Origin of the sequence: Sphingopyxis sp., assembly GCF_016793825.1 — a bacterium.
Taxonomy (GTDB): Bacteria; Pseudomonadota; Alphaproteobacteria; order Sphingomonadales; family Sphingomonadaceae; genus Sphingopyxis.
Genome location: NZ_JAEULM010000019.1, coordinates 55863 through 165202 on the forward strand (window position 1 = coordinate 55863; position 109340 = coordinate 165202).

At 65.4% G+C, this 109340-nt stretch carries 122 protein-coding genes (1 of these 122 only partly in view); 50 read left to right on the forward strand and 72 right to left on the reverse strand.

The window, feature by feature from the left end:
- Positions 1–26 precede the first annotated feature (26 nt).
- The 3 genes from purL to JNM03_RS04555 all read left to right on the forward strand — a co-directional run bounded on the left by purL (position 27) and on the right by JNM03_RS04555 (position 3485).
- Positions 27–2282 carry a phosphoribosylformylglycinamidine synthase subunit PurL gene (gene purL / locus JNM03_RS04545; protein WP_294034758.1) on the forward strand — a complete coding sequence of 752 codons (2256 nt, stop codon included), beginning with the start codon at positions 27–29 and terminating at the stop codon, positions 2280–2282.
- Between the two features lie 70 nt (positions 2283–2352).
- Positions 2353–3087, forward strand: a complete 735-nt coding sequence (locus JNM03_RS04550) for a DUF72 domain-containing protein (RefSeq protein WP_294034759.1) — start codon at positions 2353–2355, stop codon at positions 3085–3087.
- Entirely contained in the window at positions 3084–3485 is a 402-nt protein-coding gene (locus JNM03_RS04555; RefSeq protein WP_294034760.1) for a hypothetical protein, read from the forward strand. Before JNM03_RS04550 ends, JNM03_RS04555 begins: the two co-directional genes overlap by 4 nt.
- Before the next feature lie 37 nt (positions 3486–3522).
- Here JNM03_RS04555 and JNM03_RS04560 read toward each other — a convergent pair whose 3' ends face one another.
- On the reverse strand, positions 3523–4302 hold the full coding sequence (locus JNM03_RS04560) for a Coq4 family protein (RefSeq protein ID WP_294034761.1): 780 nt from the start codon (positions 4300–4302) through the stop codon (positions 3523–3525).
- A 158-nt stretch (positions 4303–4460) separates the two neighbouring features.
- Between JNM03_RS04560 and JNM03_RS04565 the strand changes: the two genes are divergently transcribed.
- Entirely contained in the window at positions 4461–5714 is a 1254-nt protein-coding gene (locus tag JNM03_RS04565; protein WP_294034762.1) for a DUF418 domain-containing protein, read from the forward strand.
- A gap of 6 nt (positions 5715–5720) precedes the next feature.
- Here JNM03_RS04565 and JNM03_RS04570 read toward each other — a convergent pair whose 3' ends face one another.
- The 6 genes from JNM03_RS04570 to panB form a co-directional block, all read right to left on the reverse strand.
- Positions 5721–6125: an Hpt domain-containing protein gene (locus JNM03_RS04570; RefSeq protein WP_294034763.1), complete on the reverse strand. Its 405-nt coding sequence runs from the start codon at positions 6123–6125 to the stop codon at positions 5721–5723.
- Positions 6126–6242: 117 nt separating this feature from the next.
- Positions 6243–6482, reverse strand: a complete 240-nt coding sequence (locus JNM03_RS04575; protein WP_294034764.1) for a sulfurtransferase TusA family protein — start codon at positions 6480–6482, stop codon at positions 6243–6245.
- The gene (gene der / locus JNM03_RS04580; RefSeq protein WP_294034765.1) at positions 6472–7875 is read right to left on the reverse strand and encodes a ribosome biogenesis GTPase Der; all 1404 of its coding nucleotides are present in this window, start codon (positions 7873–7875) and stop codon (positions 6472–6474) included. Before der ends, JNM03_RS04575 begins: the two co-directional genes overlap by 11 nt.
- A 44-nt stretch (positions 7876–7919) precedes the next feature.
- The gene (locus tag JNM03_RS04585; RefSeq protein WP_294034766.1) at positions 7920–9257 is read right to left on the reverse strand and encodes a PQQ-binding-like beta-propeller repeat protein; all 1338 of its coding nucleotides are present in this window, start codon (positions 9255–9257) and stop codon (positions 7920–7922) included.
- Position 9258: 1 nt separating this feature from the next.
- A complete protein-coding gene (locus JNM03_RS04590) occupies positions 9259–10056 on the reverse strand; it encodes a tetratricopeptide repeat protein (protein WP_294034767.1) in 798 nt (265 codons plus the stop codon).
- 116 nt (positions 10057–10172) lie between these two features.
- Positions 10173–11036: a 3-methyl-2-oxobutanoate hydroxymethyltransferase gene (gene panB / locus JNM03_RS04595; protein ID WP_294034768.1), complete on the reverse strand. Its 864-nt coding sequence runs from the start codon at positions 11034–11036 to the stop codon at positions 10173–10175.
- Between the two features lie 128 nt (positions 11037–11164).
- On the opposite strand from panB, the gene JNM03_RS04600 reads away from it, so the two are divergent.
- The 3 genes from JNM03_RS04600 (at position 11165) to JNM03_RS04610 (ending at position 12294) form a co-directional block, all read left to right on the forward strand.
- Complete coding sequence (locus JNM03_RS04600; protein WP_294034769.1) at positions 11165–11584, forward strand: hypothetical protein; 420 nt, start codon at positions 11165–11167, stop codon at positions 11582–11584.
- 70 nt (positions 11585–11654) lie between these two features.
- Complete coding sequence (locus tag JNM03_RS04605) at positions 11655–12080, forward strand: hypothetical protein (RefSeq protein WP_294034770.1); 426 nt, start codon at positions 11655–11657, stop codon at positions 12078–12080.
- Positions 12073–12294 carry a helix-turn-helix transcriptional regulator gene (locus JNM03_RS04610; protein ID WP_294034771.1) on the forward strand — a complete coding sequence of 74 codons (222 nt, stop codon included), beginning with the start codon at positions 12073–12075 and terminating at the stop codon, positions 12292–12294. The genes JNM03_RS04605 and JNM03_RS04610 overlap by 8 nt, the downstream gene beginning before the upstream one ends.
- 31 nt (positions 12295–12325) lie before the next feature.
- Here the strand turns inward: JNM03_RS04610 and JNM03_RS04615 are convergent, their stop codons facing one another.
- From JNM03_RS04615 to JNM03_RS04630, 4 genes are read right to left on the reverse strand one after another with little or no spacing between them, the layout of a single operon-like run.
- A complete protein-coding gene (locus JNM03_RS04615; protein WP_294034773.1) occupies positions 12326–13261 on the reverse strand; it encodes an aldo/keto reductase in 936 nt (311 codons plus the stop codon).
- Positions 13258–14343 carry a glycerophosphodiester phosphodiesterase gene (locus JNM03_RS04620; RefSeq protein ID WP_294034774.1) on the reverse strand — a complete coding sequence of 362 codons (1086 nt, stop codon included), beginning with the start codon at positions 14341–14343 and terminating at the stop codon, positions 13258–13260. The genes JNM03_RS04615 and JNM03_RS04620 overlap by 4 nt, the downstream gene beginning before the upstream one ends.
- Positions 14340–14687, reverse strand: a complete 348-nt coding sequence (locus JNM03_RS04625; RefSeq protein ID WP_294034776.1) for an ArsC family reductase — start codon at positions 14685–14687, stop codon at positions 14340–14342. Before JNM03_RS04625 ends, JNM03_RS04620 begins: the two co-directional genes overlap by 4 nt.
- Before the next feature lie 4 nt (positions 14688–14691).
- Entirely contained in the window at positions 14692–15369 is a 678-nt protein-coding gene (locus tag JNM03_RS04630; protein WP_294034777.1) for a Crp/Fnr family transcriptional regulator, read from the reverse strand.
- Positions 15370–15628: 259 nt separating this feature from the next.
- Between JNM03_RS04630 and JNM03_RS04635 the strand changes: the two genes are divergently transcribed.
- Entirely contained in the window at positions 15629–17002 is a 1374-nt protein-coding gene (locus JNM03_RS04635) for a class II 3-deoxy-7-phosphoheptulonate synthase (protein WP_294034779.1), read from the forward strand.
- Between the two features lie 54 nt (positions 17003–17056).
- Here JNM03_RS04635 and JNM03_RS04640 read toward each other — a convergent pair whose 3' ends face one another.
- Both JNM03_RS04640 and JNM03_RS04645 read right to left on the reverse strand, forming a co-directional pair.
- Positions 17057–18568 (reverse strand): M28 family peptidase, encoded by a 1512-nt coding sequence (locus JNM03_RS04640; RefSeq protein WP_294034781.1) that lies wholly within the window; start codon positions 18566–18568, stop codon positions 17057–17059.
- A gap of 90 nt (positions 18569–18658) precedes the next feature.
- Positions 18659–19468, reverse strand: coding sequence for a CoA ester lyase (locus tag JNM03_RS04645; protein ID WP_294034782.1), 810 nt, complete (start codon positions 19466–19468; stop codon positions 18659–18661).
- A gap of 83 nt (positions 19469–19551) precedes the next feature.
- Between JNM03_RS04645 and JNM03_RS04650 the strand changes: the two genes are divergently transcribed.
- Both JNM03_RS04650 and JNM03_RS04655 read left to right on the forward strand, forming a co-directional pair.
- The gene (locus JNM03_RS04650; protein WP_294034784.1) at positions 19552–20466 is read left to right on the forward strand and encodes an SPFH domain-containing protein; all 915 of its coding nucleotides are present in this window, start codon (positions 19552–19554) and stop codon (positions 20464–20466) included.
- A 1-nt stretch (position 20467) separates the two neighbouring features.
- Positions 20468–20914: an NfeD family protein gene (locus JNM03_RS04655; protein ID WP_294034786.1), complete on the forward strand. Its 447-nt coding sequence runs from the start codon at positions 20468–20470 to the stop codon at positions 20912–20914.
- 72 nt (positions 20915–20986) lie between these two features.
- Here JNM03_RS04655 and JNM03_RS04660 read toward each other — a convergent pair whose 3' ends face one another.
- The 3 genes from JNM03_RS04660 to JNM03_RS04670 form a co-directional block, all read right to left on the reverse strand.
- A complete protein-coding gene (locus JNM03_RS04660) occupies positions 20987–21517 on the reverse strand; it encodes a GNAT family N-acetyltransferase (RefSeq protein ID WP_294034788.1) in 531 nt (176 codons plus the stop codon).
- Positions 21518–21549: 32 nt separating this feature from the next.
- Positions 21550–22110, reverse strand: a complete 561-nt coding sequence (locus JNM03_RS04665) for a hypothetical protein (protein ID WP_294034790.1) — start codon at positions 22108–22110, stop codon at positions 21550–21552.
- A 150-nt stretch (positions 22111–22260) separates the two neighbouring features.
- Entirely contained in the window at positions 22261–23151 is an 891-nt protein-coding gene (locus JNM03_RS04670; protein ID WP_294034792.1) for a metal-dependent hydrolase, read from the reverse strand.
- An 83-nt stretch (positions 23152–23234) separates the two neighbouring features.
- Here JNM03_RS04670 and JNM03_RS04675 point away from each other — a divergent pair, with 83 nt between their 5' ends.
- The 5 genes from JNM03_RS04675 to sppA all read left to right on the forward strand — a co-directional run bounded on the left by JNM03_RS04675 (position 23235) and on the right by sppA (position 29127).
- A complete protein-coding gene (locus tag JNM03_RS04675; RefSeq protein ID WP_294035325.1) occupies positions 23235–23819 on the forward strand; it encodes a TetR/AcrR family transcriptional regulator in 585 nt (194 codons plus the stop codon).
- A 43-nt stretch (positions 23820–23862) separates the two neighbouring features.
- Positions 23863–24912 (forward strand): GTPase ObgE, encoded by a 1050-nt coding sequence (gene obgE / locus JNM03_RS04680; RefSeq protein ID WP_294034794.1) that lies wholly within the window; start codon positions 23863–23865, stop codon positions 24910–24912.
- A 91-nt stretch (positions 24913–25003) separates the two neighbouring features.
- Positions 25004–26110 carry a glutamate 5-kinase gene (gene proB / locus JNM03_RS04685; protein ID WP_294034796.1) on the forward strand — a complete coding sequence of 369 codons (1107 nt, stop codon included), beginning with the start codon at positions 25004–25006 and terminating at the stop codon, positions 26108–26110.
- 17 nt (positions 26111–26127) lie between these two features.
- Positions 26128–27027, forward strand: coding sequence for an NAD(P)-dependent oxidoreductase (locus tag JNM03_RS04690; protein ID WP_294035327.1), 900 nt, complete (start codon positions 26128–26130; stop codon positions 27025–27027).
- A gap of 114 nt (positions 27028–27141) precedes the next feature.
- A complete protein-coding gene (gene sppA / locus JNM03_RS04695) occupies positions 27142–29127 on the forward strand; it encodes a signal peptide peptidase SppA (RefSeq protein ID WP_294034798.1) in 1986 nt (661 codons plus the stop codon).
- Positions 29128–29154: 27 nt separating this feature from the next.
- On the opposite strand, the gene JNM03_RS04700 is transcribed toward sppA, so the two are convergent.
- The 12 genes from JNM03_RS04700 to mdh form a co-directional block, all read right to left on the reverse strand.
- Positions 29155–30078 carry an alpha/beta fold hydrolase gene (locus JNM03_RS04700; RefSeq protein WP_367235635.1) on the reverse strand — a complete coding sequence of 308 codons (924 nt, stop codon included), beginning with the start codon at positions 30076–30078 and terminating at the stop codon, positions 29155–29157.
- Positions 30079–30111: 33 nt separating this feature from the next.
- A complete protein-coding gene (locus JNM03_RS04705) occupies positions 30112–31437 on the reverse strand; it encodes an oxygenase MpaB family protein (protein ID WP_294034800.1) in 1326 nt (441 codons plus the stop codon).
- Between the two features lie 33 nt (positions 31438–31470).
- Positions 31471–31716, reverse strand: a complete 246-nt coding sequence (locus JNM03_RS04710; protein ID WP_294034802.1) for a hypothetical protein — start codon at positions 31714–31716, stop codon at positions 31471–31473.
- Positions 31717–31794: 78 nt separating this feature from the next.
- Positions 31795–32430 (reverse strand): trimeric intracellular cation channel family protein, encoded by a 636-nt coding sequence (locus JNM03_RS04715; RefSeq protein WP_294035330.1) that lies wholly within the window; start codon positions 32428–32430, stop codon positions 31795–31797.
- Positions 32431–32435: 5 nt separating this feature from the next.
- On the reverse strand, positions 32436–33782 hold the full coding sequence (locus JNM03_RS04720; protein WP_294034803.1) for an amidohydrolase: 1347 nt from the start codon (positions 33780–33782) through the stop codon (positions 32436–32438).
- A gap of 20 nt (positions 33783–33802) precedes the next feature.
- Positions 33803–35200, reverse strand: coding sequence for a dihydrolipoyl dehydrogenase (gene lpdA / locus JNM03_RS04725; RefSeq protein WP_294034805.1), 1398 nt, complete (start codon positions 35198–35200; stop codon positions 33803–33805).
- 12 nt (positions 35201–35212) lie between these two features.
- Positions 35213–35794 (reverse strand): DUF1877 family protein, encoded by a 582-nt coding sequence (locus JNM03_RS04730; protein ID WP_294034807.1) that lies wholly within the window; start codon positions 35792–35794, stop codon positions 35213–35215.
- A 12-nt stretch (positions 35795–35806) separates the two neighbouring features.
- On the reverse strand, positions 35807–37024 hold the full coding sequence (odhB, locus tag JNM03_RS04735) for a 2-oxoglutarate dehydrogenase complex dihydrolipoyllysine-residue succinyltransferase (protein WP_294034809.1): 1218 nt from the start codon (positions 37022–37024) through the stop codon (positions 35807–35809).
- A gap of 93 nt (positions 37025–37117) precedes the next feature.
- The gene (locus tag JNM03_RS04740; protein WP_294034811.1) at positions 37118–39940 is read right to left on the reverse strand and encodes a 2-oxoglutarate dehydrogenase E1 component; all 2823 of its coding nucleotides are present in this window, start codon (positions 39938–39940) and stop codon (positions 37118–37120) included.
- Between the two features lie 84 nt (positions 39941–40024).
- Positions 40025–40915, reverse strand: a complete 891-nt coding sequence (gene sucD / locus JNM03_RS04745; protein ID WP_294034813.1) for a succinate--CoA ligase subunit alpha — start codon at positions 40913–40915, stop codon at positions 40025–40027.
- A complete protein-coding gene (locus tag JNM03_RS04750; RefSeq protein WP_294034815.1) occupies positions 40915–41439 on the reverse strand; it encodes a hypothetical protein in 525 nt (174 codons plus the stop codon). The genes sucD and JNM03_RS04750 overlap by 1 nt, the downstream gene beginning before the upstream one ends.
- Positions 41405–42367, reverse strand: a complete 963-nt coding sequence (gene mdh, locus JNM03_RS04755; RefSeq protein WP_294034817.1) for a malate dehydrogenase — start codon at positions 42365–42367, stop codon at positions 41405–41407. The genes JNM03_RS04750 and mdh overlap by 35 nt, the downstream gene beginning before the upstream one ends.
- A gap of 321 nt (positions 42368–42688) precedes the next feature.
- On the opposite strand from mdh, the gene JNM03_RS04760 reads away from it, so the two are divergent.
- The gene (locus JNM03_RS04760) at positions 42689–43231 is read left to right on the forward strand and encodes a phosphatase PAP2 family protein (RefSeq protein WP_294034834.1); all 543 of its coding nucleotides are present in this window, start codon (positions 42689–42691) and stop codon (positions 43229–43231) included.
- 35 nt (positions 43232–43266) lie between these two features.
- Positions 43267–44310 carry a hypothetical protein gene (locus JNM03_RS04765; protein WP_294034835.1) on the forward strand — a complete coding sequence of 348 codons (1044 nt, stop codon included), beginning with the start codon at positions 43267–43269 and terminating at the stop codon, positions 44308–44310.
- Here JNM03_RS04765 and zapE read toward each other — a convergent pair.
- From zapE to JNM03_RS04785, 4 genes are read right to left on the reverse strand one after another with little or no spacing between them, the layout of a single operon-like run.
- A complete protein-coding gene (zapE, locus tag JNM03_RS04770; RefSeq protein WP_294034836.1) occupies positions 44281–45402 on the reverse strand; it encodes a cell division protein ZapE in 1122 nt (373 codons plus the stop codon). The two genes, JNM03_RS04765 and zapE, sit on opposite strands and share 30 nt — an antisense overlap.
- Positions 45399–45890: a PaaI family thioesterase gene (locus JNM03_RS04775; protein WP_294034837.1), complete on the reverse strand. Its 492-nt coding sequence runs from the start codon at positions 45888–45890 to the stop codon at positions 45399–45401. The genes zapE and JNM03_RS04775 overlap by 4 nt, the downstream gene beginning before the upstream one ends.
- Entirely contained in the window at positions 45887–46867 is a 981-nt protein-coding gene (locus tag JNM03_RS04780) for an MBL fold metallo-hydrolase (RefSeq protein ID WP_294034838.1), read from the reverse strand. Before JNM03_RS04780 ends, JNM03_RS04775 begins: the two co-directional genes overlap by 4 nt.
- On the reverse strand, positions 46867–47649 hold the full coding sequence (locus JNM03_RS04785) for a succinate dehydrogenase iron-sulfur subunit (RefSeq protein ID WP_294034839.1): 783 nt from the start codon (positions 47647–47649) through the stop codon (positions 46867–46869). The genes JNM03_RS04780 and JNM03_RS04785 overlap by 1 nt, the downstream gene beginning before the upstream one ends.
- Positions 47650–47776: 127 nt before the next feature.
- Here JNM03_RS04785 and JNM03_RS04790 point away from each other — a divergent pair, with 127 nt between their 5' ends.
- The 3 genes from JNM03_RS04790 to JNM03_RS04800 all read left to right on the forward strand — a co-directional run bounded on the left by JNM03_RS04790 (position 47777) and on the right by JNM03_RS04800 (position 50945).
- Positions 47777–49309, forward strand: coding sequence for an oligosaccharide flippase family protein (locus JNM03_RS04790; RefSeq protein WP_294034840.1), 1533 nt, complete (start codon positions 47777–47779; stop codon positions 49307–49309).
- Between the two features lie 170 nt (positions 49310–49479).
- Positions 49480–50220, forward strand: coding sequence for an isoprenylcysteine carboxylmethyltransferase family protein (locus JNM03_RS04795; protein ID WP_294034841.1), 741 nt, complete (start codon positions 49480–49482; stop codon positions 50218–50220).
- A gap of 5 nt (positions 50221–50225) precedes the next feature.
- Positions 50226–50945, forward strand: a complete 720-nt coding sequence (locus JNM03_RS04800) for a hypothetical protein (protein ID WP_294034842.1) — start codon at positions 50226–50228, stop codon at positions 50943–50945.
- On the opposite strand, the gene JNM03_RS04805 is transcribed toward JNM03_RS04800, so the two are convergent.
- Together JNM03_RS04805 and JNM03_RS04810 are read right to left on the reverse strand one after the other, a co-directional pair.
- Complete coding sequence (locus JNM03_RS04805; RefSeq protein WP_294034843.1) at positions 50924–51709, reverse strand: nucleotidyltransferase family protein; 786 nt, start codon at positions 51707–51709, stop codon at positions 50924–50926. The genes JNM03_RS04800 and JNM03_RS04805 overlap by 22 nt on opposite strands.
- Positions 51706–52620 (reverse strand): alpha/beta hydrolase, encoded by a 915-nt coding sequence (locus JNM03_RS04810; protein ID WP_294034844.1) that lies wholly within the window; start codon positions 52618–52620, stop codon positions 51706–51708. Before JNM03_RS04810 ends, JNM03_RS04805 begins: the two co-directional genes overlap by 4 nt.
- 188 nt (positions 52621–52808) lie before the next feature.
- On the opposite strand from JNM03_RS04810, the gene JNM03_RS04815 reads away from it, so the two are divergent.
- The 5 genes from JNM03_RS04815 to JNM03_RS04835 are packed head-to-tail and all read left to right on the forward strand — an operon-like array spanning position 52809 to position 57703.
- Positions 52809–53639 (forward strand): diacylglycerol kinase family protein, encoded by an 831-nt coding sequence (locus JNM03_RS04815; protein WP_294034845.1) that lies wholly within the window; start codon positions 52809–52811, stop codon positions 53637–53639.
- On the forward strand, positions 53639–54484 hold the full coding sequence (locus JNM03_RS04820; protein WP_294035332.1) for a metallophosphoesterase: 846 nt from the start codon (positions 53639–53641) through the stop codon (positions 54482–54484). The genes JNM03_RS04815 and JNM03_RS04820 overlap by 1 nt, the downstream gene beginning before the upstream one ends.
- Positions 54485–54533: 49 nt before the next feature.
- On the forward strand, positions 54534–55628 hold the full coding sequence (locus JNM03_RS04825; protein ID WP_294034846.1) for a hypothetical protein: 1095 nt from the start codon (positions 54534–54536) through the stop codon (positions 55626–55628).
- A 23-nt stretch (positions 55629–55651) separates the two neighbouring features.
- Positions 55652–56668 (forward strand): phosphotransferase, encoded by a 1017-nt coding sequence (locus JNM03_RS04830; RefSeq protein WP_294034847.1) that lies wholly within the window; start codon positions 55652–55654, stop codon positions 56666–56668.
- Between the two features lie 51 nt (positions 56669–56719).
- Positions 56720–57703: a sterol desaturase family protein gene (locus JNM03_RS04835; protein WP_294034848.1), complete on the forward strand. Its 984-nt coding sequence runs from the start codon at positions 56720–56722 to the stop codon at positions 57701–57703.
- A 76-nt stretch (positions 57704–57779) separates the two neighbouring features.
- On the opposite strand, the gene rpsI is transcribed toward JNM03_RS04835, so the two are convergent.
- From rpsI to JNM03_RS04855, 4 genes are all read right to left on the reverse strand, one after another.
- A complete protein-coding gene (rpsI, locus tag JNM03_RS04840) occupies positions 57780–58277 on the reverse strand; it encodes a 30S ribosomal protein S9 (RefSeq protein ID WP_294034850.1) in 498 nt (165 codons plus the stop codon).
- Complete coding sequence (rplM, locus tag JNM03_RS04845; RefSeq protein ID WP_294034852.1) at positions 58277–58756, reverse strand: 50S ribosomal protein L13; 480 nt, start codon at positions 58754–58756, stop codon at positions 58277–58279. The genes rpsI and rplM overlap by 1 nt, the downstream gene beginning before the upstream one ends.
- A gap of 165 nt (positions 58757–58921) precedes the next feature.
- Entirely contained in the window at positions 58922–59590 is a 669-nt protein-coding gene (locus tag JNM03_RS04850; RefSeq protein WP_294034854.1) for a hypothetical protein, read from the reverse strand.
- 110 nt (positions 59591–59700) lie between these two features.
- Entirely contained in the window at positions 59701–60726 is a 1026-nt protein-coding gene (locus JNM03_RS04855) for a COX15/CtaA family protein (RefSeq protein WP_294034856.1), read from the reverse strand.
- A 96-nt stretch (positions 60727–60822) separates the two neighbouring features.
- On the opposite strand from JNM03_RS04855, the gene JNM03_RS04860 reads away from it, so the two are divergent.
- From JNM03_RS04860 to galU, 6 genes are all read left to right on the forward strand, one after another.
- Positions 60823–61812, forward strand: a complete 990-nt coding sequence (locus JNM03_RS04860; RefSeq protein ID WP_294034858.1) for a M48 family metallopeptidase — start codon at positions 60823–60825, stop codon at positions 61810–61812.
- A gap of 54 nt (positions 61813–61866) precedes the next feature.
- Positions 61867–62403: a peptide-methionine (S)-S-oxide reductase MsrA gene (gene msrA, locus JNM03_RS04865; RefSeq protein WP_294034859.1), complete on the forward strand. Its 537-nt coding sequence runs from the start codon at positions 61867–61869 to the stop codon at positions 62401–62403.
- Positions 62404–62524: 121 nt separating this feature from the next.
- On the forward strand, positions 62525–63085 hold the full coding sequence (locus JNM03_RS04870; RefSeq protein ID WP_294034860.1) for a YfiR family protein: 561 nt from the start codon (positions 62525–62527) through the stop codon (positions 63083–63085).
- Positions 63082–64299 carry a diguanylate cyclase gene (locus JNM03_RS04875; protein ID WP_294034862.1) on the forward strand — a complete coding sequence of 406 codons (1218 nt, stop codon included), beginning with the start codon at positions 63082–63084 and terminating at the stop codon, positions 64297–64299. Before JNM03_RS04870 ends, JNM03_RS04875 begins: the two co-directional genes overlap by 4 nt.
- A gap of 31 nt (positions 64300–64330) precedes the next feature.
- Complete coding sequence (locus JNM03_RS04880) at positions 64331–64813, forward strand: OmpA family protein (protein WP_294034864.1); 483 nt, start codon at positions 64331–64333, stop codon at positions 64811–64813.
- Between the two features lie 81 nt (positions 64814–64894).
- Positions 64895–65761 (forward strand): UTP--glucose-1-phosphate uridylyltransferase GalU, encoded by an 867-nt coding sequence (gene galU, locus JNM03_RS04885; protein WP_294034866.1) that lies wholly within the window; start codon positions 64895–64897, stop codon positions 65759–65761.
- A gap of 33 nt (positions 65762–65794) precedes the next feature.
- Here galU and aqpZ read toward each other — a convergent pair whose 3' ends face one another.
- Positions 65795–66520 carry an aquaporin Z gene (gene aqpZ, locus JNM03_RS04890; RefSeq protein WP_294034868.1) on the reverse strand — a complete coding sequence of 242 codons (726 nt, stop codon included), beginning with the start codon at positions 66518–66520 and terminating at the stop codon, positions 65795–65797.
- Positions 66521–66708: 188 nt separating this feature from the next.
- Between aqpZ and JNM03_RS04895 the strand changes: the two genes are divergently transcribed.
- Complete coding sequence (locus tag JNM03_RS04895; protein ID WP_294034870.1) at positions 66709–67014, forward strand: hypothetical protein; 306 nt, start codon at positions 66709–66711, stop codon at positions 67012–67014.
- Between the two features lie 33 nt (positions 67015–67047).
- Here the strand turns inward: JNM03_RS04895 and JNM03_RS04900 are convergent, their stop codons facing one another.
- Positions 67048–67716: a S24 family peptidase gene (locus tag JNM03_RS04900; RefSeq protein ID WP_294034872.1), complete on the reverse strand. Its 669-nt coding sequence runs from the start codon at positions 67714–67716 to the stop codon at positions 67048–67050.
- A gap of 137 nt (positions 67717–67853) precedes the next feature.
- Between JNM03_RS04900 and JNM03_RS04905 the strand changes: the two genes are divergently transcribed.
- Both JNM03_RS04905 and JNM03_RS04910 read left to right on the forward strand, forming a co-directional pair.
- Positions 67854–68099, forward strand: coding sequence for a hypothetical protein (locus JNM03_RS04905; protein WP_294034874.1), 246 nt, complete (start codon positions 67854–67856; stop codon positions 68097–68099).
- Positions 68096–68419 carry a hypothetical protein gene (locus JNM03_RS04910; protein ID WP_294034876.1) on the forward strand — a complete coding sequence of 108 codons (324 nt, stop codon included), beginning with the start codon at positions 68096–68098 and terminating at the stop codon, positions 68417–68419. Before JNM03_RS04905 ends, JNM03_RS04910 begins: the two co-directional genes overlap by 4 nt.
- A gap of 10 nt (positions 68420–68429) precedes the next feature.
- Here JNM03_RS04910 and JNM03_RS04915 read toward each other — a convergent pair whose 3' ends face one another.
- Both JNM03_RS04915 and JNM03_RS04920 read right to left on the reverse strand, forming a co-directional pair.
- Entirely contained in the window at positions 68430–69245 is an 816-nt protein-coding gene (locus tag JNM03_RS04915) for a hypothetical protein (protein WP_294034878.1), read from the reverse strand.
- A gap of 19 nt (positions 69246–69264) precedes the next feature.
- Positions 69265–70485, reverse strand: a complete 1221-nt coding sequence (locus JNM03_RS04920) for a TIGR04063 family PEP-CTERM/XrtA system glycosyltransferase (RefSeq protein WP_294034880.1) — start codon at positions 70483–70485, stop codon at positions 69265–69267.
- Between the two features lie 108 nt (positions 70486–70593).
- Here JNM03_RS04920 and JNM03_RS04925 point away from each other — a divergent pair, with 108 nt between their 5' ends.
- From JNM03_RS04925 to JNM03_RS04955, 7 genes are all read left to right on the forward strand, one after another.
- Positions 70594–70758: a hypothetical protein gene (locus tag JNM03_RS04925; protein ID WP_294034882.1), complete on the forward strand. Its 165-nt coding sequence runs from the start codon at positions 70594–70596 to the stop codon at positions 70756–70758.
- Complete coding sequence (locus tag JNM03_RS04930) at positions 70751–72142, forward strand: putative O-glycosylation ligase, exosortase A system-associated (RefSeq protein ID WP_294034883.1); 1392 nt, start codon at positions 70751–70753, stop codon at positions 72140–72142. Before JNM03_RS04925 ends, JNM03_RS04930 begins: the two co-directional genes overlap by 8 nt.
- A 133-nt stretch (positions 72143–72275) precedes the next feature.
- Entirely contained in the window at positions 72276–73505 is a 1230-nt protein-coding gene (locus tag JNM03_RS04935) for a mechanosensitive ion channel domain-containing protein (RefSeq protein WP_294034885.1), read from the forward strand.
- Positions 73506–73599: 94 nt separating this feature from the next.
- Positions 73600–74058 (forward strand): MaoC family dehydratase, encoded by a 459-nt coding sequence (locus tag JNM03_RS04940; RefSeq protein ID WP_294034887.1) that lies wholly within the window; start codon positions 73600–73602, stop codon positions 74056–74058.
- 53 nt (positions 74059–74111) lie between these two features.
- Positions 74112–75293, forward strand: a complete 1182-nt coding sequence (locus JNM03_RS04945; RefSeq protein ID WP_294034889.1) for an acetyl-CoA C-acyltransferase — start codon at positions 74112–74114, stop codon at positions 75291–75293.
- A 15-nt stretch (positions 75294–75308) separates the two neighbouring features.
- Positions 75309–75893 (forward strand): carboxymuconolactone decarboxylase family protein, encoded by a 585-nt coding sequence (locus JNM03_RS04950; protein WP_294034891.1) that lies wholly within the window; start codon positions 75309–75311, stop codon positions 75891–75893.
- 17 nt (positions 75894–75910) lie between these two features.
- Positions 75911–76201 (forward strand): antibiotic biosynthesis monooxygenase, encoded by a 291-nt coding sequence (locus JNM03_RS04955; protein WP_294034892.1) that lies wholly within the window; start codon positions 75911–75913, stop codon positions 76199–76201.
- A gap of 11 nt (positions 76202–76212) precedes the next feature.
- Here the strand turns inward: JNM03_RS04955 and JNM03_RS04960 are convergent, their stop codons facing one another.
- On the reverse strand, positions 76213–76692 hold the full coding sequence (locus tag JNM03_RS04960; protein ID WP_294034894.1) for a hypothetical protein: 480 nt from the start codon (positions 76690–76692) through the stop codon (positions 76213–76215).
- Between the two features lie 65 nt (positions 76693–76757).
- Positions 76758–77228, reverse strand: coding sequence for a redox-sensitive transcriptional activator SoxR (soxR, locus tag JNM03_RS04965; RefSeq protein ID WP_294034896.1), 471 nt, complete (start codon positions 77226–77228; stop codon positions 76758–76760).
- A gap of 90 nt (positions 77229–77318) precedes the next feature.
- Here soxR and JNM03_RS04970 point away from each other — a divergent pair, with 90 nt between their 5' ends.
- Entirely contained in the window at positions 77319–77705 is a 387-nt protein-coding gene (locus JNM03_RS04970) for a VOC family protein (protein WP_294034898.1), read from the forward strand.
- Positions 77706–77708: 3 nt separating this feature from the next.
- On the opposite strand, the gene JNM03_RS04975 is transcribed toward JNM03_RS04970, so the two are convergent.
- Both JNM03_RS04975 and JNM03_RS04980 read right to left on the reverse strand, forming a co-directional pair.
- Positions 77709–78191: a MarR family transcriptional regulator gene (locus tag JNM03_RS04975; protein WP_294034900.1), complete on the reverse strand. Its 483-nt coding sequence runs from the start codon at positions 78189–78191 to the stop codon at positions 77709–77711.
- A gap of 67 nt (positions 78192–78258) precedes the next feature.
- Positions 78259–79248 (reverse strand): dipeptide epimerase, encoded by a 990-nt coding sequence (locus tag JNM03_RS04980; RefSeq protein WP_294034902.1) that lies wholly within the window; start codon positions 79246–79248, stop codon positions 78259–78261.
- A 24-nt stretch (positions 79249–79272) separates the two neighbouring features.
- Here JNM03_RS04980 and JNM03_RS04985 point away from each other — a divergent pair, with 24 nt between their 5' ends.
- Both JNM03_RS04985 and JNM03_RS04990 read left to right on the forward strand, forming a co-directional pair.
- Positions 79273–79668: a YkvA family protein gene (locus tag JNM03_RS04985; protein ID WP_294034903.1), complete on the forward strand. Its 396-nt coding sequence runs from the start codon at positions 79273–79275 to the stop codon at positions 79666–79668.
- A 19-nt stretch (positions 79669–79687) separates the two neighbouring features.
- Entirely contained in the window at positions 79688–80218 is a 531-nt protein-coding gene (locus JNM03_RS04990; RefSeq protein WP_294034904.1) for a dihydrofolate reductase family protein, read from the forward strand.
- A 136-nt stretch (positions 80219–80354) separates the two neighbouring features.
- Here the strand turns inward: JNM03_RS04990 and JNM03_RS04995 are convergent, their stop codons facing one another.
- Positions 80355–81575 (reverse strand): polyhydroxyalkanoate depolymerase, encoded by a 1221-nt coding sequence (locus JNM03_RS04995; RefSeq protein WP_294034906.1) that lies wholly within the window; start codon positions 81573–81575, stop codon positions 80355–80357.
- A gap of 277 nt (positions 81576–81852) precedes the next feature.
- On the opposite strand from JNM03_RS04995, the gene JNM03_RS05000 reads away from it, so the two are divergent.
- The 3 genes from JNM03_RS05000 to JNM03_RS05010 all read left to right on the forward strand — a co-directional run bounded on the left by JNM03_RS05000 (position 81853) and on the right by JNM03_RS05010 (position 84597).
- Positions 81853–82110, forward strand: a complete 258-nt coding sequence (locus JNM03_RS05000) for a YjhX family toxin (protein WP_294034908.1) — start codon at positions 81853–81855, stop codon at positions 82108–82110.
- A 133-nt stretch (positions 82111–82243) separates the two neighbouring features.
- Positions 82244–84025 (forward strand): ABC transporter transmembrane domain-containing protein, encoded by a 1782-nt coding sequence (locus JNM03_RS05005; RefSeq protein WP_294034910.1) that lies wholly within the window; start codon positions 82244–82246, stop codon positions 84023–84025.
- Between the two features lie 26 nt (positions 84026–84051).
- Entirely contained in the window at positions 84052–84597 is a 546-nt protein-coding gene (locus tag JNM03_RS05010; protein ID WP_294034912.1) for a DUF1993 family protein, read from the forward strand.
- Between the two features lie 173 nt (positions 84598–84770).
- On the opposite strand, the gene JNM03_RS05015 is transcribed toward JNM03_RS05010, so the two are convergent.
- The 12 genes from JNM03_RS05015 to JNM03_RS05070 form a co-directional block, all read right to left on the reverse strand.
- A complete protein-coding gene (locus JNM03_RS05015) occupies positions 84771–85211 on the reverse strand; it encodes a biopolymer transporter ExbD (protein ID WP_294034913.1) in 441 nt (146 codons plus the stop codon).
- Between the two features lie 227 nt (positions 85212–85438).
- The gene (locus JNM03_RS05020; protein WP_294034914.1) at positions 85439–86557 is read right to left on the reverse strand and encodes an OmpA family protein; all 1119 of its coding nucleotides are present in this window, start codon (positions 86555–86557) and stop codon (positions 85439–85441) included.
- Positions 86558–86687: 130 nt separating this feature from the next.
- The gene (locus tag JNM03_RS05025; RefSeq protein WP_294034916.1) at positions 86688–87137 is read right to left on the reverse strand and encodes a DUF2793 domain-containing protein; all 450 of its coding nucleotides are present in this window, start codon (positions 87135–87137) and stop codon (positions 86688–86690) included.
- A 12-nt stretch (positions 87138–87149) separates the two neighbouring features.
- A complete protein-coding gene (locus JNM03_RS05030; protein WP_294034918.1) occupies positions 87150–87350 on the reverse strand; it encodes a hypothetical protein in 201 nt (66 codons plus the stop codon).
- Positions 87337–89442: a phage tail protein gene (locus JNM03_RS05035; protein ID WP_294034920.1), complete on the reverse strand. Its 2106-nt coding sequence runs from the start codon at positions 89440–89442 to the stop codon at positions 87337–87339. Before JNM03_RS05035 ends, JNM03_RS05030 begins: the two co-directional genes overlap by 14 nt.
- A gap of 9 nt (positions 89443–89451) precedes the next feature.
- Entirely contained in the window at positions 89452–89862 is a 411-nt protein-coding gene (locus tag JNM03_RS05040; protein ID WP_294034922.1) for a peptidoglycan endopeptidase, read from the reverse strand.
- A complete protein-coding gene (locus JNM03_RS05045; RefSeq protein WP_294034924.1) occupies positions 89855–90694 on the reverse strand; it encodes a DUF2163 domain-containing protein in 840 nt (279 codons plus the stop codon). Before JNM03_RS05045 ends, JNM03_RS05040 begins: the two co-directional genes overlap by 8 nt.
- Positions 90688–93006 (reverse strand): DUF2460 domain-containing protein, encoded by a 2319-nt coding sequence (locus tag JNM03_RS05050; RefSeq protein WP_294034926.1) that lies wholly within the window; start codon positions 93004–93006, stop codon positions 90688–90690. Before JNM03_RS05050 ends, JNM03_RS05045 begins: the two co-directional genes overlap by 7 nt.
- Complete coding sequence (locus tag JNM03_RS05055) at positions 93006–93590, reverse strand: tail tape measure protein (protein ID WP_294034928.1); 585 nt, start codon at positions 93588–93590, stop codon at positions 93006–93008. Before JNM03_RS05055 ends, JNM03_RS05050 begins: the two co-directional genes overlap by 1 nt.
- The gene (locus JNM03_RS05060; RefSeq protein WP_294034930.1) at positions 93580–93771 is read right to left on the reverse strand and encodes a phage tail assembly chaperone; all 192 of its coding nucleotides are present in this window, start codon (positions 93769–93771) and stop codon (positions 93580–93582) included. Before JNM03_RS05060 ends, JNM03_RS05055 begins: the two co-directional genes overlap by 11 nt.
- Positions 93768–94085 carry a gene transfer agent family protein gene (locus tag JNM03_RS05065; RefSeq protein WP_294034932.1) on the reverse strand — a complete coding sequence of 106 codons (318 nt, stop codon included), beginning with the start codon at positions 94083–94085 and terminating at the stop codon, positions 93768–93770. The genes JNM03_RS05060 and JNM03_RS05065 overlap by 4 nt, the downstream gene beginning before the upstream one ends.
- On the reverse strand, positions 94082–94489 hold the full coding sequence (locus JNM03_RS05070; RefSeq protein ID WP_294034933.1) for a phage major tail protein, TP901-1 family: 408 nt from the start codon (positions 94487–94489) through the stop codon (positions 94082–94084). Before JNM03_RS05070 ends, JNM03_RS05065 begins: the two co-directional genes overlap by 4 nt.
- Positions 94490–94540: 51 nt before the next feature.
- On the opposite strand from JNM03_RS05070, the gene JNM03_RS05075 reads away from it, so the two are divergent.
- On the forward strand, positions 94541–94876 hold the full coding sequence (locus tag JNM03_RS05075; RefSeq protein ID WP_294034934.1) for a hypothetical protein: 336 nt from the start codon (positions 94541–94543) through the stop codon (positions 94874–94876).
- Positions 94877–94889: 13 nt separating this feature from the next.
- On the opposite strand, the gene JNM03_RS05080 is transcribed toward JNM03_RS05075, so the two are convergent.
- The 10 genes from JNM03_RS05080 to JNM03_RS05125 all read right to left on the reverse strand — a co-directional run bounded on the left by JNM03_RS05080 (position 94890) and on the right by JNM03_RS05125 (position 102464).
- Positions 94890–95285 (reverse strand): DUF3168 domain-containing protein, encoded by a 396-nt coding sequence (locus tag JNM03_RS05080; RefSeq protein ID WP_294034936.1) that lies wholly within the window; start codon positions 95283–95285, stop codon positions 94890–94892.
- Positions 95282–95797, reverse strand: coding sequence for a hypothetical protein (locus tag JNM03_RS05085; RefSeq protein ID WP_294034938.1), 516 nt, complete (start codon positions 95795–95797; stop codon positions 95282–95284). The genes JNM03_RS05080 and JNM03_RS05085 overlap by 4 nt, the downstream gene beginning before the upstream one ends.
- Before the next feature lie 164 nt (positions 95798–95961).
- Positions 95962–97101, reverse strand: coding sequence for a phage major capsid protein (locus JNM03_RS05090; RefSeq protein WP_294034940.1), 1140 nt, complete (start codon positions 97099–97101; stop codon positions 95962–95964).
- A 110-nt stretch (positions 97102–97211) separates the two neighbouring features.
- The gene (locus JNM03_RS05095; RefSeq protein ID WP_294034942.1) at positions 97212–97640 is read right to left on the reverse strand and encodes an HK97 family phage prohead protease; all 429 of its coding nucleotides are present in this window, start codon (positions 97638–97640) and stop codon (positions 97212–97214) included.
- Positions 97637–97945 carry a DUF6127 family protein gene (locus JNM03_RS05100; RefSeq protein WP_294034943.1) on the reverse strand — a complete coding sequence of 103 codons (309 nt, stop codon included), beginning with the start codon at positions 97943–97945 and terminating at the stop codon, positions 97637–97639. The genes JNM03_RS05095 and JNM03_RS05100 overlap by 4 nt, the downstream gene beginning before the upstream one ends.
- A 114-nt stretch (positions 97946–98059) precedes the next feature.
- Positions 98060–99166, reverse strand: a complete 1107-nt coding sequence (locus tag JNM03_RS05105) for a phage portal protein (RefSeq protein ID WP_294034945.1) — start codon at positions 99164–99166, stop codon at positions 98060–98062.
- 107 nt (positions 99167–99273) lie between these two features.
- Entirely contained in the window at positions 99274–99510 is a 237-nt protein-coding gene (locus JNM03_RS05110; RefSeq protein WP_294034947.1) for a hypothetical protein, read from the reverse strand.
- Between the two features lie 73 nt (positions 99511–99583).
- Positions 99584–100837: a terminase family protein gene (locus JNM03_RS05115; RefSeq protein ID WP_294035334.1), complete on the reverse strand. Its 1254-nt coding sequence runs from the start codon at positions 100835–100837 to the stop codon at positions 99584–99586.
- Positions 100838–100921: 84 nt separating this feature from the next.
- The gene (locus JNM03_RS05120; protein ID WP_294034948.1) at positions 100922–101395 is read right to left on the reverse strand and encodes a hypothetical protein; all 474 of its coding nucleotides are present in this window, start codon (positions 101393–101395) and stop codon (positions 100922–100924) included.
- 469 nt (positions 101396–101864) lie between these two features.
- A complete protein-coding gene (locus tag JNM03_RS05125) occupies positions 101865–102464 on the reverse strand; it encodes a PEPxxWA-CTERM sorting domain-containing protein (RefSeq protein WP_294034949.1) in 600 nt (199 codons plus the stop codon).
- Positions 102465–102719: 255 nt separating this feature from the next.
- On the opposite strand from JNM03_RS05125, the gene JNM03_RS05130 reads away from it, so the two are divergent.
- Positions 102720–104852: a S9 family peptidase gene (locus JNM03_RS05130; protein WP_294035336.1), complete on the forward strand. Its 2133-nt coding sequence runs from the start codon at positions 102720–102722 to the stop codon at positions 104850–104852.
- Between the two features lie 159 nt (positions 104853–105011).
- Here the strand turns inward: JNM03_RS05130 and pip are convergent, their stop codons facing one another.
- Complete coding sequence (gene pip, locus JNM03_RS05135; RefSeq protein WP_294034951.1) at positions 105012–106097, reverse strand: prolyl aminopeptidase; 1086 nt, start codon at positions 106095–106097, stop codon at positions 105012–105014.
- Between the two features lie 110 nt (positions 106098–106207).
- Here pip and JNM03_RS05140 point away from each other — a divergent pair, with 110 nt between their 5' ends.
- A complete protein-coding gene (locus tag JNM03_RS05140; RefSeq protein ID WP_294034953.1) occupies positions 106208–107863 on the forward strand; it encodes a M20/M25/M40 family metallo-hydrolase in 1656 nt (551 codons plus the stop codon).
- 148 nt (positions 107864–108011) lie between these two features.
- Here the strand turns inward: JNM03_RS05140 and JNM03_RS05145 are convergent, their stop codons facing one another.
- Positions 108012–108251 carry a hypothetical protein gene (locus tag JNM03_RS05145; protein WP_294034955.1) on the reverse strand — a complete coding sequence of 80 codons (240 nt, stop codon included), beginning with the start codon at positions 108249–108251 and terminating at the stop codon, positions 108012–108014.
- Positions 108252–108264: 13 nt separating this feature from the next.
- On the reverse strand, positions 108265–109340 hold the 3' portion of the coding sequence (gene ald / locus JNM03_RS05150; RefSeq protein WP_294034957.1) for an alanine dehydrogenase. It continues 40 nt past the right edge of the window; 1076 of the gene's 1116 nt are visible here — the last part of the coding sequence; the start codon falls outside the window, past its right edge — the gene reads right to left on this strand; it ends in the stop codon at positions 108265–108267.

Consider the following 109340-nt stretch of genomic DNA (forward strand, 5'->3'; position numbering starts at 1 on the left):
TGCGCTCGCGCCGCTAAAGGCGCGCCATGACCCAGACAGCACCCGCGCCCGCCTCCGTCATCACCCCCGAGATCGTCGCCGAGCACGGCCTTTCTCCGCAAGAATATGACCGCGTCCTGTCCGCGCTCGGGCGCGAGCCGAACCTTGTCGAACTCGGCATCTTCTCGGTCATGTGGTCCGAGCATTGCAGCTACAAAAGCTCGCGCATCCACCTCAAGAAGCTGCCGACAGAGGCGCCCTGGGTAATCTGCGGTCCCGGCGAAAATGCCGGCGTCATCGACATCGGCGAAGGGCCGAACGGCAAGAGACTTGCCGCCATCTTCAAGATGGAGAGCCACAACCACCCGTCGTACATCGAACCCTATCAGGGCGCGGCAACGGGGGTCGGCGGCATCTTGCGCGACGTGTTCACGATGGGCGCGCGGCCGGTCGCGAACCTTAACGCGCTGCGCTTCGGCCGGCCCGAGCATCCGAAGATGAAGCACCTCATTTCGGGCGTCGTCCATGGTATCGGCGGCTATGGCAATTGCGTCGGCGTCCCGACCGTCGGCGGCGAGGTCAATTTCCACAAGGCCTATGACGGCAATATCCTGGTCAATGCGATGACCGTCGGCATCGCCGAGCAGGACAGGATCTTCTATTCGGCCGCGAGTGGCGTCGGCAATCCGATCGTCTATGTCGGCTCGAAGACCGGCCGCGACGGCATCCACGGCGCGACGATGGCGTCGGCGGATTTCGGCGAGGATGCCGAGGAAAAGCGCCCGACCGTGCAGGTCGGCGACCCCTTCACCGAAAAATTGCTGATCGAGGCGTGCCTCGAGTTGATGGCGTCGGACGCGATCGTCGCGATTCAGGATATGGGCGCCGCGGGCCTCACCTCCTCGTCGGTCGAGATGGCGTCGAAGGGCGGCGTCGGCCTCCACCTCAAGATGGACGACGTGCCGCAGCGCGAAACGGGGATGACGGCGTATGAGATGATGCTGTCGGAATCGCAGGAACGCATGTTGATGGTCCTGAAACCCGGCAAGGAGGATTTCGCGAAAGCGATCTTCGAGAAATGGGAACTCGACTTCGCGGTCATCGGCACCGTCACCGACACCGGCCGCATGGTGCTGGAACATCATGGCGAGATCGTCTGCGACATCCCGCTCGCGCCGCTCGCCGACGATGCGCCGCTATATGACCGCCCGCACGTTCCGACGCCAAAGCAGGCCGAGTTGACGAACGTCCCCGAGACGAAGGACGTCGCAGCGGATCTGAAGACGCTGATGGGCACGCCCGACATCGCCAGCCGCCGCTGGATCTGGGAACAATATGACAGCCAGGTCGGCGCCGACACGGTGCAGACCGGCGGCGACGCCGCGCTCGTCCGCATCCACGGCACCCATCGCGCGCTGGCGATGAGCACCGACTGCACCCCGCGCTATTGCTACGCCGACCCGGTCGAAGGCGGCAAGCAGGCGGTTGCCGAAACCTGGCGCAACATCACCGCGGTCGGCGCGACGCCGCTGGCGATCACCAATTGCCTGAACTTCGCGAACCCGCAGCGCCCCGAAATCATGGGGCAGATCACCGGCTGCCTCGACGGCATGGCACAGGCATGCCGCGCGCTCGACTATCCGATCGTGTCGGGCAACGTCAGCCTCTATAATGAATCCAAGGCGACCGGTGGCGGCAGCGCGATCCTGCCGACCCCCGCGATCGGCGGCGTCGGCGTGATCGACGACCTGTCACACGCCGTCGGGATCGGCTTCAAGCGCACCGGCGACATCGTGCTCGCTGTCGGCGAGCGCGCCGGCCACCTCGGCCAGTCGGTCTGGCTGCGCGAAATTTTGGGCCGCGAGGAAGGCCCGCCGCCGCCCGTCGACCTGCGCGCGGAAAAGCGCACCGGCGATTTCATCCGTCACGCGATCAATGCGGGCTGGATCACGGCCTGCCATGACGTCTCCGACGGCGGTGTCGCGGTGACGCTGGCCGAGATGGCGCTGAAGTCGGACATCGGTGTGCTGGTCAGCGAGGAACAGCCCTTCGGCGTCGCGGAAAGTTTCTTCGGCGAGGATCAGGGCCTCTATCTCGTCACGGTCTGCGACACCTGTCTCGCCGATTTCCTCGACGCCGCGGGTCGCGCCGACGTGCCGGTCGATCCGCTCGGCCGCACGATCAAGGATCGCATCGTCTTCGAACTGCCCGACAGCGACCATCAGGTCACGCTGGCGGAACTGCGCGACGCGCACGAAGGCTTCTTCCCGACCCTGATGGGAGCCGACGCGGCGCTGGCATGATATTCCCACTCCGTCGTCCCGACCAAGGCCGGGATGACGGAGGTTTTGCCGGGACGGAGGGACTGGAGACATGAGCATCCATATCGGAGTCGGCGGCTGGACCTTCGAGCCGTGGCGCGGCACCTTCTACCCGGACAAGCATCCCCAGAAGCGGGAGCTCGAATATGCCGGCCAGCATCTGACCGGGATCGAGATCAATGGCACCTATTATGGCAGCCAGAAGCCCGAGAGCTTCGCCAACTGGGCGGCCTCCGTCCCCGACGGCTTCCGGTTCAGCGTCAAGGCGTCGCGCTTCGCCACCAATCGAAAGGTGCTGGCCGAAGGCGCGGGGTCGATCGAGAAATTCCTGACGCAGGGGCTGACGCGGCTCGGCGACCGGCTGGGGCCGATCCACTGGCAATTCATGGCGACCAAGAAATTCGACCGCGACGATTTCGCCGGTTTTCTGGACTTGCTACCCGAGACGCAGGACGGCCTGCCGCTCCGCCATGCGATCGAAGTGCGGCACGAGAGTTTTCGCGATCCGGCGTTCATCGCCATGTTGCGCGAACGGAACATGGCGGTCGTCTATGCCGACAGCAACGAATTTCCCTGCATCGACGAACAGACCGCGGACTTCACCTACGCCCGCCTCCAGCGATCGCAGGAGGATGTCGACACCGGCTATACCGAAGCGGCGCTGGACAGTTGGGCAAAGCAGGCGAAGGATTGGGCCAGGGACGGCCGCGACGTCTTCCTCTTTTTCATCGCCGGGGCCAAGGTCCGCAACCCGGCCGCCGCACAGGCGCTGATCGCGCGGCTATGACCGCAGGCTATTCGGGCACACCGCTTGCCAAGAAACTGTCGCTGAAGGACGGCATGTCGGTGTGGTTCCACGCCATGCCCGCAAGTGTTCGCGCCGGGATCGACGAGGTCGTACTTAACGAACGTGATAAGCCCGAGACGGGACTTCAGGCCGCGCACATCTTCATGACCGAGCGCGCCGAACTCGCACAGTGGCTGGGCGACCTCCGCACGCTGATCGATCCTGCGGGCTTCGTCTGGGTGAGCTGGCCCAAGAAGGCCTCAAAAGTACGGACCGACATCAGCGAGGACATCGTGCGCGACGTCTGTCTGCCAATGGGCTGGGTCGATGTGAAGGTCTGCGCCGTGGACGCAACCTGGTCGGGTCTGAAACTGATGATCCGGAAAGAACTGCGCTGATATAAAAAGCCCCGGCTTTCACCGGGGCTTCTTTCGTTCACGCCATCGCGGCCTTTGACGCGAGGAAGTTGTACGGATCGATTCCACGGCTGCGGTACGCGCGGTGCGCCTCCTGATACAGCGTCGGTTCTCCGATTCCCAACCGCGCGCGCGCGGCGTCGAGCGGTTCGGCGAGGAGCGAACGAATGTCCTGCTCGATGATCGCCTTCGATGCCTTGCCGTGACGCTGGCCCTGACGGATCGCGCCCATCACCGGCGCATCGCTCTTGATGCCGCGCTTCACTTCGTATCCGCCGGCATAGGCGATGAAGAAATTGCCGTAGTTGCCGGTCTGGCCATAGGTGAAACCAAGCACGCACTGTTCGCCGAGCGCATCGCGGCCATAGCCCGTCAGGATATGAAACAGATCGTGCGTGTCGCGCAGGCGGTTCGCATACCATTGGATCTGGTCGTCGAACTTCGGGCGGCCCATCTTGTCCGCCTCGGCCACCAGACCCGCTGCCGACAGGCCCTCGCGGCGCATGAAGGTGACATAGGCGTGGCCGACGCTCCCTTCGGGCAGCGCGTCGATCCACCCGTGGTCGTCGAGCAGGTCGGGGAGATAGGGTTCGGTTTCCATCAGCCGCCGGCCGAGGTCGCTTTCGACGAAAGCACGCGCGTCATCGAGGAAGCCCTTGCGCGGCAGATTCTCGAAGATGTGGAAGACCTGTTCGGTGTCTTCCTTGTCCTTGATCAGTTTGCGGAAGTGGCCGAACGCCTTGAACGGGCGGAACTTGGCGGGCTGACGATCAGGATGGGAGAAGATGGTCGGGATCATGGCGGCTCTCTTTGGCGAGTTTTGACGAATCATCTGATGCTGTGCAAATAGCATTACTGACATAAATGTCAATAGTGTTCCACGATACCGCAAAAACCGCTCGACGCCTATCGGCCCGCGCGATACCCCCTCCGCCGATGAGCCGAAGGGGATGCGGCATGGAAATGCAGACAGCGACAATGCGCTACGAAAGCCTGGACGCCATCCGCGGCGTGGCGGTGATGGGGATATTGGCGATGAACATCGTCGCCTTTGCCCTGCCGATGAGCGCCTATTTCAATCCGGCCGCGGGTGGACCGCCCACGACCGCCGATCTTGCGACATGGACGTTCAATTTCATTTTCGTCGATTCGAAGATGCGCGGCCTGTTCTCGGTGCTGTTCGGCGCGAGCACGCTGCTGGTGATCCAGAGCGCCGAAGCGGGTGGACGTAGCCCGCTGAACACTCATTATTCCCGCATGTTGTGGCTCGGCCTGTTCGGTCTCGCGCATTTCTATTTCCTGTGGTTTGGCGACATTCTGTCGCTTTATGCCGTCTGCGGGCTGCTGCTCTATCCGTTCCGCGGCCTGTCGATCCGCGCCCTGTTGCTGTGGGCCGCAGGCTTCCTGATCGTCGCGCTGCTCCTCATGGGAGTCTCATGGTTTTCGATGGCGATGTTCGAGGTGGGCCAACTGCCGGCCGACGCCGCGCAGGGCACCCGGGAACAGCTCGCGATGTTCAACGCCATGATGGGGCCGGACTCCCCCGCCTATGCCGATGACGTCCGACATTTCCTCGGCAGCTATGCCGAGATCGCCGGCCGGCGCCTGGGCGAAGGAGCGATCGAACCGCTGGAGCAGGTCATGCTGTTCCTTTGGGAAACCATGGCATTGATGCTGATTGGCATGGCGCTGTTCAAATCGCGGATGCTGACAGGCGAATGGAGTACGGCGCGCTATGCCCGATGGGCGGCGATCTGCTTTCTGATCGCGGCACCGCCACTGGCCTTCATCGCCTGGCACAGCGGCCGGGCGGGCTTCGATACGGTTTCGATCTTCGGCGCCGCGCTCTTCTTTTCCACGCCCTTCGACTTTCTGATGACGGTCGGATGGGCTGCGCTGATCATGCTGCTGATCAAGACTGCGGCCCGCGATGCGGTGCGCGCCCGCCTTGCCGCAACGGGACGCATGGCGTTCAGCAATTACCTGACGACGACGATCGTGATGACCACGATCTTCTATGGCTATGGGCTGGGGCTGTTCGGCAGCGTGTCGCGGACGATGCTGTATCTGTTCTGCTTTGGTATGTGGGCCGCGATGCTGCTCTGGTCGAAGCCCTGGCTCGACCGGTTCCAATATGGTCCGCTGGAATGGATATGGCGCAGCCTGTCGCGCTGGAAATTGCAACCGATGCGAAAGCCGGTGGCGGCTTGAGGACGGTCAGTAGCTGGCGGCGCGCCCAAAGGTTGCCGGGCGTCGCTGCACCAGCGGATTGGCCTCGCGCTCAAGCGCTTCCAGCGTTTCCTCGAACAACGGGCGCAACGTCACGACGCGCGGCAGATATTCCTCGGGGCTGATCTGCGCTTCGACGCAGTGCCGGCCGAACATCTCGATATCCTCGGCCAGCGCGCCGAGTCGCTCGGCGCCGAACTGACGCGCCTCGCTCTTCAGCGTGTGCGCTGGCATGACGAGTCCGCCCGCATCACGGGCGCGCATCGCCTCTTCGATCGCGGCCACCGACTTGGTGCCGTCCTCGCGAAAATAGCCGAGAATGCGCACAAAGGCCGCACCCAGTTGGGCGCGCGTTGCGCGAAATTCATCCCAATCGACCAGGATCTCGTCCAATGCCCTGTTCCCTCGGTGTTCAAATTGGTCCTTGGTCCCGGTGGCACCTTGCCCAGAAGTAGGTAAAAAAGAGGTTACGACGCCGCGCCCCCAGCGCGAAAGCCGACCCGTTTTGGGTCAGTCGCGGCGCACGCGCCAGCGACTCTCGCTCGCCGCGCCTGTTTCGGTCGCAAGTCGCCAGCCATGCTCTGCGGCGAGCGCTGCGACTTCGCGGGCCGCCTGGGGGTCGTCGGCGAGCAGCAGGACGTCGTCGGCCTCGCGCATGGCGCGCGCCAGCCGAAGCGCCGGCCAGGGGCACCGCATACCCCGCGAGTCGACCTCAAGGGGCCCGAAAGCCCCCGAACCGTCATTCGTCATACGGGTTGCGCGAATTGCGGAAATTGAGCCGGACGGGGACGCCCTGGAACCCCAGTTCCTTGCGCATGCCGTTGACCAGATAGCGTTCATAGCTGCCCGGTAGCGCATCGGTCCGCGTACCGAAGACCACGAACGTCGGCGGCCGCGTGCGCGCCTGGGTGATATAGCGCAGCTTGATGCGCTTGCCGCCGGGCGCCGGCGGCGGGTTGGTTTCGACGGCGCCCTCGAACCAGCGGTTGAGCCGTGCGGTCGGAACGCGGTTGGTCCAGATCGCGCGCTGTTCGAACGCGACACGAACCAGCGTGTCGATGCCCTTCCCCGTCGCCCCCGAAATGCTGAGCACCGGGACACCCTTGACCTGGCTCAGGCCGTCGTCGAGCGCGGCGCGGACGCCATTGTACAGGGACGACGGATCTTCCGCGACATCCCACTTGTTGAGCGCGACGATCAGCGCGCGGCCTTCCTGCAACACACGGTCGGCGATGCGCAGATCCTGCGCCTCCAGTCCCTTCGTGGCGTCGAGCAACAAGACGACGACCTCCGCGAAATCCACCGCGTGGAGCGCATCGGCAACCGACAGCTTTTCGAGCTTGTCCTGCACCTTGGCCCGCTTGCGCATACCCGCGGTGTCGAACAACTGGATCTCGTGAACCTCGCCATCCTGTTCCCACTGCCAGTCGACGCGGATCGAATCGCGGGTGATCCCCGCCTCGGGGCCGGTGATCAGGCGATCCTCGCCGATCATGCGGTTGATGAGCGTGGATTTGCCGGCGTTGGGGCGACCGACGATCGCGAGCTTCATCGGACCGGACGGCGCGTCCTCTTCCTCGCCGTCCCCCTCTTCGTCCAGCTCGCCGGCCGGCGGCAGCGCTTCAGCCTCGGCGGCGTCATACGCCTCGACGATCGGACGGAGCGCGTCGAACAGGTCGACGATCCCTTCGCCATGCTCGGCGCTGAGCGCGATCGGATTGTCGAATCCGAGCGCATAGGATTCGAGCAGGCCGGTCTCACCCTGCTTGCCCTCCGCCTTGTTGACGACGAGGATGATCGGCGTGTCTTCGCTGCGCAGCCAGCGGGCGATTTCCTCGTCGAGCGGGGTCACGCCGGCGCGGCCGTCGATCATGAACAGCGCGGCATCGGCCTCGCGGACGGCCTTTTCGGTCTGGACCCGCATACGTCCGGGCAGCGTCGCCGCGTCCTGATCCTCGAACCCCGCCGTATCGACGATCAGGAATTCCAGCCCAAGCAGATTCGCGTCGCCCTCGCGCCGATCGCGCGTCACGCCCGGCTGGTCATCGACAAGCGCAAGGCGCTTGCCGACCAGCCGGTTGAACAGCGTCGACTTGCCGACATTCGGCCGGCCGACAATGGCGATCGTCGCGGACCGCGCCATGCTTCTATCCTACTTTCGGAGCCGCCGCGCGGCGGCTCCCCCTGTTACCGCCAGGCGGTGATGCGCCCGTCGTCCGCCAGGACATAGAGCGTGTTGTTCGCAACGACCGGAGCCTGCGACAACGGCGCCTTGAACTCGGTCGTCGCGAGGGTCGAGCCATCGGCGGGCGAGAATTCGACAAGATGTCCCTCGCTGTTCACCGCGAGCAGGCGTCCGCCAGCCAGAATCGGGCCCGTCCAGCGGATCGGATCCTTCTTCTTCTTTTCCTTTTCGACGCGATAGCGGGCGAGTTGCTGCATCCAGCGAACCTTGCCGTTCGACCGCGCAACGCACAGCAGCTTGCCGTCATCGGTCATCGCATAGACCCACTCGCCCACCACATAGGGCGTCGAAATGCCGGCGATCGAGATTTCCCAGCTCCGCTGGCCGGTCACAAGCTCATAGCTCGCCATGCGACCGCCCTGACCGAGCGCGAAAACGCGGCCACGGTCGATCACCGGGTCGGCATCGACGTCCGACAGGGTCGATACCGACAGCGCCATCGACGTGCGGGCCAGCGCATCTTCCCAAAGGTCGCGGCCGTTCTCGTAGCGATAGGCCTGAACCTCGCCCGACGAATAGCCGGCCACGATCGTGCCCTGCCCTGCGGCCGGCGAGCCTGCACCGAAGATGCTGCCCGCCTCAAGCGAGGCCGTCGCCTGCCACTGCACGGCGCCATTCGCGGCACTGAGCGCGAAGATCTGGTTGTCCTGGCTGATCACGAAAACGTCGCCGAACGCGACCGTCGGCGCGCCGCGCAGCGGGCCCGCGGGCTTCGCTTTCCACAACACCGCCCCGTCGGCCACGTTGAGCGCCGTGACGTCGCCGACGCCGCTCGTCGCATAGACGACCGTGCCATCGACCGCGGCCCCGCCGCCGAACAGCGAGTTCTTGAAATCCTTGCCGGTGCTGCCGATCGCCACGCTCCACAGCTTCGCGCCGGTGTCGGCGTCGAAGGCAGAGACAACCGCGTCGGTGTCAACCGCGAACAATTTGCCGCCGGCCACCACCGGCGCCGAGGCGAGCCGCTGCTTGTTGGTACTGCCCGCGATGCTGGCTTCCCAGACTTTGATCCGCGCCGCGCCAAGCGCGGGATGGCCCATCGACTTCGATGCGTTGCCACCTGATTGCGCCCAGTCGGCGTTGACCGCCGGATCGGGCAGGACGACCGCGATCGCGGCCGTCGCCGGATCGACCTTGATGCTGTTGTCGTTCGAAAGGATCGACACGCGCTGCCCCACCGTCGGCGTCTTGGGTCCGCCCTTGCCCTTGAGCGCGCCGCAGCCCGCAAGCGGCAGCGCCAGCAACACTGCCGCACACATCACATAATGCCGTTTCAGCATATTATTTGGCTTCCTCAGTCTTTGCGGCCGCCGCTGCGTCCGGCGTGCCCTTCTGGTCCCTGGCGGCGGCCGGCGCCGCCTTGTCTGCATTCGCGCTTGCGGCCGACCGGTCGACGACGGCATCGACGCCAAGCATGCCCGCCATCTGGACGGCACGCGACTGGAGCGTCTTGGAGACACCCGGCAGTTTCGCGATCCGGCCATAAAGCGCGCCCGCCTGATCGAACTGTCCCGACTGATAATAGGCGGCGGCCGTAAGTTCGGCGGCGCTGGCGAACCAGCTCGATTGCGGATCCTTGGCGTCGACGATCGGCTTGAGCCGCGCGATGACAGCCTGTGGCTTCATCGCGTCGAATTCGAGCGCCGTCTGACGAACCAGCGCCATGTCGCGGAGCGACTGGTCAAGCTTGGTATCGCTTGCGACTTGCGCCATCAGCGTCGTGGCTCCCTTGAGATCCCCTTTTTCCGCCTTCATGTTCGCCTGCTGCATCAGCGCGGCGGCGCGGTACGCCGGATTGCCCTCGCCTTCGAGCTTCTTCAGCCCGGCGAGCGCCCCGGCCGGCTGATTGGCCTTCACCTTTTCGAGGGCGGCGATCAGTTCCTCGCCCTTTTCGCCGCGTGCGATGTCCTGGCGATGGCCCCAATAGAGGTAGCCTGCAAACGCCAGCAACGCGGCGAACAGCGCGCCCACGATCAGGACGCCGTAACGCTGGGCGATGCTGTCCAACTGGTCCTTGCGAACCGCTTCGTCGACTTCCTGCAACAGCGCGGCGTCGGTGTTCGTCGGGCTCAGGGCCAATCAATCCTCCATAAACTCAAACCGGCTCCGGCCACATGCGCGTCCCGCCGGTCGCTTCCTTAGCGATGGCGCCGAAAAAGGCCAAGCGATTCACTTTGCGTGGATCACCCGCGCCGTCACCCTTCGTAGATCTGATCCGATGTCGGGAATGAACGGGACCTGACCTCGTCCGCATAGGTCCTCACCGCGTCGCTCACGACGCCCGCCATGTCCTGATAGCGCTTCACGAACTTGGGGACGCGCTCGAACATGCCCAGCATGTCGTCGGTGACGAGGACCTGACCGTCGCACTGCGCCGAAGCCCCGATGCCGATCGTCGGGCAATCGACCTTGGCCGTGATCTCGATCGCGATCGATTCGAGCACGCCTTCGATGACGATCGAAAAGGCTCCCGCCTTTGCAACCGCGACTGCATCCTCGACGATCGATCGCGCCTCTTCCTCGCTCTTGCCGCGCACGCCATAGCCGCCGAGGATGTTCACCGCCTGCGGCGTCAGTCCGACATGCCCCATCACCGGGATGCCGCGCTGGGTCAGGAATTCGATCGTCGGGGCCAGCACCTTGCCGCCTTCGACCTTCACCGCCGCGGCCCCGGTTTCCTTGAGCAGCCGCGCGGCGTTGTTGAACGCCTGTTCGGGGCTGCCCTCATAGCTGCCGAAGGGCATATCGACGATCACCGCGGCGTGATAGCTGCCGCGCACCACCGCCGCGCCATGCAGCGCCATCATGTCCATCGTCACGCCGACCGTGTGCGGCAGGCCATAAATCACCTGCGCCAGCGAATCGCCGACGAGCAGCATGTCGCAGTGCGGATCGAGCAACTGCGCCTGACGCACCGTATAGGCGGTGAGCATCACGATCGGTTCGCCACCCTTGCGCTGGCGAATCCGCGGCACGGTAAGGCGTTTCATCGGCTGCGGCGTCGGGTTCGCGCGGCTCGTCGATGTGTCGAAGGTGAGCGTTTTTGGGAGCGTGGACATGGCGCGGGGGTCTAGCCCTTCCAATCTCCCAGCGAAAGCCGGAACTCTGCCAATGTACAACCTGCTTGACTCAATGTTTAAAATATTTAACATTACGTCATACAGAACGAACATTGGAGATTCGATCGATGACATTTCGCGAGAAAATCGACTGGCTGACGCTGGCGGTCATCGCCCTCGCCTTCGCCTGGTACGCCATGGTCTTTCCATGGGGGCTCACCGGACACCCTGCCCTCGCGGTGCAGGGCGGCATGCTGATCGTCGTGGCGATCGCGATGACGATCGTGCTGACCATTCCCGCCATTGCACTGGCGATCCACCGTCCGCGCGATGCCAATGCGCCGACCGACGAGCGCGACCGCACCATCACGCGGCGCGCCGCCACGCGCGGCTATTATGTGCTGATCGTCGGCGGCGCCTGCTGCTTTGCGCTCGGCTATGCGACGGGTGATCTGGCGACGGTCCTCAACGGCCTGCTCGCATCGATCGTCGCCGCCGAACTGGTCCGTCTGGCAAGCCAGGTCAGTGCCTATCGGCGGGGCGAATGACGTCCGGATCGGCCGCAATTCCCACGGCAGTCCCGGTCAAAGCCGCGCGCCGCGAAAGACAGGAATCCCGATGACCTATACAGAAAAGAAAGCGTGGCTGATGCTGGTCGCGATGGTGCTGGCCTACAGCCTCTATTTCGGGCTCATCCTCGCGGGCCATCCGGCGGGGAGCGATCGCTTCGCGATGCTCTGGCTGTTCGGGACGATCGCGGCCACGCAAGCGATCGTGGTGATCGTCGGCCATATCTGGCTCGCGATCGCGGCGCGCGAGACGGCACAAGCACGCATCGACGAGCGCGATCGGGCGATTGCCGCGCGCGGAACACGGGTCGCCTATTACGTCCTGCTGACCGGAACGATCATCGTCGGCGTGATCATGCCTTTTTCCGACCCGCCGATGCATATCGTCAACACCGCGCTGTTCGCGGTTGTCGTCGCCGAGACGATCGGGTTGCTGGTAGTCGTGACAAGCTATCGGAGGGGATGGCATGGCTAGGCTGCCGTTCAGCAACGACATCCGCACCCTGCGTTTCCTCGCGGGCGAGATGACGCAGGGCGAACTCGGCGACCGCGTCGGCGTGACGCGCCAGACGATCGCCGCGATCGAACAGGGCAAATATTCGCCTTCGCTCGAAGTCGCATTCCGCATCGCGCGGACATTCGACAAGCCGCTTGAGACGGTGTTCGCGTGGGCGGACGACGCCGGCTGAACGCCGCCGCGCCGGGGCTGGGGTCAGGACCCTAGGCGCCTGCGGTGGTCAGCGCCGCGAGCTGTTCGTCCGTCAGCACCAAAGTCTCGCTCGCCATGATTTCATCGAGCTGGGCGGTGGAAGTCGCGCTCGCGATCGGCGCCGTGACGCCCGGCTGCGCCGTGACCCACGCCAGCGCGATCTGCGACAGCGTCGCGCCGGTTTCGGCGGCGATTCCCTCCATGACGGCCAGCATCGCCGGCCCCCGACCTTCCATATAGGGCTGCACGCGCGCGCCGCGCGGGCTTTTCCCAAGGTCGCCGGCCCCCCGGTATTTGCCTGACAGATAGCCCGAGGCAAGGCTGAAATAGGTGATGACGCCCAGCCCCTCGTCGATGCACAGCGTCTGGAGTGCGCCTTCATATTGCGCCCGGTCGAGGAGGTTGAGTTCGGGTTGCATCACGGTGAACCGCGGCAGGCCCATCTCGTCCGCGACGCGCAATGCCTCGGCAAGGCGGTCGGCCGTATAGTTGGACGCCCCGATCGCGCGCACCGTGCCCGCATCGACCAGTTCACCGAACGCCCCAAGTACTTCGTCGAGCGGTACATCGGTATCGTCCTTGTGCGCGAAATACAGATCGATCGTATCGACGCCGAGCCTGTCCAGCGATCCCTGCACGGCGTCGCGGATTCGCTCGGGCTTGAGGCCGCCGGGCATCATGCCGACCTTGCTTGCGATCAGGACTTGGTCGCGCGCGCCGCTCTCCTTCAGCCACGCGCCCGTCATGGTTTCGGACTCGCCGCCCTTGTGCCCCGGAACCCACGCCGAATAGACGTCGGCCGTGTCGATCATCCCGCCGCCCCGTTCGACGAAGCGGTCGAGAACGGCAAAGCTCGCGTCGCGACCCGCCGTCATGCCAAAGACATTTCCGCCCAGAACGAACGGCCGGGTCGAAAGTCCGCTTTGGCCCAGCATTCTTTCGGTCATTTAGCGGCTCCTTGATGGACGGCAGGAACGGCCTCACGCGGATTGTCGCTGAACAGGCCGTCGATCCCGGTTTTCAGATAAGCTTCGATCTCTGCCGCAAGGTCGCCGTGGCCGGCAGGGTTGAGACCGTTCTTGTCGCCAAGCGGCAGAAAATAATTCTCGCGGCGGAACGTCCAGGGATGCACCTTGAGCCCCGCGGCATGCGCGTCGCGAACGAGGCTGGTGGGATCGCCAAGCGTACCGAGCGTGCCACGCGGAATGACCATCGTCTTGTTGGGGCCGATCCCGTCGGCATAGGCGGCAATCGCCTTCAGCCCAGCAGGCGACGCCATGACGGCATAGCTTGTTTTCGGATCGTCGGCCGGACCGCCCTCGCCATCCATCAACTGGATCAGCGGCAGGTCACTCTTCGCGCGGATCGCCTTCAGATTGGCGATCTCGAAGCTCTGGATAAAGACCGGCGCCTGACGGCCGCGATAGCCGTATTTTTCAAGCATCGTGAGCAAGGGCGTCTCGTGCGGCAGACCGATCGCGGCGAAATAGCCGGGATGCTTGGTTTCGGGATAGACGCCAACCGGTTTCGCGCCGGTCGCTGCGCGCCTGGCGTTCACCGCCGCCAGCAGATCAAGGATCTCGGCGAAAGTCGGAATCTCATATTCTCCGTCATGGTCGGTCGAGCGCAACGTCGGCAGCCGCTCTTTCGCCCGGAGTGTCTTGAGTTCGACAAGGGTGAAATCCTCGGTGAACCAGCCGCTCACCGCCTTGCCGTCGATCGTCTTGGTCGTTTTCCGCGCAGCGAATTCGGGATGGTCCGCAACGTCGGTCGTCTCCGAAATCTCGTTCTCGTGCCGCGCGACCAGCACACCATCCTTCGTCAGGACCAGGTCGGGTTCGATAAAATCGGCGCCGAGGTCGATCGCGAAACGATAGCTTTCCAGCGTATGTTCGGGACGCTCGCCCGATGCCCCGCGATGCGCGATGACGATCGGCGGATAACCATCGAGCGTGGGCGCGGCCGTCACCGGATCATCCCCGCACCCCGCGACCGACAGCGCGAGCAGGGCCGCAAGCCAGCGGATCATGCAAAACGCCGCTGCCAGTCATCGGCCGAAAACCCGACGCCCGGATCACCGCCCGCTTCCAGTACCGGCCGCCGGATCATCGCCGGTTGCGCGAGCATCAGCGCCTTCGCCTTGTCGGCATCGAGCCCTTCCTTGTCGGCGTCGGGAAGCTTGCGAAAGGTGGTGCCGCTTTTATTGAGCAGCTTTTCCCAGCCCAGCGTGTCGATCCACCCCTGCAGCTTGGCAGGGTCCAGCCCGTCCTTGCGAAAATCGTGGAAACGGTAGGCCACGCCATGATCGTCGAGCCAGCGACGGGCCTTCTTGACCGTGTCGCAGTTGGGAATGCCATAGAGAATCGTTGTCATGCGATCAGGATAACGGCGCCCTGTCCGCAATGCGAGTGTTTGCGCTCGCCAATTTTCCGCGCAGCGCGCGCGCGAAGCCTTCGTGCAGCGCGCCCGCGACATCGGGATGCGTCGCCAGCCATGCGCGCAGGCCGGCGGCGGGGATGAACCACAGGCGTGCGTTGCCGGCCAGCACCACCGTTCCGGTCGCATGCGCGCCGTCGAGCACCGTCGCTTCGCCGATCAGTTCGCCGGGACCGAGCGTCCCGACTTCGACCCCCTCACGCCGGATGGCGGCCGCTCCTTCGGCGAGATAGAAGAGGCAGGGCGCCGCTTCGTCCTCGCGCACCAGAACCTCCCCGCGCTTCGCCGATATCCAATGCCCCTGATCGATCAGCGCGCGGGCACTCGCCGGGCCGATCCGATCGAAATGGCGGTCGCGCAGTTCCTGCTCCTCGGCCGAGAAGGTCACCTTTGCCTTGCTCAGCCAGAGCCGGGCGATCAGCGCAAGATTGACCAGCAGGATGGCAAGGACCAGCAATGTATAGCCGCCGCCGCTCGAACCGCGAATCGCGAGCGGGAGCGCCAGCACAGCCGCGATCGCAAGCGCCAGCCGCACGTAGTCGACCCGCGCGACCAGACTTGCCGCGAGCAGCACCACGAGCGCGCCGTAACCGAACCATGCCGGATCGAAATTGGCCATAGACAATCTTTTCGCGTCGGGACCCCCAGCCGGGTCACTAGCTGTATGACGTTACCGTTTGCCGAACGCCTTGACTGCGTCCTGTGCTTTTTGACGCCCAGATTTATAACAAACTAACATTAATTTCCTCTCATGTGAAGCATTGCTACACATGGTTGCGTTTGAAACTAATTTTCAACGACTTGCGTCCGGCGCGCGTTCGCGCCATTGCGACGCGCGATTCGCATTTTTCCCAAGAAACACGTAGAAGACCTTTGTTATGACGCAGAACTGGCAACCTCATAGCTGGCGCTCGCACGAAGCCCGCCAGCTTCCGACCTATTCCGACCCTGCCGCGCTGGCCGCCGCGGAGAAGGAGCTTGCCGGTTATCCGCCGCTCGTCTTCGCCGGCGAGGCACGCGAACTGACCAGCCACCTCGGCCGCGTCGCGGAGGGCAAGGCGTTCCTGCTTCAGGGTGGCGACTGCGCGGAAAGCTTTGCCGAATTCCATCCGAACAATATTCGCGATACTTTCCGCGTGCTGTTGCAGATGGCGGTGGTCCTGACCTTTGCGTCGAAGATGCCGGTCGTGAAGCTGGGCCGCATGGCCGGCCAGTTCGCGAAGCCGCGCTCGGCCGACATGGAAGAGGTGAACGGCGTCGAGTTGCCGAGCTATCGCGGCGACATCATCAACGACATCGCGTTCGAGGCCACCGGCCGCGCCCCCGATCCCGCGCGCATGGTCAAGGCGTACAACCAGTCGGCGGCGACGCTGAACTTACTGCGCGCCTTCGCGAACGGCGGCTATGCCAATCTGCACCAGGTCAATGCCTGGACGCACGACTTCATGGACCGCAGCCCATGGGCGAAGAAATATCAGGAAACCGCCGCGCGTATATCCGAAGCGCTGGCGTTCATGGAAGCGTGCGGCGTGACGCCCGAAACGGTGCCGCAGATCAAGGGAACGAGCTTCTACACCAGCCACGAGGCGCTGCTGCTCCCCTATGAGCAGGCGCTCACCCGGCAGGACAGCCTGACCGGCGGCTGGTACGACACCTCGGGTCATATGCTGTGGGTCGGCGACCGCACCCGCTTCGAAGGGTCGGCGCACATCGAATATCTGCGCGGCATCGGCAATCCGGTCGGCATGAAATGCGGACCGAGCCTGGAAGCCGACGTCCTGTTGCGGCTGCTCGATACGCTGAATCCGAACCATGTTCCCGGCCGCATGACGCTGATCACCCGCTATGGTCACGACAAGATCGAGGCGCATCTGCCGAAACTGGTGCGCGCGGTGAAGGAATCGGGGCACCCGGTCGTGTGGTCGTGCGACCCGATGCACGGCAACGTCATCAAGACCAACAACGGTTACAAGACGCGCCCGTTCGAACGCATCCTCGCCGAAGTGCGCGGCTTCTTCGCGGTCCACCGCGCCGAGGGGACGCATGGCGGCGGCATCCATATCGAAATGACCGGCCAGAACGTCACCGAATGCACAGGCGGAGCGATGGACGTGACGCAGATGGACCTCGCCGACCGCTACCACACTCATTGCGACCCGCGCCTGAACGCGGGGCAGAGCCTCGAACTCGCTTTCCTGCTGGCAGAGATGCTGAATCAGGAAATGTCGGACCGGGCCAGACAGGCGGCATAAGACCGCCGTTGCGGACAGCCGTTCGTCCTTGCCGGCGAAGCAAGGACGCGGTGGCTATTGCCCGCTGCCCGCCCAGCGCTTCGTGTCGGCGAACGCCCGGCCCAGCGCGACGTGCAGGTCGGCGTCCTCGGCCGCGCCGCCAAGTGGAATCCTGTCCGAAAATTCGTCGGCAGGCTCATGATAATCGCTGCCCAGAAACTTCTCCAGCAACGGCATGTCCGAGAAGCTGCCACCAACCATCAGCGACGTGACGCCCTTCGCGCCGAGCGCCCAGCCGTCCTGGCGCTGGATGAAGGCGTCGGCCTCGCCATCCTCGTCGAGCTTACGGCCCAGTTTCGTCGCAACGTCGCGGATCACCGCGTCATAGGCGGGCTTGCCGCGGCCGATCGTCGCCACGGGCGTGCCGCTTCCCGAAATCGCGATCGTATCTATGTTGAGCGCGACGGTGATGTCGGTGAGCGGCACGACCGGATGGTCGGCAAAATAATGCGCGCCCAGCAGGCCCTTTTCCTCTGCCGTCGTGGCCATGAAATAGATGTCGCGGTCGGAACGCTCGCCGCTTGCCAGGCGCTTCGCTACGGCGGTCAGCACCGCGATACCGCTCGCGTTGTCGACCGCGCCGTTACAGATCCGATCCTTGGGATCGTCGGGCGCACAGATGCCGAGATGGTCCCAATGGCCGAGAAACAGCACCGCCTTGCCGTCGGGCTTTGCACCCGGCAGCTTTGCGATGATATTGTTGCTTTCATAGGGTCGAACAGTGGAGGTCGTCGCAAGATCGACGGTCACGTCCAGCGCGCTGCCCCTGTAATCGGACGACTTGGCGTCTTCACGGAGCGCGGCGCCGTCCTGTCCCGCCTTCTTGAACAGCGCGTCGGCCGCCTCCAGCGACAGAAAGCCCGTCACCGGCGCGCCCTGCTTCGCCGAGGCCAGGCGCGTCGTCTTGCCGCCGAGCGAATTTCTGAGCTGGCTCCACGGCGTCGCATCGGTCGCGATCACCAGCACCGCGCTCGCGCCCGCTTCGGCCAGCATCTGCCGCCGCTCGCGATAGCGCGGCAATTTGTCACCGAACGGCGCATTGTCATACAGCATCACCGCGACCTTGCCGGCGACATCGGCCGTGACCTTGCCCGTGCCGTCGAGGCCATAGCCGACAAAAACGACCGGAAGGTTCGACAGCGACACCGACGCATCCCGGCCGGTCAGGATAATCCCATCGTCCTCGATCGCGAAGGCGCGGCCGCGAACCTTGAACTTCGCGGTGCCGCCGCGCGCCTGCGTCTCGACCAACGGCACGCCCTGCAGCCACGGGGTCGCACTGCCCGGGACGGGTTCGAGCCCCAGCTTCGCCCATTCGCCGACGACATAGGCGATGGTGCGATCCTCACCCTCGGTGCCGGGGCCGCGTCCTTCGAACGCATCGCTCGACAGGATCCTGATGTGCCCGGCGAGCTCGGCCTCGGTAACCGGCGCATCGCCCTTGGCGGGCGCGGCAAAGGTGGCGGGGGCTGCGAAAGCGACGAGGGCGGCGGCTGCGACGGCGGCGCGAAACGAAGTGGTTTTCATGGGCTCGCCGCATCGCATTTCCGCCGCGGACAGGCAAGGCGCGTTCGTCGAACGACGAACGGCGTCTGCTCTTGCCTTCCCGTTAAGGGGTCAGCGCGCCGCGCGTTCCAGCAGCGCGCGCGCCGCGGCGACGTGCATGTCTTCGATCATCCGGCCGTCATGGCGTTGCGCGCCGCCGGTCGCCGCGGCGATCAGGCTCTCCGCTTCGGCGATCTCGCGCGCAGAGGGCGCAAAGGCGGCGTTGCAAGGATCGACCTGCGAAGGGTGGATCAGGCTCTTGCCGTCGAAACCCAGCCGCCGCCCTTCGGCCGCTTCGGCCGCGAAACCCGCCGCATCGTCGATCGCGTTATAGACCCCGTCGAACCCCCATACGCCGGCCGCGCGCGCCGCCAGCACGATCATCTGGATCGCGTGGCTCATCGCGCCGCGATCCATTCCGCCGGGAAGTTTGAGTTCGTGCGCCAGGTCATTGAGTCCCGCGATCAACCCGGCGACCGCCGTATCGGAGGCGATGTCGTGTGCGGCATAGATCGCCGCCGGGGTTTCGATCATCGCCAGCACGGGCACGCCGAGCGCGCGGACGGGATCGAGGTCGGTGACCGCATCGACCTTGGGAAGCACCACGGCATCGATCGCGAGACCATAGAGCGCGGTGATGTCCGCCTCCTGCTCGAAGCGCCCCGTCGCATTGACGCGCACCGCGACGCGCTTGCCCGGATAGCCTGCCTCGACCGCGCGCCGCATCGCCTCGCGCGCCTCAATCTTGCGGTCGAACGGAACCGCGTCCTCGAGGTCGATGATCAGCATGTCGGCGGCGAGCCCCTGCGCCTTTTCAAGCGCACGCGCATTCGATCCGGGAACATAGAGCAGCGAGCGGGGCGGATAGTCATTTGGGGTCATGCGCTTTTCTGTGGCGCAGACGCAGCATTGCCGCAATAAGGAAGCAAGTTTGCAAAGACGCAATTTTTGGGGAGGGATGATCGATGGAATTCGCGCTGGCGCTGGTCGTACTGGCCCTAGTCTTCCTGATCTGGGCGCTGACGCCGGTCCGACAGGGTTATGCCTACACGATCGAACGCTTTGGTCGCTATACGCACACGGCGCAGCCGGGCCTCAATTTCATCATGCCGATCTTCGACCGCGTCGGGCGCAAGGTGAACATGATGGAACAGGTCCTGGATATTCCGGGACAGGAAATCATCACCAAGGACAACGCGATGGTCGCCGTCGACGGCGTCGTCTTCTTCCAGGTGCTCGACGCCGCGAAGGCCGCCTATGAAGTCAGCGACCTGTATCTTGCGATCATGAACCTGACGACGACCAATCTGCGCACCGTGATGGGATCGATGGACCTCGACGAAACACTGTCGAAGCGAGACGAAATCAACACGCGGCTGCTGCACGTCGTCGATGACGCGACGACGCCCTGGGGCGTCAAGATCACCCGCGTCGAGATCAAGGACATCCGGCCACCCGCCGACATTTCGAACGCGATGGCACGACAGATGAAAGCCGAACGCGAAAAGCGCGCCAACATCCTGGAAGCCGAAGGGATGCGCGCATCGGAAATCCTGCGCGCCGAGGGCGAGAAGCAGGGCCAGATCCTGCAAGCCGAGGGCCGCCGCGAGGCCGCATTCCGCGATGCCGAAGCCCGCGAGCGCGAGGCCGAGGCCGAAGCCAAGGCGACGCAGATGGTGTCGGACGCGATCGCCGGCGGCAATGCGCAGGCGATCAATTACTTCATCGCGCAGAAATATGTCGAAGCGGTCAGCCAGTTCGCAACCAGCCCGAACGCGAAGACGATCCTGTTCCCAGTCGAGGCGACGCAACTGATCGGCACGCTGGGTGGCATCGGCGAACTCGCGCGCGACGCGATCGAACGCAAGACGGGCGCCTGACATGCCCGACTTCATCGCCAATATGGAACCGCATTGGGCCTGGCTCTCGCTCGGCGTGCTGCTGGCTGCCGCCGAAATCGTCGCGCCCGGATTCTTCCTGATCTGGATCGGCGCCGCCGCGATCGTCACCGGTGTCATCGCGTGGGTCGTGCCGCTGAGCATCCCGCTCCAGCTCGGTATCTTTGCGATCCTGTCATTCGTCGCGCTCTATGGTGGCCGGCGCTGGCTGAAGGCGAATCCGATCACGACGACCGACCCGCATCTCAACCAGCGCGGCGAGCGGCTGGTCGGCGAAGTGCTGACGGTGACGAAAGCGATCGAGGACGGTCGCGGCCGGGCCAGGGTCGGCGACGGCGAATGGCCGGTGCGCGGCCCCGACACTGTCGAAGGCGCGAAAGTCCGCGTCGTCAGCGCCGACGGCGGCGTGTTGGTGGTCGAGGCGGCCTAGGGGCAGGACCCTAGGCGATTTCACTGTCTTGCGAACGAAGCGAAAGCATCTGCCGCTCCTCGCAATATCCGGTCACCCGCCGCGCGGCCGTGCATAGATCGCGACGATATGCCCCAGCGCATCACTGTCGCCGATCCGACGAAAGCCGAGCTTGGCCGACACACGCTCCGAGGCGTCATTGCCGAGGTCGATGATGCAGCGGACCTCCTTGGCGTCGAGGTTCGCGTCCGCCCACCCCAGCGCCGCGGTCATCGCCTCGGTCGCATAGCCCGCACCCCAATGGTCGGCGTCGAATGCCCATCCAGCTTCGGGCATCCCTTCGAGTTCGGGGATCCCGCGGCAGAAATAGCTTAGTCCTCCCATGCCGATCAGCGCATCGCTGGCCTTGTCGGCAAAAACCCAGTATCCGAACCCCATCACCGGCCAGAGCCCGGCCGAACTCAGATATTTTCCCCAGCTCACGTCGGGCTCACGCGGTTCACCGCCGATAAAGCGCGTGACGCGGGGGTCGGCCCACATCGCGATATGGACGTCCTTGTCCGTGTAGCGCATGCCCCGAAGGCGCAGGCGGTCGGTTTCGATGATCGGGGGCGATGTGAACATCGCGCCGACATGCCGCACCGCAGCGCCGCCGGTCAATCGGGAACCAGGAAATGATCGAACAGGTCGTGCAGCACGGCCTTGCCGTCGACTTGCGGCCTGGCGCGCATCACCGCCAGCGTATCGACGCGCGCAAGGACCTCCGCATGGCGCAGAACGACATGATAGTGGGCGCGGTCGAAGAAATCGTGGAACAACAGGATGCAGTCGGGCTTGCAATGGATGATCGACTGCAACAGGCAGGCGACGCGAAAGCGCCCGTCGATCAGGACCACATCAGGACTGCCGGCGAGCCGTCGCCAGATGGCCGTATGATAGCGCGGCCAGTCGCGCAGCCGGCGTTCGTCAGCGGGGTATCCCCATTCGCGCGTCGGGCCGATATCGGCATGAAAAGGCGTGAAATCGATCGCGGCGCGCGCCAGGTTCGTACCGACATTGGCCAGCCATTCGGGATCGCTGTCGACGCTGACGATCTTTTGGACCTGCCGCGCTGCGATCAGCGTGCTGCCGCCACAGCCGAATTCGAGCAGGGATGAGCGGCCCGCCAGTTGCAGCTCGAGCTGCGTGATCTCCGCCGCCGACATCTGAGGCTGCATTTCGTCTCCCCCGACCCGTCATCGGGATATGGGAGTTGGGCAGGAAGGTCCAGCCCGCGTTCGCCGCATCGGCCCGCATCCCCGCGCGCGCAGGCCCCGGAGACAGGGAGAGAGAAGACCGCTCCGGAGACCCGCGCGCGCGAGCTGAAATCAGGCGGCCGCCGCCGCGAGTTCGGGTGCCGACGCCTGTGCCGGCATCACCGCGTCGGCATAGTCGCTTTCATATTTGCGGATCAGCGCGCGATCGTCGTGGTTCCACGGATGGAAGCCGGGCATGAAATAGGCCAGCCAGGGCAGGAAACTGCGGCGCAATATGCCGGGCGATCCCAGCAAATACCACCAGATTCGCGCCGTAATGCGCCATCCGGTCAGGCCATCCTGCGCGAGCAGCGCCTTCATGCCCTTGACCCGGCGCGGCCAGAAGCGGGTCGTGACGAGCAGCATCATCAGCAACTTCGCGCGCCAGCGCCGGAAACGGCTCCAGTCCCGTGTCGCATGCAACCAGGTGTCATAGGCGACGCCCTTATGTTCGATCTCCTCGGCCGCATGCCATTTCCACAGCGCGGCCCATTCCGCCTCGGCCCCGTCGTACATCTTCGGGTCCCTCAGCATCACAGCCGCCATCATCGCGGTATAATGTTCCAGCGCGATCGTCGCCATCAGGTTGACGATCGGTGGCCTCGCCTTGATCAGGTCCATCACCTCGTCGACGTCGCCCTCGAGTTCGGATAGGTCATACCCCGCTTCGGCCGCCTTCCTGTTGAAGACGACATGCTCGCGGCTGTGGATCACTTCCTGCTGCGTAAAGGCGCGGATTTCGCGCGCCAGCTTGTCGGGAACGCCGTCGCGATGCGCCTTCACCGCCTCGATGAACATCGCCTCCCCTTTCGGGAAGGTCACCGACAGCGCGGTGTGAAAGGCCGAGGCGACGGGATCACCATTCATCCACCAGCGCCCCTGTCGGTCATCGCGGCCAAAGCGCATGTCGCGCGGCGTAATCGACAGGTCTTGGGGGGTGGGGGAGCGGGAAAGGCTGGACATATGGTCTGCACCGTCGAAAAGGGAGTTCAGGACGTGGGGACGTCCTATGGGGTCCAAGTTAAAGGCTACTTACAGTGGTGTCAATTGCAGTAAAGAAGCGGCTGAGCCCGGAGGAGAGCCGGTCCGCCGCGCTCGAGGCAGCCCGCGAAATCCTGATCGAGAGCGGCCCGCAGGCGGTCACGTTGAAAGCCGTCGCGGCGCGGGTCGACCGCACGCACGCGAATCTGCTGCACCATTTCGGCAGCGCCGCCGGGTTACAGCAGGCGCTGATCGGGAAGATGGCAGCGTTCATCACCACGACGATCCGCGAGACGATCTTTCGCCAGCGGGCGAACGACCAGAATCCGCGCGAAGTCGTCGATCTCGCCTTCGATGCCTTCGACACTGGCGGCGCGGGCGCGCTGGCAAGCTGGATGATCCTGTCAGGCAACGAGAATGCGCTCGACCCGATCCTGAAGGCGATCCACGACCTTGTCGAGGAACTGCGCGAAGATCATGGCGAGGACGAAGCCCCGATCGAGGACGAAACGATGCAACTCGTCCTGATGGCGCTCGGCGACGCGCTCTTCGGCGGACCGCTGTCACGCGCACTGGGCGTGCCACGCAGCCGTGCGCGCGAGATCGCGCTCGAATCGATGCTGTCGCACGGGATCGGTCGGCGGAGCTGACGCAAAGCTGGCCTTTTCGGCGCCTTCGCCCTAAAGGCGCCCGATGCATTTCCTCGACCAAGCCAAGATTTTCATCAAGTCCGGCGACGGCGGCCCCGGCGCCGTCAGCTTCCGGCGCGAGAAATATGTCGAATATGGCGGCCCTGACGGAGGCAACGGCGGCAAGGGCGGCGACGTCATTTTCGAAGCCGTCGCCGGTCTCAACACGCTGATCGATTTTCGATACACGCAACATTTCAAGGCGAAGCGCGGTACCCCCGGCTCCGGTCGCGACCGCACCGGCGCGGGCGGCCCCGATCTGGTCATCCAGGTACCGATCGGCACGCAGATCCTGGACGACGACGAGGATCGAAGCTTGCTGGCCGACCTCACCAGGGAAGGCGAGCGCATCCATTTCCTGCGCGGCGGCGACGGCGGGCGCGGCAATGCCTCGTACAAGACCAGCACCAACCGCGCCCCGCGCCAGCACGGCCCCGGCTGGCCCGGCGAAGAGATGTGGGTTTGGCTGCGGCTGAAGCTGCTTGCCGACGCGGGTCTGGTCGGCCTGCCCAACGCGGGGAAATCGACCTTCATCAACGCGGTGAGCAATGCGCAGGCCAAGGTCGGCGCCTATGCGTTCACCACGCTGCGGCCGCAACTTGGCGTCGTCAGCCATAAGGGCAATGAATTCGTCGTCGCCGATATTCCCGGCCTGATCGCGGGCGCGGCCGACGGCGCCGGCGTCGGCGACCGCTTCCTCGGGCATATCGAGCGCTGCCGCGTGTTGCTTCACCTCGTCGACGCGAACGATCAGGATGTCGCCACCAGCTATCGTATCGTCCGCGACGAGCTCGAAGCCTATGGTGCCGACCTGATCGACAAGCCGGTGATCGTGGCGCTCAACAAGATCGATACGCTCGACGCCGAACTGATCGCGGCGCTGTCCGCCGAACTCGAGGCCGAAAGCGGCCATCCGGTGATGGCGCTGTCGGGCGCGAGCGGTGCGGGAATCGAGGCCGTGCTCGACAAGCTGCTTGAAGCGGTGGGTCAGCCCGAGCCGGGCGCCGACGACGAGGAGGACGGCGAAGCATCGAGCGACTGGTCGCCGATCTGATCGGGCTCGCCGTCGTTCGATGGCGTGATGGGCCGGCCGCGTCGGGACATTCGCATTGGCGCGGCGCGCTCTCCGCGCTATCGGCGGCGCCATGACCTTGTTCGTCCCCACCGCCTGCCCCCGCCTGATCGTCAAGATCGGATCGGCGCTGCTCGTCGATCCGGACGGCGCGGTGCGGCGCGCGTGGCTCGCGGGGATCGCCGCCGATATCGCTGAGCGCGTTCGCGCCGGACAGCAGGTCGCGGTGGTTTCATCGGGTGCGATCGCGCTCGGCGCCCGGCGCCTGGGGCTGACCAAGGGCGGCCGCGCCAGCCTGGAAGATGCGCAGGCCGCTGCGGCGACCGGCCAGATCGCACTCAGTCAGGTCTGGGCCGACGTGCTGGGCGCCGAAGGGCTGACCGCGGCGCAGATCCTCGTCACGCTGGACGATCTCGAACATCGCCGCCGCTATCTCAATGCGTCGGCCACGCTCGATCGGCTGCTCGGGTTGGGCGTCGTCCCGGTGATCAACGAGAATGACAGCGTCGCGACCGAGGAAATCCGCTTCGGCGACAACGATCGCCTCGCGGCGCGCGTTGCGCAGGCGGCGGGTGCCGGCGGGGTGATCCTGTTGTCCGATATCGACGGCCTCTACGACCGGAACCCCGCGCTTGCCGGTGCGGTCCATGTGGCGCGCGTCGAGGGGGTCACCCCCGCGATCGAGGCGATGGCCGATTCCGGGTCGGCATCGGGCATGGGATCGGGCGGGATGGTGTCGAAGGTCGCGGCCGCGCGCATTGCCAATGCCGCGGGCGCCCATCTTGCGATCGCGTCGGGACGCATCGAACGGCCGCTGTCGACCGAGGCGCGGCATACGATCTTCGTCGCCGAAAAGGGCGCCAGCGCGCGCAAGGCGTGGCTCGCGGGCGGGCTGACGGCGAAAGGCCGGCTGACGATCGACGCGGGAGCGGTCCGGGCGCTGAGCGGCGGCGCGAGCCTGCTTGCCGCCGGCCTGACCACCGTGTCGGGCCAGTTCGCGCGTGGCGACATATTGGACATCAGCGGTCCCGACGGGCGCGTCGTCGCGCGCGGCCTGTCCGAATATACCGCCGCCGACGCCGCCGCGATCGCCGGCCTCGGCCGCGATGCGCAAGAGGCAGCGCTCGGCTATGCGCCGCGCACCGCGGTCGTTCATCGCGACCACATGGTGTTGCTGTGAGCGGACATATCCTGGCGATGACCGGGGCAACCGGCTTTGTCGGGCGCGCCACGCTGGCACAGGCGGTGGCGGCGGGCTGGCACATTCGCGCGCTGACCCGGCGCCCGCAGGACGACCGTGACGGCGTGACGTGGATTCCAGGAGCACTCGACGATCGGACCAGCCTCGCCGAACTGGCGGCGGGCAGCGACGTGGTCCTGCACATCGCCGGCGTCGTGAACGTCCCGACGCGCGCCGATTTCGAAGCCGGGAACGCGACCGCGACCGCGAACGTCATCGAGGCGGCACGCGGCGCCGGAATTCGCCGGCTGGTTCATGTCTCCTCGCTCGCCGCGCGAGAGCCGGCTCTTTCCAACTACGGCTGGTCGAAGGAACGCGCCGAAGCGATCGTGCGGGCAAGCGGACTCGACTGGACGATCGTGCGCCCGCCCGCAGTATTCGGCCCTGGCGACACCGAGATGCTCGACCTGTTCCGTATGGCGCGGCGCGGCATGATGCTGATCCCTCCGCGCGGGCGGATGTCGGCGATCCATGTCGATGAACTGGCCCGCCTGCTGGTTGCGCTGGCCGGCGATTCTGCCGTCAGCGTCGGTCAGAGCTATGAGCCCGACGACGGCACACCGGCCGGCTGGTCGCATCGCGACTTCGCGCGGGCCATCGGGCGGGCGGTGGGTCGTACGCGCGTTTCGACACTCGCGATTCCCGTGGCGGTACTGAAGGGCGCCGGCCGGATCGACACGCTTGTCCGCCGCCGCGCCGCCAAGCTGACCCCGGACCGCGCGCGCTATATCGCGCATCCGGACTGGGTTGCCGGCTCCGGCGCCAGCCCTCCTCGGGCATTGTGGTCCCCCGCGCTCGATACCGAGGAAGCGCTGGCCGACACGGTGCGCTGGTACAGCAGCCAAGGCTGGCTGTGACGCTTCCTCGTTCGATACCAGTCGTTTGATCGCGCCTGTCGTTCACCCCCTCCCTGTCGCACGCCGGTCGAAGCGTGCATTGCCAAGGACGGGCGGCATCCCTAGGTTCGCCGCATGACCGATACCAGCGCGACCTCGCAGAACGATCCCGCCGGCCCCTGGGCCATTCCCGTTCGCCGCCCGTCACCCGGCGATGACAAGCCGCGAAGCGGTACAAGCTTTCCGCACAAGGTCTGGCACCTGCTCGTCGCGATCAAGGATGGGCTGGCGCTGGTCTTCCTGCTGATGTTCTTCGCGCTGCTGTTCGGCCTGCTGGCGGCGCGGCCCAATGCGTCGCTGCCGGTCAGCGAGGGCGCGCTCGTCGTCGATTTCGATGGCGTGGTGACCGAACAGCCCGCCGATATCGATCCGCTTGCCGCCCTGTCCGGCGGCAACCAGTTGAAGGAAATCCGTACCCGTGACGTCGTCCACGCCCTTGAAACGGCCGCGACCGACAAGCGCATAACCTCGGTCGTCCTCGACTTCGACCGTTTCCTCGGCGCCGGGCAGGTCTCGCTCGCCGAAATCGGCGCCGCGGTCGACAAGGTGCGCGCCGCGAAAAAACCGGTCCTCGCTTTTGCAACCGCCTATACGACCGACAGCTACCAGGTCGCCGCGCATGCGAGCGAAATCTGGTCCGACAGCATCGGCGGCGTCGCGATCGCCGGACCGGGCGGTTCGCGGCTCTATTACAAGGGGTTGATGGACAAGCTCGGCATCACCGCGCACATCTATCGCGTCGGCACCTTCAAGAGCGCGGTCGAACCCTATCTGCGCAGCGACCAGTCGCCCGAGGCGAAGGCCGCCGACATGGCTTATGCCGGCGCGCTTTGGGAAAGCTGGCTGAGCGACGTCAAAAAGGCCCGGCCAGCCGCAAAGATCGACGCCTTTGTCGCCGACACCGCGGGCGCGGTGAAAGCGGCCGGCAACGACCTGTCGAAAGCGGGGCTCGATGCCGGGCTGATCGACAAGGTCGGCAGCCGGATGGCGTTCAACGCCCGCGTGGCGGAAATCAGCGGCACCTATGACGACAGCCGGCCGTGGGACTATGCCGCGATCCCGCTCGAAAACTGGGTCGCCGCCAACCCGCCCGCAACGAAGGGCGCCGCGATTGCAGTGATCCCCGTGGTCGGCGAGATCGTGGACGGCGAAGCACCGAATGGGTCGGCCGGCGGCACGACGATCGCCAAACATATCCTCGACGCGGTCGCCGACAGCGGGACCAGCGCGGTCGTGCTGCGCGTCGATTCGCCCGGCGGATCGGTCCTGGCGTCGGAAGAAATCCGGCAGGCGCTGCTCCAGGCGAAGGCGAAGAAGCTGCCCGTCATCGTATCGATGGCGAATGTCGCGGCATCGGGCGGCTATTGGATATCGACCCCCGCCGATCGCATCTTCGCCGAACCCGAAACGATCACCGGATCGATCGGCGTCTTTGGCATCATCCCCAGCTTCGATCAGGCGCTCGCCAAGATCGGCGTCAACGCCGACGGGATCGCGACGACACCCTTGTCGGGCCAGCCCGACGTCTTCGGCGGGGTCAATGACGAGTTCAACGCGCTCGCGCAGGCCAGCGTCGAGGATATTTACGCCCGCTTCACCGGGCTTGTCGCGAAAAGCCGCAAGCAACCGATCGAGAAGATCCGGACCGTCGCCGAAGGCCGCGTCTGGGCCGGCGGCACCGCCCGCCAGCTTGGTCTGGTCGATCAGTTCGGCGGTTTGCCCGACGCGCTGGCCGCGGCGGCAAAGATGGCGAAAGTCGATGGCGCGTACCACGCGAAATATTATGAAGACGAACCGAGCGAGTTTTCCAAGATGATCGCTGGCCTGACCGGCGCCGAACAGGAACAGGAGGCAAGCCTTCCGCGCGGCTGGTTCGGCATCGCCGCAATGAACCGCCAGCTGACCGAACGGCGGCTGGTGCAGGACCTGACATTGCTCACCCGGTCGGGGTCGGTGCAGGCAAGCTGCCTCGACTGCCGTGCCTTCCTGCCGGCCGTACCGCGACGCGGAGACGCCGAAGCGAAGAGCTTCCTCGGAACGCTGGCGCTGTTGCTTCCGTAGTCCCTCCCGCTGGCGGGAGGGGAAATATCAGGCCGCGACGGCCACGCCCTTCGCATGCTCGGCAATTGCATCCGCCAGCGTATCGACCAGCGCCAGCGGCAGGTCGTGTCCCATGCCGGGGATCGTCAGCAGCCGCGCGCCGGGAATGCTCGCCGCCGTGTCGCGCCCGCCCGCGATCGGAACCAGCGGATCGGCTTCGCCATGGATCACGAGCGTGGGCGCCCGGACCCCCTTCAGCATTTCGCGCCGGTCGCCGTCGGCGACGATGGCCGCCATCTGGCGCGCAACGCCCTGTGGGTACCAGCCGCGCTCATAGTCGTTGCGCACCCGCCGCTGCAGCCGCGCTTCCTCGGCCGGATAGTCGGGGCTGCCGATCACCCGCGCGGCATTGACCGAATAGGCGATCATCGCTTCGGGATCGCCACTCATCGGCCGGTTGGCGAGCACCCGCATCGCTTCCTTTTGCGCGCGCGGCAGGCGCGGATTCCCCGTCGTCGACATGACCGAGGTCAGCGACAGCACGCGGCCGGGATAGCGCGCCGCGATATGCTGCGCGATCATCCCGCCCATCGAGGCGCCGACGACATGCGCGCGGTCGATGCCGAGATGATCGAGCAGCGCCATGCCGTCGGCCGCCATGTCGGCAAGGGTGTAAGCGCTTCGCACCGGCAGCTTCAACGCCGCCTTGACGAACATCCATTTGAGATTGGGGACGCCCGCGGCGTCGAAGCGCGTCGACAGACCAACGTCGCGATTGTCATAGCGGATGACACGGAAACCATGGGCGACAAGCGCATCGACGAATTCGTCGGGCCAAAGCGTGAGTTGACCGCCAAGGCCCATGACCAGCAGAATCGCCGGCGCGTCCTTCGCTCCCTTGTCCTCGTACGTGATACTGATGCCGTTTGCCGTCGTCTGCTCCGTCGCCATAGCGGTCCGATCCTTTGTCATGAGCCTGACAACATGCCGCGATGTGCGGCGCGGTCAAGCCGTCGCGGGACGATAATGCGCGGCGTCGGACTGGAACTCCGCGCGCCCGTAGCCCGCAAGCTGTCGGTTGATGCGCCGCACAAGGCGGCGGTCGGCAAGCCGGCGCAGGCCCGGCACGCGCGAGGCGACGCGGTACGCCGCCATGCGCCCCGCGAGCGCGAGCATCGTTGCGCCGTAAAGCAGATGGTCGCGCCGCCCGACCGGCACGCCGACGCTTTCTGCACGCGCCGCGTCGCCGCTCAGAAACGCCTTGACGAAGAAAACCCGGCTCACCGAACGTTCAAGCCGGCGTTTGACGCGACCCGACGGGGATGGATCGTTCGACAGTTCCGCCTCCATCGTCGCGCGCAACAGGCCACCGCAGACCGGATCGTCATATTCGTAGCGGAGCGTCGCGCTGCGTGTACGCCAGATGCGGACGATCTCTTCGGGCGTATCAGCCAGCAAATCCTCCGGCAGACCGAGCAGAAAACAGCGATAGCGCGCCAGTTCGACGCGCCCGCGTTCCAGCCGGTTGAATGAGGTGCGGCCGGCTTTGAGGACGTCCTGCGACAGGAAATAGATCGGAATAAGCCCGGCGGGCATCTGGTCGAGCTGCGGGATCGGCATGCCATAGGTTTCCGCATCCCACATTCCCGGCCGCGACAGCACGTTGACGCGCACCATCGAGTGCATCAGCCGCACCATCGCCGCCGCCTTAAACCCCGGACCGAACCGATCGAGCGCTCCCGGCAACGCTGTGGTCGCGAAGAAAGTGGCGGTCTCCTTGACCCGCCGCGCCGCGGTCGCATGACCCAGCGTACCGGTCAGTGCCATCGGCAGCGCCGAATATTTGTTGAGGAAGGTCGCGATAAAGGCGCCGCGGATCAGAAACGGCGCCAGATTCGCGGTCGCGTTGCGCTCATAGGCCGCACCCTCTTCGACCAGCGTCATGTCGACCCATGCCGGCCGCTGCTCCATTTCGCGGATCAGCGCGACGAGTTGCGGCGGCGCGTCGGCAACGGCCTCAACCCCCTTATCGCACGCCTCGACCAGCATCGCGACCGTGCGCGGAAAGCCAAGCGTCGGCATCAGCGCGGCATAGGCGTCGCCCGTCCGGTCGCCCAGCATCGTATATTCGCGGATCCGCCCGACGAGATCAGCATCGGCCAGATAGGCCGCACGGTCGATCCCGCGCACCGGCGTCAGTTCGCTCATGTCATCAGGCTCCGCAGCCCAGCGCTCAGGCGCCCGGTCGAAATCGAAGCGACCGAAAAGGTCGGGCAAGACGGTCGCCTGGTCGCGGACCTGACGGGCGATATCGGCAATCTGGACGCTCATGGCACGAAGAGTGCCATATTGTTCACCCGCTTGTCAGCCCATCAATCGCGTCAGGATCGACAGGCGCGGTCGCCCATGTACCAGCGGTGTCAACAGCCGGCGAAAAAAGGCCCGCGAAGCCGGTGATACGGCCAGCGGCAAAAGGAAGATGACCAGCGAAAAGCCCATGATCCATCGCCCGGTCATCGCCGGTTCGCCGCACGCGCTCGCGCAGTCAGACGCCTCGACACCGGCGCCGAAAAGGATCAGCAATGTCGACAAAACTCGAACGGTCCCCACGACGCGCTCCCCTGCACGTCAGCCGCGATCCTATCGGATCAAGTTAAACGGAGCGTTGCGGCTCGGTTAGGCCGCTGTTTACCGCGATTCGCGGGGCCCCCTATAGGCAGGAAGGGCCAATGACCAGCGAATTGCTGCACCGCGCAACAAAAATCCGGCGCTCGCTCCGACGACCGCTGCCACCGGCGTCCCCGCGCCGAGCCATAAGAGCACGAGGAACAGACCCGAGGCCAGCGCCGCTGCGGTCACATAGATTTCGGGCCGAACGATGATCGAGGGAACGCCCGCCAATATATCCCGGATCGTTCCTCCGACGCAGCCGGTGATGACCCCCATCAGGAGAGCGGGCACCGGCGGCACCCCCCATGCGAGCGCCTTCGCGGTTCCGAACACCGCATAGGCGGCGAGCCCGACCGCATCAGCCCATTCGAGCAACTGCCCTTCCCACCAGCGTTCGTGGGTTATCCAGACGACGAACGCGATCGCGATGCACACCGCCGCGATAGCACCGTCCTGCACCCAGAAGACCGGCGCCCCGATCAGGAGGTCGCGCACGCTACCGCCGCCGACGCCGGTTACCAGCGCAAAGAAACAGGCGGTGATCAGCGTCTGGCGGAGGCGGACCGCCATGAGCGCGCCCGACAGGGCAAAAACGCCGATGCCGACCAGGTCGAGCAGGCGGACGATCAGCGCATTATCGATGCCCGGCAACATGTCCACTATTTCGGGGCCGGATGGACACCGCCGACGATCGACAGCACGATCGCTGCGACGGCGTTGCGGATTGCCGGCTCCGCACTCGGTGCGAAGAAAGGCGAGTGATTGGTTGGCGCCGGTTCGCCTCTGGCCTTGAGCGCGGCGAGGGTGGCGGGATCATATCCGCCGATGCCGAAAAAGAGCGACGGCACGCCGGCATCGACGAACTCGGAGAAATCCTCACTACCCGACATCGCTTGCCCGCTGGCAGGTGCGAAAAGCAGGCCCTTGCCGAATATTGGCGCCAGCGCCGCCGCGGCGGCGGTCGCCATCGTCTCGTCGTTCATCAGCACGCCGGTGCCGCCGAGATAGGTGATCGTCGGTTCCGGTGCATTGCCCATCGCTGCGGCAGCCTTTGCCGACCGTGCAGTCCCGCTGCGCAGCAGTTCGCGCACGGCGGGCGATTGCGAGCGCAGGTTGACCTTTACCTCGGCGCGGTCGGGAATGATGTTCGGCGCACTGCCCGCGTTGATCGCACCGATTGTCAACACGCCGAATGCTGCCGGATCCTTCTCGCGACTGACGACGGTTTGCGCGTCGGTAACGAAACGCGCCGCGATCGGAATCGGGTCGATCGTCGCCGCGGGCATCGATCCGTGGCCACCGCGACCGTGGAAAGTGATCGCATAGCTGTCCGACGCCGAGGAGGATGCGCCGGCCTTGATCGCCACGGTGCCGGCCGGAAGGTTCGTGACGTGCGCCGCGAAACCGAAGTCGGGCTTTGGAAAGCGCGTCAGCAGCCCGTCGTCGAGCATTGCCCGCGCGCCCTTCAGAGGTTCTTCGGCAGGTTGGCCGATCAGCACGACGGTTCCCGACCAGCTGTCGCGCATCGCTGCCAGAGCCTGCGCGACCCCGACCAGATAGGCGACATGCGTGTCATGCCCGCACGCATGCATGACGGGCACATCCTTGCCCTCATATATCGCGCGTGCCTTGCTCGACCAGGCGAGTCCGGTCTTTTCTTCCATCGGCAACGCATCCATGTCGGCGCGGACGAGGATTGTGGGGCCGGCTCCATTTTTCAGCACCGCGACGACGCCTGTACCACCGACCTTTTCGGTAACAGTGAAGCCCGCCTTGCGGAGGTGCTGCGCAAGGATGCCCGCGGTCCGGACCTCCTGCATCCCCAGCTCGGGGTGCAAGTGCAAATCCTTGTAGAGCGCCTCCAGCGTGGGGTAACTCTTGTCGAGGATCGCCGCCAGTCGCGCGTTTGCAGCCGACAGGTCCGGCGCCGGGACTGCTTCCGCAGCCAACGCCGGAGACGACAGGGCAAGCAAAGCCGCCGTCAGGAACGCATGCTTCGCTGCCATCGTCGCCCCCCTCGTCGTCCTCAGATGTGGATCGGCTTGCCCGTCACCGCCATTGCGGCCTCCTTGATCGCCTCGCTGTGCGTCGGGTGCGCGTGACAGGTGTAAGCGATGTCTTCGGACGTCGCACCGAATTCCATTGCTTGTGCGGCCTGCGCGATCATCGTGCCGGCGACGCTGGCGATACACCAGACGCCCAGCACGCGGTCGCTCTTGGCATCGGCGATCACCTTCACAAACCCGTCGGGCTCGTGGTTGGTCTTGGCGCGGCTGTTCGCCATCATCGGGAATTTGCCGACCTTGACCTCGCCGCGTTCCTTCGCCTGCTCCTCGGTCAGGCCGACGCCCGCGATTTCCGGCCAGGTATAAACGACCGACGGGATGACATCGTGGTTCACAATGCCGGTCTGCCCCGCGATATTTTCCGCACAGGCGATGCCTTCGTCCTCGGCCTTGTGCGCAAGCATCGGGCCGGGCACGACGTCGCCGATCGCCCAGATGCCGGGAACGCTCGTGCGGAAATCATGGTCGGTTTCGATCTGGCCGCGCTGGTTGACGCTGAGGCCCGCTTTGTCGAGGCCCAGCCCGTCGGTGTTCGGGCGGCGCCCGATCGAGACGAGCACGACATCGGCTTCGAGCGTTTCCGCATCGCCACCGGCGGCGGGTTCGAGCGTCAGTACGGCCTTCTTGCCTTTCACTTCGGCCTTGGTGACCTTGGTCTTGAGCTTGAATTCCATCCCCTGCTTCTTGAGGATCTTGTTCGCTTCCTTGCGGACGTCGCCGTCCATGCCTGGCAAGATCTGGTCGAGAAATTCGACGACGGTGACTTTCGCACCGAGGCGGCGCCACACGCTGCCGAGTTCCAGCCCGATCACGCCGCCGCCGATCACGACCATATGTCCCGGCACTTTCGCGAGTTCCAGCGCGCCGGTCGAATCGACGATGACCTGCTTGTCATTATCGACCGCAACGCCGGGAAGCGGCGTCACCGACGAACCCGTTGCGATAATGATATTCTTCGCCCGCACGCTCTTGCCCGCGACCTCGACGGTGTCGGCGGAGGTGAACTGCGCATAGCCCTTCAGCCAGTCTACCTTGTTCTTCTTGAACAGGAATTCGATGCCGCCGGTCAGACCCTTCACCGCGTCGCGGCGCTGGCCGTGCATGGTGCCAAGGTCGAGTTCGGGCTTTACCTTGATGCCCATCGCCGCCATCGCGCCACCCGCGGCGGCCTCGAAATATTCGGATGCGTGGAGCATCGCCTTCGACGGGATGCAGCCCACGTTGAGACACGTGCCACCCAGCGTTTCGCGCCCTTCGGCACAGGCGGTTTTCAGGCCGAGCTGCGCCGCGCGGATCGCCGCGACATAACCGCCGGGACCGGCACCGATGACAAGGACGTCGTAGTCGTAATCAGCCATGATCAAATCCGCTCATGAATAGTAGGTGATAATTGCTTCGTTGTTTTCGGCGGCTTGCCGGACAAAATTTCTCAACACATGGAAATTTTCCAGAGCATATTCCCTGATGTCATCCACATCGCCGCGAGCGACGACCTCGCCCATATAGAGTTCGTCGAGTGGCATCTCATCGGGCACATAGCGGACGAGGAAATCGACCTCACTCATTGCTGCCGCCGCTACCGTAAAGGCCTTCGCGGCTTCCGCGGAAATGACATTCGGCTTTCCAAGTCCCAGATCGAGATCTGCCAGTGGATGCAAGTCGTCCCCGATAATCGCCAACGGGCCTGCACCTCGACCAGAATCTCCACTCAAAAGGTAATGCACGATATGCCAAGACTTATCGAGACCGGTTTCGTCGCCGTCTGATCGTTCGGGCACGGGAACCTTCGCCACCTTGGCAGGAGAGTCAAAAAGTCTCGAAAGAAAGCCGGGTTTCGGCGCGACATAGGCTCCTGGGTCCTGATACACGAACTCAGCGACAGCCTCGGGGCGTCCACGCAATGCCTCGATATTATCCAGGCTGGTGCGGATTAATGAATAGCCGATCCCCATGTTTGCGGTTCCTCAGAGATCGATCAGCAACCGCGTGGGATCCTCGATCGCTTCCTTGATCGTCTTCAGGAACGTCACCGCTTCGCGGCCGTCGATCAGGCGATGGTCATAGCTGAGCGCCAGATACATCATCGGACGGATCACGATCTCGCCATTCCGTACGACCGGACGATCCTCGATCCGATGGAGACCGAGCACCGCCGACTGCGGCGGATTGATGATCGGCGTCGACATCAGACCGCCGAACACGCCACCGTTCGAAATGGTGAAGGTACCGCCCGTCATGTCGTCCATCGTGAGCGTACCGTCCTTGGCGCGCTTGCCGAGGTCGGCGATCGCCTTTTCGATATCGGCGAACGACAGGCTGTCGGCATTGCGAACGATCGGCACCACGAGCCCGTTGGGTGCGCTGACGGCGACCGAGACGTCGAGATAGTCGTGATAGACGATTTCATCGCCGTCGATGCGTGCGTTCACCGCCGGGATATCGTGCGCGGCCAGCGCCACCGCCTTGGTGAAAAAGCTCATGAAGCCGAGGCGGACGCCATGCTTCTTTTCAAAGGTTTCGCGATAGCGGTCGCGCGTCGCGATCACCGCCGACATGTCACAGTCGTTGAAGGTGGTGAGCATCGCAGCGGTATCCTGCGCCGCCTTCAACCGCTTGGCGATCGTCTGACGCATGCGCGTCATCTTGACGCGCTCTTCGCGGCGACCCGGCGCGCCGCTCGCGGCCGGTGCGGCGGCGGGCGCTGCGGCCGGGGCCGGAGTCGCAGCCGGCGCGGCGCTGGCGGCGGCCAGGACGTCTTCCTTGGTCAGCCGGCCATCCTTGCCCGTTCCCTGAATCTTCGTCGGATCGACCCCGTGCTCGAGGACAAGGCGGCGAACCGCCGGCGACAGCGTCGTCACCGAATCCTCACTCGCGACCACGGGTGCGGACGCGGCCGCTGCGGGAGCGGGGGCGGCCGAGGCGGCGGCGGCCGGCGCGGCGGCTGCGCCCGCTTCGACCGTCGCGATCACCGCGCCGACATTGACCGTGTCGCCGACACCGGCAAGCTGTTGTCCCAACACGCCCGCCACGGGCGATGGGACTTCGACGGCAACCTTGTCTGTTTCGAGGCTGGCGATCGGCTCATCGAGCGCGACGGCGTCCCCCGGCTTCTTCAACCATTCGCCAATCGTCGCTTCGGTGACACTTTCGCCCAGCGTGGGGACTTTGACTTCGGTGCTCATCGTTTCTTCTCTTTCCGTCTCCCTGCCAAAGCAGAGAGCCATTGTCACATAGTCGGAGATGGGGCGCGGTGGCGCGGTCCCATCTTAAAAAACTCAGGCCTTGTTCTTCGCGCGCCGGATTTCCGCCCGCACCGACAGGCCGAGCGCATCGGCAACGAGCGCCGACTGTTCGGTCTGGTGACGGCTCATCAAGCCGGTCGCCGGCGACGCGGCGGCCGCGCGCCCGGCATAGCGGGGGCGCATCCCCTTGTGCCCCGATGCATTCAGCGCCTCCTCGATGAAGGGTTCGACAAAGAACCAGGCGCCGTTGTTGCGCGGTTCTTCCTGCGCCCAGACGACCTCTTCCAGCTTCGGCATCCGCTTCAGGCGAATGGCGAGCGGTTCGCCCGGGAAGGGATAGATCTGTTCGATCCGGATCACCGTGGTATCGGTCTGTCCCGCCGCGTCGCGCGCCTCCATCAGGTCATAGCCGACCTTGCCCGAACAGAGCACGACACGCCGGACGTCGGCATCGGCCGGCGGCGTCCGGTCGGACATGATGCGGCGAAAATGCGCATCGCCGATGAAGTCCGATCGCTGCGACACCGCGAGCTTGTGACGGAGCAGCGATTTCGGCGTCATGATGATCAGCGGCTTGCGGAACGGTCGCAGCATCTGGCGACGCAGGACGTGGAAATAGTTCGACGGGGTCGAAATATTGCACACCTGGATGTTGTCGCCCGCGCAGAGTTGGAGGAAGCGTTCGAGCCGGGCCGAGCTATGCTCCGGCCCCTGCCCTTCATATCCATGCGGTAGCAGCATCACGAGGCCGTTGGCGCGCAACCACTTGGCCTCGCCCGCAGCGATGAACTGGTCGATCATGATCTGTGCCCCGTTGGCGAAGTCGCCGAACTGCGCTTCCCAGAGCACGAGGCTCTTTGGATCGGCCATCGCATAGCCATATTCGAAGCCCAGCACGCCATATTCGGACAGCGGGCTGTCGAGCACCTCGAACCGACCGTGCGGAACGGTCGTCAGCGGGACATATTTATGCTCGTCCTTCTGGTCGACCCAGACGGCGTGACGCTGACTGAAGGTGCCGCGGCCCGAATCCTGCCCCGACAGCCGGACCTGATAGCCCTCGCTGAGCAGGGTTCCGAAGGCCAGCGATTCCGCCGTTGCCCAATCGAAGATTTCGGTATCGCTCTTGTCCGCAAACATCGCGGCGCGCGCGTCGATCACGCGGCGCAGCGTCTTGTGGACTTCCAGATCGCCGGGGATCGTCGTCAACGTGCGACCGATCGAATCGAACAGCTTGTCCGACACGCCGGTCGCGATGTTGCGGCGGGCGTTTTCGGTGTCGGCGGGGGTGTGCAGCCCCGACCAGCGGCCGGCGAACCAGTCGGCCTTGTTCGGCTTGTAGCTCTTCGCAGCCTCGAAATCGCTTTCGAGGCGCGCCACGAACTCGGAGCGGCGCGCGTCGGCCCAGCCGGCGTCGATCACGCCTTCGCTTTCCAGCTTTGCTGCGCAAAGCTGCGAAACCGGAGGATGCTGGCGGATGACAGCATACATCAGCGGCTGCGTGAACGACGGTTCGTCGCCTTCATTGTGACCGAAACGACGATAGCACCACATGTCGATCACGACATCGCGCTTGAACTTCTGGCGGAAATCGATCGCCAGCTTGCACGCAAAAGTCACCGCCTCGGGATCGTCGCCGTTGACGTGCAGGATCGGCGCCATCACGCCCTTTGCGACATCCGACGGATAGGGCGACGAGCGTGCATATTGCGGGCTGGTCGTGAAACCGATCTGGTTGTTGACGATGAAATGGATACAGCCGCCGGTATTATAGCCACGGATGCCGGAGAAGCCGAGGCATTCCCAGACGATTCCCTGCCCCGCGAAGGCCGCGTCGCCATGGATCAGCACCGGCAGCACCTGCTCATGCTTTTCCAGATCGTCGCGCACCACTTGCTGCGCCCGCACCTTGCCCAGCACGACAGGATCGGCCGCCTCGAGGTGGCTGGGGTTGGGGACGAGCGACATGTGCACCGACACACCGCCGAATTCGCGGTCGGTCGAGGTGCCGAGGTGATATTTGACGTCGCCCGATCCGCCGACGTCGTCGGGGTTCGCGCTGCCGCCCGAAAACTCGTGGAAAATCACCTTATAGGGCTTTGCCATGACATTCGCGAGCATGTTGAGCCGCCCGCGGTGCGCCATGCCATAGACGATTTCCCTCACGCCGTACTGGCCGCCATATTTGATGATGGCTTCCATCGCGGGGATCATGCTTTCGCCGCCGTCGAGACCGAAACGCTTGGTACCGACATATTTGCGCGCGAGGAACTTTTCCCATTCCTCAGCCTCGATCACCTTGTTCAGGATGGCACGTTTGCCCTCGACCGAAAATTCGATGATCTTGTCGGCGCCTTCCATCCGTTCCTGCAGGAACTGGCGTTCGGCGATATCGGCGATGTGCATATATTCGAGACCGACCGCGCCGCAATAATTGGCCTGGAGGATCGCCACGATCTCACGCACCGTCGCCTTTTCGAGGCCGAGCGTGCCGCCAAGCCAGACCGGCCGGTCGAGCGCCGCGCCGGTGAAGCCGTGATATTCGGGGGTCAGGTCGCCGGGAAGCTCGCGCGTGCTGAGGCCAAGCGGGTCGAGCTTCGCGGCAAGGTGTCCGCGGACGCGATAGGTACGGATCAGCATCATCGCGCGGATCGAATCGTCGGCCGCGCGTTCGACCTCGGCGCTCGACAGCGGCGCGCCCGCCCGGGCGGCAGCGGCCTTCACCGCGACCTGCATCTGCTGCGGATCGAGCGCGGCGGTCAGGTCATCGCTGTCGATCGGCGGCCAGTTCTTCGGCGCCCAACTCGGGCCGGCCTGCGGTTCGTCGATGTCGAAGCTTTGTCGTTCGAGGTTCATCTGCTTTTCCACGGGGAGGAAGGAATGGGTATTCTTATATAGGGACGAATGCCCGCCGGCGAAGGATGCCGGCGGGCCAGTCGATCAGACGCGCTCTTTCAAAACGTCGGCCAGCGTCGTGCCGAGTTCCGACGGGCTCGCCGACACCTTGATCCCGGCGGCTTCCATCGCCGCGATCTTGCTTTCGGCGTCGCCCTTGCCGCCCGACACGATCGCGCCGGCATGGCCCATGCGGCGGCCCGGAGGCGCCGTGCGGCCCGCGATGAAGCCGGCCATCGGCTTCTTGCGGCCGCGCTTCGCTTCGTCGATCAGGAACTGCGCCGCCTGTTCCTCGGCATCGCCGCCGATTTCACCGATCATGATGATCGACTTGGTGGCGTCGTCCGCAAGGAAGAGTTCGAGGACGTCGATGAAATTCGTGCCGTTGACCGGGTCGCCGCCGATGCCGACCGCGGTCGTCTGGCCAAGGCCGACGTTGGTGGTCTGGAACACCGCTTCATAGGTCAGCGTACCCGAACGCGAGACGACGCCGACGCTGCCCTTCGAGAAGATGCTGCCGGGCATGATGCCGATCTTGCATTCGCCCGGGGTCAGCACGCCGGGGCAGTTCGGGCCGATCAGGCGCGATTTCGAACCCGACAGCGCGCGCTTCACCTTGACCATGTCCAGCACCGGAATGCCTTCGGTAATCGCCACGATCAGCGGAATCTCGGCATCGATCGCCTCGAGGATCGAGTCCGCGGCGAACGGCGGCGGCACATAGATGACCGACGCGGTCGCGCCGGTCGCATGCTTCGCTTCCTCGACGGTGTTGAACATCGGCAGGCCGATGTGCGTCGTGCCGCCCTTGCCCGGCGTCACGCCGCCGACCATCTGCGTGCCATAAGCGAGCGCCTGTTCGGTGTGGAAGGTGCCCGTGGCACCGGTCATGCCCTGCGTGATGACCTTGGTGTTCTTGTCGATGAGAATGGACATTAATTTACCTCTAGATTGATCAGGATGCCGCCGACATCCGAATTGGGAATGAGCCGAACTTCGTCTTTCGAACCCGCAAAGGACCAGGTGTAGGCGCCCTTCTTGCCAGCCTTCGCCGGCTTGGCCTGAACGCCATCGAACGTATCAATTGCGGCTTTCACGGATTCGGCCTGTCCGGCTCCGCCCTCGATGACGACAAAGCAGCCATACCGGCCCTTCTTACTCGCACGCACAAGATACTCGATCGAACCCTCCTTGAAGGTTCGCATCGGCTCGCCACCGCCATAGGCCGGCAAACTTTGGCCTTCCACGATGCCGGGCCGAGCCGAAATCGCAAAAATCGCCGCATCCTTGCCTTTGCCTCGGGTAGCGAGACAGGTGTCCTTGAACGCCGAAGCCGCCGCCCGGCCGAGGTCGGGCGACGCAACAGTTTCTGCGGATACAGGTGTCGCCAAAACAGCAACAAGCAATCCGGCAGAAATCATCGGCTTAAGCAAGGCTGGGATCCAGCGCCTTGCACGCATCGAGCAGTTCCTTGACCGCATCGACCGAGACCTGCAGGCCCGCCTTGTCAGCGCCATCGAGTTCGATTTCGACGATCTTCTCGACGCCGCCCGCACCGATCTGCACCGGCACGCCGACGTACAGGCCGTCGACGCCGTATTCGCCGTCGACATAGGCGGCGCAGGGCAGGATACGCTTCTGGTCGCCCAGATAGGCTTCGGCCATCGCGATACCCGATGCAGCGGGCGCGTAGAAGGCCGAGCCGGTGCCGAGCAGCGCGACGATCTCGCCGCCGCCGCCGCGGGTGCGCTTGACGATCGCGTCGATCTTCTCTTGCGTCGACAGGCCCATCTTGACGAGGTCGGGAACAGGGATGCCATTGATCGTCGAATAGCGGACGACGGGGACCATCGTGTCGCCATGGCCGCCGAGCACAAAGGTGTTCACATCCTTCACCGACACGGCGAATTCGTCGGCGATGAAGTGGCTGAAGCGTGCCGAATCGAGCACGCCCGCCATACCGACGACCTTGTTGTGCGGGAGGCCGGAGAATTCACGCAGCGCCCAGACCATGGCGTCGAGGGGATTGGTGATGCAGATGACGAAGGCGTCGGGGGCGTTCGCCTTGATGCCTTCGCCGACGGCCTTCATGACTTTCAGGTTGATACCGAGCAGGTCGTCGCGGCTCATGCCCGGCTTGCGGGCGACACCGGCGGTGACGATGATGACGTCGGCGCCCGCGATGTCCTTATAGTCGTTGGTGCCGGTGATCCTGGCATCGAAACCGGCGATCGGGCCGACCTGCGACAGGTCGAGCGCCTTGCCCTGCGGCACGCCTTCGACGACGTCGAACAGGACGACGTCGCCCAGTTCCTTCTGCGCGGCGAGCAGCGCCAGCGTTCCGCCGATATTCCCGGCTCCGATCAATGCGATCTTCTTGCGTCCCATGGCGCGCGGCACTCCCTTCCTGGCAAGCCCGGCAAGTGGTTCACGGATCGGCGCGGGCACGGGCTGAAAGCACCTCGCCGGTCCCAAAGACTGGCGCCGCCACTACGCCGATTCCCTTAAGGAAACAACAGCGAAAAGGACGAAAAATCGGGTTTTTTTGCAAATAGTTCGCAATAGCTATAATCGCCATTTGATATATAGCGGCGGCTGGCAGCGCCCGCATTTGCGGCGTGATCCTCACTAGTTCTTGGCCTGGGCAAAGCGACGCGATATGACTTGGGTACCCAGGAAAGAGGGGATCCTTTTCAGGGAGACCGATCGATGAACAGAATCAGGACGGCCGGCGTCGCCGCGATTCTCGCGCTGAGCGCCGTAACGCCCGCCGAAGCCAGCGAAAAGGGCTGGGACGATGCCGGAACGGTGGCGAAGAACGCATTGATCGTCGCGGCATTCGGCGCCCCCGCCGTGCAGGGCGACTGGGAGGGCGTTCTCGAAGCCGGCGGCAGCATCGGCGGCACGATCCTGATCACCCAAGGCCTCAAGGAAGCCTTCCCGTCGCGTCGCCCGGACGGAAGCGACAACAAGAGTTTCCCCTCGGGCCACACCTCGACCAGCTTCGCGGCGGCTGCGACCCTGCACAACCGGTATGGCTGGGAAGCGGGGCTTCCGGCCTATATCGTCGCATCCTTCGTCGGCCTCAGCCGCGTCGAGGCGAAGAAGCATCGCGTGGGCGACGTCCTCGTTGGCGCCGCCATCGGCACGGCAACCGGTCATCTTGTCACCACCAGGGCGAACGACCGCGTCCACATCTTTCCCTGGGGGGACACGAAGAGCGCCGGCGTGGAGGTGAGTTTTCGCTTTTAACCGTCCCTTATTCCCGTACCTGCTAGCGTCCCGATGTGACGCGGGCGCTCATCAGCTTTGACACCGAACTCTCCGCCGGTCTGTATCAGCGCGGTGCCGATGCGCGCGCCAATTTTGAAAGCTCGATTCTCGGCCGCTGCCGCGACGGCGATTTCGGCATCCTGTTCCAGATGGACATGCTCGAACGCCACGGCCTGACCGGCGTCTATTTCGTCGATCCGATGCCCGCGCTCGTCTATGGTCCGGCAATCATCGACGAGATCGTCCGACCGATCGTCGCGCGCGGACATGAGGTTCAACTGCATCTCCACACCGAATGGCTGGCCTTCGCGAAGTTCAACCCGGTCGGACGGTTGACCGGGCGGAATATCGGCGATTTCCCGCTGGCCGCGCAGAAGCGGCTCATCGGTCTTGCCCGCGACATCCTGACCGGCGCGGGGGCGCCGCGACCGACGGCGTTTCGCGCGGGCAATTTCGGCGCCAACGACGATACGCTGCGCGCGCTGGCCGCGCTCGGTTTCCGGTTCGACAGCAGCTTCAACGCCGCCTATCGCGGGCACGGCTGCGACATTTCGCTCGATGCCGGCGATATCGGCATGCGCGACCATGCCGGCGTTTGCGAGGTGCCGGTCAGCGGCCTGATGGATCGCGCCCACCGCTTTCGTCCGGCTCAGCTCTGCGCCATGTCGGAGGAAGAGATGCGCGATGCGATCGACCATGCGGCCGCAAGCGGAGCGATCCAGTTTTCGGCCTTCAGCCACAGTTTCGAGTTGCTCAGCCGCGATCGCAAGGTGCCGAACCGCCTCGCGATCGCAAGGATGGAGGCATTGTGCCGCGCGGTAGCGGACGATCCGCGCGTGTGCACCGCCGGGTTCGCGGGCCTTCCCGCCCCGACACGCCGCGCGGGCCGGATTCAGGTCGCCGCGCCCCGGCCGCTGCGCACGTTGCGACGGGTCGTCGAACAGGGGGTCGGGCATCTTGCGCACGAAGTGCGCTATGTCCGCGACCTCATCGCCGTGACGGTGAACTCGTCGCGCTGGGGCAAGATCTTAGGCGGCGTCGTGCTGGCCATGGCCTAGCGCCAGATATTCGTCCGACTGCATTTCCGACAGACGGCTTGCCGTGCGCTCGAACTCGAATGCTCCGTCGCCCGCTACATACAGGTCGTCGGGCATCGCGGCCGCACTGGCCAGCAGCTTCACCCGATATTCGTAGAGCGCATCGATCAGCGTCACGAAGCGTGCCGCTTCGTTGCGATTCTCAGGCCCCATGCGCGGAATGCCAACGATGATGACGGCGTGAAAATGCCGCGCGATCGCGAGATAGTCCGACGCACCGCGTGCCTCGGCGCAAAGCCGCTTGAACGAAAACACCGCGACGCCCTTCAGGGCCTTGGGCACATGCAGCGTCCGCCCGCCGCCGACGTCAAGGTCGAGCGTCGGGACATGCGCGCGGTCCTCGGGCGGATAGTCGGTCAGACGGAAGAAGGCGGCGGAAAGCGCCGCGCTCGCGACATCGTCCGCCGGCACGAACCAGCGCGCGCCATCACCGAGGCGATCGCGGCGATAGTCGGTCGGGCCGTTAAGGCTCATCACGTCCAGCCGTTCCTCCACCAGCGCAATGAACGGCAGGAAATGCTCGCGATTGAGCCCATCCTTGTAAAGGTCCGCGGGCGGGCGATTCGAGGTCGCGACCACCGTCACGCCCTTGTCGATCAACGCCGTGAACAGCCGTGAGAGGATCATCGCATCGGCGCTGTTGTTGACAACCATCTCGTCGAACGCGAGGCAGCGGACATTCTCGACCAGCGACGCCGCGACCTGCGGGATCGGATCGCCGCTCTCGCTCTTGCGCACTTCGCGCATCCGGGCATGAACGTCGAGCATGAAGGCGTGAAAATGGACACGCCGTTTCCGTTCGATCTTCAACTGGTCGTAGAACAGGTCCATGAGCATCGACTTGCCGCGCCCGACCGCGCCCCAGAGGTAGACGCCGCGCGGGCTCTCGGGCTTTCGTCCCGCGATGCGCCAGAGCAAACTGCCACGCGGCGGCGATGCTTCCAGTTCTTCCTGCAAACGCGCCAGCCGTTCAGCGGCGCTGCGTTGCTCGGCATCGGGTTTGAGCTCGCCGCCCGCGACGAGCGCGTCATAGGCCGCGAGAACCCCCGTCACTTCTTGCTCGCCTTGCGGATCGTGCCCGCGAACGTCAGCACGATGTGGCGGTCGCCTTCACCCTGCACGACAAGACCACGCAGGAAAATCAGGCGGCCGGTCTCGCGCACCAACTCGACGATCGCATCGAGCGGCTCGCCGATCCGGCCCGCGCCGACGAACTGCGTCGAGAGGTCGAGCGTCACCGAATGGCCGGCATCGAGCGACCCGAACTGGTGCGACGCGGCGAACAGCGCGATATCGACGAGCGCCAGCGTCACTGCGCCGTGCACATTGTCGCCGAGGTTGCTGTGCTTGCGAGTTGGAAGCATCCGGACGCGGGCACGCGGGCGCCCGTCCTCGGTCGGACGCTCGGCGCGTACCGACAATGGTTCGACAAAGGCATTGAATCGGGTCGGATCTTTCAGATTCCAGCTAACCCAGCCATCATCCAATTCTTCGGCGCTGAAATTCTCGCGCCGCTTCGGCTCCTCGATTCCGTCGTTCATGCCCTGCAATATCCGTCCAGTTTCCTCGAGCGAATGAGCTCGCCATAATAGTCGGCCATCGCCCTGGCCCGCGCGGTGTCGTTGCCGATCCATTTCGCAGCGCCAGCCAGCCAGCCGGCCGAACAGCTCTCAAGCGCGCCAACGCCCCGCGCGCAAGCGACAAAGTCGGAAAAGGCACGGTGCCAGATGCCGAAATCGGCGATCGGCATGATCGGACCGTGACCCGGGATGACCTCGACAGCGCCTGAAGCTGCCACCTCGTCGAGCGCCTTCAGCCAGCCTTCGGGGCAAGCGGTGTCCAAAAACGGAGCCGGCACAGTCACCAGATCCCCGACAATCGCGCGCCGTTCGGCCGCGTCATAAATCCAGAGATCGCGTTCGGTCGCTGCATGTTGCGCAATGCGCAGCGACAGCGGGCGTCCGGCGATGGCTATGTCGCGAGACTCGTCGACGACGATATCAGGCCTGAGTTCGTCGCCGCGCGCAATCGTTGCCAGATCGCCCTCGACATCGGGGACCGCACTTGCCGGAATGGCGCCTTCGGCAAGAGCCTTGCGCGACGCTTTCGCGCTCTCCGCGAGGAAACCGGTGAGCGCGCCGTCGATCGCCGACGTGCCATAGACCTTGATAGCCGGAAACGCCGCCTTCAGCGCCAGATTGCCGCTGACATGGTCCAGATGCCAGTGCGTATTGATAATCGCGACCGGCGACATGCCGATCCCGCTGAACCCTTGCCGGATCAGGGAGAGGTGCGCGGCGTGGCGCCCGCTATCGATCAGAAAGGCGCCCTCCGGCCCGTACATAATCAGGCTGTTGCCATCGGGCGAACCGCCCGGCGCAAAGCTGCCGCCGATCAGGAAGGTCGCACCGCCGATGCCATGCGCATAGGTGCGCGGCATCGGGACGCTTTCGACCTTCGGCTCAGCAGCGCAACCGGCAAGCGCCAGCGCGACCAGCGCCAGCCGCCAGCCGCGCATCAGGCCTGCCGCTCGGCTTCCAGCTTCTTGATCTCGGCGATCGCGCGGGCGGGACTCAGACCTTTCGGGCAGGCGTTCGAACAGTTCATGATCGTGTGGCAGCGATAGAGGCGGAAAGGATCTTCCAGCTCGTCGAGGCGTTCGCCGGTATATTCGTCGCGGCTGTCGGCCAGCCAGCGATAGGCCTGCAGCAGGATCGCGGGGCCCAGGAACTTGTCGCTGTTCCACCAGTAGCTGGGACAGCTTGTCGAGCAGCAGGCGCAAAGGATGCACTCGTACAGACCGTCGAGCTTTTCGCGTTCTGCGGGCGACTGAAGGCGTTCCTTGCCGCTGGGCGTCGTCGTCTTGGTCTTGAGCCACGGCTCGATCGACGCATATTGCGCATAGAAATGGGTGAAGTCGGGAACGAGATCCTTGATGACCTCCATGTGGGGCAACGGCGTGATCTGGATGTCACCCTTCAGATCCTCAATCGCGGTCGTGCAGGCCAGGCCGTTCTTGCCGTTCATGTTCATCGAGCAGCTGCCGCAGATTCCCTCACGGCACGAGCGGCGGAAGGTCAGGGTCGAATCCTGCTCACTCTTCATCTTGATCAGCGCGTCGAGCACCATCGGACCGCATTTGTCGGTATCGATCTCGAACGTGTCGAAATAGGGGTTCCTGCCGCTGTCGGGGTTGTAGCGATAGACCTTGAACTTCTTGACGTTCGTCGCGCCCTCGGCCTTGTGGACCGTGCCGCCCTTTTCCGGGCGGCTGTTCTTGGGCAGGCGGAATTCGGCCATGTCGCAGGTTCCCCTATATGCAGTCGCGAGCGGACTAGACCCGATTGAAAGACTCGACAAGGGGGTGATGTTCGCAAATGCGAAAGCCGCTGGCGGGCGGGCGGTCGAACCGCTAGGGGCGCCAAACATGAGCGAAGAGACCGCCCAGCCCACCGTCACCAGCCGCAGCGTCGCGAAGGGGCTTGGCACCACCGTGCTCGCACGACTGGGCGCGGTGGTCGAGATCGTGGCACAGCCGCTGTACGTTCTGATGTTCGGGCTCGCGGGCTATGGACTCTACGCCGTGCTCTGGGCGACGATCAACCTGCTGGAGAATATCTTCGACCTCGGCATGACGAGCGCGATGCAGCGCACTGTGCCGCAATCGGCAAGCGACGCCGAAGCCGCCGCCGCGCTGCGCACGGCGATGCTCTTTGGCGTCGGGCCCTGCCTTGTCGTGGCGGCCCTGATCGCGATCTTTGCGGCCGACCTTGCGCCGTTCCTCAATGTAGCCGCCCACGACCGGCCGGTCGTCGTGCCGGCCATCCAGCTTTTCGTCTGGGCGCTACCCCTGTGGGCGTTCGTCGAGGTCGCGACGTCGGCGATGCGCGCGCGCATGGTGTTCGGCGCCGAAATCCGTCTCCGTATCGTATGGGAACAGATCATGCGGCTGGTGTTCGCAGGCCTGTTCTTCGCAGGCGGGCTTGGACTCAAAGGGCTTTTCATCGCGCATCTCTGCTCGCTGGCGATCACCGCCGCGCTCTGCATCCGCCTGCTCGCCCGCTATTATAATTTCGCCGACCTGTGGCGCGGCGGGCGCGGCAGCGAGATCGAACGCCATACCTTCTGGGCCGGCCTGTCGATCCTGCCGTCGAATATCATCGCGCGGCTGTTTGGCGATGCGCCGGCGCTGATCCTCAACCTGCTGCTGCCCGGCGCCGCCGGGGCGAGCGCATCGGCGCTGTTCACGATCGCACGCAAGCTGTCGAGCGTGGTCCAGCTTGTCCGTATCGCCTTCGTCTATGTGATGGCACCGCTGGCCGCGAGCGCCGAGCGCGAGGACCGCGCGCAGGTCGCCGAAATCTACGCCTATGCCACCCGGCTCATTTCGGCGATCGCGTTGCCGCTCGCCGCGGTCCTCGCGGCGGGAAGTTCGTCGCTGCTCAGCCTGTTCGGTGCGCAGGCGCATATCGCGCAGGGGGCCGTGATCATCCTGCTTTTCGCGCGTGCGCTGGAAGCCGTTCTGGGAATCTCGCAGCCGGTGCTTCAGGTCGTCGCGGCCTTCCGTCACCAGCTTACCGCTGCGATCCTGGGCGTCATCGTCGCGATCGCGGCCGGCTGGCTGATCGTCGGCCGAATGGACGAGCTGACGGGGGTGACGCTGGCGATGTCGATGGGGCTCGTCGTGATGGCGGGCATCCCGATGCTGCAACTTGCGGTCGGCGAACGACTTCATCCCTTCGATCATCAATTTCCGGTGGTGGCGCTGCGCGGACTGATGATTACCCTCGCCGCCGGCGCTCTCGCGCTGCTTGTCAGCCGCCTGCCCGACCCGGTCGCGCTGCCGCTGATCGTCGCCATCGCCGTTGCGGCGATCTGGTCGTCGCTCCGCTTCGCCCTTCCGCACGCCGACCGGGCCTCGCTCGGCAAGACGGGACGGAAACTGAGGCTGATCTCCTGATCCGCCATCGCGGCGAAAGCCGGGATCTTTCCGGCGCGTCGCGCTGACAGGATGAGGTCCCGGCCTGCGCCGCGATGACGACAAGACAGAGGGTCTTATTTTGGCCGCAAACTTTGCTAGAGACGTCGCCACTCAATTTGCCGCACGTGCGGCCAAACAGGCGGAATCCTATGTATCAGCAAGAACTCGCCCGCAGCGGCAAGCGGCTCTTCTTCATTCGCGGCACCTATATCTACATCACCATCGCGATTTCGGTGCTGATCGCGTGGTGCAGCAAGGACTGGGGTCCGTTCCGGACCGCGTCCGGCGACTGCGCCTGGTTCTGGCTGTCGCTTGGCGTCGCGAGCGCCGGCGCGATCGTCCGCGTCTTTACCAGCGGCTGGGCCGCACTCGGCACCTCGGGCCGTGCCAAGGTCGCTGCCGAGGCAAGCGAACTCAACACCACCGGTCCGTACAGCCTTGTGCGCAATCCGCTCTACGTAGGCCGCATCCTGAACTTCACCGGCCTTGCGATGCTGTCGGGAAGCTGGGTGTTCGGCGCAATCGTCTTCCTGCTCGCGATCCTGATCTACGAACGCATCTCGATCTATGAGGAAGAGTATCTGCGTGAGAAATTCGGCGCGGCGCACGCCGAATGGGCGAAGGATGTCCCCGCCCTGCTCCCCCGCCTGCACGGTTGGGTGAAGCCCAAATATCCCTTCTGGTGGAAACGGATGATCTGGCGCGAACAGAACAAGCTGTTCCTGCTGGCGACGACCGTGTTCCTGACCTGGTTCGCCCGCCTCGACTTCAATTTCGACGCGCTGACCCCCGCGCAGTGGAATTGGGTCTACGCCTTCGGCGCACTCGTCGTCGTCCGCTTCATTATCGGGGGGCTGAAGATGATCGGCTTCTTCAAGGAACTGAGCTGAGGCCCATGGCGAGCAAAATGCTCGCCAACGATTGGAGGGGGAGCGATCTCGCTCCCCTGATCGCAGTGGTCGGCAGCGACGGGTCCGGCAAGTCGACCCTGTCGGCAGACCTGCTCGCGCATGTCCGGCAGACGCGCGACGCCGAAAGCGGCTATCTCGGCCTCGGCTCGGGTGAGCAGGGGAGGCGCATCGGGCGCTGGCCGATCATCGGCCCGCCGTTGCACCGCTTCCTCGACGGCATCGCCGACCGGCTGCGCGAACCCGGCGAACCGATCCCCGGCGTTCTCGCCGCGCGCTATGCGCTGAACAAGTCACGCAAGCGCCGCGCGAAGTTCGAAACTCTGCTCGACCGTCGCCGCGCCGGGGTGACGATCGTCACCGACCGTTATCCGCAAATCGAAGTGCCCGGCCTCCATGACGGCGCGATCCTGGCCGGCCGCGCGACGAACACGCGCCTCGCCGCGATGCAGGCGGAGGAACATTCCCTCTACGCTGAAATGGCCGTCTTTGTGCCGACCCTCGTGATCCGGCTGCACGTCGATGTCGACACCGTGATGGCGCGCAAACCCGATCACGACCGCGCACTGATCACGCGCAAGGTCGAAACGGTACCGCTGCTGACGTTCAATGGCGCGCCGATCATCGATATCGATGCGACGATTCCCTATGAGGAAGAACTGGCGCTCGCGACTGCCGCCGTCGATCAGGCGCTCGCGGCGGCCTGACGAGTCGCGAAAATCTTTTCGATCAATTCGATATCGACGGGCTTGTCGGCATCGATGCACGCCTCGCCTTCGGACATCGACACAACCTTTGCCTTCAAGCCGAAACGCAAGCCCGCGCGCGCGATGCCCCGCTGAATCGTGAACAGGCGAAGCAGCGCGCCAAGCAGCAGCCACGGCCCGAACGCAGCAATGATCTTCAGCCCCTTCTTCCGGTCGCGTTCGATGCGGCCCCAGAAATCGAGCAAGGGCAGCACGCGGCGACCGCGCAAGCGGAACATGTTCGCGCCCGACCACCAGCCGCCGCGGAATTTGAGCCAGGTCCGCTTCGATTCGGGATAGCGCGACAGCAGGACGTTCTTTTCGACCATCGCGACCGCAACATCGCTCTCCTCGGCGCCAGCAAGGAATTCGGCGATCATCGATGGCGTGAGCAGCACATTGTCCGCCGTCGTCACCAGCACCGGGTCGTCGCCTGGTGGCAGCGCGGCGGCGAGCGAGCTGCTGATCCCCTGTCCCGAATCCGAAAAATGCAGATCGGCAATGCCTGCAAGGTCAGGCTGCGCAGCCAGTTCGGCACTGTTCTGGGCGAGAAGCGTGATTGGCCCGACCAGCGGCGACGCCCGCAGGGCACGGACCACATGGACGAGCATCGGCAGCCCCCCGACCGGCAGCAACGCCTTCGTCGACACCCCGCTTCCGCTCAATAGCGGGTCGGGGCCGGGGCGGCTCCCTGCCATGACGAGGGCCGGGATCGTGTGCGTCATCGGGCGGGCGATACCCTGCGCGCGGTCGCACCACGCAGGAAATCCGTCGCATCGGCGAGGACCGGACCTTTGTAGGAAAGCGGACCGGTCAGCGCCATCACCAGGTCGTTGTGGCTGAGCCCGTCATAAGTGCGCAGCGCCACCGCTCCGCCCGCCTTGCCCATGGCCGCCGCCAGTCGCTGGCTGTTACCGACGCGCACCACGTCGTCGGCGGTGCCATGTCCCAGCCACAGCGGCGGCGCATCGGCGCGCACGAAGGCGATCGGCTGTGTCCGCTCGATCGGGCGGATATCGCCCATCGCGACATCCGCGCGGCCGCCCTTTTCGAACGGCACAAAATCATAGGGACCGGCCAACGCGGCGACCCCGCGAATAACCGAAACGTCGCTCCCCGCGCTCTTCATCCACTTGGGATCGAGCGCCAGCATGACCGCATTATAGGCGCCCGCCGAATGCCCCGACAGCGCGATACGGTCAGGATCGCCACCATAGTTCGCGATATGTGCATCGGTCCAGGCCACGGCGGCCGCACTGTCCTCCAGAAAGTCCGGCCAGTGTCCTTCGGGGACAAGGCGATAGTCGGGGATCACGACAATGAAGCCCTGTTTGGCGAAGGCACGGCCCGCGAATCCATAATCCTCGCGCGCGCCGCTGTACCAGCCGCCGCCGTAAAGCCACACGATCACCGGCAGCCGGTCGGTCTTTCGTGTTCCGGTAGGAACCCAGATGTCGAGCTTGTTGCGCGGACCCGAGCCATAGGGCTGCCCCGCCACCTGCAGCGTCGCCCCATCGCCATCGCCAAGCAGCCGGTCGCCCAGATTGAGCGACTTCGCACCGCCCGCGACGATCAGGCGCGTACCGCCGCCGAACAGCAGGACAAGCAGAATCGCCACTATCAGGAACTTGATCAATCGCGATCCTTCTTGCTTGCGCGCCATCATAGGGTCCGCGCCCTACAGGCAGGTGCGGCGGCGAACAAGATGGTCCGCCGCAATCGGCCGGCACCTGTTCCGCGCGAACCGGCATCCGGGAGTGGCGACGGGAGGCATCCCGACCGTTTTCGCCGTCACCTTTTTCCCTGTCGTGCGTAGGAGAGGCGATGACCAGCCCGTTCACTCGCCCCGCTCTTGTCTGCAACACGCAAAGCGGCAGCCATGACCCCGCCATTTTCGATGCGATTGTGGAGGCCTGCCGCCTCCACAACGCACCGCTCGCAACCATCTTCGAGCTGCCCGACGCCCAAGTTCCCGATGCGACCGAACTCAAGACCCAGAACATCGACCTGCTGATCGTCTGGACCGGCGACGGCACGATCAACGCCGCCGCGACGCGAGCCGCGCGTTGGGACGGTGCGATCCTGCCGCTCCCCGGCGGGACGCTCAACCTGCTGTCGAAAGCGCTCCATGGCGACCGCCCGGCGCCGGCCATCCTGGCCGACGCGCTCACCGGAAAAGGGCGGCGGCGGCCGATTGCAACGGCGAGCTCCGACGCCGGCGAAGCCTTCATCACCGTGGTTGCCGGCCCCGCGACGCGCTGGGCCGAAGTACGCGAAACGATGCGGCAGGACGGGCTGATCGAGGCCAGCCGCGCCGCGCCCGACGCGCTGGACAAAATGACGAATGCGCCCGGTATCCGCGTGGCCGGGCACGACAAAAGCTATGCGGCCGTAATCCTGACCCCCTCCACCCGTGGCATCCGCGCCGACGGTATCCTGACCGAAGGCGCGGGGGATGTCCTGCGCCACGGCCTCGCGTGGCTCGGCGGCGATTTCCGCAATGGTCCCAGTGAGGAAATCGCGACGGGCGAGACGATCATTCTTGAAAGCGATGCGCCGATCAGCCTCGAATATGATGGCGAACTCACCGAAACGCCATCGCCCGCGCGTTTCGGTCTGGGGATGAGCGCGGTCGATTTCGTCGCGACTGCGTGATGCGACTGTTCCATATCAGCGACCTGCATTTCGGACTCGAGGATCGCCGCGCGCTGGCGTGGTTTGCCGAATGCGTCCGGGTCGAGTGTCCGGCTGCGGTGATGATTACCGGCGACCTGACGATGCGCGCGCGCAGCCACGAGTTCGCGGCGGCCTGCGCGTGGATCGAAGCACTGGATGCTCCGGTGACCGTCGAGGTCGGCAACCATGACCTGCCCTATTTCAACCCGTTCGCGCGCTTCTTCCGACCCTACGCCCGCATTCGCGGGATCGAACGGCTTGTCGAACGCGAGCTCGATCTCGCGGGACTTGCAGTAGTGCCGCTCAAGACCACCGCACGCGCACAATGGCGGCTCGACTGGTCCAAAGGCTGGGTGACACAGAGCGCACTGGCCAGGACGCTCGCCGCGATCGACGCGCTGCCCGCCGGAACCGTCACGCTCGTGACCGCGCACCATCCGCTGGTCGAGGCGGGAACGAAAGGTCGTGCCCTCACGCGCGGCGGCGAACGCGCGCTGACCGAACTCGCGCGACGCGGGGTTGCGGCAGTTCTGACAGGTCATGTGCATGACGCCTTCGACCTGGTGAAGGAGACGCCCGCCGGGCCGATCCGCATGATCGGCGCCGGTACGCTGTCGCAGCGGATCCGTTCGACGCCTCCCGGCTTCAACGAGCTCCTGATTGCCGGCCACGGAATTGACGTCCGTGTTCGCAATCTCGGCCATGTCGCGACTCCCGACATGCAGATCGACGACGTGCCACCCGACGCGCTGCCGCCGCGCGCGCCGGGCGATCCCGTCGCGCCCGTCGGCACTATACCGCCGGTCGATCCACCGGTGCATTGACGCCGGTCCGCTTCCCGTTAGGTTGCAACAAAAAACGGGGTGAGGAACCATGCTGACCAAAGGCGACGATTTCCCGCTGCACCAGTCCAGCGAACCGATCGCGTTCGCCGGCACGGACCGCAACTTCTACGACCGCTATTTCTTCAACGGCTATAGCCCCGACGGCTCGGTCTTCTTTGCCGCGGCGATGGGTTTCTATCCGCAGCTCGGCGTTGTCGACGCCAGCTTTTGCGTGCTTGCGGGCGGCGTACAATATAATCTTCGCGCCAGCCGACGATCGGGAGGCGAGCGGCTCGACCTGTCGGTCGGGCCGATAACGGTCAGCATCGACGTCCCGCTCGAGGTGGTGACGCTGCACATCGCGCCGAACGAGGGGCCACTCACCGCGGAGCTGACCTTCACGGGCCGCCACTTCCCGATCGAGGAACCGCGCTTTATCCGCCGCAACGGTACCCGGCTGTTCATGGACTATACGCGCATGACGCAGAACGGCCGGTGGGCCGGCTGGCTGGCCGTCAACGGACGGCGCGTCGATGCCGGCAGCGACTGGTCCGGGACGCGCGACCGCAGTTGGGGCGTTCGCCCGGTCGGCGCCAGCGAGCCGCAGCCGCCACCCGAGGGGAATTTCAACCAATTCTTCTGGCTCTGGACGCCCTGCAATTTCGGCGACCGTTCGCTCTTCTTTCACAGCAACGACGACGGCGCCGGCAACCCGTGGAATCGCCGGGCAGTGATCGCCGCGGATGATGGCGGTGTTGAACGGCATTTCGATGCGGCGACCTTTACCGCAGACTGGCAAGCACGGTCGCGGCGGATCGCGACGATGACCGCAGACCTTGGGGCCGGCCGGTCGTTGACCCTGACCCCAACCGGCCCCGTGTTCGCGATGAGCGGGCTCGGCTATACGCATCCGGTCTGGGGTCACGGCCTCGACCACGGTCCCGAGGTGGCGGTTTCGCATGACAGCATGGCCGAGGCGGAGCGCGACTGGGGCAACCCGCTCGCAATGCATGTCCAGGCTTTCGTTACCGCCGATCTGGCCGACGGCGACGGCGTGCATCGCGGGGTAGGCATCCTCGAACAATTATTCGTCGGTCCGCACACGCCCACGGGCCTCGCCGGCCTGATGGACCCCGCGCCTTGAGCTTTCCGACGTCGCCGGACGCCATGTCGTCCGCCTGGCTGGCCGGCGCGCTTGATCGGCCGGCTGCCGCACTGCGCGGCTTTACCGCCAGCAAGGTCGGCACCGGACAGATGTGCGACAGCTTCCGCCTCACGCTCGATTGGGTTGACGGTGTCGAAGCCCCGGCCAGCGTCGTTGCCAAATGCCCGAGCCACGACGAGGCGAGCCGCAACATCGCAAAGCTCACCGGCACCTATGTCAAGGAAGTAAACTGGTATCGCGAACTCGCGGCGGGCAGCGGTGTGGCCGCGCCGCATTGTCATCATGCTGACATCGCCGATGACGACGTCGACTTCGTCCTGATCCTGTCCGACCTCGCGCCGGCGCGACAGGGGGATCAGCTTGCCGGTCTGGGGCTGGCAGGGCTCGTCCCGTGCATCGACGCCGCGGCTGGGTTGCATGCGCTGCTGTGGAACGACCCCCGGCTCGATACGCTACCCTGGCTTGCGCGGGACAATGGCGACGTGATCCGCGCGCTCTTTCCGCAGCTCTATCTCGGCTTTCGCGAACGCTATGCAGGGCGGCTTGCTCCCGACGTCCTCGACCTCGGTGCCGGGATCATCGATCGGCTCGATGCCTACCTCACACGCCAGACCGCGGCACGGACGATCGTCCACGGCGACCTTCGCATCGACAACATCCTCTTTGCGCCCGATGGCACCCAATGTTGGCTCGTCGACTGGCAGACGCTGGGGCGCGGCAGCGGGGCGTCCGATCTTGCCTATCTTGTCGGCACCAGCATCGCCGACCCGTTCGAGCGCGCGGCCGCCGACCGCCCCGCCTTCGACCACTGGATCGCCGCTCTCCGACAACGCGGCATCGAACCCGATGCGGCGTCGCTGTGGACCGACTATCGCATCGGCGCGCTGAGCGGCTATTTCATGGCGGTGTTTGCCTCGATGAGCGTCGAGCGCACGGAACGTGGCGATGAAATGTTCGCGGTGATGGCCGAACGCCCCGCCCGACAGGCTCTGGGGCTCGGAAGCCTCGACCTGCTATAGGAAAACCCGGTTTAAGGGCACGTTTACCGTTGATTATCTATGATGGCGCGCATGGAACCGTCATCAAACTCGGTGGTTATCGCAAGCTGGGTGTCACCGACGCTCACGATGATGGGCGTGCTGTTCGCTCTCGGACTGACGCTGCGTTTCGCCGTGCCGCGCGGCCGGACCCGGCCCGTGCGTGCGCGGGTGCTGTTGCGGGCGCTGTTGCCTCGGCGGATCATCGCCAGCACGTCGGGCCGCTCCGATATTGCCTGGTTCGTTTTCAACACCTTCTTCTTTACGAGCACCTTCGGCTGGGCGATCTGGTCCGGGGGATGGTATGCTTCGAAGCTTTCGATCGTCTTCGACAAATGGTTCGGACCGGGACCCTTGTTCTCGGTACCGGCGTGGGTCGCCACGCTGGTGATGACCTCCATGCTCTTCGTGGCGTATGAGTTCGCCTATTGGCTGAACCACAGCCTCAGCCACCGCGTCGGCTGGATGTGGCAGTTCCACAAGGTTCATCACACTGCCGAATCGCTGACCCCGCTCACCAATTATCGCGTCCACCCGATCGACACGATCATCTTTTATAATATGGCGGCGGCGTGCGGCGGTCTGGCCATGGTCGTGGCGATGCATCTGTTCGGCGATGCGACACCGGGATATTTCCAGTATGCGCTCAACACGCTGACCTTCTTTGTCAGCATCTTGTTCGTCCATTTGCAGCATACGCATCTGTGGATAAGCTTTTCAGGGCGCGCCGGGCGCTGGCTGCTGAGCCCCGCGCACCACCAGATCCACCATTCGGTGCATCAGCACCATCATGATCGCAATTTCGGATCGACGCTGGCCATATTCGATCGCCTGTTCGGGACGCTTCACCTTCCTACCGCTCAGCGGGAAAAACTCCGCTTCGGCGTCGATGGCATCGATTATGATCCGCACAGCATCCACGGCGCAACGCTGCTTCCCTTCGTCGATGCCGCGCGCAGCCTCTCCCCGGACAGGCAGACGCGCCCGGCGGAACCCGCAACGCAACCCGCGAACTGACCATAATCGCGCGCATGAAAAAGGGCGGCCCGTTTCCGGACCGCCCTTCCCTTCTCCGCCCGTCGGCGGAAGAATCTTAGCGCTTCGAGAACTGGAAGCTGCGGCGGGCCTTCGCCTTGCCGTACTTCTTACGCTCGACCGCGCGGCTGTCGCGGGTCAGGAAGCCAGCCGACTTCACGGCGCTCCGCAGCGTCGGTTCGAAACGGGTCAGGGCCTGCGCAATGCCATGCAGCACGGCGCCCGCCTGGCCCGACAGGCCGCCGCCCTTGACGGTCGCGACAATGTCATAGCTTCCAACGCGATCGGTCAGACCGAACGGCTGGTTGATGACGAGACGCAGCGTCGGACGCGCGAAGTAAACTTCCTGGTCGCGGCCGTTGACGGTGATCTTGCCCGTGCCGGGCTTCAGCCACACGCGGGCAACGGCATCCTTGCGGCGGCCGGTCGCATAGGCGCGGCCCTGCTTGTCGACGATCTTCTCACGCAGCGGGGCGTCGGAAATCGGAGTTGCGACAGTGCCTTCGACGGCGCCGGCGAGATCCTTGAGATCGGTCATGGTCTGTTCGTCAGCCATTATGCACCCACCTTGTTCTTGCGGTTCATCGACGCGACGTCGATCACTTCGGGGCTCTGCCCTTCGTGCGGATGTTCGGTGCCTGCGAAGATGCGCAGATTGCGCATCTGCTGGCGGCCGAGCGGGCCACGCGGGATCATGCGTTCAACGGCCTTTTCAAGCACGCGCTCCGGGAAACGGCCTTCCAGAACCTTGGCAGGGCTGGTTTCCTTGATGCCGCCGGCATAGCCGGTGTGCTTGTAATAGCGCTTGTCGGCCATCTTGTTGCCGGTGAACGCCACCTTTTCCGCATTGATGACGATGACATTGTCACCGCAATCGACGTGCGGGGTGAACGACGGCTTGTGCTTGCCGCGCAGGATGTTGGCGATGATCGTTGCGACACGGCCCACGACGAGACCGTCGGCGTCGATCAACACCCATTTCTTTTCGACCGTACCGGCATTCGCCGACTGGGTCGTCTTGGTCAGCGCCTTCATGATGGCGACCTCCTTGACAGATATGGACCGGAGTCGCCGGAACCAGGCCGGCCACCCCGAAACAAACACGCCGCCTGTCCCGAACGGACGAAGCGGCGCTTCGGAGCGGGCCAATGGCGAAAGCGACGCCGAAAGTCAACTATCGTGCGGCTTTCCTGACGGGTATTATGATACCTCGCCGTTCGACACAGCAGGGTCGAGCGCCCTGACGCGCTCTTCGACCAGCGTCCGTCCGCCCGTCGCGGTCCCCATCCAGCTCTGCCGCCGTTCGGCCATGACAAGTCCCGTCACCGTGTCGACCGTCCAGCTCAGGTCAATCTCCAGCGGCTGGGGCCCCGCAGCTCCAGCCTTCTGGCGTCTCGAGATCGTCTTCAGCGTGCCGACCTGTTCGACCGTGACGCCCTCGCCCGCCAGCGGCAGCGTAGCAGCGTGCGCGACAAGCGCCCGAATGTCCGATGTCGCGAGCTTGTCACGCTCGGCAGCGGGCAGGCTGGCGAGGATATCCGCCATTTGCCGCGCCTCGGGCTGCCCCGAGCCCGCCCCGACATCGTGCGCACTGCCCAACACACGCTGCCAGAGACCATCGGGATCGACCAGATCGATGCGACTGCCGTCGGGCGCAACGAGATAGGTCATTGGCTGGCCGACGAGCGGCTGAAGCAACTTCGCCACCATATGGGCAAGCTCGGGCCGCGCGTCCGATTCGACACTTTGCAAGGTCGCGACAAGCTGGACGCCGCGCCCGACGCGATTCCACCGAAGCGCATAGACGATCGCATAGCTTGCCATGCTGCCATCGCGGGCCAGGCGTCGCGTCGTGACGCGATAGGTCATCGGCCGATCAATCGGTGGCGCAAATTGCGCGGGCAATAGGGCCACCGTGGCCGGCGGCGGAGCCACCACGGCGGGCTCTGCCACAGCGACCAGCAACAGCGCGATACCGATCAAGTCGCCGAACGTCCCAGACGATGGAGCGACGCCGCCGCCACCGCGACGAGGACGGCGCCCGTCACCTGATGCGACACCGCGATCCACATCGAGACGCCGGTGATCACCGTCAGGATGCCCAGCGTCATCTGCGCCGCAACGACCAGAAGCAACAGCGTTGCCTCCGTCCGTTCACCCCGACGCCGGAGTGTGCCAGCCAGCAGGATCAGCGCCAGCGCCGCGATCCACGACCACCAGCGGTGGAGGAAATGGATCAGGAAGGGATCGTTGGTGATCGCGAACCATGTGCCGTTCGACCAGTCGATGCCCTCGGGTACGAAATGACCGTTCATGCCGGGCCAGGTGCTCGCGACATAGCCCGCATTGAGCCCCGCGACCCACGCCCCGAGCAGAAGCTGGACGAACAGGATCGCGACGATCGCCATGGCCGCCCCCGTCAGCCGCGCCGGGCGCGCACCGGGATCGCGTGCAAGAGCGCCAAGGTCGCGCGCCGTCCAGACGAGACCCGCGAGCAGAAAGAGCGCGGTAAGCAGATGCGTAGCAAGCCGGAAATGGCTGACGTCGGTTCGGTATTCGAGCCCGGAGGCAACCATCCACCAACCGATCGCACCCTGCAACCCGACGAGCGCGGCGAGCGCGAACAGCCGCCAGCCATAGCCCTGCGGAATCGCGCGACGCCAGGCGTACCAGGCGAACGGCACCAGCAGCGCCATGCCGACCAGCCGGCCAAGGATGCGGTGCAGCCATTCCCAGAAAAAGATCGCCTTGAACCCATCGATCGTCATGCCGAGGTTGATCGCCTTATATTCGGGGATCTGCTTGTACTTGTCGAACGCGGCCTGCCATCCCGCTTCGGTCAGCGGCGGCAGCACGCCCGACACGGGTTTCCACTCGGTGATCGAAAGGCCCGATTCGGTCAGGCGCGTGATACCGCCGACGGCGACGACGCCGATCACCAGCAGCGCGACCGCCCACAGCCAGCGGGCCAGCGCGGCGGGGCGGGGAGAGGAAGCTTTCGTCATCGCCCGCCCTATCGGCGCTCGCCGCGCGATAGGCAAGAGCCCGAAGCGGGCGGGAAATTCATGGCGGCGTCAGCTATGCGCTGATAAGCCGCCGCGATGCGGCTCCTTTCGCTCTCGATCGCAATCCTGTCCGCAATCGGGCCGGCAAGCATCAGCCCCGCCTTGGCATCATCGGGCGATTCCGCCTATCCAACGCTCGCGGCGCTCGAAACCCGCGTGGCGACGATCGGCTTCCGGTTGACGACGGCCAACGCCGGATGGTGCGCCGCCCGGCAGCCGCAGTTCGGGTGGTTGTGGGGCGACCTTCGGCTCTACGACGCGACGGATCGGGCAGCGGCGCGCGCCGCCTATCACACCGGTGATGACGATGCCGTCTTTGTCGCAGCCGTAGCCCCCGGTTCGCCGGCCGCCGTCGCCGGCGTGATCACCGGCACGCCGGTAGTCACAATCGGCGACGCGGCGGCGCCGCGCGGCGAAACGGACGCACCGTTCGCCCGCATTACGGCGGTCGAAAGGCTGTTCGCAGCGCGGCTGCCGCAATCGCCGGTCCGGATATCGGACGGCGGGAAAGCGATCGACATCACGCCCGTCGCCGGCTGCGTAAGCGATTTTCGTGTCGAAGCGATCGACCGGCCGATGGGGGTCGCCGATGGCCGGCTGGTGCTGATCAGCAAGGGCCTCGCCGAATTCGCCACGAACGATGAGGATCTTGCTGCCGCGATCGCGCACGAACTTGCGCATAATGTCCTGCGCCACCGCGCACGGCTCGACGCCGCCGGGGTCGACCGTGGTCTCGGCAAGCAATTCGGCCGCAACGCGCGGCTGTTCAAACAGACCGAAGTCGAAGCCGACCGGTTGTCGGTGTGGCTGCTCGCCGGTGCAGGATATGATCCACAGGCGGCGGTCCGCTTCTGGACCCGCTTCGGCCAACGCAAGGGCAAACCACTGTTTCAGGCGAGCACGCATCCGCGCTGGCAGGACCGGGTCGCCTTGTTCGAGGCCGAAATCCGCGACATCGATGCCGCGCGCACGGCGGGACGACCGCTCGATCCGCCCTTGATTGCCGCCGCGCCGCCCTTGGAATAGTGCGCGGGCGCCTTATCTAAAAGCATCCCTTCCCCCATTTCGAGGATCGACGCCATGACCCGTGAAACCGCGATTTTTGCCGGAGGCTGCTTCTGGTGTACCGAAGCGGTGTTCCAGTCGCTCGCCGGGATCGACAGCGTCGAAAGCGGTTATATCGGCGGTACGCTCCCCAACCCTACCTACAAGCAGGTATGCGGCGGCGACACCGGCCATGCCGAAGCGATCCGGATCACCTATGATCCCGCGGTGATATCCTACGGCGACCTGCTCGACGTGCATTTCGCGACGCACGACCCGACGACGCTCAACCGCCAGGGCAATGACGTCGGCACGCAGTACCGCAGCACGATCTTTCCGCTGGACGATGCGCAGGCAGAAGCCGCGCGCGCCGGCATCGAGCGCGCCGGCGCCGACCGGCCAGCACCCGTCGTGACGACCATCGAGCCCGCATCGACCTGGTATCCGGCCGAAGATTATCATCAGGCCTATTGGGACGGCGAAGGCCAGCGCAATCCCTATTGCATGGCGTCGATCCCGCCAAAGCTGACGAAACTGCGCAAGGGGTTTGCCGACCGGCTGCGCGCCGAATGACGCCTCCCTTGTCCGGGCGGCTGTTGCAATTTGGCCGCATGACGCCACTTTTCCTTGACTTTGGGGCAGTTTAGACTAGCGGACGCCGCCTTCCGGGAGCAGGATCAATGCCCGGAAGCAGGTGAGGGGTCGCTGTCGGTTGCTGGTTTCGCTGTTCCTGATCGGGTCGTCTTTCGCGACGCCCCAGCTGGCGATCCAGTCGGCCAGCCAGACGATCGTCGAAAGCGGCGCTGACGGCTCGGCGCGGGGCGTAAACCGCATCCTCGGCGGCATCATCAGCTACGCTCGCTGGCCCGGCGAGCGCGCCGGCGCGGCGCGCACGATCTGCCTCGTCGGCGATCCGCGCCTTTCCGACCGGATCGCGCCGACCGTACCCGACGGTCCCGTGATCAGCGTTCGCCACATGAGCGCCGCGGGCGTGATCGGCGGCGGCGACTGCGATATCATATTCCTTGGCCAGATGCCCGTCATCGACCGTCAGCGCCTCATCGCATGGGTCCGCGCCCGCCCGGTCCTGACGATCACCGACGATGATCCGGGCTGCAGCTACGGCGCGATGTTCTGCCTCACGGGACGGACCGGCAGCGTCAGCTTTTCGGCCAATCTCGACGCGATCGGGCGCGGCACGGTTCGCGTCGATCCGCGCGTGCTGAAGATCGGCAGCGACGGGGGCTCACGATGACCGCTCGTCCGCCCGAGCGCGCGGGCGCGCGCACGACGTTGCAGAAATTGCTGTCGCGCTTTCATTTCGGCATCACCCTGTTCGCCGTCGCCCTTTCGGGCGCGACGATCCTGCTCGCCGGCGTCACGACACTGCAAGGCTATGCCGATCGCAACATGGAACTGGCCGCGCGGCTGGGTGCCTATGGCGTCGAACCGGCGCTGGTCTTCAACGACCCGCTGGCGGCGCGCGAGGGGCTTGAGCCGTTGATGCGGATCCGCGGCATCGCGCGGCTGCGGGTTCTCGACGATCGCGGCCGGCCGCTCTCCGAATGGACATCACCCGCCGGCGATCCCGCGCCGCTGCTCACGCGAATCTTCTTTCCCCGTCCCTTTGCCGCGACCGTTCAGCGCAATGGATCGGTTATCGGCCGGATCGAAGTCTGGGGCGATAGCTCGACGCTGATCGACTATGTCCGGCTGGGTGTTCTTGCCGGGCTGGGCTGCCTGCTCGTTACCGCGCTCGGCACCATCATACTCGCCCGGCGGTTCGAATATGAACTCGTGAAGCCGCTCAACGAGATCGCGACCGTCGCGCACGACGTCCGCCTGCACCGCCGCTTCGACAAGCGGGTACAGCCGCTCGGCATCACCGAGCTCGACCGGTTGGGCGGCGACATCAACGCCTTGCTCGATGAACTGCAGGGATGGCAGGGCTCGATGGAAAGCGAAAAGGCGATGCTTGCCCACCGCGCCTCGCACGACATGCTCACGGCGATGCCGAACCGATCCGCGTTCGACGAACAGCTCGCGCTACGCATCCAGGCGGCCGACAAACGCGGGGAACGCTTTGCCGTGCTGTTCGTCGATGCCGACAATTTCAAGGCGGCGAACGACAATCACGGCCATCACGCCGGCGACGCCCTGCTCGTCGAGCTGTCGACCCGGATCAAGGACACGCTGCGCAAGGGCGATTTCGCCGCCCGTATCGGCGGCGACGAATTCATCGTCATCATCGACCCGCTCGACCCCGACATCGCGCCCGAAGCACTCGCCGAGCGGATACAGAAAAGTGTATCGCGGCCCGTCGCCTTGCCCGACGGCGATGAATATCGCCTGCGCATCAGTATCGGTGTTGCCGTATATCCCGACCATGGCGTCGATGCGACGGCGCTGCTGACGATCGCCGACGCCGCCATGTATGCCGATAAGCTGATCAACCGTCCCAAGTTATGACGACCCGCGGAGTGACACTGTGACCCATGCCATGCCCTTCATCCGCCTGACGATTCTTGCCGTCATCGGCGCCCTGCTCGCCGCTTGCCAAAGCGTGCCGGCGCCGTCGGGCTTCAACCCGGCGCAGATCGCCACGCTCAAGTCCGAAGGCTTCGTCGAAAGCGGGTCGGGCTGGGAGCTGACGCTGAACGAACGCCTACTCTTCGCGGTCAATGAAAGCGCGCTGCAGACCGAACAGCTCGCCCGGCTCGCAACGCTCGCACGCAATTTGGTGTCGGTGAACATCGTCACGGCGCGGGTCGAGGGCCATACCGATTCGACGGGCAGCAGCGCCTATAATCAGGCGTTGTCGCTGGCGCGCGCGCAGGCGGTGGCAGCCCCGCTGCAAGACAGCGGCATGCGCTTCACCGCCGACCAGATCGTCGGACGGGGTGAGAGCGTTCCCTTGTCACCGAACGACACGTCCGAGGGGCGGCAGGACAATCGCCGGGTGGTCGTCATCGTCACCCCCTGATGGATCGCCACCCGACCCGAACCGCGCCAAAGCGCCCGAGGCTGCTTTTCTCTTCGCTTTCTCCCCGCTAGAGGAGCCCGCATGAAACCGATCCGCAAAGCCGTTTTTCCCGTCGCCGGCCTCGGCACCCGCTTCCTTCCCGCGACCAAGGCGATTCCGAAGGAAATGCTGCCGATCGTCGATCGTCCGCTGATCCAGTACGCGGTCGATGAGGCGCGCGAAGCCGGAATCGAACAGATGATCTTCGTCACCGGGCGCGGCAAGGGCGCGATCGAGGATCATTTCGACATCGCGTTCGAACTCGAAAAGACAATGTCGGAACGCGGCAAGGATCTGTCGGTTCTCGAACCGACGCGGCTTGGCCCCGGCAATTGTGCCTATGTCCGTCAGCAGGAACCGATGGGACTCGGCCACGCGATCTGGTGCGCGCGCGATATCGTCGGGGACGAACCTTTCGCGATCTTCCTGCCCGACGAATTCATGCACGGCTCGCCCGGCTGCATGAAACAGATGGTCGATGCCTATGATCGGGTCGGCGGCGGCAACCTTCTCTCGGTTCTCGAAGTGCCGCGCGAACAGGTGTCGAGCTATGGCGTGATCGCCCCCGGCAGGCGCGACGGCGCGCTGACCGAAGTCACCGGTCTAGTCGAAAAGCCCAGAGTCGACGAAGCACCATCCAACCTCATCATCTCGGGCCGCTATATCCTGCAGCCCGAGGTGATGCAGGTGCTTGCCGCGCAGGAAAAGGGCGCAGGCGGGGAAATCCAGCTTACCGACGCGATGGCGGCGATGATCGGCAGCCAGCCTTTCAACGCAGTGACCTTCGACGGTGCGCGCTATGACTGTGGCTCGAAGGCCGGATACATCCAGGCCAATCTGGCGATCGCGCTCGAACGCGACGATATGGCCGACGACGTTCGCGCCTTCGCGCTCGATCTGCTGAAATAGGCCGGCGGAGGCACTGCCCCCGCCGGTATGAGCCTATTGGCCCTCGATGTTCGGTTTCGGGAAGGTGTCGGCGCCCACCGTTTTGTAGAGCCAACCACCGAGCGCCCCGCCCACCAACGGTGCGACCCAGAAAAGCCATAGCTGCTGGAGCGCCCAGCCGCCGACGACGAGCGCCGGCCCGGTGCTGCGCGCCGGATTGACCGACGTGTTGGTCACCGGGATCGAGATGAGGTGGATCAGCGTCAGGCCGAGACCAATCGCGATCGGAGCAAAGCCGGCGGGGGCGCGGCCGTCGGTCGATCCCATGATGATCCACACGAAGACGGCGGTCAGCACGATCTCGATCACCAGCGCCGCCCCGATATCGAAGTGGCCGGGCGAATGTTCACCGAAACCGTTGGCGGCAAGTCCGTTCGTCGCCAGATCATAGCCGGGATTGCCTTGCGCGACATAGAGCAGCAGGAAGGCGGCGGCGATCGCGCCCAGCACTTGGGCGACGACATATAGCGGGATGTCGCGCGCTTCGAAGCGCCCGCCCGCCCACAACCCCACGGTGACGGCGGGATTGAGATGGCATCCTGAAATATGGCCGATCGCATAGGCCATGGTGACGACCGTCAGCCCGAACGCCAACGCCACGCCAAGGAACCCGATGCCGAGTTCGGGAAAGCCGGCCGCCAGCACAGCGCTGCCGCAACCGCCGAAGACAAGCCAGAACGTACCGATAAATTCGGCCAGGCCTCTTTGCGTATTCGTCATATGACCCTCCTCCCCACCGGCGGCCACCGCGCCGCCGGCGCAAGGCCATAGTAGCACCATCGATTCGGACCGCAAATGTTTGAATCCATGGGCCTCAATCGCTCGCCATCCGGACGCTGCCCGTCGCAATCCGCTGTTCAGGCGGCCATCCCTATGCCAAGGAAGCCCACTGCCACGGGAGACATATCATGCGCACCCTTCTCGCCGTCCTGTTTGCAGCGCCGATGCTCGGCGGCTGCGTCAGCGCGGTGAAGACCGTGGTGACGGCACCGGTGAAGGCGGTCGGAAAGGTCGCCGACTGGACAACCACCAGCCAGGATGAATCCGACCGGAATCGCGGCCGCGCGATGCGCGAACGCGAAGAACGGCTCGGCAAGTTGTCGCGCCAGCGCGACAAGGCGGCAGAAAGATGCCGGAGCGGCAACGAAGATCAGTGCGAGCGCGCCGAAGTGCTCGATCATGAAATCGAGGCGGTGATGGCGCAGCCGATCTAGGATCCCGACCCCAGGCCGTATCCACCGCCCGGCCTAGCGCACCCGCCGTCCGGTCCAGACGACCCGCCCGATCAGGCGTACCGCTGTCAGCGGCAGGTCATCCCAGCTCTTGTAATGCGGGTTGTCGCTGATCACCGACACCCGCCCCGCTCCCGGTGCCCGCGCGACGCGCTTTACCATCAGCACATCGTCCATGCGCAGCACGTAGATACCGTCGCGCAGCCGCGTCGCGGCATCGCCGCCATCGACCATGATGTCATCGCCGTCATTCAGCGTCGGCGCCATCGAATCGCCCTCGACGCGAATGATGCTGAGCGCCCGCGGATCGGCGCCGAGATCGCGAAGCCACCGGGGATCGAAGGCGACCTGTCCCTCGACCGGTTCTCCCTCGGCGATCGTCCCCGCGCCCGCCGAGGCGCCGATCGCGAGCTTCGGCACCAGCACCATCGCGGACCCGCGCGCCCGAACCGGAGCAGGCGCCCGTGCGCCGGGTCCGCCGAGCAATGCCTCCGACACCCCCAGATAGGCAGCGATGCGCGCGCGGTCCTCCTCGGCAAGCCGCCGCGGCGAACCGCGCTTGATATATTGCTGGATATAGGCCGGATTGCGCCCGATGCGCGCCGACAACTGGGCATAATCGATGCCCTTTTCAGTCAGCAGACGGTCGAGCGCGGCGCGCGGATCGGGGTCGAATTCGGTCATCGGGTCACGGCGGGGCTGGTCCTTCCTATTTCGTCTGTAGCAATAGGATTTTTCCTAGACAAGTAGGAAAATGACGATCAGATAGGAAATATCCTATTGAGGCGAATCGCCCGAAACGGGCATATGGGAGGAAGTGAATGGAGCGCAGCCTGCTGCAACGAATCGAAGGTTTCCTGGTCGAATCGCGGATGCCGCCCAGTGTGTTCGGCCGCGCCGCGGTCCACGATCCGCGCCTCGTCAGCGATCTTCGCGGCGGACGCGAGCCCGGGCTGCGCGTGACATGTCGAGTGGAACATTTCATGAACAAATGGCGTTCCGACTTTCGCGTCGGCCGCATCGCCCGGCAAGGCGACCGGCGGATGCGCGCGGGAGGCGTCGCATGATCCGCTGGTCCCCCACGGCGCCCGCGCGCGCCGGCTGTCCGCACAATCGCCTGTCCCGCCTGCTGGCGACGCGGCTCCCCGCAGGCTTCACGATAAGCACGTCGATGCTGCGCCCGTGGTCCAGCGCCAACTTCGTAGGCGCGCGTCACCTTTTCTCCTGTACAGGTGCCGGCCTGAACACCGCCCGGCTATCGGCGCTTCAGTCCTGTCTCTCCGCGATCGAATGGCGACTTCCCGGCCACATCGTTGCCGACCTGACGGTCGAACGGGCGTGCGACGATGGCGAATTTCGGATCGAGATATTGACGGTCGAGGACTGACCGTAAGGCGTCAGCCGTTACCCTGACGGTTCATTCGTTGCAGTGTGCTGAGCGCTGCCTCGAGCGCGAAGTCGATCTCGCCCTCTCCCTCATCGGCGCCATCCTCTTTCGCGGCGTCCTCGGGCGCCGGGATAGCGGGGACGGCAGCCTGCGCAGGACGGCGGCGAACGAGGCCGGCCTCGAAGCGCGCAACCATCGCACCAAGCGAATGGTCGGCCGGATCGGGCATCACCGGTCCCGCCAGTTCGGCAGGTTGCAGCCAGGGCTCGGTGCCAGGTTCGTCGATTTCGACCGGCGCGAGGTCGGCAAGGACCAGTTCGTCGTTGGTGGGCCAGTCAGCGGGATCGACATATATGTCTGGGGTCGCGGAGGGCGTCGTCGGCTTCAACCCCTCGGCCGGCAAATCGCGGCCGGCGCGGATCGGCGCGCGCGGCAGATCGTCGGGGTGCAGGTCGGCGCGGCGGCGTACGGGGATATCGTCATCGCCGGCGCTGCGACGCTTTCCCCGGCGACCCAGCGAACGCAGGCCCACATCCTCGGGCCGCGTGACGAGCAGCGCTACGAAACCCGCAATCAGCGCGGCGATCGACGCCATGCTCAATGCCAGAATCAGGCGCGCGGCATTGCCCACTGGCGGCAGAAAAAAATCGGAGAGGCGGTCGAGATAGAGGTTCCAGCTGATGCCGGCGATCCATGCCACCGGCATGACCGCGGCGAAGAGGAAGGTCAGCGCCGCGGCGCCGATCACCGCAGGAATGACGGGGCGCAGCACGTCCCGGACCGCGGTCCAGCGGGCGTTCCCCGAAGCTTCGCTGCCGTCGTCCATAAATTCCGGATCCATCTCGTCAGGCCACCTGGCGCGCATCGTCGCGTAGCAGCCGCTGGTAAACAGGTTCGTAACGTAAAATGTTTGACGACCAGTTACGATGCTTTTCGACAAACATCCGTGCGGTCGCTCGCCGCTCGTCCCACAGGCCGCGCCCATCGAGCAGGACCTTCAGCGCCGCCGCGATCGCTGCGGGGTCGTCCGGCGCGAAGAGCGTACCGGTGACGCCATCCTCGATCAGTTCGCGATGCCCGCCGACGTTCGACGCGGCGACCAGCTTGCCCTGCGCCATCGCTTCCAGCGGCTTCAGCGGCGTGACAAGATCGGTCAGCCGCATCTTCTTGCGCGGATAGGCAAGAATATCGATCAGCGAGTAATAGCGCTCGACCGCCTCGTGCGGTACCCGCCCGACAAAATGAATATGACCGGCGACGGGCGAAGCCGCTGCCTGCGCCTTCAGCGACGCCTCCATCGGCCCGCCGCCGACGAGCAGCAGGCGCGCGCCGGGTTCGGCGGCGACGAGCGTCGGCATCGCCGCGATCAGGTCGTCGATGCCCTCATAATCATAGAAGCTGCCGATAAAGCCGATCACGGCGCCACTGGCGTCGATGCCCAGTTCGCCCGCCAGCGCGTCGTCGCGCGGCAGCGGATCGCCGAACAGGTCCAGATCGACGCCATTCGGCGAGACCGTGATTTTTTCTGCCGCAATTCCGCGCGCAATCAGATCGCCGCGCAGTCCTTCGCAGATCACCGCGACGGCGTCGGCCGATCGGACGGCATGGGTTTCGATCCGGCGCGTCAGGGCATAGCGCGCGCTGCCTTCACGCCCCGTGCCGTTGCCGACCGACGCATCCTCCCAGAACGCCCGAATTTCATAAATGACCGGAATGCCCAGCCGCTTGCCGACCCGCAGCGCGGCAAGCGCATCGAGGACCGGCGAATGCGCATGCAGCACATCAGGTTTCCACGCTTTCGCAAGCGCTTCGGTTCGCTTCGCGAGCGCCGCGATCTCACGCCATTCGCGGATCGGCGAGAGCGTCGAGGCAATGCGCGGCGTACGATAGAAGGTCAGCCCGTCGACGGTCTCGACATCCGGGCCCGGAACCGGATGACGGACGCCGGTCACGCCCGCGACGTCCCAACCCTTCGCCGCCTGCGCCTTCATCAGCGCGCGCGTGCGAAAGGTATAGCCGCTGTGAGCAGGCAGGCTGTGATCGAGAACGTGAAGGATGCGGGTCATTTGGCCAGTGCTTTGACATATAAGCCTTAACGCGGCGTCAACCTCGCGCGCGTAGGGCTGCGATATCGGGCCCTTGGGCCATAAGGGGTTTTCAGGCAAAACATATCGATGGTCGACAATTTTTCCATTGCCTTGACCCATATCCTGATGGCGATCGCGCTCTGGCGCCTGCTCTATCGCGACGATCTCGATCACGAGGTGAGCCCGCGCATGCTGTGGCAGCAGCGTCGCGACGCCGAAGCCGCGGCAACGGACGCCTCGTCCGATGCGTGACCTTGCCTTCGTCGCCTTTCTCTTCGCCTTCATCGGTGTCGGGTTTCGCAAGCCGTTCCTGTTCGTGCTCTGCTTTTGCTACATCGACATCGTCGCGCCGCAGCGCCTCAGCTATTTCCTGATCAACTCGATCCCGATCTCGCTGATCGTCTTCGGTCTCGCGATCGGCGGATGGCTGATCGCCGACGACAAGCGCGATACGCGCTGGTCGGGGCGACAATTGCTCCTGATCGCACTCCTCCTCTACTGCTGGATGACGACGATCAACGCCGACTTTCCGGTCGAGGCGGCGGACAAGTGGAGCTGGGTGTGGAAAGCGCTCGTCTGGGCGATTTTCCTGCCGCTTACCTTGCGGACCAAGCTGCGCATCGAATCGCTGGTCCTGATCATGCTGCTGTCCGCCGCGGCCATCGCGATCGCGGGCGGAATCAAGACGGCGGGCGGCGGCGGCGGCTATGGTCAGCTCCAGCTCCTGCTCAACGAAAATTATGGCCTTTACGAAGGTTCGATCATGTCGGCGGTCGGCATCTCGATCATCCCGCTGATCCTCTGGTATCGGCGGCACGGCACGATATTTCCGCCCGACTGGCGCGTGTCGATCTTCTGCTTTGCGCTGATTTTCGCCTGCGCGCTGCTGCCGATCGGGACGCAGGCCCGCACGGGGCTGGTCTGCCTCGTCGTGCTTGCGGTGCTGTCGCTGCGCGCGGTCAAGCACCGCTTTCTCTACATTGCCGGGGCGGCGCTGCTGACCGTCGCGACCATTCCGTTCCTGCCCCAAAGCTTCACCGCGCGCATGGAGACGATCCGTGACCATAAGTCGGACCAGTCGGCCTCGACGCGCGTCGCGGTGTGGGCGTGGACATGGGAGTATGCAAAGGAGCATCCGTTCGGCGGTGGCTTCGAGGCCTATATCCAGAACCATGTCCGCGTCGAAAAGGCAGGCGGGACAACCTACGACCCCGACAAGCCGCAGGAATCCGAGGCGACCGTCTATGAAGAGCATTCGCGCGCCTATCATTCGAGCTATTTCGAGATGCTCGGCGAACAGGGCTATCCGGGGCTTGCGCTCTGGCTGCTGCTGCACGGCGCCAGCCTCGTTCAGATGGAGCGGCTGCGACGACGGTATCTGAAGACGCGCCGCGCCGAGGAGCAATGGATCGCGCCCCTCGCGACCGCGCTCCAGCACGGGCACGTCACCTATATGATCGGTTCGCTGTTCGTCGGAATCGCCTTCCAGCCGTTCATCTACATGATGCTGGCCCTCGAAATGGGCCTGTCGACCTATGTCCGCCGCCGCGAGCAGGAGGCGGGATGGCGGCCGCTGACCGCGCGGCCGGCACAGGTCCCCGCGCGCCACAACGTTCCGCACGCCCCGTCCGCCTGAACCGGCGCTCATCCGCCCGCCATGGGATGGCGGGCGGAACCATCAGGCGCTCGATGCGCTGATGGCGCATGTCCTGTCTCCACCCAGCCATCTTATACCGCCCACCCACCGTCGCGGCCTTGCTCCGTTCCGCGTGATCCGCCAAAAGACCGCCGTGACCTTCTTTCTTTCCGCCACGTCGCACGCCGCTGCGGCCGCCACTCCCGCCAAGACCGCGGCGGCGGCAGGCAACCCTCTCGCCGACGCCCAGCATTATTGGGACGTCAGCGCAGCGTGGGTGAACAGCCACTGGCTCCAGATCGGCATCGCCATTGGCGCGGGCCTCCTCATCTATTTTCTACTGTCGATGATCCGGACCTTCGCGCTGAAACATGCGCAATCGGCCGCGGGTGACCTGACGCTGACGCACATTGCCGGACGGGTGATCCACAAGACCAAGTCGATCGTGATCGCGATCATCGCGATCCGGATGGTGGCCGGCTATGCGCAGCCCCCCGCCGCGATCATGCAGATCATCCAGTTCGTCTTCACGATCGCGGTGGTGCTGCAGGTCGCGATCTGGGGGCGCGAGATCATCCTCGGCCTGATCCAGCGCCGGGCGGCGGAAGGCCACAACGAAACGCTGAGCAACGCGATGGGGATCATCCGGTTGCTGATCAGCGTCGCTCTGTTCGCGATCGCGACCATCGTCATCCTCGACAATATGGGAGTCAACGTCACCGGCCTGATTGCCGGTCTGGGTATCGGCGGTATTGCGATCGGCCTCGCCGCACAGGGCATTTTCTCCGACCTGTTCGCATCGCTGTCGATCATTTTCGACCGACCCTTTCGCGTCGGCGAGACGATCAAATATGACACGAGCACCGCGACCGTCGAACGCATCGGCCTGAAGAGCACGCGGCTACGGTCGCTGGGCGGCGAATTGCTGGTGATTTCGAACACCAACCTGCTGAGCAAGGAGATCACGAACTTCGCGCATCTCCACCGCCGTCGGATTACTTTCAAGATCGGCGTCATCTACCAGACGACGCCGACGATGCTCCGCGACCTGCCCGCGCTGCTGGAGGAACAGGTTGTCGCTGCGGGCCATGAATTCATCCGGTCGAGCTTCCTGACGTTCGGACCGTCCAGCCTCGATTTCGAGCTGATCTTCGACGTGTTCAGCGACCAGTTCGACGTCGTCGCTGCCGCGCGCACCGATGTCGGCATCCGCCTGTTCGATGCCATGACGCGCGCCGGATACGGCTTTGCCTACCCCACCCAGACCAGCTTTACCGCAGCGCCCGACGGCACGATGATCATGCCCTATCCCGAGTCCCCGAAGCCCCGGGCAGCCGCGGCCAAAGCCCCCAGGCCCGACTGACGCTACGGCGCCGTGGCGCGACCGCTAGGGCCTTGTGCAATGCGGCAAGACAGGCCTAAAACGCGCGCCGAACCAACGATACAGGGGATGAGATATGGCCGGAATCACGCCACAGGAGCTGCAGACCCGGGTCGGTCAGCATCTCGGCACGTCCGAATGGGTGCTTGTCGATCAGGATATGATCAACAAGTTTGCCGATGCGACGGGCGATCACCAGTTCATCCACATCGACGAGGAAAAGGCGAAGCTGACGCCATTCGGCGGGACGATCGCGCACGGATTTCTGACGCTGTCGCTGATGCCCATGCTCGGCGCGAGCACCGACGGGCCGAAGGTCGCGGGCGTCAAGATGGGCGTCAACTACGGCTGCAACAAGGTCCGTTTCCTCGCTCCGGTACGCTCGGGCAAGCGCGTGCGCAGCCATGTGAAGCTGCTCGAACTTGAAGAAAAGCGCCCCGGCCAGTGGCAACAGACCAACGAAGTGACCGTCGAGATCGAAGGCGAGGAAAAGCCCGCCCTGATCGCCGAATGGATCAGCCAGTTCTTCGTCTAACCGGCCACCTCCCCGGCAAAGGCCCGAGCCTAACTGTATAAAGGAACATCATCATGCGTGACGCCGTCATCGTTTCCACCGCCCGCACCCCGCTGACCAAGGCCGCGCGCGGATCGTTCAACAATACCCTGGCTCCGACGCTGGGCGCCTTCTCGGTCAAGGCCGCGGTCGAGCGCGCCGGCGTCGAAGGCGGCGAGATCGACGATGTGGTGTTCGGCGCCGCGATGCAGCAGGGTTCGCAGACGATGAACGTCGCGCGCCTGATCGCGCTACGCGCCGGGCTTCCCGTCACCGTCCCCGGCATGTCGATCGACCGTCAGTGCTCGTCGGGTCTGATGACGATTGCGACCGCCGCCAAGCAGATCATCGTCGACCGCCAGGATATCGCCGTCGCCGGCGGCATCGAAAGCATCTCGAAGGTCAGCGGCAGCGGCAAGGTGTTCATCGAGACCGACGCCGAGCTGATCGCGATGCACAAGGACACCTATATGCCGATGATCGGCACCGCCGAGGTCGTCGCGAAACGCTACAACATCAGCCGCGAGGCACAGGACGAATATTCGCTCCAGTCGCAGCAGCGCACCGCCGCCGCGCAGGCCGCGGGCAAATATGACGACGAGATCGTCGCCTGCAACGCGACCATGGCGGTCGTCGACAAGGAAACGAAGGAAGTCAGCTTCAAGGACGTCGTTGCCAGCAAGGACGAATGCAACCGCGCCGATACCACGCTCGAAGGGCTTTCCAGCCTGAAGCCGGTGATGGGCGAAGGTCATACGATCACCGCCGGCAATGCGAGCCAGCTCGCCGATGGATCGTCGGCCTGCGTCGTGATGGAAGCCAAGGTGGCGGAGAAGCGGGGCCTTCAGCCGCTCGGCCGCTATGTCGGCATGGCCGTTGCGGGCACCGAGCCCGACGAAATGGGCATCGGCCCCGTCTTCGCCATCCCGAAGCTCCTCGAACGCTTCGAGCTCAAGATGGACGATATCGGCCTCTGGGAACTCAACGAAGCCTTTGCGGTGCAGGTCCTCTACTGCCGCGACAAGCTCGGCATTCCGAACGAGCTGCTCAACGTCAACGGCGGCTCGATCTCGATCGGTCACCCGTTCGGTATGACCGGCGCCCGCTGCGTCGGCCACGCGCTGATCGAGGGCAAGCGTCGCGGCGTGAAATACGCCGTCGTCACCATGTGCATCGGCGGCGGCCAGGGCGCGGCTGGCCTCTTCGAGGTCTTCTGATTTGCAGCCCCTGAAATGAGACTCCATGCTCCGCGTATCGAGCCGGTCGATTTGGACCGGCTCGATGCCGACCAGCGCGCCGCTCTTGCCCCCTTCCTCGATACCGGTGGCGGCAAGGTCGGCGGCGGGCGGGTGCTCAACATCTTCCGTACGCTCGCGCACGCGCCGAACGCCCTCACCGCCTTCCTCGGCTGGGGCAGCTATATCCTCTCGCGGCGCAACGCGCTGTCGGAGCGCGACCGCGAACTCGTCATCCTGCGTACCGGCTATAATTGCCGGTCGGGCTATGAGTGGACGCAGCACAAGCGGATCGGGCTGGACAGCGGGCTTTCCGAAAACGACGTCGAACGGATCAAGGCCGGTCCCGATGCAGCGGGCTGGACCGATATCGATCGCGCGATGCTGCGTGCCACCGACGAACTGACCGCCGACCATTTCGTCACCGACGCGACATGGGCGGCGCTTGCACCGCTTGGCGACAAGGGTCGCATGGACCTCGTCATGACCGTCGGCCAGTACACGCAGGTATCGATGATGCTGAACAGCTTCGGCATCCAGGTCGAAGATGGCTGGGACGTCGACCCCGACCTTCGCGGTTGAAAACAAGGAGAAAGAGAATGAGCGCCATCGGAGTGATCGCCACGCTGCGCGTGCAGTCAGGCAAGGAGGCGGATTTCGAGGCGGCCTTCGCCGAACTCGCCGCGGCGGTGAATGCCGACGAACCCGGCAACAGCTATTATCGCCTGTTCCGCACCGACGAGCGCGGCACCTACAAGGTGCTCGAATGCTATGACAATCCGGCAGCGGTCGAGGCGCATCGCGCCTCAAGCCATTTCCGCGAGATCGGCGCCCGCTTCGGCCCCTGGCTTACCGGCGCGCCCGACATCGAACGCCTCGCCGGGGTGTGATCCTGCGCCGCCTAGCGGACGCGGTTGAACAGGTTCGTGCGCATGCCCGGTTTCCCTCCGGTGGTGAAGAAGACGACCGTCTCGGTCATCGTCTTGCCGTCGGCGGATACCGTATAGGTGCGCATCGAACCTGGAACGCCGCCCAAAGACAGTGCGGTCACCATCACGCCGGGTTCGGGGATGCGCGTTGCGACCGTGTCGGCCTCCAGATTGCCCTCGACCGATACCGGTTTGCCGTCGGGAATATAAGTCGAGGTTGCCTGTACAGCCCTCCCGTCGGGAAGCACCACCTCGACATGGGTGCGCCATTGGCCGCCGCCCGCATCGCTATAGGTGATTGTGACGCTCTTCGGCCGCGCTGCGGGCGGGATCGGAAGCCGGTCGATATCCGCCGCCCATGTGCCGAGCAGCGGAGAAGTTGACGACGGCTCGGCAAGTGCGGGCGTGGCGTACAGGGCAGCCGCAGCGAACAACGGGTAGAGCGCTTTCATTCAACCTCTCCAGATAGTTATCCTTTCGTGATATTAGATATCATAGGCGGCCAAGACAAGCAGCATCAATCCCGTTCGACGATCTCGCCCGCCCGGTCGCCAAGCAGATAACGCGGTCCGGCCCCGCGCTGCGACGCCTTGTCCGCGCGATTGTAGAGCGCGCATTTCTTGAGGCTGAGGCAACCGCAACCGATGCAACCGTCAAGCAGGTCGCGCGTCCGCTCAAGAGCTGCGATGCGCGTATCGATTCGCGCGCGCAGCGCGGTGCTGATCCGGGCCCAGTCGGCCGCATTGGGGTTGCGCCCCGCCGGAAGCCTCGCCAGTTCCGCCGCTATGTCGTCAAGGCTCAACCCCATTTGCTGGGCGATCAGGATGAACGAGACGCGGCGGATATCGGCGCGCAGGAAGCGCCGCTGCCCGCCCCCGGTGCGCAGCGCGGCGAGCAGACCCTTGGCCTCGTAAAAACGGATCGCCGACACCGCAACGCCGGTGCGCGCCGCAAGCTCGCCGATCGCAATCAGGTCGGTGCGATGCATCGGCCGCGCCCTCCTTCGCTTTTCGCTTGATCTAAACCTGAGTTGAGCTTTCACAAGATGGTGCGTCAACCCCGATCAGGAGTTTCCAACGTGACGCACCCGTTTATCGAACATGTGAATCTGACGGTCAGCGACCCCGACCGGACCGCCGCGATTCTCTCGGCAATCTTCGGCTGGCACGAACGCTGGCGCGGCCCGGCGCAGGGCGGTGGCCGCACGATTCATCTTGGCAGCGATGTCGCCTATGTCGCGCTCTACACGGGCCCCGACGGCACGCACGCCGATGCCCGTTATGCCAAGGGCGAACCGCTCAACCATGTCGGGGTACAGGTCGACGATCTCGATGCGGTCGAACTGCGGGTAAAGGCGGCAGGCCTCACGCCATTCAGCCAAAGCGACTATGCGCGCGGCCGGCGTTTCTATTTCCTCGATCCGGACGGCATCGAATATGAAGTGGTGAGCTATGCCCCCGCCTGATCGTCAGGTCGATGACGCGGCTTTTTCACGGGCCTCGATCGCGATGTCGATCAGTGCCGACAGCACGCGGCGCGCGGCGGCGATATCGGCGGCACTGACGCGCGCCGCCAGCTTTGCATCGACCGCATCGCGCGCCCGGCCCTGGATGGCGGCCGCCTCCGCGCCGCGCTCGGTCAGGCGCACCACCAGCCGCCGCCGATCGTCGGGGTCGGTCTGCCGTTCCAGATAGCCGCGCATCACCAACGTATCGACAAGCTGCCCCGCCGCCTGTTTCGAGATGCGCAGATCCTGGATCAGCGCGCTCAGCGGCACATCCTCGGCGCCCAGCGCAAGCCCGCCGATCACATACAGGCCGTTGGCGGGAATGTCGTCAAAGCCCGCGCGATCGAGCGCGCGCCGCATCGCGCCGCCATAGGTGGTGCGCGCATGGCGCAGCAGCGCAGGCATGACGATATCATGGTGACGGGGTGCGGGGACGGTGTTCATGCGCCGCATCATATAGTCCAAATTCAGGACAGTAAAGTTACTTTACTGTAATCTTGGCCGGTCGGCATCAGACCAAGGGCGCGATCCGCCCGTCGCGAAACTCGAATCCGCCCTCGCGATCGCGCGCGAGCAGCGCGGGACCGTCGAGGTCGACCCAGCGTGCACGCTGCGCCAGCACGAACGCCGGCGCAACGGCAAGGCTGGTGCACAGCATGCAGCCGACCATGATCGACAACCCCGCCGCGTCGGCGGCATCGGCGATCCGCAGCGCTTCGGTCAGGCCGCCGGCCTTGTCGAGCTTGATATTCACCCCGTCGTAAAAGGGGCCGATCCGCGCGACATCGGCCGCGGTCTGACAGCTCTCGTCAGCGACGAACGGGATCGGCGCATAGATGGGATCAAGCAGGGCGTCCGCGCCGACCGGAACCGGCTGTTCGATCATCTCCACGCCCATCTCGGCAAGGGCCTCGACCTCGCTCAGAATATCGATCTGGCCCCAGCTTTCGTTGGCATCGACGATCAACCGGGCACCGGGTGCACCCTTGCGGACTCCGGCGACGCGCAGCCGGTCGCCGTCGCCGGTCAGCTTGATCTTGAGCAGGTGATAGCCGTCGGCCTCGGCCATGGCCGCCTGCTCCGCCATCGCACCCGGCGTGCCGAGCGAGATCGTATAGGCAGTCGCGCGCGCGGTCGGCGCGCCGTCGCATCCCGCAAGCTGCCACAACCGGAGGCCGCGTTGGCGCGCCTCCAGATCCCAGAGCGCACAATCGAGCGCGTTGCGCGCGGCGCCCGGTGCCATGATTTCCTGGATCGCCGCACGCGCGGCGGCTGCGCCCATATCGGCGATATGCGAAGCGGCATGCAGGATCAGGTCGCGGCATCCCGCCGCATCCTCTCCAAGATAGTATACCGGCGTTCCCTCGCCGCGCCCGATCGCGCCATCGCCCTCGACTTCGGCGACGACGACATCGACATGATCCTTGGCGCCGCGCGCGATCACGAATTGTCCCGCGACGGGCCAGCGCTCGACGCGCGCGCTTTTCAGTTGGATAGCCATGGGGAGACAGTAAGGCTGCATCGCATGACCGGCAAATCCCTTTCGGAACGCATCGGCGATCTCGGCCACCGGCTCGCGGTCGAGGCCCACGCCGCCTGGTTCGCCGCGCGCGACCCTCGCGTGCCATGGCCTGCGAGAGCGATTGCGGTCGCGATCGCCGCTTACGCCTTGTCGCCGATCGACCTGATTCCCGATTTCATTCCCGTTCTCGGCTGGCTCGACGACCTGATCCTTGTTCCGCTCGGCCTCATCCTCGTTCGCCGGCTGATTCCGGCACCCCTCTGGGCCGAACTCCACGCCGCCGCCGAGGCCGCGAGCGAACGCCCGTCGAGCCGGACCGGCATGGCGCTCATCCTGCTCCTGTGGGCGGGGCTGCTCTATCTGGTCTACTGGTCGATACGGACCTCGCCCTGGCACTGATGCGCACGGAGGAACGAACATGGCAAAGCTCGTCTTTGGAATGAACCTGTCGCTCGACGGCTATGTCGACCATGACCGGATGGCGACCGAACCAACACTCTTTCGCCACTGGACCGAACATGTCGAGGGACTCGCCGGCAGCGTTTACGGGCGCCGGATGTATGAAATCATGCGCTACTGGGACGATGATCGCGCCGAATGGGGGCCGGCCGAACAGGCGTTCGCTGCGGCGTGGCGGCGCCAGCCCAAATGGGTCGCCTCACGCACGCTGACGTCGGCCGGCCCCAATGCCACCCTCGTCGCAGGCGACGTCGCAACACTGGTGCACGACTTGAAGACCCGGCTGGCCGGAGAAATTGCGGTCTCGGGGCCCAATCTGGCGCAGAGTCTGACCGACGCCGGCCTCATCGACGAATATCGCCTTTATCTTCACCCTGTCGTGCTGGGCCGCGGCACCCCCTTCTTCACCGACGCTCGGCCGCCGCTCCGGTTGGCTACCACCGATATGGTAAGCGAAGAGGTGATCCGGCTCACCTACATCCCCGCCTGATCGGCACCTTTCATGGCCGCGCGTCCGGGGCGCCGCCGCCTGTGTTGGCCTTGGAATAGGCAGCAGCCTCCCGATCCTCGCGGCCGCATAGCGATGATGAGGGTTTTGCGCCCCCCGGTCGGTTGCTCGCGGCGCCTCAACCGCCGTTCGCGCGGATCCATTTTTCCACGACCGGCGCGATCTCGTCGCGCCATTTGCGACCGTTGAAGATGCCATAATGGCCGACGGCCTTCGCCATCAGATATTTCTTCTTCGCGGCCGGAAGCGACTTGGCGAGCGTCAGCGCCGCCTTGGTCTGCCCGATACCCGAGATATCGTCGCGCTCGCCCTCGATCGCCAGGATCGCGATATCCTCGATCGCACCCAGGTCGACAGGCCGGCCGCGATGCAGCATCTCGCCCTTCGGCAGCAGGTGGCGCTGGAACACGACGTCGACGGTCTGAAGGTAGAACTCGGCCGTCATGTCGCAGACCGAGCGGTACTCGTCATAGAATTCCTTGGTCTTGTCGGCCCCTTCGCCATCGCCCTGAACCAGATGCTTGAACATCTCCCAATGGCTCATCATGTGGTTGCCAAGGTTCATCGACATGAAGCCCGCGAGTTGCAGGAAACCCGGATAGACGCGGCGCCCGGCACCCGGATAATAGGCCGGCACGGTTGCGATGACATTTTCCTGGAACCAGGCGTAGGGCCGCGTCGTCGCATGCTGGTTGACCGCGGTGGGGGCCTTGCGCGTATCGATCGGTCCGCCCATCATCGTCAGTGTCGCCGGGCGGCACGGATGCTTGTCCGCCGCCATGATCGCCGCCGCGGCCAGGCTCGGCACCGAGGGCTGGCATACCGCGAGCATATGGGCGCCCGCGCCGATATGCTCCATCCAGCCGATGATATAATCGATATAATCATCGAGATCGAACGCCCCCGCCTCCAGCGGCACGTTGCGTGCGTCGCGCCAGTCGGTGATCCACACATCATGGTCGGGCAACATGCGTTCGACCGTTCCGCGCAGCAGCGTCGCATAATGGCCCGACATCGGCGCGACGATCAGCAGCTTGGGCGCCCCCTTCGCGCCCTTGTGCTTGAAATGCTTCAGTTGGCCGAAAGGCTTGCGGGCTTCGATCGCTTCGGTAACGCGCACCGTTTCGCCCTCGACGACGGTTTCGTACAGTTCGAACCCCGGCTTGCCGCGCGGCGCCGCGGCATGCGCGAACACCTCGAGCGCGGACGCAAACATCGGGCTGCCGCCAAAATAGCCGAGCGGGTTGGCCGGATGCTGGATCACCTGCGCCCCCGCGGTCGCCAGCGCGCTCGCCCCCGCAAGCCAGCTCTTCTGCATTTCAAAGGCGTGATACAGCATGTCGTGATTGTCCCTTTTGCGTCCGGCCGGGGACTTTCGCGGCGCCCCGTTTGCCGTGCAGTCTAGGCTATCGGCGTCATTGTGCAATGCATCAAAAGCATTGCACGCGCGGCGCATCGATAATATTCCGGGACACGGACGCACGGGCGTCCCCTGGAGTGAATATGTCTGAGATTGCGGGCAACCGCTAACATCCCGGCGAAAGGGATGACGCAAGCGCCGCCGGCCCACCGGTCCGGCGTGCGTCCTGTTGCCGAACAATCCCGGACCATTTCCAATGAACATCTCAAAATCCGAACAGCGCGTGCTCCACGTGCTGGCGCAGGGCGGACTGATCCGCCACCGGCGCGATGAAAACGGCCGCCTCGTCGAAGCGCTGTGCTTCACGCGCGACGGTCACATCCTCGAAAGCGGAGGTCTCGCGCTATTCCGGCGCCTTCGCCATCGCGGCTTCATCGCATCGCGCGGCGGGGCGCCCTATCGCATAACGCCCGCCGGCCTTCGCGCGGTACGGGCACAGCTCGACAACCGCTGACGCGGACAACATCGGAAGGGAGCGCGAGGCCGGCTTCGAGCTCCCTTTCCACAGCAGCGCTTCACACCGCTTGAAGTCCGACGCCATTCTCCGTCGTTGAGCGGCACGTACGCCCCTGCTAGGGCCGTCGGCGATGGCGACCAAATCCGACAAATCAGCCCCGCCCCGCAAACTGTCGAGCCTGCGCATGGTCTGGCATTATGCCAGCCGCTATCCGCTGCAGTTGCTTGTCGCCGCGATCGCCCTGGGTATCGCGGCGCTCGCGACGCTGGCCATCCCCTATCAGTTCAAGGAAATGATCGATTCGGGGTTCGTCGCCGGCGGCGGCGACGTCGCACCGCATTTTCGCTTCTTCTATGTCATCGTGGTCTTCCTCGCAGGCGCCACGGCCGTCCGCTTCTATTTCGTGAGCTGGCTTGGCGAGCGAACGGTCGCCGACATCCGTCAGGCCGTGCAACAAAATCTGCTGCGCCTCGCCCCCGGCTTTTTCGAGGAGAACCGGCCATCCGAAATCGCGTCGCGCATGACGTCGGACACCTCGATCATCGAACAGACCGTTGGCACGACCGTGTCGGTCGCGCTCCGCAACACGGTGATGGGGATCGGCGGCATCGTCTATCTCTTCTCGCTCTCGCCAAAACTGACCGCCGGCATTCTTCTGGGCATTCCGGTGATCATCATGCCGATCGTCCTGCTTGGCCGCCGGCTCCAGAATGTCTCGCGGTCGAGTCAGGACCGTGTCGCAGATATCGGCGCCACGACCGCCGAACAATTGGGCGCGATGAAGATCGTCCAGGCCTTCGGCCAGGAAGCGCGCGAGGCCGACCGCTTCACCAGCGCGGTGGAAGCCAATTTCGCGACTGCAAAGCGGCGGATCCGCCTCCGCGCGACGATGACCGCGATCGTCATCGGCCTCCTCTTCGGCGCCATCACGACGCTGCTCTGGTATGGCGCGGCAGGTGTCGCGGCCGGCACGATCACCGGCGGTACGATCGCGGCGTTCGTCCTGACCGGCGGCCTTGTCGCGGGCGCCTTCGGGGCCCTTACCGAAGTCTATGGCGACCTGCTCCGCGCGGCGGGTGCGGCCGAGCGGCTCAACGAATTGCTCGTCGCCGAACCCAGTATCGCGCCACCGGCCAGCCCGCGAACGCTCCCCGAACCCGCGATCGGCACGCTGGAGTTCGACCATGTCGAGTTCCGCTATCCGACCCGCCCCGACGCCCCGGCCCTGCACGATTTTTCGCTCGCCATCCGCCCGCGCGAAACCGTCGCGATCGTCGGCCCGTCGGGCGCCGGCAAATCGACGCTCTTTCAACTTGCCGAGCGCTTCTATGATCCGCAGGGCGGCCAGATCCGCCTCGACGGCGCCCCGCTGACCGAACTCGATCCCGCCGATCTGCGCGCGCGCATCGCGATGGTCCCGCAGGAAACGGTGATCTTCGCCGCCTCGGCACGCGACAATCTGCGCTACGGCAATTGGGCGGCCACCGATGACGAGTTGTGGGAAGCCGCCCGCGCCGCCAATGCCGAGGAGTTCGTTCGCAAACTGCCGGAAGGACTCGACACCTTCATGGGCGAAGGTGGTGCGCGCCTCTCGGGCGGCCAGCGCCAGCGGATCGCGATCGCGCGCGCACTTCTTCGCCGGGCGCCGCTGCTGCTGCTCGATGAAGCGACATCGGCGCTCGACGCCGAATCCGAAAAGCTCGTTCAGGATGCGCTGGAAGGTCTGATGCACGATCGCACCACGATCGTCATCGCGCACCGCCTCGCGACCGTGCGCGCCGCGGACCGCATTGTCGTGATGGACGACGGACGGATCGTCGAGGAAGGCCGCCACGACGATCTCGTTGCCGCTGACGGCCTCTACGCCCGCCTCGCCCGCCTGCAGTTTCAGGACAATCTCGCCGCCGCCTGATCGCGCCACCCTTCAAAGGATGCTCCATGCCAGCCACGCTCTACGATCTCACCATTCCGGCATATCTCAACGCCTTGCGCGCGCTCTCGGGCCAGCTCGACAAGGCGTTGGCGTGGGGTGAGAAAAATGGCGTCGGGGAGCAGGAATTCCTTGTCGCGCGGCTCGCCCCCGACATGTTTCCGCTGGCGACACAGGTGCGCTTCACCTGCATGCAGGCGATCCAGGCGCCGGCGCGCCTCGGCGCCACCGGCGCGCCCGATCCGGGTGACGATGCGACCGACGCTTCGGGTTTACAAGGTCAAATCGCCGCCGCGCTTGCCTGGCTCGACGCGCTCGATCCCGCCGCGCTCGGCGACGACCCCGATCGCGACGTCAGCTTCGATCTTCCCAATGGCATGGTCTTCGACATGACCGCCGCGACCTACGTCCGCGACTGGGCTCAGCCGCAATTCTATTTCCATCTCGTTGCCGCTTATGCGGTGATGCGCCACTTGGGCGTCCCGCTCGGCAAGCCCGACTATGTGAGCTACATGATGCAATATCTGCGCCCGGGCACCGCGCCGACGGCCTGACCGGCCTTGGCGGGGATCCTGGACGCGCAACACCTGTCCTCGCCATTGTCTCCGGCCCCCGACTAGCCCTCGCCATCGCGGACGCGGCGGTTGGCGATCCCGGATCGGGTCCGGAGCAACGGAGAGGATCGAGACGCCCGCTCGTCGCCGATCGATCGTCTTGGCTACCAGCTTCAGATCATGCCGCCATATTGCTGGATACCCGGAAAGGCGAGCTTGCTGCCGCCATTGCGACGGATCGCGCCAATCGCCTCGTCGACGCGCAGATAGCGAGCCCGCGCTTCGGGCTCGAGCTTCAATGTCGCCTGCTGGGGACGGTCTGATGCCACCTTCACCAACTGCCCGAGCTCCGCCAGGTCGATCGCCTCGCCATTCCAGCGAATGACGTCGCGGGTATCGATCGTCACCCGGTTCTCGTCGAGGACCTTGCCCGGAAGGTCCGGCCCCTGCGGCAATGTGATGTCGACGCTGTGGGTCGGCGGTGGAATCGTGATGATGAACATGACAAGCATGACCAGCATGACGTCGATCAGCGGCGTCGTGTTGATATCCGGGTCCCCATTGGGGTCGGCCCGGAAAATGCTGCGGTGAAACTGGCTGCGGCGGTCGCGCATCTTGCATCTCCCCATATGCGGGACCGGCACATGTCGCTGCGCCCATCCCGCGCCGCAGGTCGAAAGTCCATGCGGGAAGCTCCCTCCTGCTTTGTTATGGTATAACATTTTAGAGCGAGAGCAAACGAAATGTGCAATGTGGTTTCGACGAACCTCGGAACATAAAGAAAGGGCGGCACCTTGCGGTACCGCCCTCCTTGTTTCGAACCCGAACCGGGCTGGAAATCTTAGTTGCCCGAACCCGGACCGTACTTGATTTCCACGCGGCGGTTCTGGTCGTTGCGGACGCCGTCGGCGGTCGCAACGGCCGGACGCGATTCGCCGAACGCTTCGGCCGAGATCGAGCCGTCCGAGATACCACGTGCGGTCAGATAGCTGCGAACCGCCGTGTTGCGGCGTTCCGACAGACCGACGTTGTACTTGGCCGAACCCGAGCGGTCGGCGTGACCGGCGAGCCAAACCTGCGTACCCGAGCAGCCGCGGTTGTAGGCGCTGATCGCGTTGTCGAGCGTCGACGCTGCTTCCGGCGTGATGTTCGACTGATCCCAGTCGAAGTACACGATGTACGGACCAGGCTCGCAAACGGCCGGCGGCGGCGGCGGCGGCGGGGGAGGCGGCGGCGGGGGAGGCGGCGGCGGCGGCGGCGGGGCCGGCGCGACCGGCTCCGGTGCACCACCGAAGTTGTAGGTCAGCGTACCGAGGATCGAGTGCGACCGGAAGCGCGTCGAAACGTCGCGGCCAAGCTGATCGACGAGGTCGAGGTTGCTGGCGTTGAAGAAACGATACTTCAGACCGACGTCCCAGTTCTTGCTGATCGGAGCGCGAACGCCCGCAATCGCCTGCCAGGCGAAACCGGTATCCGAATCGTCCAGGAACGAACCGGCATAGACGGGTTCGACCGACACGCGGGCCACACCGGCACCGCCGCCGACGAAGCCCTGCAGGCCATCATCGTCACCGAAGTCGAGCAAACCGTTGACCATGAAGCTGAGTGCGTTCGAGTCACCGTTCAGGTCGACGGCGCCCGTACGGAGCGCACCCGAACCATTGGCATTCTGCGGAATGCCGGGGGTCGTGAAGGTGCCCGACGTGATGTCGGCTTCGCGATAGCCGACTTCGACTTCCGCACGGAAACCACCGAAGTCGTATCCGACGGTGCCTTCGAAATCATACCCCTTGCGGTGGTCGATCGAACCGGCGTCCTTGACAGTGCCGATGTCGAGATCAAGATCTTCGACGATCATCACGCCACCACCAACTCCAACATACCAGGAGTTGTCGCGCGCCAGAGCCGGCGACGCCAGGGCAGTGGAGGCCAACGCCATAGCGACGGCAAGCTTCCTCATAGTAGATTCCCCTTTCAATTGAGATTCACGTCTCGTCAGACGTCCTACCCGTGCCTTTGGTTCCGTGCAAGCTAACAAATCGTGAATCTGTTGCCAAAAAGCCGCACTTGCGGTGCGAAGAGAGGCAAAATCACCCTGAAATCAGAATGCCCTGCGCGTCGAGGAGCAGAATCAGCGCCGCGATGGCGGAGCGGGCTTCGGAATCGATTATGGCCCCTCCGACGGGGCTCGAGATCACGCCGGGAACGACCCAAGCTCCCGACCGAAAACGCAGCTCCGTTCCATCGGACAAACAGCCGAGGCGCATGCCTTCCCGTGGTGCAGCAAAACGCCATCCCCCGTCGCTCCATATCGCCAGTTTGTCATCCTGTCCGGACCACGCGCCGCTCGCCCCGGCGCCGACCAGCCAGCATTGTCCCGGCTCGGGTGCTACCGGTGGCGTGGCAATCGGTCCCTCCTCGACCGAAGCCTGCACCAGCGCATCGAGCATGGTCAGCGCTTCATTGTGCGTCACCTCCTTCTGCGCCTGCGCCACCGCGAGCAGCGGCAGAGCAAAGCGCGGGGTATGCATCTCGGTCATCGGTCTTCTCCCTTATGGCAGTGGCAGCAAAAGCGGCGGCGACAGCGCAAAGTCGCCGATCTGCCGGATAGCGATCGAATGGCCTGCTGCCAGCGCCGCGAGCACCGGTGCCGTAATCGGCAAGTTGGCGGTGGTCGTTTCCCACGATCCGATATCGGAAACTGGCGGAACAAGTTCGATGCGCCAGGCCTCGCGGCTTTCACCCAGCGGCACATCGACGCCGTCGCGCCAGCCCGTGTCCGCCCGCGTCCGCCGAACCCACTCGGCAACGATGCCGCCCGCCCCATCGGCCCGCAGCAGTCCGTGGACCGGCGCCAGCGGCTGCAGCGCTCGACCCACAACGCCGATCGCGCCAGCCCGTGTCCGCCCGCGTCTGCCGAACCCACTCGGCAACGATGCCGCCCGCCCCATCGGCCCGCAGCAGTCCGTGGACCGGCGCCAGCGGCTGCAGCGCTCGACCCACAACGCCGATCGCGACATCCTGCACATCGGTATCGCGGCGCGACGCCCATTGCAGGTCCGCACCCCCTCCTTCGGCGAGGCGGGCGAGCATGTCCGGAACCGGTACGATCGCCGCATCCTCGATCATCGCAAAGGGCGCCCCGCCGATGTGCGCCGCCACGTCGGTCCCGCCACGCCCGCGAAGCAGGCGCGACAAACGCCAGCGTCCCGGCGCAAGCAACTCGGCCACCCCGAACTGGATCATCTCGCTGCCGATCATGGCGCGATTGGCACCGCCCAGAATCGCACTGTCGTCACGGGATTCCAGAAGCATGGACGGATTGATCAGCTCGACGATCGCCGCGTTCGCCATATCGAAGAGATCGCCACTTCCCGCAGCAATCGGCGTCGCCAGCGTACCAAGCGCAAGGGCCGGACGCGCAAAGCCGATCGCAACGGGCTCGGCTTCGGGGGCCGGCCGGATCCACAGGTCCGCGCCGCGCCAGCCGTCGTTGCTCCCCGCGACAGCGACGAGCAGGCGCGGCGCCGTCGCGGCGACCGCGTCAAGCCCCGGAACATCGAACAGCGCGACCATAGCTTCGGCGTCGGGCCAATCGGGGGCCGTGACCGGAAGCCCGGCATCGGCCCCTACCAGCCCCGCCGTAACGGGTTGAAAACGGCGCAGTTCGATCGAATGCGCGGCATCGCGAACGGTCCGCGACGCAAGCCGCCAACGGCTCCCGTCGGCCAGCTCGACGATGCTGCCGACCGTCAGTGCAAGCGCAGCAAGGTCGGTGGCCCATACCGCCACCTCGCGCCCGTCGACAGCGGCGGCCGCAAGCGTCTGGGCCAGTGCCCGCGCCGAGCCTGCCGACAGCAGGGCCGGCAGATCGACCCGATCCTCGCGCACGCCGCCGCCCGCAACCCGTGCGGCCTGCTGTCCAAGCTGATAGTCACGCTCGGGCTCATAATGCCGCAACCGGATCGTCCCGGGCAAAGAAGACAGGGGCGAACGGCGCTGCTCGATCCGGTCGGACGCACCAAAACTCCGCCGTGCCTCCGCAAAACCGGCCAGCTCAACCACGTCTCCGCCGGCCGGCGCGAGCTGCCAGCCCCCCGGACCGCTAACCATCCGCACGCCGTCGGCGTCGAACAAGGGTTCCAGCGCGTCGCGCAGCCGGTCGCCCGATGCCGCATAGCCGCCAAAAGGCCAGCGCCCGACGCAGCGACCGCTTTCCCCAAGCAGGCCGTCGCCGATGAGCCCCGTATCGACACTGCCGGTGTCGGCTTCGATCTCGAATGTGAGCGAAGGGATACGATTTCCGAAACTTGCGAGCTCCAACTCCTCGAACACGGCATAGGCAAGGCCGCGAAACGCACACGCCGAAGCCATACCGACCGCCGCGGCGACCAGCGGGTCGACGAGCTGATCCTCGCTGCCGTCGTACCAGCGGAAGGTGCAGCGCTCGCTGAAGCTGCCGCTCGCCCCGCGCAGGAGATTGCCGTCGGCCCAGATGCGACGGACCGCGCGGATCGGCCGCGACGACAGGGCGATCGCCAGCGACACGCCATAGCTGAACTCGGTCGTCGACGGCCGCCCCTTGCCGCCCCCGCGCTTCGTCCGCCTCTCGATCAGGTCTGTTGCCCAGATGACGCTTCCCGCAACGCGCATCGTCCCGAACAGCTTGGGAATCTGCTGGCCATAGGTCGATGCCTGGACCTTCAGGTCGGCAAGCCGCGGCCCTTCGCGGCCCTTGGGCTTGAACAGTTCGGCATCGATCTGTTGCCCCGCATAGGCGCCGATCGCCGCGCCGACCGGACCGCCGACGATCCCGCCGACGACCGTAAGCACCAAAGTCGCCATTGCTTCCTCCTATGAAACCAGTCGCCAGCGCGCCGCCTCCAGCCATCGGGCGTCAAGCGGCGCCTCGACCACGCGGCGAAGCCCCGCATGGGCGTGGACGACGCGGCCGGGGGCCAGCAGCCCCAGGTGGAACTGCCCGGCCGCCAACGCGATCAGCGCCACATCGCCCATCCGCAGAGGATCTGCCGCAGCAACGAAACCTGCGCGTTCCAGCCCCGCAACGATCCGTTCGCCGCGCCAGCCGCGCAGCGGATAGCCTTCGGGCACCTCAAGGCTGCGTCCCGCGACGGCATAGGCCGCGGCGACCAGCCCGACGCAGTCAAGCCCGTGCGCCGCCGACCGCCCCTGCGCGCGGAAGCGCGCGCCCACCATCGCGCGCGCGGCAGCAAAGGCCCGCGCACCGGTATCCGCCTCATCCACCGGGGTAGCGCGTCAACAGGTCGTTGCCCGGCAGATGCGCCTCGCCGCGAAAATTGACCGCGTTGGCAAAACGGTCGCGGCACGTCGAAAGCTGTTTGTCGCAGCCCTCGACCAACCGCACCCGCAGCGGCAGCGCGGACAGTCGCGGCGGCATCTCCGCCAGCGTCAGCACGGCGCCGTCCTCGCTTACCACCGGGCTCGCCAGTCCGCACGCGGCTCCCTCCAGCCACACCAGTTCGCCGAACGCCATCGCCCCCGCCGCGACCGGACTGTCGAGCGTTACCGATCGTCCATCGACCGCGACCACGCGCCGTGCATGGGTCCGCGGCGCCAGGTCGACACGGCAGGCCGGATCGCCCAGCATCGCGCGACACGATGGCGACGTCGCCGGGCACACCGGCCGGTCGAGCATCCGCGCCACGCCTTGCAGTTCCGCCGCAAAGGCCGTCCCATGTCGCTCGACCGCGCCCAGCGATCCACGCGCCACCACGACCGGCGCGGCCTCGGGATCGGTCCAGTCTGTCACGAACAGCACCAGATCCGCTCCGTCCCAACGCCCGGCGTCCAGGTCCTCCGCCGCGATCGCATCGCTCGCGATCGCGCCTTCGATGTCCATCGTCTGGACGTCCAGGCTGTCGCTCGTCTCGATGGCCGATGGTTTCATTCCGGGCGCGGCGCGATAGGGCAGCCCGGCGATCACCAGATCGCGGTCGTGCGAAGTCAGCCCGATCGTCACGCCGTCGCGGCGCGTCAGGCGCCAGCACCAGGTCAGAGCGATCAACTCCCCGCGCAGCCAGTCCGGCGCCGCCGCCATCCCGCTCCACGTCACCATGGCGCCCGCACCTCGATCAGCGGGACGCCGGCCACATCGCCCGCGAGATAGGTCGCTCGGCTGACCTCCAGCCGGTCCTCGGCAAACCGCACCGGCACATCGAACAGAAAGCCCGCACGCACCGCCACGCCGACGTCGGGGATTGCATCCAGCAGGATCTCGCCATCCGCGGTCAGCGCAAAGGCTGCGGTCTCGATCCCGTCGACCGATACGCGCACACTCTCGGCGACCGGAAGCCGGATCGGCCGCACCTGCTCGTCTTCGCCGCTACCGTATCGCTTGACCAGCGCGAACTGCCGTCGGATCGCGTCGCCGATGCCCAGCCACTGATCCGTCGCCCCCGGCGGGCCATCGTCCACCGCCGAACTATGATCGAACGGATCGCGAAAGCGGAACGCGCGTGCGGCCCCACGGCGCGCGCGAAAAAAGTCGGCGAGCCGGCGCACGTCGGCTTCCGATCGTACTCCCGGCCCGGCGTCATAGCGCATCCGGGCGTCGGCCCATTCGCTCGCGCGCTGCTCGTGCCCTGACGGCGAGCTCACGATATGCGTCGAAAATTCGGTCGCGACCATGGCCTCGCGGCCGATCGCCAACGGAAAGTCCACCGCGTCAAAGGCTTGCACATCATCCTCCCCGTCAAAGGCGACGAACCCGTCGCGCGCCACCTGCGGCAGCGCCCACACGAAAGTCCGCGCCACCTCGCGCCGCGCCGCATCGGCGGCATCGGCGATCGCGACCCATTGCGCCCGATCCTCGCGGCGCAGCACAAAGCCCGAGAAATATTGTTGCTCCTCAACCGGATAGCCCAGCCGGGATGCCATCAGGCTGCGGGCACCGGCGGTCTCGCCCCCGCGGCCGCTGGTGACCCAGTCATAATCCTCGATCTGCAGTACATCGAACGCGGGCGCCGACCATCCCGGCGGCACGTTGGCGCGGCGCAACTCGGGCGCCGCCGCGTCGAGCACCGTCGGCAGGAACACCAACAGGTGGCTCGTCAATCCGTGTATGCCCGCCTCGTCGCGCGCGGCCGCCACCAGCGCCGCGGTCGAGGCGGCAAGCAAGACTCCCAGCGCGTCGAGCATTCCCCGCTGCGGCGCGGCCAACGCGCCGCACACATCGCCGATCGGCACGCTCGCGGCGCCCAGTGCCGCGGTCGCCGCCGCGTCATAAGCACAGATACGCCCGCCGGCGGCAACCCACCACCATGGCTCGCCGACCTGGAATTTCGGTACCAGCCCCGCCGCAATCCCGATCGCGACAAAGCTTCGAGCGACCAGCTGCAAATATCCCATAGCCACCGTATTGGCGGGCGACAGCAGCGTCGATGGCGGCACCCATCCGGTGAGTGCCGGCGCGCCGTCCGCCGAACGCTGCTTCCAGTCGTTCCAGCAATAGGCATCGAAAATCTCATAGGACAGCGACCAGATCAGCCCCAGCCCGGCCGCCTTGCAGGTCGCGGCGAAATCGGCGTGCCAGGCCGTGCAGGGCGCGTTGAGCACCCCGCCCGCCAGGCTCGCGTAGAAGCCGCCGCCCAGCGCCTCGAGCCGCAGATAATGGCTCATCCCGACATAATGAACGACATCGCCGCGATATCCCAGATGGACGATCTGCCGCACCACCCGCGCCGGGGTCAGATGATAGCTGTCGTCATAGCCGCCCGCGATCCCCAGCCCATGCTCGGGCAGCACGGCGTCCCCGATCGCCAGCACCGACCCCGAACCCGAACTGACGATCGCGCTCATTTCGGCCCAGCCCTCGACGGGCGCCCCCAACACCGCTTCGCCGCCATCATAATCGGGCGGCACCAGCGAGATGAACATCCGGTCGATGTCGCCTGCCCACACCCGGTCGGCCTCGGCGGGAAGCAGAAAGCCGCCATCGAGCGCATCGAAATCGAGGCGGACGACCGCATCCTCGGCCCCGCCCTCGGCATAGTTCCACAGCCGGACGAACCAGGCGCGCGGGTGGCCCTCGGCATCGCGCCCCTCGATCGTCAGCGTCGGTCCGTGCAGCGCGTCGAGCGGCTTCAACCCGCCCGAGCGCCACCGAAACGCCAGTTGCGTATGACGAAAATCGCGGTTCGTCGCATAGGCGAGCAGCGGGTGGTCCCAGCGATCCTCGGCCTCCCAGATCAGCCCCGCCAGATCCTGTCGGTTGTAAAGGACCGCATCGACCCGCAACGCCTGCGGCCCGGCGGTCACCACGCTCGCCATCATCGGACGCGCGAAATCGACGGTCCAGAACCGCGGGTCGAAACGTTTGATCCAGTCCTTGCGATGATGCGGCTCGGCCGCGACGAGCGCCCAGCCCATCAATCGTCCGCCGCCGTCATCGCGCGGCGCACCGCGCGTGCAAGCTGGCGCCCCGTCTGCGCGAGCCGCTGCGGCTCGCTTCCCGTCTGGCCTTGCACGTTCACCGTGATCGCGATGGCACGCATCGCGCCGCCCGCCGTCTCGATGCGGCCACTCGCGGTCGGCACGAACAATTCGGGTCCGCGCTCACCGACACGATAGGCGCGCCCCGCGCTGACCGGCCCGCCCGTAGCCCGCCCGGGCGCCCCGAACAGCGCCATCGCGATCGAGGTACCAAGCGACACGAGACCGCCCGCGCCGCTTCCGCCGCCCGATTGCCCGCCACCCAGCGACGCGATGCCGTTCGCGATCGCCGCGCGCGCTATCTCGTTCATCACCGACAGCGCGAGCCGTTTCAGATCCTCGAAACCCAGCTTGCCGGTCATGATCGCCCGCGTCAGCGACCGCTCGATCGCCCGTCCCGCCGCGTCGGCCCCGGCGCCCAGCGACCCTTCCAGCTCGCCGCGCAGCGCCGCAATCTCGCTTCGGAACGCGCCGGTATCGGCACGCACCGTAACGACCATCTCATCCAGATCATCCGTCATCGGGCAATCGCTCCATCATCGCGGCGAGCGCGGCGCCATCGACCCCCGCGTCCGCCTCTTCGCACCATCCCCCAAGCACCGCCGCGACATCGGCCGGCGTCGCCGCCCAGAACCGATCCGGCGACCAGCCCGCCAAACGGGCCATCAAGCCAAGAAGCCGCAGCGCCGCCTCGCCGATCATCGCCGTCCCTGCAAAATCTGCCCCAGCAGCACGCGCAGCGCCGGGGTCGCTGCTGCCAGCCCGCCCTTCACCAGCGCCTCACCGATCGCCTCGCGCGTCAGCGCCGCGGGGCGACCCTGCACGCAATGCCAGAACAGCGCCGCCATCTCGCCGAGCGCCAGCCGCCCGTCGGCGGCGCGCTCGACCAATGCGAACAGCGGCCCCAGTTCGTCCTCGGCCGCAACCAACGCCGCGAAACTGGGGCGCAGCACATGGACCGCATCGCCGACGCATAGCTCGGCCTCGCCGCGCAAGGCGTTCGCTGCCCCGCTCACAGGCTCGCCACCGCGCCGCTCGATTCCAGGTTCAGCGTATAATTGCGCTCGCCGTTGTAATCGCCCGCATAGTCGAGCCGGGTGACCAGAAATCGGCCTCGCAGCCGCTCGCCACTTTCGAAACTCAGCTCATAATCGTCGATCGTGCCCGCCAGCGCATGGCCGCGCAGCCGCGTCTCGGCGGCCGACCCCGTGAAGATCCCGGCCGCGCTCACCGAAACCGATCGGACCCCGGCGCCCGACAGCAGTTCGCGCCAGCCGCCCGAATCCTTGGTCGTCACATTCACTATTTCGCCATTCACCGACATCTGCGTCGTACGCAGGCCGGCAACTGTCGCGAACGTGGGCGGGACTGCCCCATTACCGATCTTTAATAGAAAAGCGCTCCCATTTTCGATTGCCATCGTCTAATCTCCTCAACATAAAAAATGCTCTGCAAATCGGGGAGTCGCAGAATGCTGATTTTAAGTCTGGCTCTGGCTGCCGCGGCGCCGTCAACGGCCGGTAATGTCGACACGACACGCGCCGCCTTCACCAAATGCCTTCGCGAACACATGAAAAAGTCGCTCGAGGCCAAGATGGCCGAGGCCGAATATGAAATGTCGCTGAAAGCGGCCTGCGATACCGAGCGCGGGGCTTTCCGTACGGCGGTAACCGCGGCCAATCGCGCGGCGGGCGATTCCGCCGCCGATGCCGCCGACAATGCCGACATGCAGGTCGAGGATTATCACGCGAACTTCACCGACAAGTTCCGCGACTATTCGTCGACCAACACCATGCCCGGCGACTGACGCCGGCGCGGGTTCAATCCGCCGCAAGGCACCGGCAACGCAGCAGCACGTCCAGACGCCACCCGCCTTCGCGCGGGTGGATCAGGCGCGTCCGGATCGTCCGCACCGCCGCGACCGTCCATTCCGCGGCCGGCCCGCGCAGACCTTCCGCCGCCGCTTCCAGCCGTGCGGCCGCGCGGCCATCCGCGCTGCTTCCCACACCGTGCAAGGTCAGTGTCAGCCGCACCTCGCGGCCCGCGCGATCCTTGGTGCCCCAATCGCTGCCCTCGGCGGCGCCGACCGAAACATAGGGGGCGGTCGCACGCGGCGGCGTTCCGTCGAAGACCCCGTTGATCAGCGTCGCCAGCTCGGCATCGCCGCCCAACTCGGCGATCGCCCTGGCGCGCACGGCGCTCTCGGCGCCCGTCATCGCGCGCCGCCGATCGTCATGCGGCGCCACGGCTGCCACAGCGCCGCGACCATGGCCGGCGGCGCCTCCCCCGATCCGTCGCGTGCTTCGTACAGGTGCTGGACCATCCGCAGGATTCCGTGGCGTATCGCCTCGGGTACGCCGGCCGCATCGGCCGCCAGCCCCGCACGATAGGCGATGCGCAGTTGCGTGCCCACGCTCGCGCCCGTGACGGTAATCGACGCCGCGCCATCGACGATCGCAACGCGATAATCGTCTGCTTCCAGCGGCGCTTCGTCGCCGCCCGCCGCGATCCGCGCAACGGCATCCACCCCCACCACCGGCACCACAACCAGCCGCGCCGCCGCGCCGCGCAGCGGCACGACCTCGCTACCTTCGCGGATGATCAGCCACTGCCCGATGAAGGCTTCGCAGATATTGGTCGCCGCCGCGATCAGCCGCTCGATCGCCGCATCCTCTTCCACCGCGCCAAGCCGCATCCACGCGCGCGCGTCTTCCAGGCTCACCGGCATGGCAAACCGTCCTTTCCTGTCCTGACAATCCCAAAAGGCCCCGGTCCATGGGGGCGGCCATCGGCGCCCGGTTTCGTTCCGTATGGGAAAGGTCCGAAACCGGGCGCCTCTCGCGCGCCTACGCGGACCGCGGCGTTCTCACCCGACAAACGCCGCAGGCGGCCTCAGCTGGCGGCGAACTTCATCAGCTTGATCGCCTGCGAATCGATGATCGCGCCGCCGACCCTCTTGGTGGCATAGAAATGCACGAAGGGCTTGTTGCTGAACGGATCGCGAAGGATGCGCGTCTCGCCCCGGTCGGCCACCAGATAGCCGGCGCGAAAGTTGCCGAACGCGATCGACAGGCTGTTCGCCGCGATATCGGGCATGTCCTCCGCCTCGACCACCGGATAACCCAGCAAGGTCGCCGCCTGCCCCTCGACCATTCCCGGCTGCCACAGGAAGGCGCCATCGGTCGTCTTGAACTTGCGGATGCGGCTGAGCGTGTCCGAATTCATCACCCAGCACGCGCCCTGCCGATACGGGGCCTTCAGCGAATGGACCAGCTCGACCAGCTTGTCCTGCGGGGTGGACGCCGCGAACGCGCCCGCCGCACCCGACGCCAGATATTGCAGCGTCCCGAATGCCCGCACGCTGTCGATCTCGTTCGTGGTCGCATAGGTCAGAAAGCCTTTCGGCCGGTTCGTCCCGTTGCCGTTCACGAACGCGCTGCCTTCGGCCACTGCGAACTCGCGGCCAAGCTGGTCGGCCAGCCAGTCCTCGATGTTGAACATCGCATCGTCGAGCATCGCCTGGCTCGCCGCGGGATTGGCATAGAGCTCGCCCGAGGGCGGCGCGATTTCGGCAAAGGCGCGCGCCGCCGTCTCCGGCCGCGCCGCCGTCTCGCCGACCCATCCCGCCCCCATCGACCCCGTCGCGACCAGCTTGCGATATCCGCTCGTTCCCGTCTGCACGACGGTCGCGATGCCGCGGATCGGCGACAGGCCTTTCAGCGTCGCCGCGATGCTGCCGTCGATCTCGCGCGGCACGGCATAGCCGCCTTCGCCGCCCGACGCGCCCGACAGGCTCTTCATTTCCACGCCCGCATCGATCCCGCACCGCAAATAGCGCTCGACAAAGGCACCCAGCGCCGGATCGGCCGCCTTCGCCCCGTCGAGCGGCAGCCGCGACGCCGCCACCGCCTGCGCGTCCACCTGCGCCTTCAGCGCCGCGACCGACGTCTTCAGCTCATCGACCGCCTCGGCCGCCAGCACCGCATCGAACGCCCCATCGAGCGCATCCGCCTTCACTTCCATATCGTCCATTCCTTTCACTCCTTCCAAAGAGATCCTCCCCGCTTGCGGGGAGGGGGACCACCGAAGGTGGTGGAGGGGGCTTGCAGCCTCACACCGCGCCAGACCGAAAACCCCCTCCGTCATGCCTTCGGCATGCCACCTCCCCACAGGTGGGGAGGATCGGGTTGCTCCACCGCAATCACCCGCGCGAACGGCTGCATCGGCGCCGCCACCAGACTCACCTCGGCGAGGTCGAGCGCCACCAGCTCGCGCGGCCCCACCCCACGCGCCGCGCGCACCCGATAGCCAAAGCTCAACCCCGTCAGCGCGCCCGCGGCGACCAGCTTCGCCGCCACCGGATGCGTCACCCGCGCCACGACGCGCAGCCCGCGCGCATCCTCCGCCAATGTCTCGATCACGCCGATGCTCGCCCCCGGCCGGTGCTGCCACAGCAAGGGCACCGCGCGCCGCTCGGCCAAACTCGCCGCAAACGCCCCGCTGCGCACGACATCGCCACCGCGGTCGACGTGGTCGAACACCGACGCATAGCCCGCAAAGCGGACGCTCATTTGAGCAGCCCCGGCAATCCCAGCTTCACCGCTAACCCGACGACGATCAGCGCCAGCATGCCGCGCGTCGCCCAGTCGATTGCCGCCGCCCACACGCTCTTCTTCGCGTCGCGCCAGGCACCGAGCAGCTGGCGCAAATCGCTGACATCGTCGCGCGCCGCCTCGTCGGCGAGGCCCAGCCGCGCCAGCGCCCGCCGCGCTCCCAGCTCGCTGGCCTCCTCGACGACCGCGCGCAGCAAGGCCGCGTCAGGCGCACTCGTCCCCGCCAGCGCGATCAACCGCGCCAGCGCCTCTTCCTCATCCATGCTAATTTCCTTTCGTCATCCCGGACTCGTCACCCCGGACCTGATCCGGGGCCCGGGATCCACAGCCGCGCCGAAGTCATGGACCCCGGATCAGGTCCGGGGTGACGAGGGTGGCTAACGCACCCCCAACAGCGCTTTCTTCTCGTCCGCGGTCAGCCAGTCCGCCGCCGACACCTCGCGCCACAGCGCCATCCGGTCCTCGGCCAGCGCCGGCACCCGGTCCAGGTCGACGCGCAGCTCCGCGCCATCGAACCACCCCGACAACCCCTGCGCCAACGCCCCCAGGATCTTCGCGCACAGCGGCAGCACGGTCAGCCGCCACAGCGCGCGATTGGCCTCGCGATAATTGGCATAGGTCGCGTCCCCTGGCAGCCCGAGCAGCATCGGCGGCACTCCGAACGCCATGGCGATCTCGCGCGCGCTCGAATCCTTCAGCGCCAGAAAATCCATTTCCGCCGGCGACAACGACAGCGCCTGCCACCGGAGCCCACCCTCCAGCAACAACGGCCGCCCGGCATTCGCCCCGCCCGCAAAGCTTTCCGCCAGTTCCTCGCGCAGCCGATCCACTTGTTCCGCCGACAAGGGCATCCCCTTGTCGCCCGGATCATGCACCAGCGCGCCCGACGGCCGCGCCGCATTGTCGAGCAGCGCCGCGTTCCACTTCGCCGCCGCATTATGCGCCGAAATCGCACCGGACGCCGCGCCCAGGCACCCCGCGCCATAATGATCGTCCAATGGATGCAGCGCCTTCACATGCACGACGGCGACACGCCCCGCGCCATCCTCGGCCGCCAGCACCGCCGCCGACCCGCCAGCTTTATAGCGATACGCCACCGGCCACCCGCGCGCATCGGCCTCGACCGTCACCCGCTCGGGCCGGAGGGCAAACAGTTCGGCCGGCGCGCCCGCGCCGTCGGTCAAAATCTGCACATAGCCATTGCCGTGCAACAGCAACTGCGACGCGAGCGTCTCGACCAGCCCCTGCCCGCCCGACATCGCCGCGACCAGCGCGCCAAGCGCGGGGTCGCTCGCCACCAGTGGCGCCGACCCGGCAGCCTCGGCCACCAGCCGCACCGCCCGCTGGACGATCGCATTGCCCAGATACCCCTCGCGCACCTGCGCCTCCCAGCTCATCGGCGCAGGCGCCGACCAGCTCCCATACACACGCGACAAAGCGGGCCGCGCAGCACCCTGCGCGGCCTTGCGGCCAAACCAGTTCATGATGATCTCCTCACGCTGCGCGTAACGTCGCAACCCAAACCGACGTCACCCCGGGCTCGACCCGGGGCCTGCCTATTCTACTCTTTCGTCATCCCGGATTACGCACGTCATCTGCTGGCCGGTTGACCCCGAGACCGCTTCGACATTGCATAATCTCGAATCCGGGACGCAAGAACCACAACAAGACCAACGCCGATGATGGCCGTCACGACATCGTAGCCGAACCATTTTTCAATCCCGCGCCCCGCTATAAGCGCCAAGCAAATCAGCGTCAGCTCTTCCCGCCATTTCATCGATTTGGCTCCGTCAATTGCAGTCAGATGATGATCCCATTCGTCATTCACTTCAACGGACGAAATCTGCCAGCCACAATTAGGCCCGCGGAGCTCAGGCCGAATAGGCACGCTGCTCTAATATTCACACCACCCGCACCCCCGGCACCCGCCCCCTCTTCAGCCCCTCCAGCAAAGCCGCCAGCGCCCACACGCACGCATCCGCCCGGTCGGGCGAGCGCCCCGGCCCCGCATAGCCGCCGCCCACCTGCAACCCGCAAAGCTGGTCCTCCAGGTCCGCGAACGCCCCCGCGTGCACCACCTGTCCGCGCTCATAGGCGATCGCGACCGGCTCCGCGCGCCGTGCCTTGCCGACGCTCGCGCGCACCGGCACCACCGGCAGCGTGCAATCGGCCTGCCGCAGCGTGGCCTCGACCATGTCGCCCCCCATATTGCTCTCGGCGACGATCCGGTCGGCGTCCCAGCGCGCTGCCGCCGCGGCGACCGCCTGCGCCCACACGCCCGGCGGCGGCGTCTCGACGCTCGCATCCTCGACCACCGCCAGTCGCCCGTCGCGCAGCAAAGCCGCGGCAACGATTCCGCACGCATCGCCCTTCGCCGTCGCCGGCGGATCGACCCCGATGATCACGCGCACCGGCTTGCCGATGCTGTCGGCATCGATCCGGCACCGCTCGACCAGCCCGCGGCTCCACAGCGCGCCCTCAACATCCTCCAGCAATTCGCCGTCGAGTTCCTGCCGCCCCAGCCGTGTCCCGCCGTAACTCGCGACCATCGCCTCGACGAAGGTCGACGGCAGATAGGGATTGTCGTTCGTCCCGCCGCGCGTTTCGGCAAACCCCGGCAGCGCCATGATCCGCCGCATCAGCGCGGTCGGACGCGGCGTCGTCGTCACCAGCACGCGCGGCGTCTCGCCCAGCCGCAGCCCCATCATCAGATTGTCCCACGCCGCATCGCCCTTCGGCCATTTCGCCAGCTCGTCGCACCACGCCACATGATGCTCGGGCCCGCGCAAATTCTCCGCCGCAGCCGCCGAATAGAGCGTCGCGACCGCGCCGCTTTCGAAATGCAGTTCGCGCCGCCCGCCGATCCAGCGTGGCGTCTCGTCCGAGCGCGCGACCGCCAGCAGGCCGCTCGGCCCCTCGATCATCACGCGCAGCCCGTCGGCGTCGTTCGCCGCAACCAGCGCGATCCGCGCGCCGGGCATCATGCGCGCCCATTCGCTGATCCATTCGGCCCCCGCGCGCGTCTTGCCGAATCCGCGCCCGGCGCGGATCATCCAGATGCGCCAGTCGCCCGGCGGCTCGCACTGGCCGGGCTGCGCCCAGCCCTGCCAACGCTCGACCAGTTCGCGGCGGTGCTTCTTCGACAAGTGGCGCATCAACAGCCCGAGTTGTCCAGGCCTCAATCCGGTCAATTGTTCCAGCACATCGCCGACAATGTCGCGTATCGCCTGCGCCATCGGTTACAATTGATCCCAGCCGCGTTGGCGGCGCAGGATTGCCAGACGCGTCAGAATGGCTTCGTCGGTCTCTTCCGACGTCGGCGCCCGTTCGCCACTACGCTTGCTCTGCGCCTTTCCATGGCGGACGGTCGCACGATAGCGTCCCAGCAGGTGGATCGCCTGCTCCATCGTCATCGGTTCGATCACCGGCGTCGCGGCGTCGGCCTTGTCCGCCTCTGCCTCCTCCGCACGCTTGCTGACCCGCGCAAGCGCCGCTTCGATCAGCCCGAGCTCCAGACGCTCATAGCCTGCCTCGATCGCTGCCTGCCACGCCGCCGCAAAATCGGCATCGCGCGCGCGCAACCGATAGATCATGCTCGTGGAAACGCCCGCCTGCCGCGCCGCGCGCGACATGTTGCAGCATTCGGCCAGTCGGGCGAGAAAATCGTCGATCTTTTCCTGCGGCACCTCATGCCCCGCCGGCTCGGCTATCATCAGCAGTTGCTCTCTTCCTGCCCTGATTATCTCCTTCATCCTCGCCCACCTCCAAGCGCAAAGGGCTGGAACACCCTCCCGCATCGGAAGGGCGCCGGCCCGAATCGCAATTCTTCATGATGGGATACTTGTGCCATAACAGCGTGACGATGTCAATATAAAATAACCTATATGGTTATCAGATTTGAAGAGCCGCACCGTCGTGGAGGAGGGAACCGATCTCCAGCGGCTTCCCCACCGGCCGCTCCTTTCGCTCTGTCGCGCTCGATATTCGAAGGGCCTTTGCGCGGCGCACAAAGGACAGGGAGACGGAATATGCCTATATCTCAAGGCGCTCCGGCGAAATCCGGAACGATGTCGGCGCGCGCGCCAAAGGCCGCCGAAAGAGTTTCGACCTCAAATCCGCAACAGATCGCCTCGGCCCTGATGCCGCTCGCGTTGATCCGGTCGGATTCGACCTGAAGAAAGGTCAGGCGAGGCGCAGCCGGGCGTCCTCACGGCGGCGAAACCGCATACCGGCGCCCGCGAAGCCAAAACCCGCCAACATCATGATCCATGTCGCCGGCTCCGGGACCGGCGACAGGACCGGCTGTCCGGTCGAATAGAGCCGGGCGTTGGACAATCCGTCGCGGTTCAGCACGAAGGAATCGAGCCCGCCCGCAAGATTGCCGGCATCGAACCGGAAAAAGGCCGTCGATTGATATCCGACGCCATTATCTTCTCCATTTGCCGCACCGACGTGGAAGGCCACGACCGTATCGCCATAAAGGGGACGGGCAAAATCGATCATATGGCCGCTGAGATCATCCAGATCCTCCAGCCAAACCAGAGGCCCCGCATTATTGGTGCCAAGCAGAAGATTGAGCGCCTCCAGCGCGTCGGCGCGTGCGGAGGGACTGCCGCTGTTCAAATTGCCCATATACCAGCCCGTACAGGCGGTGGCCGTCGGCGAGATATCGGACAGCGAACAATCGGTATCGCCCAGGCGCAGCGCGGCCTGTGCCGGCGCGGCGGCGAGCAGCCCGGTCACCAGCGCCGTGCCGATGGCAATTCTCTTGATGATCGTCATATTCCGCTCCCTGAAGGCTGGCATCGTTCGCCTTTTCGACTCCGCGAGTCCCCTCGGATGATCAGCGGCAACATTTACATCGCGTCCGGGACAGGTGCAAAATCCGTTAACCTCTTCCGCGAATGAAGCTGTATCATATCAGGACAATAGAGGATGGCGACCACTCGCTTGCCCGGTCCCTATCGCCACCGCTCGGTACAATTCCCCAAACGAAACTGGCGTGCTAGAAAGACGACAGGCCGCTGGGGGATTTTCATGTTTCTGCGCTTTACCGCTGTCGTCGTACTGTTCGCTTCTCCAGCCGCCGCGCAGGAAACCCCGGCGCCCGAACCCGCCGCGGCGTCCGCCGACGCCGCCCCTGCTTCCGCCTCCGCCATGGGCAGCGCCCGCAAGGCGGCGGAACGCCGCTTCACCGGCGCCGACCTGTTCGACCTGTCGATCGCCTCGGACCCGCAAATCAGCGCCGACGGTCGCCGCATTGCCTATGTCCGCCGTCAGAACGACATCATGACCGACCGCGCGGTCAGCAGCATCTGGCTGATCGACACGGCAACGGGAGAGGAAACCCCGCTCGGCGCCGCCGAGGGCGCGACCTTCTCGCCGCGCTGGTCGCCCGACGGCAAGCGCCTTGCCTATGTCTCTACCGCAGGCGGTTCGGCGCAGCTCTGGGTGCGCTGGATGAACGGCGGCGAGGCCGTGCGCCTCACCGGCCTGCCGACCTCGCCTTCCTCGCTGGAATGGTCGCCCGACGGCCGTTCGATCGCCTACACGATGCTCGTCAAGGACGACGGCCCGTCGTTCGGCTCCGCGCCGCGCAACAAGCCCGAGGGCGCCAAATGGGCCGATCCGCTGGAGGTCCACGACATGCTCGCCTACAAGGCGGATGGCGAAGGCATCGTCGAACCCGGCTTCGAAAAGATCTTCGTCATTCCGGCCAGCGGGGGATCGCCGCGCCAACTCACCTTCGGCCCCTATCACGACGGCGGCCCGCTCAGCTGGTCGCGCGATGGCCGCACGCTTTACTTCGGCGCCAACCGCAAACCCGACTGGGAAAAGGACCCGGTCGAAAGCGAAATCTACGCGCTCGACATCGCGGGCGGCCCGGTCACGGCGCTCACCGGCCGCAACGGCCCCGACGCGAACCCGATCGTTTCGCCCGACGGCGGCAAGATCGCTTATCTGGGTTTCGACGACAAGCTGCGCGCCTATGAAAACACCCAGCTTTACGTCATGAACCGCGACGGTTCGGGCCAGCGCAGCCTGACCGCGAACTGGGATTACAGCGTCGATGCGGTGCAATGGGCCGCCGACGGCAAGTCGCTCTATGCGCAATATGACGATCACGGCGAAACCTATGTCGCGCGCATCGGGCTCGACGGGTCGGTGCGCAAGGTCGCAAGCGGCCTGTCGGGCGGCGGGCTCGACCGCCCCTACACCGGCGGCAGCTTCTCCGTGTCGGACGGCGGCGCGATCGCCTTCACCGGCGGCACCGCCACCCGCCCCGCCGAGGTCCAGCTCGAACGGGCGGGATCGACCCGCATCCTCACCGACCTCAACCGGTCGCTGCGCGAGGTGAAATCGCTGGGCGAGGTGCGCAAGATCACCGTCGCCTCCAGCCACGACGGCAAGACGATCGAAGGCTGGCTGACGCTGCCGCCCGGCTATCGCGAGGGGCAGCGCGTGCCGCTGATCCTCGAAATCCACGGGGGGCCGTTCGCGGCCTATGGCGATCATTTCTCGACCGACAACCAGCTTTATGCCGCGGCGGGCTATGCGGTGCTGTCGTCGAACCCGCGCGGTTCGACCAGCTATGGCGCCGCCTTCGCGAACGAGATCGACAAGGCCTATCCGGGCAACGACTATTTCGACCTGATCAGCATCGTCGACCGCGCGGTCGAACTCGGCGTCGCCGATCCCGACGCGCTCTTCGTCACCGGCGGCTCGGGCGGCGGTGTGCTCACAAGCTGGATCGTCGGCAAGACCGACAAATTCAAGGCAGCGGTCGCACAAAAACCCGTGATCAACTGGACGACGCAGGCGCTCACCGCCGACGGCCCCGGCTTCTTCGGTCCCTATTGGCTCGGCGCCGAACCGTGGGAAAAGCCCGACCTCTTCTGGTCCCGCTCGCCGCTTTCGCTCGTCGGCAATGTGAAGACTCCGACGCTCGTCATCGTCGGCGCCGAGGATTATCGCACCCCGGTCAGCGAGTCCGAACAATATTATACCGCGCTGCGCCTGCGCGGGGTACCGACCGCGCTCATCAAGGTGCCCGGCGCCAGCCACGGCGGCATCGCCGCGCGCCCCTCGCAATCGGCCGCCAAGGCCTCGGCGATCCTCGCCTGGTTCGAGAAATACCGGAAAGGCTGGACCCCTCCGGCAGCGCCCTAGGGTCAGGACCCATTGATTCCACGATCGAGGTTTGAAGCGATTTTGTTCGGGGCGAGGAGAAAAGGCGAAGGAATATGTCGATATTTCCAGACTTTTTGACGAAGCCATGGGCAAAATCGATCAAATCCCGAAGGGACGCCGAATGAATGGGTCCTGACCCTAGATCGCCGGCAGCCCGTCCATGATCGCGGTCAGCGCCAGCGCGTTCTCGCGCTCCATCGCGCTATGCCCGGCGTTGGTGAGGACATAGGTCGCGGGTTCGGCGCCCGCGCCGCGGAGCGCCGCGACCAGCCGCGATGCCTGCGTCAACGGGCACACCTGATCGAAGCGGCCATGGACGATATGTATCGGAATCTCCGCGAGCACGTCGATGTTGCGGAAGAAATGCCCAGGCTCGATGAACAGATCATTGTCAAAGTAATGCGCCTCGATCTGAGCAAAACACAGAGCAAAGTCGGCGTCGCCAAACTTCCCGGTGTCCGCCGTCTCCGGAATCATGTTTGAAATAACCCCCTCCCATAGCGACCACGTCAGCGCGGCGTGGAGCTGCTTCTCCTTCTCCGCCTCCGTTGCGGGCACATGATCGAATATCGCCTTGTACGACTTCATCACATTACGGCGCTCATCCGGCGTCAGCACTTCCAGCAGGTCGCCCCATTCGTCGGGATAATTGATATAGGCCCCCGGCGCGGTCAGCCTGTAGGGGTCGGCTTCCCACGTCGCCGCATTGCCTTGGTAAAGATAGAGCAGGTCCTCGGCCGCGCCCAGGAATATCCCGCGCAGAATCAAGCTCGCGCAATGTTCGGGATGCGCGATCGCATATGCCATCGCCAACGTGCTTCCCCAGCTCCCTCCAAAGACATGCATTTTGCCGTCGATCCCGAGCGCGTCGCGAAGCTTCACGATGTCTCCGATCAAATCGACGGTCGCGTTGTTGCGAAGCGCCGCGGCCGGACCTGACGTGGCGACATTGGGCTCGCTTTTCCCACAACCACGCTGATCGAACAGGATCACGCGATACCGCTTCGGGTCAAAGAAACGCGCCATCACAGGCGCGCACGCGCCGCCAGGTCCGCCATGAAGGAACATCACCGGCTCGCCATCGGGATTGCCATATTCCTCCCAGTAAATGCGGTGTTCCGCCTCGATGTCGACCTCGAGCCAGCCGAAATTCAGGCACGGCGCCTGCGGATAGACCCAGTCGTCACCAATCTTGCTCGATGCCTGCAACCGCGAAAAATCCATGACGCTTTTCCTTCGACCGGGGAGTCCCATCCACCTAGCGCATCGGCGACGGTTCACAAAGCGGGCCATGCTGGGTAGGCAGGAACACAACGCAGAAAAGAAAGCCCCCCATGACCTTGCGCCTCATCGCCGCCGCCGCCATCCTCGTCGCCTCGTCCGCCGCAGCCCAGAACATCGACGCGGCGAACATGACCGAGACCGTCCGCACTCTCGCGTCGGACCAATTTCAAGGGCGAGCGCCCGGCACGATCGGAGAAGAGCGGACGATCGGCTATCTCATCGGCCGGTTGCAGGCGCTGGGACTCGAACCCGCGGGCACGAATGGCGGCTGGACCCAACCCGTCCCGCTTCTCCACACCGCACTCGGTTCACCGGCAAAGCTCCAGTTCGAACGGGCCAGCCATCACAACTATCAGCCGCTCGTGCAAGGCACTGATATCTACGTCTCGACGCTCCAGGCGAACGACGTCGCGAAAGTCGCGGGCGCTCCGCTCGTCTTCGTCGGCTACGGTGTTGACGCGCCCGAGCGCGGCTGGGACGATTTCAAGGGCACCGACCTCAAGGGCAAGGTTGCGGTTTTCCTGATCAACGACCCCGATTTCGTCGCAGGCGGCGATGAACCCGTCGCGGGCAAGTTCGGCGGCAAGACGATGACCTATTACGGTCGCTGGACCTACAAGTTCGAAGAGGCATCGCGGCGCGGCGCTGTCGCTGCGCTGATCGTCCACGACACGGATGGCGTCGGATATGGCTGGAATGTCGTCAAAAGCGGCGGTGGCGAAAATTACGGCCTCGTCGTCCCGCCGGAAAAGCAAACGAGCCTGACGCTTCAGGGTTGGGTCGCCCACGACGTGGCGGACAAGCTGTTTGCCGACATCGGACTCGACCTGAATCAGCTTCGCACCATGGCGCGTCGCAGCGACTTTCGCCCCGTCGAACTCGCCGGCGTTACGCTCGAAGCCGAAATCCCCGTGAAACACGAAGTCGTGCGAAGCCAGAATGTCCTCGCCAAAATCCCGGGGGTCAAACGCCCCGACGAAGTTGTGATGTATGGCGCGCACTGGGATGCCTATGGCGAAGGCAAACCCGACGAGCAGGGTCGCATCTACCGGGCAGGGGCCAACGACGATGCGCTCGGCGTCGCCGGACTGTTCGAGATCGCCCGCAATTTCAAAGCGGCCCCCGCGCCGGACCGCAGCATCCTTTTCGCTTTCTGGACTGCCGAGGAACGCGGCCTGCTCGGCTCGGAAGCCTATGCGCAGAACCCGCTATTTCCGCCCGAAACGACCGTCGCGAACCTCGGACTCGATATCCTCCAAACGGCGGGCAAGGCAAAAGACGTCATTCTCGTCGGCCAAGGTCAAGGAACGCTCGAGGACGATCTTGCGCGCCTCGCCGCCAGGCAGGGCCGCAGCGTCAGCGTCGAAAGCCTCCCCGAACGCGGCCTCTTCTATCGCGCCGACCATTTCAGCATGGCAAAGCGCGGCGTCCCCGTTCTGTTGATGATGGGGATCGCCGGAGCATCAAACCTCGTAAATGGCGGCACGGCGGCCGGTCAGAATTGGGTCGATGATTACACGGGAAAATGCTACCATCAGGCTTGCGATGCGTGGACTTCCAATTGGAATCTCGACGGCGCGGTTCAGGATGTATCTATTTTTTACCAAATAGGCGACGAGTTGGCACGCTCGGCCAAATGGCCCGGCTGGAAAGGCGGCTCCGAGTTCAAGGCTGTCCGCGACAAAAGCGCCGCGGCACGAAAGTAGCGAATACCGGCGTCCATCCGTACCGCCATCCTAGCCCGATCGCGAATTCTTCGCTCCGCCTGACATTGTGGGATCAGAGAACCGTCGAGAGCCAAATATGGACCGGCACCTATCGGACCGCGCTAGCACACCGCGCGACCAGAATGGGTCACTTGATCTTGTCGCGGTTCGCGTAGAGCAGCGCCGCGAGGACGGCAGCCGAACCGACGCCAATGCCTGCCGCGGCTTTCCACCCGATGCTCTTCTTGCCGGCCCCGACCGCCGCATCCCTGTCGGCAGCCTCGGTCGCCTCGGCGGCTTCCTTCTGCGCCTGAAGTTCGCGCGCGGCGCGAAGCACCTCATTTTCCTCTTCGTCGTGAGGGGGGGGTGGGGCTTGATCCGTCATCATCCAAGTCCTTGTATCAGGCAAGCGCCTGATCGACAGGCACATAGTCGGTTCCTACCGCTTCCGCTACGGCTTCGAACGTGACCTTACCATTCCAGACGTTGAGTCCCTGCGCAAGATGCTCGTCGCGTTTCAGTGCCTCTTTCCAGCCAAGATCGGCAATGCGCAGCGCATGCGGCAGGGTGACATTGTTTAGGGCATAGGTGCTGGTGCGCGCGACCGCGCCCGGCATGTTCGCGACCGCGTAATGGACAATACCGTCGACAACATATGTGGGATCGGCATGCGTCGTCGCATGGCTCGTCTCGAAGCAGCCACCCTGATCGATCGCGACATCGACAAGAACCGAACCCGGCCGCATCGTCTTCAACATCTCGCGCGTGACCAGCTTCGGCGCCTCGGCACCGGGGATCAGGACCGCACCGATGACGAGGTCGGCTTCGGCCACGCATTCCGCCAGATTGGCGCGGTTCGAAAAGCGCGTCTTGGCGCGCGCTTCAAAAAAAGTACCAACACGTTCGAGTACTTCGGGGTCACGATCGAGGATCGTGACGTCGGCACCGAGGCCGGCCGCCATCTGCGCCGCGTTGAATCCCACGACACCTCCCCCGATCACACTGACCTTGCCCGGCGCGACGCCGGGAACGCCGCCCAGCAGCACGCCGCGGCCGCCGTGCGCCTTTTCAAGCGCCGTGGCGCCAGCCTGGATCGACATGCGCCCTGCGACCTGGCTCATCGGTTTCAACAGCGGCAGGCCCCCGTGCGGACTGGCAACGGTCTCGTACGCGATACACACCGCCCCCGATTTCATCAGGTCGCGCGTCTGGTCGGGATCGGGCGCAAGATGGAGATAGGTGTAGAGGATCTGGCCCTCGCGCAACATCGCGCGTTCGACTGTCTGCGGTTCCTTGACCTTCACGATCATTTCGCACGTCGCGAAGATGTCTTCCGCAGTCTGCACGATCTCGGCGCCTGCTTCGACATAGAAGCGATCGTGCGCGCCGATCCCCTCGCCCGCGCCGGTCTGGACCAGCACGCGATGGCCGTGCGCATGCAGTTCGCGCGCGCTCTCGGGCGTCAGGCCGACGCGAT

Excerpts from the sequence above, each read along its gene's own strand:
- JNM03_RS04880 (WP_294034864.1), top strand. The coding sequence starts at position 64,331 with ATGCCCTTCATCCGCCTGACGATTCTTGCCGTCATCGGCGCCCTGCTC.
- lpdA (WP_294034805.1), bottom strand. The coding sequence starts at position 35,200 with ATGGCTGATTACGACTACGACGTCCTTGTCATCGGTGCCGGTCCCGGC.
- JNM03_RS05050 (WP_294034926.1), bottom strand. The coding sequence starts at position 93,006 with ATGGGCTGGGCGCTCGTCGCGGCCGAGCCGCATCATCGCAAGGACTGG.
- JNM03_RS05025 (WP_294034916.1), bottom strand. The coding sequence starts at position 87,137 with ATGACCGAGATGCATACCCCGCGCTTTGCTCTGCCGCTGCTCGCGGTG.
- JNM03_RS05115 (WP_294035334.1), bottom strand. The coding sequence starts at position 100,837 with ATGCGCCACTTGTCGAAGAAGCACCGCCGCGAACTGGTCGAGCGTTGG.
- JNM03_RS04715 (WP_294035330.1), bottom strand. The coding sequence starts at position 32,430 with ATGTTGCCGGGCATCGATAATGCGCTGATCGTCCGCCTGCTCGACCTG.
- JNM03_RS05020 (WP_294034914.1), bottom strand. The coding sequence starts at position 86,557 with ATGAGGAAGCTTGCCGTCGCTATGGCGTTGGCCTCCACTGCCCTGGCG.
- JNM03_RS04820 (WP_294035332.1), top strand. The coding sequence starts at position 53,639 with ATGCGACTGTTCCATATCAGCGACCTGCATTTCGGACTCGAGGATCGC.
- soxR (WP_294034896.1), bottom strand. The coding sequence starts at position 77,228 with ATGCATCGCACCGACCTGATTGCGATCGGCGAGCTTGCGGCGCGCACC.
- sppA (WP_294034798.1), top strand. The coding sequence starts at position 27,142 with ATGACCGATACCAGCGCGACCTCGCAGAACGATCCCGCCGGCCCCTGG.
- JNM03_RS04785 (WP_294034839.1), bottom strand. The coding sequence starts at position 47,649 with ATGGCCGAATTCCGCCTGCCCAAGAACAGCCGCCCGGAAAAGGGCGGC.
- JNM03_RS05015 (WP_294034913.1), bottom strand. The coding sequence starts at position 85,211 with ATGCGCGACCGCCGCAGCCAGTTTCACCGCAGCATTTTCCGGGCCGAC.
- JNM03_RS04975 (WP_294034900.1), bottom strand. The coding sequence starts at position 78,191 with ATGAACACCGTCCCCGCACCCCGTCACCATGATATCGTCATGCCTGCG.
- JNM03_RS04705 (WP_294034800.1), bottom strand. The coding sequence starts at position 31,437 with ATGAGCGTCCAGATTGCCGATATCGCCCGTCAGGTCCGCGACCAGGCG.
- JNM03_RS04950 (WP_294034891.1), top strand. The coding sequence starts at position 75,309 with ATGAGACTCCATGCTCCGCGTATCGAGCCGGTCGATTTGGACCGGCTC.
- JNM03_RS04780 (WP_294034838.1), bottom strand. The coding sequence starts at position 46,867 with ATGCGCGGCTGGCGGCTGGCGCTGGTCGCGCTGGCGCTTGCCGGTTGC.
- JNM03_RS05120 (WP_294034948.1), bottom strand. The coding sequence starts at position 101,395 with ATGATAGCCGAGCCGGCGGGGCATGAGGTGCCGCAGGAAAAGATCGAC.
- JNM03_RS04855 (WP_294034856.1), bottom strand. The coding sequence starts at position 60,726 with ATGACGAAAGCTTCCTCTCCCCGCCCCGCCGCGCTGGCCCGCTGGCTG.
- JNM03_RS04805 (WP_294034843.1), bottom strand. The coding sequence starts at position 51,709 with ATGACGCACACGATCCCGGCCCTCGTCATGGCAGGGAGCCGCCCCGGC.
- JNM03_RS04960 (WP_294034894.1), bottom strand. The coding sequence starts at position 76,692 with ATGAAAGCGCTCTACCCGTTGTTCGCTGCGGCTGCCCTGTACGCCACG.
- JNM03_RS05035 (WP_294034920.1), bottom strand. The coding sequence starts at position 89,442 with ATGGCGACTTTGGTGCTTACGGTCGTCGGCGGGATCGTCGGCGGTCCG.
- JNM03_RS04690 (WP_294035327.1), top strand. The coding sequence starts at position 26,128 with ATGACCGGGGCAACCGGCTTTGTCGGGCGCGCCACGCTGGCACAGGCG.
- JNM03_RS04655 (WP_294034786.1), top strand. The coding sequence starts at position 20,468 with ATGCCCGACTTCATCGCCAATATGGAACCGCATTGGGCCTGGCTCTCG.
- JNM03_RS04585 (WP_294034766.1), bottom strand. The coding sequence starts at position 9,257 with ATGCTGAAACGGCATTATGTGATGTGTGCGGCAGTGTTGCTGGCGCTG.
- JNM03_RS04645 (WP_294034782.1), bottom strand. The coding sequence starts at position 19,468 with ATGACCCCAAATGACTATCCGCCCCGCTCGCTGCTCTATGTTCCCGGA.
- purL (WP_294034758.1), top strand. The coding sequence starts at position 27 with ATGACCCAGACAGCACCCGCGCCCGCCTCCGTCATCACCCCCGAGATC.
- JNM03_RS04850 (WP_294034854.1), bottom strand. The coding sequence starts at position 59,590 with ATGACCTATCGCGTCACGACGCGACGCCTGGCCCGCGATGGCAGCATG.
- mdh (WP_294034817.1), bottom strand. The coding sequence starts at position 42,367 with ATGGGACGCAAGAAGATCGCATTGATCGGAGCCGGGAATATCGGCGGA.
- pip (WP_294034951.1), bottom strand. The coding sequence starts at position 106,097 with ATGGATTTTTCGCGGTTGCAGGCATCGAGCAAGATTGGTGACGACTGG.
- JNM03_RS04905 (WP_294034874.1), top strand. The coding sequence starts at position 67,854 with ATGGAGCGCAGCCTGCTGCAACGAATCGAAGGTTTCCTGGTCGAATCG.
- JNM03_RS04875 (WP_294034862.1), top strand. The coding sequence starts at position 63,082 with ATGACCGCTCGTCCGCCCGAGCGCGCGGGCGCGCGCACGACGTTGCAG.
- JNM03_RS04730 (WP_294034807.1), bottom strand. The coding sequence starts at position 35,794 with ATGGGGATCGGCTATTCATTAATCCGCACCAGCCTGGATAATATCGAG.
- JNM03_RS05085 (WP_294034938.1), bottom strand. The coding sequence starts at position 95,797 with ATGCCGGTGAGCCTGGAAGACGCGCGCGCGTGGATGCGGCTTGGCGCG.
- JNM03_RS04635 (WP_294034779.1), top strand. The coding sequence starts at position 15,629 with ATGACGCAGAACTGGCAACCTCATAGCTGGCGCTCGCACGAAGCCCGC.
- JNM03_RS04980 (WP_294034902.1), bottom strand. The coding sequence starts at position 79,248 with ATGGCTATCCAACTGAAAAGCGCGCGCGTCGAGCGCTGGCCCGTCGCG.
- JNM03_RS04630 (WP_294034777.1), bottom strand. The coding sequence starts at position 15,369 with ATGGCCAATTTCGATCCGGCATGGTTCGGTTACGGCGCGCTCGTGGTG.
- JNM03_RS05075 (WP_294034934.1), top strand. The coding sequence starts at position 94,541 with ATGCTGATTTTAAGTCTGGCTCTGGCTGCCGCGGCGCCGTCAACGGCC.
- proB (WP_294034796.1), top strand. The coding sequence starts at position 25,004 with ATGACCTTGTTCGTCCCCACCGCCTGCCCCCGCCTGATCGTCAAGATC.
- JNM03_RS04800 (WP_294034842.1), top strand. The coding sequence starts at position 50,226 with ATGGCGAGCAAAATGCTCGCCAACGATTGGAGGGGGAGCGATCTCGCT.
- JNM03_RS04830 (WP_294034847.1), top strand. The coding sequence starts at position 55,652 with ATGTCGTCCGCCTGGCTGGCCGGCGCGCTTGATCGGCCGGCTGCCGCA.
- JNM03_RS04550 (WP_294034759.1), top strand. The coding sequence starts at position 2,353 with ATGAGCATCCATATCGGAGTCGGCGGCTGGACCTTCGAGCCGTGGCGC.
- JNM03_RS04925 (WP_294034882.1), top strand. The coding sequence starts at position 70,594 with ATGGTCGACAATTTTTCCATTGCCTTGACCCATATCCTGATGGCGATC.
- JNM03_RS04900 (WP_294034872.1), bottom strand. The coding sequence starts at position 67,716 with ATGACCGAATTCGACCCCGATCCGCGCGCCGCGCTCGACCGTCTGCTG.
- JNM03_RS04920 (WP_294034880.1), bottom strand. The coding sequence starts at position 70,485 with ATGACCCGCATCCTTCACGTTCTCGATCACAGCCTGCCTGCTCACAGC.
- rpsI (WP_294034850.1), bottom strand. The coding sequence starts at position 58,277 with ATGGCTGACGAACAGACCATGACCGATCTCAAGGATCTCGCCGGCGCC.
- JNM03_RS04750 (WP_294034815.1), bottom strand. The coding sequence starts at position 41,439 with ATGCGTGCAAGGCGCTGGATCCCAGCCTTGCTTAAGCCGATGATTTCT.
- JNM03_RS05045 (WP_294034924.1), bottom strand. The coding sequence starts at position 90,694 with ATGGTGACGTGGAGCGGGATGGCGGCGGCGCCGGACTGGCTGCGCGGG.
- JNM03_RS04665 (WP_294034790.1), bottom strand. The coding sequence starts at position 22,110 with ATGCAGCCTCAGATGTCGGCGGCGGAGATCACGCAGCTCGAGCTGCAA.
- sucD (WP_294034813.1), bottom strand. The coding sequence starts at position 40,915 with ATGTCCATTCTCATCGACAAGAACACCAAGGTCATCACGCAGGGCATG.
- JNM03_RS04955 (WP_294034892.1), top strand. The coding sequence starts at position 75,911 with ATGAGCGCCATCGGAGTGATCGCCACGCTGCGCGTGCAGTCAGGCAAG.
- JNM03_RS04775 (WP_294034837.1), bottom strand. The coding sequence starts at position 45,890 with ATGAACGACGGAATCGAGGAGCCGAAGCGGCGCGAGAATTTCAGCGCC.
- JNM03_RS04815 (WP_294034845.1), top strand. The coding sequence starts at position 52,809 with ATGACCAGCCCGTTCACTCGCCCCGCTCTTGTCTGCAACACGCAAAGC.
- JNM03_RS05095 (WP_294034942.1), bottom strand. The coding sequence starts at position 97,640 with ATGAGCGTCCGCTTTGCGGGCTATGCGTCGGTGTTCGACCACGTCGAC.
- JNM03_RS04670 (WP_294034792.1), bottom strand. The coding sequence starts at position 23,151 with ATGTCCAGCCTTTCCCGCTCCCCCACCCCCCAAGACCTGTCGATTACG.
- JNM03_RS05055 (WP_294034928.1), bottom strand. The coding sequence starts at position 93,590 with ATGACGGATGATCTGGATGAGATGGTCGTTACGGTGCGTGCCGATACC.
- JNM03_RS04625 (WP_294034776.1), bottom strand. The coding sequence starts at position 14,687 with ATGACAACGATTCTCTATGGCATTCCCAACTGCGACACGGTCAAGAAG.
- msrA (WP_294034859.1), top strand. The coding sequence starts at position 61,867 with ATGACCCGTGAAACCGCGATTTTTGCCGGAGGCTGCTTCTGGTGTACC.
- JNM03_RS04560 (WP_294034761.1), bottom strand. The coding sequence starts at position 4,302 with ATGATCCCGACCATCTTCTCCCATCCTGATCGTCAGCCCGCCAAGTTC.
- JNM03_RS04760 (WP_294034834.1), top strand. The coding sequence starts at position 42,689 with ATGAACAGAATCAGGACGGCCGGCGTCGCCGCGATTCTCGCGCTGAGC.
- JNM03_RS05000 (WP_294034908.1), top strand. The coding sequence starts at position 81,853 with ATGAACATCTCAAAATCCGAACAGCGCGTGCTCCACGTGCTGGCGCAG.
- JNM03_RS04620 (WP_294034774.1), bottom strand. The coding sequence starts at position 14,343 with ATGATCCGCTGGCTTGCGGCCCTGCTCGCGCTGTCGGTCGCGGGGTGC.
- JNM03_RS04605 (WP_294034770.1), top strand. The coding sequence starts at position 11,655 with ATGACCTATACAGAAAAGAAAGCGTGGCTGATGCTGGTCGCGATGGTG.
- JNM03_RS04945 (WP_294034889.1), top strand. The coding sequence starts at position 74,112 with ATGCGTGACGCCGTCATCGTTTCCACCGCCCGCACCCCGCTGACCAAG.
- JNM03_RS05105 (WP_294034945.1), bottom strand. The coding sequence starts at position 99,166 with ATGAACTGGTTTGGCCGCAAGGCCGCGCAGGGTGCTGCGCGGCCCGCT.
- JNM03_RS05060 (WP_294034930.1), bottom strand. The coding sequence starts at position 93,771 with ATGATCGGCGAGGCGGCGCTGCGGCTTCTTGGCTTGATGGCCCGTTTG.
- JNM03_RS05090 (WP_294034940.1), bottom strand. The coding sequence starts at position 97,101 with ATGGACGATATGGAAGTGAAGGCGGATGCGCTCGATGGGGCGTTCGAT.
- JNM03_RS04835 (WP_294034848.1), top strand. The coding sequence starts at position 56,720 with ATGGAACCGTCATCAAACTCGGTGGTTATCGCAAGCTGGGTGTCACCG.
- JNM03_RS04615 (WP_294034773.1), bottom strand. The coding sequence starts at position 13,261 with ATGACCGAAAGAATGCTGGGCCAAAGCGGACTTTCGACCCGGCCGTTC.
- JNM03_RS04930 (WP_294034883.1), top strand. The coding sequence starts at position 70,751 with ATGCGTGACCTTGCCTTCGTCGCCTTTCTCTTCGCCTTCATCGGTGTC.
- JNM03_RS04990 (WP_294034904.1), top strand. The coding sequence starts at position 79,688 with ATGGCAAAGCTCGTCTTTGGAATGAACCTGTCGCTCGACGGCTATGTC.
- JNM03_RS04660 (WP_294034788.1), bottom strand. The coding sequence starts at position 21,517 with ATGTTCACATCGCCCCCGATCATCGAAACCGACCGCCTGCGCCTTCGG.
- JNM03_RS05145 (WP_294034955.1), bottom strand. The coding sequence starts at position 108,251 with ATGATGACGGATCAAGCCCCACCCCCCCCTCACGACGAAGAGGAAAAT.
- JNM03_RS04985 (WP_294034903.1), top strand. The coding sequence starts at position 79,273 with ATGACCGGCAAATCCCTTTCGGAACGCATCGGCGATCTCGGCCACCGG.
- JNM03_RS05100 (WP_294034943.1), bottom strand. The coding sequence starts at position 97,945 with ATGGATGAGGAAGAGGCGCTGGCGCGGTTGATCGCGCTGGCGGGGACG.
- JNM03_RS05005 (WP_294034910.1), top strand. The coding sequence starts at position 82,244 with ATGGCGACCAAATCCGACAAATCAGCCCCGCCCCGCAAACTGTCGAGC.
- der (WP_294034765.1), bottom strand. The coding sequence starts at position 7,875 with ATGGCGCGGTCCGCGACGATCGCCATTGTCGGCCGGCCGAATGTCGGC.
- JNM03_RS04700 (WP_367235635.1), bottom strand. The coding sequence starts at position 30,078 with ATGACAAAGGATCGGACCGCTATGGCGACGGAGCAGACGACGGCAAAC.
- JNM03_RS04895 (WP_294034870.1), top strand. The coding sequence starts at position 66,709 with ATGCGCACCCTTCTCGCCGTCCTGTTTGCAGCGCCGATGCTCGGCGGC.
- JNM03_RS04610 (WP_294034771.1), top strand. The coding sequence starts at position 12,073 with ATGGCTAGGCTGCCGTTCAGCAACGACATCCGCACCCTGCGTTTCCTC.
- JNM03_RS05080 (WP_294034936.1), bottom strand. The coding sequence starts at position 95,285 with ATGACGGGCGCCGAGAGCGCCGTGCGCGCCAGGGCGATCGCCGAGTTG.
- JNM03_RS04565 (WP_294034762.1), top strand. The coding sequence starts at position 4,461 with ATGGAAATGCAGACAGCGACAATGCGCTACGAAAGCCTGGACGCCATC.
- JNM03_RS04940 (WP_294034887.1), top strand. The coding sequence starts at position 73,600 with ATGGCCGGAATCACGCCACAGGAGCTGCAGACCCGGGTCGGTCAGCAT.
- JNM03_RS04740 (WP_294034811.1), bottom strand. The coding sequence starts at position 39,940 with ATGAACCTCGAACGACAAAGCTTCGACATCGACGAACCGCAGGCCGGC.
- JNM03_RS04795 (WP_294034841.1), top strand. The coding sequence starts at position 49,480 with ATGTATCAGCAAGAACTCGCCCGCAGCGGCAAGCGGCTCTTCTTCATT.
- JNM03_RS04910 (WP_294034876.1), top strand. The coding sequence starts at position 68,096 with ATGATCCGCTGGTCCCCCACGGCGCCCGCGCGCGCCGGCTGTCCGCAC.
- galU (WP_294034866.1), top strand. The coding sequence starts at position 64,895 with ATGAAACCGATCCGCAAAGCCGTTTTTCCCGTCGCCGGCCTCGGCACC.
- JNM03_RS04825 (WP_294034846.1), top strand. The coding sequence starts at position 54,534 with ATGCTGACCAAAGGCGACGATTTCCCGCTGCACCAGTCCAGCGAACCG.
- JNM03_RS04650 (WP_294034784.1), top strand. The coding sequence starts at position 19,552 with ATGGAATTCGCGCTGGCGCTGGTCGTACTGGCCCTAGTCTTCCTGATC.
- JNM03_RS04995 (WP_294034906.1), bottom strand. The coding sequence starts at position 81,575 with ATGCTGTATCACGCCTTTGAAATGCAGAAGAGCTGGCTTGCGGGGGCG.
- JNM03_RS05070 (WP_294034933.1), bottom strand. The coding sequence starts at position 94,489 with ATGGCAATCGAAAATGGGAGCGCTTTTCTATTAAAGATCGGTAATGGG.
- JNM03_RS04720 (WP_294034803.1), bottom strand. The coding sequence starts at position 33,782 with ATGGCAGCGAAGCATGCGTTCCTGACGGCGGCTTTGCTTGCCCTGTCG.
- odhB (WP_294034809.1), bottom strand. The coding sequence starts at position 37,024 with ATGAGCACCGAAGTCAAAGTCCCCACGCTGGGCGAAAGTGTCACCGAA.
- JNM03_RS05140 (WP_294034953.1), top strand. The coding sequence starts at position 106,208 with ATGACCTTGCGCCTCATCGCCGCCGCCGCCATCCTCGTCGCCTCGTCC.
- rplM (WP_294034852.1), bottom strand. The coding sequence starts at position 58,756 with ATGAAGGCGCTGACCAAGACGACCCAGTCGGCGAATGCCGGTACGGTC.
- JNM03_RS04600 (WP_294034769.1), top strand. The coding sequence starts at position 11,165 with ATGACATTTCGCGAGAAAATCGACTGGCTGACGCTGGCGGTCATCGCC.
- JNM03_RS05125 (WP_294034949.1), bottom strand. The coding sequence starts at position 102,464 with ATGACGATCATCAAGAGAATTGCCATCGGCACGGCGCTGGTGACCGGG.
- JNM03_RS04915 (WP_294034878.1), bottom strand. The coding sequence starts at position 69,245 with ATGGACGACGGCAGCGAAGCTTCGGGGAACGCCCGCTGGACCGCGGTC.
- obgE (WP_294034794.1), top strand. The coding sequence starts at position 23,863 with ATGCATTTCCTCGACCAAGCCAAGATTTTCATCAAGTCCGGCGACGGC.
- JNM03_RS04575 (WP_294034764.1), bottom strand. The coding sequence starts at position 6,482 with ATGACGAATGACGGTTCGGGGGCTTTCGGGCCCCTTGAGGTCGACTCG.
- JNM03_RS04555 (WP_294034760.1), top strand. The coding sequence starts at position 3,084 with ATGACCGCAGGCTATTCGGGCACACCGCTTGCCAAGAAACTGTCGCTG.
- JNM03_RS05010 (WP_294034912.1), top strand. The coding sequence starts at position 84,052 with ATGCCAGCCACGCTCTACGATCTCACCATTCCGGCATATCTCAACGCC.
- JNM03_RS04640 (WP_294034781.1), bottom strand. The coding sequence starts at position 18,568 with ATGAAAACCACTTCGTTTCGCGCCGCCGTCGCAGCCGCCGCCCTCGTC.
- aqpZ (WP_294034868.1), bottom strand. The coding sequence starts at position 66,520 with ATGACGAATACGCAAAGAGGCCTGGCCGAATTTATCGGTACGTTCTGG.
- JNM03_RS05130 (WP_294035336.1), top strand. The coding sequence starts at position 102,720 with ATGTTTCTGCGCTTTACCGCTGTCGTCGTACTGTTCGCTTCTCCAGCC.
- JNM03_RS04860 (WP_294034858.1), top strand. The coding sequence starts at position 60,823 with ATGCGGCTCCTTTCGCTCTCGATCGCAATCCTGTCCGCAATCGGGCCG.
- panB (WP_294034768.1), bottom strand. The coding sequence starts at position 11,036 with ATGTCCACGCTCCCAAAAACGCTCACCTTCGACACATCGACGAGCCGC.
- JNM03_RS04790 (WP_294034840.1), top strand. The coding sequence starts at position 47,777 with ATGAGCGAAGAGACCGCCCAGCCCACCGTCACCAGCCGCAGCGTCGCG.